The 84,649-nt window shown below is 71.2% G+C and carries 74 protein-coding genes and 2 tRNA genes; 29 read left to right on the forward strand and 47 right to left on the reverse strand.

The features are described 5' to 3' along the window. Window positions 1-284: 284 nt before the first annotated feature. Entirely contained in the window at window positions 285-503 is a 219-nt protein-coding gene (locus WBN91_RS14255; RefSeq protein ID WP_337723597.1) for a ferredoxin, read from the reverse strand. Window positions 504-623: 120 nt separating this feature from the next. Then, window positions 624-1,889 (reverse strand): glutamate-5-semialdehyde dehydrogenase, encoded by a 1,266-nt coding sequence (locus tag WBN91_RS14260; RefSeq protein ID WP_337723596.1) that lies wholly within the window; start codon window positions 1,887-1,889, stop codon window positions 624-626. Window positions 1,890-2,005: 116 nt separating this feature from the next. Here WBN91_RS14260 and WBN91_RS14265 point away from each other — a divergent pair, with 116 nt between their 5' ends. The 3 genes from WBN91_RS14265 (at window position 2,006) to WBN91_RS14275 (ending at window position 5,975) form a co-directional block, all read left to right on the forward strand. Next, complete coding sequence (locus tag WBN91_RS14265) at window positions 2,006-4,078, forward strand: RecQ family ATP-dependent DNA helicase (RefSeq protein WP_337723620.1); 2,073 nt, start codon at window positions 2,006-2,008, stop codon at window positions 4,076-4,078. Further along, window positions 4,078-4,602: a GNAT family N-acetyltransferase gene (locus WBN91_RS14270; RefSeq protein ID WP_337723595.1), complete on the forward strand. Its 525-nt coding sequence runs from the start codon at window positions 4,078-4,080 to the stop codon at window positions 4,600-4,602. The genes WBN91_RS14265 and WBN91_RS14270 overlap by 1 nt, the downstream gene beginning before the upstream one ends. 98 nt (window positions 4,603-4,700) lie before the next feature. Further along, window positions 4,701-5,975: an MFS transporter gene (locus tag WBN91_RS14275; RefSeq protein WP_337723594.1), complete on the forward strand. Its 1,275-nt coding sequence runs from the start codon at window positions 4,701-4,703 to the stop codon at window positions 5,973-5,975. A gap of 54 nt (window positions 5,976-6,029) precedes the next feature. Here WBN91_RS14275 and proB read toward each other — a convergent pair whose 3' ends face one another. The 6 genes from proB to WBN91_RS14305 form a co-directional block, all read right to left on the reverse strand. Then, window positions 6,030-7,145: a glutamate 5-kinase gene (proB, locus tag WBN91_RS14280; protein ID WP_337723619.1), complete on the reverse strand. Its 1,116-nt coding sequence runs from the start codon at window positions 7,143-7,145 to the stop codon at window positions 6,030-6,032. Window positions 7,146-7,156: 11 nt separating this feature from the next. Then, on the reverse strand, window positions 7,157-8,614 hold the full coding sequence (gene obgE, locus WBN91_RS14285; RefSeq protein ID WP_337723593.1) for a GTPase ObgE: 1,458 nt from the start codon (window positions 8,612-8,614) through the stop codon (window positions 7,157-7,159). Window positions 8,615-8,719: 105 nt separating this feature from the next. Beyond that, window positions 8,720-8,983, reverse strand: coding sequence for a 50S ribosomal protein L27 (gene rpmA, locus WBN91_RS14290; protein WP_073889563.1), 264 nt, complete (start codon window positions 8,981-8,983; stop codon window positions 8,720-8,722). 14 nt (window positions 8,984-8,997) lie between these two features. Next, window positions 8,998-9,312: a 50S ribosomal protein L21 gene (gene rplU / locus WBN91_RS14295; RefSeq protein WP_337723592.1), complete on the reverse strand. Its 315-nt coding sequence runs from the start codon at window positions 9,310-9,312 to the stop codon at window positions 8,998-9,000. A 499-nt stretch (window positions 9,313-9,811) separates the two neighbouring features. Next, complete coding sequence (locus tag WBN91_RS14300; protein ID WP_337723591.1) at window positions 9,812-12,871, reverse strand: translation initiation factor IF-2 N-terminal domain-containing protein; 3,060 nt, start codon at window positions 12,869-12,871, stop codon at window positions 9,812-9,814. Between the two features lie 175 nt (window positions 12,872-13,046). Next, window positions 13,047-13,817: a TIGR03936 family radical SAM-associated protein gene (locus WBN91_RS14305; RefSeq protein ID WP_337723618.1), complete on the reverse strand. Its 771-nt coding sequence runs from the start codon at window positions 13,815-13,817 to the stop codon at window positions 13,047-13,049. 222 nt (window positions 13,818-14,039) lie between these two features. Here WBN91_RS14305 and WBN91_RS14310 point away from each other — a divergent pair, with 222 nt between their 5' ends. Then, a complete protein-coding gene (locus tag WBN91_RS14310; RefSeq protein ID WP_337723590.1) occupies window positions 14,040-15,551 on the forward strand; it encodes a S8 family peptidase in 1,512 nt (503 codons plus the stop codon). A gap of 32 nt (window positions 15,552-15,583) precedes the next feature. Here the strand turns inward: WBN91_RS14310 and WBN91_RS14315 are convergent, their stop codons facing one another. From WBN91_RS14315 to WBN91_RS14325, 3 genes are all read right to left on the reverse strand, one after another. Next, window positions 15,584-18,259 (reverse strand): AAA family ATPase, encoded by a 2,676-nt coding sequence (locus WBN91_RS14315; RefSeq protein ID WP_337723589.1) that lies wholly within the window; start codon window positions 18,257-18,259, stop codon window positions 15,584-15,586. Window positions 18,260-18,401: 142 nt separating this feature from the next. After that, on the reverse strand, window positions 18,402-18,545 hold the full coding sequence (locus WBN91_RS14320) for a hypothetical protein (protein WP_337723588.1): 144 nt from the start codon (window positions 18,543-18,545) through the stop codon (window positions 18,402-18,404). Further along, complete coding sequence (locus WBN91_RS14325) at window positions 18,536-19,081, reverse strand: sigma-70 family RNA polymerase sigma factor (protein ID WP_337723587.1); 546 nt, start codon at window positions 19,079-19,081, stop codon at window positions 18,536-18,538. The genes WBN91_RS14320 and WBN91_RS14325 overlap by 10 nt, the downstream gene beginning before the upstream one ends. Before the next feature lie 271 nt (window positions 19,082-19,352). Between WBN91_RS14325 and WBN91_RS14330 the strand changes: the two genes are divergently transcribed. Further along, window positions 19,353-20,114: a ferric reductase-like transmembrane domain-containing protein gene (locus WBN91_RS14330; protein WP_337723586.1), complete on the forward strand. Its 762-nt coding sequence runs from the start codon at window positions 19,353-19,355 to the stop codon at window positions 20,112-20,114. Here WBN91_RS14330 and WBN91_RS14335 read toward each other — a convergent pair. From WBN91_RS14335 to WBN91_RS14355, 5 genes are read right to left on the reverse strand one after another with little or no spacing between them, the layout of a single operon-like run. After that, complete coding sequence (locus tag WBN91_RS14335; protein WP_337723585.1) at window positions 20,104-22,065, reverse strand: TIGR03960 family B12-binding radical SAM protein; 1,962 nt, start codon at window positions 22,063-22,065, stop codon at window positions 20,104-20,106. The two genes, WBN91_RS14330 and WBN91_RS14335, sit on opposite strands and share 11 nt — an antisense overlap. Window positions 22,066-22,096: 31 nt before the next feature. Further along, a complete protein-coding gene (locus WBN91_RS14340) occupies window positions 22,097-22,507 on the reverse strand; it encodes a DoxX family protein (protein ID WP_337723584.1) in 411 nt (136 codons plus the stop codon). A 45-nt stretch (window positions 22,508-22,552) separates the two neighbouring features. Then, window positions 22,553-23,374, reverse strand: coding sequence for an ABC transporter permease (locus tag WBN91_RS14345; RefSeq protein WP_337723583.1), 822 nt, complete (start codon window positions 23,372-23,374; stop codon window positions 22,553-22,555). 6 nt (window positions 23,375-23,380) lie between these two features. Further along, window positions 23,381-24,136: an ABC transporter permease gene (locus tag WBN91_RS14350; RefSeq protein WP_337723582.1), complete on the reverse strand. Its 756-nt coding sequence runs from the start codon at window positions 24,134-24,136 to the stop codon at window positions 23,381-23,383. Next, window positions 24,136-25,053 carry an ABC transporter ATP-binding protein gene (locus WBN91_RS14355; RefSeq protein WP_443217722.1) on the reverse strand — a complete coding sequence of 306 codons (918 nt, stop codon included), beginning with the start codon at window positions 25,051-25,053 and terminating at the stop codon, window positions 24,136-24,138. Before WBN91_RS14355 ends, WBN91_RS14350 begins: the two co-directional genes overlap by 1 nt. 57 nt (window positions 25,054-25,110) lie before the next feature. Between WBN91_RS14355 and WBN91_RS14360 the strand changes: the two genes are divergently transcribed. Continuing rightward, entirely contained in the window at window positions 25,111-25,779 is a 669-nt protein-coding gene (locus tag WBN91_RS14360) for a GNAT family N-acetyltransferase (RefSeq protein ID WP_337723580.1), read from the forward strand. Here the strand turns inward: WBN91_RS14360 and ndk are convergent. Next, window positions 25,754-26,164, reverse strand: coding sequence for a nucleoside-diphosphate kinase (gene ndk / locus WBN91_RS14365; protein WP_337723579.1), 411 nt, complete (start codon window positions 26,162-26,164; stop codon window positions 25,754-25,756). The two genes, WBN91_RS14360 and ndk, sit on opposite strands and share 26 nt — an antisense overlap. 164 nt (window positions 26,165-26,328) lie before the next feature. Between ndk and WBN91_RS14370 the strand changes: the two genes are divergently transcribed. Further along, window positions 26,329-26,976 (forward strand): hypothetical protein, encoded by a 648-nt coding sequence (locus tag WBN91_RS14370; protein ID WP_337723578.1) that lies wholly within the window; start codon window positions 26,329-26,331, stop codon window positions 26,974-26,976. On the opposite strand, the gene pulA is transcribed toward WBN91_RS14370, so the two are convergent. The 6 genes from pulA to WBN91_RS14400 all read right to left on the reverse strand — a co-directional run bounded on the left by pulA (window position 26,973) and on the right by WBN91_RS14400 (window position 39,423). Then, window positions 26,973-32,489, reverse strand: coding sequence for a pullulanase-type alpha-1,6-glucosidase (gene pulA, locus WBN91_RS14375; protein ID WP_337723577.1), 5,517 nt, complete (start codon window positions 32,487-32,489; stop codon window positions 26,973-26,975). The genes WBN91_RS14370 and pulA overlap by 4 nt on opposite strands. A gap of 122 nt (window positions 32,490-32,611) precedes the next feature. Further along, window positions 32,612-34,135: an alkaline phosphatase D family protein gene (locus WBN91_RS14380; protein WP_337723576.1), complete on the reverse strand. Its 1,524-nt coding sequence runs from the start codon at window positions 34,133-34,135 to the stop codon at window positions 32,612-32,614. Window positions 34,136-34,203: 68 nt separating this feature from the next. Next, window positions 34,204-35,043, reverse strand: a complete 840-nt coding sequence (locus WBN91_RS14385; RefSeq protein ID WP_337723575.1) for a hypothetical protein — start codon at window positions 35,041-35,043, stop codon at window positions 34,204-34,206. Next, window positions 35,043-35,441 (reverse strand): DUF4233 domain-containing protein, encoded by a 399-nt coding sequence (locus WBN91_RS14390; RefSeq protein WP_337723574.1) that lies wholly within the window; start codon window positions 35,439-35,441, stop codon window positions 35,043-35,045. The genes WBN91_RS14385 and WBN91_RS14390 overlap by 1 nt, the downstream gene beginning before the upstream one ends. Beyond that, window positions 35,438-36,796 carry a bifunctional tetrahydrofolate synthase/dihydrofolate synthase gene (gene folC, locus WBN91_RS14395; RefSeq protein ID WP_337723573.1) on the reverse strand — a complete coding sequence of 453 codons (1,359 nt, stop codon included), beginning with the start codon at window positions 36,794-36,796 and terminating at the stop codon, window positions 35,438-35,440. The genes WBN91_RS14390 and folC overlap by 4 nt, the downstream gene beginning before the upstream one ends. Next, window positions 36,793-39,423: a valine--tRNA ligase gene (locus WBN91_RS14400; RefSeq protein WP_337723572.1), complete on the reverse strand. Its 2,631-nt coding sequence runs from the start codon at window positions 39,421-39,423 to the stop codon at window positions 36,793-36,795. Before WBN91_RS14400 ends, folC begins: the two co-directional genes overlap by 4 nt. A gap of 137 nt (window positions 39,424-39,560) precedes the next feature. Between WBN91_RS14400 and WBN91_RS14405 the strand changes: the two genes are divergently transcribed. The 4 genes from WBN91_RS14405 to WBN91_RS14420 all read left to right on the forward strand — a co-directional run bounded on the left by WBN91_RS14405 (window position 39,561) and on the right by WBN91_RS14420 (window position 44,242). Further along, window positions 39,561-40,568: a hypothetical protein gene (locus WBN91_RS14405; RefSeq protein WP_337723571.1), complete on the forward strand. Its 1,008-nt coding sequence runs from the start codon at window positions 39,561-39,563 to the stop codon at window positions 40,566-40,568. A gap of 226 nt (window positions 40,569-40,794) precedes the next feature. Further along, window positions 40,795-43,086: an FdhF/YdeP family oxidoreductase gene (locus WBN91_RS14410; protein ID WP_337723570.1), complete on the forward strand. Its 2,292-nt coding sequence runs from the start codon at window positions 40,795-40,797 to the stop codon at window positions 43,084-43,086. Between the two features lie 21 nt (window positions 43,087-43,107). Beyond that, window positions 43,108-43,701: a DUF2238 domain-containing protein gene (locus WBN91_RS14415; RefSeq protein WP_337723569.1), complete on the forward strand. Its 594-nt coding sequence runs from the start codon at window positions 43,108-43,110 to the stop codon at window positions 43,699-43,701. A 31-nt stretch (window positions 43,702-43,732) separates the two neighbouring features. After that, window positions 43,733-44,242: a hypothetical protein gene (locus tag WBN91_RS14420; protein WP_337723568.1), complete on the forward strand. Its 510-nt coding sequence runs from the start codon at window positions 43,733-43,735 to the stop codon at window positions 44,240-44,242. A gap of 14 nt (window positions 44,243-44,256) precedes the next feature. On the opposite strand, the gene WBN91_RS14425 is transcribed toward WBN91_RS14420, so the two are convergent. From WBN91_RS14425 to WBN91_RS14430, 3 genes are read right to left on the reverse strand one after another with little or no spacing between them, the layout of a single operon-like run. After that, window positions 44,257-45,768, reverse strand: a complete 1,512-nt coding sequence (locus WBN91_RS14425; protein WP_337723567.1) for a phytoene desaturase family protein — start codon at window positions 45,766-45,768, stop codon at window positions 44,257-44,259. A 10-nt stretch (window positions 45,769-45,778) separates the two neighbouring features. Next, entirely contained in the window at window positions 45,779-45,883 is a 105-nt protein-coding gene (locus WBN91_RS39165) for an MFS transporter small subunit (protein ID WP_443217723.1), read from the reverse strand. After that, the gene (locus tag WBN91_RS14430) at window positions 45,880-47,199 is read right to left on the reverse strand and encodes an OFA family MFS transporter (RefSeq protein WP_337723566.1); all 1,320 of its coding nucleotides are present in this window, start codon (window positions 47,197-47,199) and stop codon (window positions 45,880-45,882) included. The genes WBN91_RS39165 and WBN91_RS14430 overlap by 4 nt, the downstream gene beginning before the upstream one ends. Before the next feature lie 67 nt (window positions 47,200-47,266). Here WBN91_RS14430 and fdhD point away from each other — a divergent pair, with 67 nt between their 5' ends. The 3 genes from fdhD to WBN91_RS14445 are packed head-to-tail and all read left to right on the forward strand — an operon-like array spanning window position 47,267 to window position 50,173. Further along, window positions 47,267-48,091: a formate dehydrogenase accessory sulfurtransferase FdhD gene (gene fdhD / locus WBN91_RS14435; RefSeq protein WP_337723565.1), complete on the forward strand. Its 825-nt coding sequence runs from the start codon at window positions 47,267-47,269 to the stop codon at window positions 48,089-48,091. Next, complete coding sequence (locus WBN91_RS14440) at window positions 48,088-49,254, forward strand: CaiB/BaiF CoA transferase family protein (protein WP_337723564.1); 1,167 nt, start codon at window positions 48,088-48,090, stop codon at window positions 49,252-49,254. The genes fdhD and WBN91_RS14440 overlap by 4 nt, the downstream gene beginning before the upstream one ends. A 58-nt stretch (window positions 49,255-49,312) precedes the next feature. Then, a complete protein-coding gene (locus WBN91_RS14445) occupies window positions 49,313-50,173 on the forward strand; it encodes an alpha/beta hydrolase (RefSeq protein WP_337723563.1) in 861 nt (286 codons plus the stop codon). Between the two features lie 356 nt (window positions 50,174-50,529). Here the strand turns inward: WBN91_RS14445 and WBN91_RS14450 are convergent, their stop codons facing one another. From WBN91_RS14450 to tig, 5 genes are all read right to left on the reverse strand, one after another. Further along, window positions 50,530-51,117, reverse strand: a complete 588-nt coding sequence (locus WBN91_RS14450) for an RBBP9/YdeN family alpha/beta hydrolase (protein ID WP_337723562.1) — start codon at window positions 51,115-51,117, stop codon at window positions 50,530-50,532. Next, window positions 51,114-52,394: an ATP-dependent Clp protease ATP-binding subunit ClpX gene (gene clpX / locus WBN91_RS14455; protein ID WP_121222303.1), complete on the reverse strand. Its 1,281-nt coding sequence runs from the start codon at window positions 52,392-52,394 to the stop codon at window positions 51,114-51,116. Before clpX ends, WBN91_RS14450 begins: the two co-directional genes overlap by 4 nt. 207 nt (window positions 52,395-52,601) lie before the next feature. After that, the gene (locus WBN91_RS14460; protein WP_121222304.1) at window positions 52,602-53,228 is read right to left on the reverse strand and encodes an ATP-dependent Clp protease proteolytic subunit; all 627 of its coding nucleotides are present in this window, start codon (window positions 53,226-53,228) and stop codon (window positions 52,602-52,604) included. A 31-nt stretch (window positions 53,229-53,259) separates the two neighbouring features. Continuing rightward, window positions 53,260-53,868, reverse strand: coding sequence for an ATP-dependent Clp protease proteolytic subunit (locus WBN91_RS14465; RefSeq protein ID WP_337723561.1), 609 nt, complete (start codon window positions 53,866-53,868; stop codon window positions 53,260-53,262). Window positions 53,869-54,000: 132 nt separating this feature from the next. Further along, complete coding sequence (gene tig, locus WBN91_RS14470) at window positions 54,001-55,374, reverse strand: trigger factor (RefSeq protein ID WP_337723560.1); 1,374 nt, start codon at window positions 55,372-55,374, stop codon at window positions 54,001-54,003. 1,255 nt (window positions 55,375-56,629) lie between these two features. Between tig and WBN91_RS14475 the strand changes: the two genes are divergently transcribed. After that, the gene (locus WBN91_RS14475) at window positions 56,630-57,535 is read left to right on the forward strand and encodes a LysR family transcriptional regulator (protein WP_121222306.1); all 906 of its coding nucleotides are present in this window, start codon (window positions 56,630-56,632) and stop codon (window positions 57,533-57,535) included. Between the two features lie 115 nt (window positions 57,536-57,650). Here WBN91_RS14475 and WBN91_RS14480 read toward each other — a convergent pair. Continuing rightward, window positions 57,651-57,724, reverse strand: a tRNA-Pro gene (locus WBN91_RS14480). Window positions 57,725-57,785: 61 nt separating this feature from the next. On the opposite strand from WBN91_RS14480, the gene WBN91_RS14485 reads away from it, so the two are divergent. The 3 genes from WBN91_RS14485 (at window position 57,786) to WBN91_RS14490 (ending at window position 58,795) form a co-directional block, all read left to right on the forward strand. Beyond that, a tRNA-Gly gene (locus tag WBN91_RS14485) sits at window positions 57,786-57,856 on the forward strand. Window positions 57,857-58,181: 325 nt separating this feature from the next. Beyond that, window positions 58,182-58,457 carry a PLDc N-terminal domain-containing protein gene (locus WBN91_RS39170; protein ID WP_443217727.1) on the forward strand — a complete coding sequence of 92 codons (276 nt, stop codon included), beginning with the start codon at window positions 58,182-58,184 and terminating at the stop codon, window positions 58,455-58,457. A gap of 2 nt (window positions 58,458-58,459) precedes the next feature. Beyond that, complete coding sequence (locus WBN91_RS14490; protein WP_337723559.1) at window positions 58,460-58,795, forward strand: VOC family protein; 336 nt, start codon at window positions 58,460-58,462, stop codon at window positions 58,793-58,795. A gap of 236 nt (window positions 58,796-59,031) precedes the next feature. Here WBN91_RS14490 and WBN91_RS14495 read toward each other — a convergent pair whose 3' ends face one another. Beyond that, window positions 59,032-59,751, reverse strand: coding sequence for a maleylpyruvate isomerase family mycothiol-dependent enzyme (locus WBN91_RS14495; protein ID WP_337723558.1), 720 nt, complete (start codon window positions 59,749-59,751; stop codon window positions 59,032-59,034). A gap of 88 nt (window positions 59,752-59,839) precedes the next feature. Between WBN91_RS14495 and WBN91_RS14500 the strand changes: the two genes are divergently transcribed. Further along, window positions 59,840-61,045: a GNAT family N-acetyltransferase gene (locus WBN91_RS14500; protein WP_337723557.1), complete on the forward strand. Its 1,206-nt coding sequence runs from the start codon at window positions 59,840-59,842 to the stop codon at window positions 61,043-61,045. Window positions 61,046-61,119: 74 nt separating this feature from the next. After that, window positions 61,120-61,866 (forward strand): hypothetical protein, encoded by a 747-nt coding sequence (locus WBN91_RS14505; RefSeq protein WP_337723556.1) that lies wholly within the window; start codon window positions 61,120-61,122, stop codon window positions 61,864-61,866. Between the two features lie 46 nt (window positions 61,867-61,912). On the opposite strand, the gene WBN91_RS14510 is transcribed toward WBN91_RS14505, so the two are convergent. The 7 genes from WBN91_RS14510 to WBN91_RS14540 all read right to left on the reverse strand — a co-directional run bounded on the left by WBN91_RS14510 (window position 61,913) and on the right by WBN91_RS14540 (window position 67,091). Continuing rightward, window positions 61,913-62,551: a pentapeptide repeat-containing protein gene (locus WBN91_RS14510; protein WP_337723555.1), complete on the reverse strand. Its 639-nt coding sequence runs from the start codon at window positions 62,549-62,551 to the stop codon at window positions 61,913-61,915. After that, complete coding sequence (locus WBN91_RS14515; protein WP_337723554.1) at window positions 62,526-64,175, reverse strand: WXG100 family type VII secretion target; 1,650 nt, start codon at window positions 64,173-64,175, stop codon at window positions 62,526-62,528. The genes WBN91_RS14510 and WBN91_RS14515 overlap by 26 nt, the downstream gene beginning before the upstream one ends. Then, window positions 64,175-64,477 carry a type VII secretion target gene (locus tag WBN91_RS14520; RefSeq protein WP_337723553.1) on the reverse strand — a complete coding sequence of 101 codons (303 nt, stop codon included), beginning with the start codon at window positions 64,475-64,477 and terminating at the stop codon, window positions 64,175-64,177. Before WBN91_RS14520 ends, WBN91_RS14515 begins: the two co-directional genes overlap by 1 nt. Before the next feature lie 9 nt (window positions 64,478-64,486). After that, a complete protein-coding gene (locus tag WBN91_RS14525) occupies window positions 64,487-64,981 on the reverse strand; it encodes a YbaB/EbfC family nucleoid-associated protein (RefSeq protein WP_337723552.1) in 495 nt (164 codons plus the stop codon). A 61-nt stretch (window positions 64,982-65,042) separates the two neighbouring features. After that, window positions 65,043-65,846: an Fpg/Nei family DNA glycosylase gene (locus WBN91_RS14530; protein ID WP_337723551.1), complete on the reverse strand. Its 804-nt coding sequence runs from the start codon at window positions 65,844-65,846 to the stop codon at window positions 65,043-65,045. Then, on the reverse strand, window positions 65,839-66,609 hold the full coding sequence (locus tag WBN91_RS14535) for a hypothetical protein (RefSeq protein WP_337723550.1): 771 nt from the start codon (window positions 66,607-66,609) through the stop codon (window positions 65,839-65,841). The genes WBN91_RS14530 and WBN91_RS14535 overlap by 8 nt, the downstream gene beginning before the upstream one ends. Before the next feature lie 14 nt (window positions 66,610-66,623). Further along, window positions 66,624-67,091, reverse strand: coding sequence for a ribose-5-phosphate isomerase (locus tag WBN91_RS14540; protein WP_337723549.1), 468 nt, complete (start codon window positions 67,089-67,091; stop codon window positions 66,624-66,626). Window positions 67,092-67,119: 28 nt separating this feature from the next. On the opposite strand from WBN91_RS14540, the gene WBN91_RS14545 reads away from it, so the two are divergent. After that, window positions 67,120-67,833 carry a 2-phosphosulfolactate phosphatase gene (locus WBN91_RS14545; protein ID WP_337723548.1) on the forward strand — a complete coding sequence of 238 codons (714 nt, stop codon included), beginning with the start codon at window positions 67,120-67,122 and terminating at the stop codon, window positions 67,831-67,833. On the opposite strand, the gene WBN91_RS14550 is transcribed toward WBN91_RS14545, so the two are convergent. The 3 genes from WBN91_RS14550 to WBN91_RS14560 form a co-directional block, all read right to left on the reverse strand. Then, window positions 67,834-70,098: an ATP-binding protein gene (locus WBN91_RS14550; protein ID WP_337723547.1), complete on the reverse strand. Its 2,265-nt coding sequence runs from the start codon at window positions 70,096-70,098 to the stop codon at window positions 67,834-67,836. It abuts the gene before it with no gap. A gap of 255 nt (window positions 70,099-70,353) precedes the next feature. After that, entirely contained in the window at window positions 70,354-71,709 is a 1,356-nt protein-coding gene (locus WBN91_RS14555; protein ID WP_337723546.1) for an aldehyde dehydrogenase family protein, read from the reverse strand. Between the two features lie 56 nt (window positions 71,710-71,765). Beyond that, window positions 71,766-72,374 (reverse strand): mycothiol-dependent nitroreductase Rv2466c family protein, encoded by a 609-nt coding sequence (locus tag WBN91_RS14560; RefSeq protein WP_337723545.1) that lies wholly within the window; start codon window positions 72,372-72,374, stop codon window positions 71,766-71,768. A 218-nt stretch (window positions 72,375-72,592) separates the two neighbouring features. Here WBN91_RS14560 and pepN point away from each other — a divergent pair, with 218 nt between their 5' ends. From pepN to WBN91_RS14575, 3 genes are all read left to right on the forward strand, one after another. Then, window positions 72,593-75,154 (forward strand): aminopeptidase N, encoded by a 2,562-nt coding sequence (pepN, locus tag WBN91_RS14565; RefSeq protein WP_337723544.1) that lies wholly within the window; start codon window positions 72,593-72,595, stop codon window positions 75,152-75,154. 72 nt (window positions 75,155-75,226) lie between these two features. Further along, on the forward strand, window positions 75,227-75,457 hold the full coding sequence (locus tag WBN91_RS14570) for a hypothetical protein (RefSeq protein WP_337723543.1): 231 nt from the start codon (window positions 75,227-75,229) through the stop codon (window positions 75,455-75,457). After that, window positions 75,447-75,758, forward strand: coding sequence for a type II toxin-antitoxin system PemK/MazF family toxin (locus WBN91_RS14575; protein ID WP_337723542.1), 312 nt, complete (start codon window positions 75,447-75,449; stop codon window positions 75,756-75,758). Before WBN91_RS14570 ends, WBN91_RS14575 begins: the two co-directional genes overlap by 11 nt. A gap of 53 nt (window positions 75,759-75,811) precedes the next feature. Here WBN91_RS14575 and WBN91_RS14580 read toward each other — a convergent pair whose 3' ends face one another. From WBN91_RS14580 to WBN91_RS14590, 3 genes are read right to left on the reverse strand one after another with little or no spacing between them, the layout of a single operon-like run. Continuing rightward, a complete protein-coding gene (locus tag WBN91_RS14580; RefSeq protein ID WP_337723541.1) occupies window positions 75,812-76,291 on the reverse strand; it encodes a DUF5130 family protein in 480 nt (159 codons plus the stop codon). Next, window positions 76,278-76,520, reverse strand: coding sequence for an aa3-type cytochrome oxidase subunit CtaJ (gene ctaJ / locus WBN91_RS14585; protein ID WP_121222329.1), 243 nt, complete (start codon window positions 76,518-76,520; stop codon window positions 76,278-76,280). The genes WBN91_RS14580 and ctaJ overlap by 14 nt, the downstream gene beginning before the upstream one ends. 27 nt (window positions 76,521-76,547) lie before the next feature. After that, window positions 76,548-77,747 carry an MFS transporter gene (locus WBN91_RS14590; RefSeq protein WP_337723540.1) on the reverse strand — a complete coding sequence of 400 codons (1,200 nt, stop codon included), beginning with the start codon at window positions 77,745-77,747 and terminating at the stop codon, window positions 76,548-76,550. Between the two features lie 357 nt (window positions 77,748-78,104). On the opposite strand from WBN91_RS14590, the gene WBN91_RS14595 reads away from it, so the two are divergent. Continuing rightward, window positions 78,105-78,497, forward strand: coding sequence for a hypothetical protein (locus WBN91_RS14595; RefSeq protein WP_337723539.1), 393 nt, complete (start codon window positions 78,105-78,107; stop codon window positions 78,495-78,497). 12 nt (window positions 78,498-78,509) lie between these two features. On the opposite strand, the gene WBN91_RS14600 is transcribed toward WBN91_RS14595, so the two are convergent. After that, window positions 78,510-79,169 (reverse strand): HNH endonuclease, encoded by a 660-nt coding sequence (locus WBN91_RS14600; RefSeq protein ID WP_337723538.1) that lies wholly within the window; start codon window positions 79,167-79,169, stop codon window positions 78,510-78,512. Window positions 79,170-79,410: 241 nt separating this feature from the next. Between WBN91_RS14600 and WBN91_RS14605 the strand changes: the two genes are divergently transcribed. The 4 genes from WBN91_RS14605 to WBN91_RS14620 all read left to right on the forward strand — a co-directional run bounded on the left by WBN91_RS14605 (window position 79,411) and on the right by WBN91_RS14620 (window position 84,503). Then, on the forward strand, window positions 79,411-81,507 hold the full coding sequence (locus WBN91_RS14605) for a prolyl oligopeptidase family serine peptidase (protein WP_337723537.1): 2,097 nt from the start codon (window positions 79,411-79,413) through the stop codon (window positions 81,505-81,507). A 30-nt stretch (window positions 81,508-81,537) separates the two neighbouring features. After that, entirely contained in the window at window positions 81,538-82,434 is an 897-nt protein-coding gene (locus tag WBN91_RS14610; protein ID WP_443217731.1) for a mechanosensitive ion channel family protein, read from the forward strand. Window positions 82,435-82,453: 19 nt separating this feature from the next. Then, window positions 82,454-82,837 (forward strand): globin, encoded by a 384-nt coding sequence (locus tag WBN91_RS14615; RefSeq protein WP_337723536.1) that lies wholly within the window; start codon window positions 82,454-82,456, stop codon window positions 82,835-82,837. A gap of 70 nt (window positions 82,838-82,907) precedes the next feature. After that, on the forward strand, window positions 82,908-84,503 hold the full coding sequence (locus tag WBN91_RS14620) for a glycoside hydrolase family 13 protein (RefSeq protein ID WP_337723535.1): 1,596 nt from the start codon (window positions 82,908-82,910) through the stop codon (window positions 84,501-84,503). The last annotated feature ends 146 nt before the right edge of the window (window positions 84,504-84,649 follow it).

Below are 84,649 nucleotides of genomic sequence, written 5' to 3' on the forward strand. Positions count from 1 at the left end.
CCCGGCCAGCTGGTCGAAGACGGACCGGTGCCACGCGTCGACGGTGAGGAAGATCCGGCCGTCGGGTCGGGTGGTGGGGGGGGGGGGGCCGGCCCCCCCCCCCCCGGCCCCCCCCCCCCCCTCGACTCCGGCGTCCGCGGCCCTGGGGGAGGAGGCCGCCTCCGCGGATCGCGCGGCCCACCCCGAAGCAGAGCCGCGCAACGGTGAAACGGGTCACCTCAGCGGCTATGACGCGATCGGTTGAAGATTTTTTGACCAGTTCGGGTGACGCCAGTCACACCGAGTCAGTCCCTCGGAGCGACCACCGCGCCGTCCGAGCCGCGCACCAGGATCGCCTCCACCGGGCACGACTCGGCGGCCTCCACGACGACGTCGTCGGGGTCGACCGAGGGGTCGAGCGGCTGCGAGACGCCGTCGAGCCGGAAGTGGTCGGGCGCGATCGCCTCGCACATCCCGCTGGCGACGCACTTGCCACCATCGACTTGCAGCTGCCACTTCCCCATCGGGCTACCACCTCACCGCAACGGCTGATCGGACTCGACCAGTCTGCCCGTCCCGGGGCCCGCGTCGTCCGCCTTTCGGGGGGCAGTTGCCCCCCGATGGGTGATCAGTGGATCACTCGTTCACGACGACGGCCGGACGTGGCCCTCGCCCCACGCGACCCACTTCGACGAGGTCAGCTCCGCCAGACCCATCGGACCGCGCGCGTGCAGCTTCTGGGTGGAGATGCCGATCTCCGCGCCCATGCCGAACTCGCCGCCGTCGGTGAACGCGGTGGACGCGTTGACCATGACCGCCGCCGCGTCGACCCGGGCGGTGAAGCGGCGAGCCGCAGCGACGTCGCTGGTCACGATGGCTTCCGTGTGGCCGGAGCCGTGCTCGGCGATGTGCAGGACGGCTTCGTCCAACGAGTCCACCACGCGGGCGGCGATGTCCAAGGACAGGTACTCGGTGTCCCAATCCTCATCCGTTGCCGCCACGACGCCGTCCTGGCGCGCGAACCTCTCATCGCCGTGCACGGTGACTTCGTGGTCGCGCAGCGCGGCCGTGATCCTCGGGACGAACTCGTCCGCGATGGCCGCGTGCACCAACAGCGACTCGGCGGCGTTGCACACGCTGGTGCGGCGGGTCTTGGAGTTGAGGACGATCGCTTCGGCCATGTCGAGGTCGGCGGTCGCGTCCACGTAGACGTGGCAGTTGCCGACGCCGGTCTCGATCGTCGGCACGGTCGCCTGCTGCACGACGGCGTTGATCAGCCCGGCCCCGCCGCGCGGGATGACCAGGTCCACCAAGCCGCGCGCGGTGATGAGGTGGGTGACCGACGCGCGGTCGTGGCAGGGCAGCAGCTGCACGGCGTCGGCGGGCAGGCCGGCCGTCTCCAGCGCGTCGCGCAGGATCGCGACCAGCGCGGTGTTCGAGTGCTCGGCGGACGACGAGCCGCGCAGCAGGGCGGCGTTGCCGGACTTCAGCGCGAGGCCCGCGGCGTCCACGGTCACGTTCGGGCGGGCCTCGTACACCATGCCGACCACGCCCATCGGGACGCGGACCTGCCGCAGCTCCAGGCCGTTGGGCAGGATCGAGCCGCGCAGCACCTCGCCCACCGGGTCGGGCAGGCCCGCCACGGTCTCCAGGCCCTTGGCCACGCCGTCGATGCGCTGCTCGGTGAGCGCGAGCCGGTCCAGCAGGCCCTCCGACAGGCCGGCCGCGCGACCGGCCTCGATGTCCTTGGCGTTGGCCTCGAGGACCTCCGGCCCGCGGGCGCGCAGCGCGGCGGCCATCTCGTGCAGCGCGGCGTCCTTGCGCTCGCGGGTGGCCAGGACCAGGTCGGCGGCGGCGACACGGGCGCGCCGGGCGGCGGCGTGCACCTGTTCGCGCAGGTCATCAGTCACGTGAACCAGACTACGGTCACCCGTCCGGGGATGTCTCGGAGGTTCCCAGGACCCGGAACCCCGCCATCGCGGCCGAATTGTCGGTGGTCTCTGGGATCGTGGTCGCCGTGGACGAGATGGCGTTGCGCGAACTGGCCGAAGAGCGGCTGCGGGCCCTGGCGGGGCCCGCCGCGGTGCTGCGCGAGGACCAGTGGACAGCCATCCGGGCGCTGGTCGCCGAGCGGCGGCGGGCGCTGGTGGTGCAGCGGACGGGGTGGGGCAAGTCCGCGGTGTACTTCATCGCCACGGCGTTGCTGCGGGCGCTGGGCGAGGGACCCACGGTGATCGTGTCGCCGCTGCTGGCGTTGATGCGCAACCAGGTCGACGCGGCGGCGCGGGCGGGGGTGCACGCGGCCACGATCAACTCCGCCAACACCGACGAGTGGCAGGGCGTCCAGGACCGGGTGGCGGCGGGCGAAGTGGACGTCCTGCTCGTTTCACCGGAAAGGTTGAACAACCCGGATTTCCGTGACTCGGTCCTGCCGGCGCTGACATCATCGGCGGGGCTGCTGGTGGTCGACGAGGCCCATTGCATCTCCGACTGGGGCCACGACTTCCGGCCCGACTACCGGCGGCTGCGGACGTTGCTCACCGAGCTGCCGGCCGGGGTCCCGGTGCTCGCGACGACCGCGACGGCCAACGACCGGGTGGTGCGGGACGTGGCCGAGCAACTGGGGTTGGGCGCGGGTTCCGACACGCTGGTGCTGCGCGGTCCGCTGGACCGGGAGAGCCTGCGGCTGTCGGTGGTGCGGCTGCCGGGGGCGGAGGCCAGGCTGGGGTGGCTGGTCGACCGGCTCCACGAGCTGCCGGGCTCGGGGATCGTCTACACGCTGACCGTGGCCTCCGCGGACGACGTGGCGGCCTTCCTCCGGGAACGCGGGTTCGAGGTGGCGGCCTACTCCGGGCGCACGGACCCGGCGGAGCGGCAGCGCGCCGAGCAGGACCTGCTGGAGAACCGCGTCAAGGCGCTGGTGGCCACGTCGGCGCTGGGCATGGGGTTCGACAAGCCGGACCTGGGGTTCGTGGTGCACCTGGGCGCACCGCCCTCCCCCATCGCGTACTACCAGCAGATCGGGCGTGCGGGCCGCGGCGTGGAGCGGGCCGAGGTCCTCCTGCTGCCGGGTCCGGAGGACCGGGACATCTGGGCGTACTTCGCGTCCCTGGCGTTCCCGCCCGAACGGGTCGTGCGGCAGGTGCTGGACGCGCTGGCCGACGCGGGACGGGTGCTGTCGACGGCGGCGCTGGAGCCGTTGGTGGAGCTGTCCCGAACACGGCTGGAAGTGGTGTTGAAGGTGCTCGACGTGGACGGCGCGGTGCGGCGCGTCCGCGGCGGGTGGGAGTCGACCGGGCGGCCCTGGTCCTACGACGGGGACCGGTACGCGCGGATCGAGGCGGCACGGCAGGTCGAGCAGCGCGCGGTGCTCGACTACCTGGCCACCGACGGCTGTCGCATGGAGTTCCTGTTGCGGCAGTTGGACGATCCGCACGCCGCGCCGTGCGGGCGGTGCGACAACTGCACCGGGGAGCGGTGGTCCGCGGAGGTGTCGTCGGCCGCGGCGACAGCGGCGCGGGAGAAGTTGCTGCGGCCCGGGGTGTCGGTCGAGCCGCGCAAGCAGTGGCCGACCGGGATGGCGGCGGTCGGTGTGGGGTTGTCGGGGCGCATCCCGGCGGGCGAGGCCGCCGAGACCGGCCGGGCGCTGGGTCGGCTGACCGACATCGGGTGGGGCAACCGGTTGCGGGCGCTGTTCAACGAGGAGGACCAGGAGGTACCGGATGACGTGTTCGCGGCGTGCGTGAAGGTGCTGTCGGCGTGGGGCTGGGCCGAGCGGCCGGTGGGGGTCGTGGCGGTGGGGTCGCGAACACACCCGCGGCTCGTGGACAGCTTCGCGCGGCGGATCTCCGACGTGGGACGGCTGCCGCTGCTCGGTCGCGTGTGGCTGGGTGAAGCCATGCGGCGGGCGAACAGCGCGCAGCGGCTGGCCGGCCTGGTCCGGGCGACCGAGGCGCCCGATCTGTCCACAGTGGACGGGCCGGTGCTGTTGGTGGACGACCGGATCGACACCGGGTGGACGATGACGGTCGCGGCGCGGCTGCTGCGGCTGGCGGGTGCGAGGTCCGTGCTGCCGTTCGCGTTGGCGGTGACGGCCTGATGCTGACCACGGAACGGTTGGTGCTGCGCCGTTTCCGCCCAGAGGACGCTCCGGTGTTCTCCGCCTACCGGTCCGATCCCGGTGTGGCGCGCTACCAGTCGTGGGAACCGCCGGTCCCGTTGGCGGCGGCGGAGGAGTTCGTGCGCGAGGTGGCGGTGCTGGACCCGGCCGAGCCGGGCTGGTTCCAGTACGCCGTCGAAGCGGACGGGGTGCTCGTCGGCGACGTCGGGGTGAACCTGCACGAAAACAGGCGGCAGGCCGGGATCGGCTACACCATCGCGACCCCGCACCAGCGCAAGGGGTACGCGTCGGAGGCGGTGCGGCGCGTGCTGGACCACCTGTTCACCGAGCGCGGGCTGCACAAGGTCTCCGCCGAGTGCGACGCGCGCAACGAGGCGTCGGCGAAGTTGCTGGCACGGCTGGGTTTCCGCCGCGAGGGACACCTGGTCGAACAGACGTGGATCAACGGTGAGTGGACCGACGACCTGATCTTCGGGCTGCTGGCCCGGGAATGGAGGAGTTGACGACCGAACAGGGCCGCTTGCCGGCTCTTCCCCAACCTCGATCGGCCGTGGAAAGGTCCCAACATGGCTGACACGACCGATCCACGGGGAGGTCCGGCGTGAGTGAGGCGACCACCGTCCGGCAGGAGCACCGGCTACCGGTCCGCAAGCTGGTGGCGGCGAGCATCGGCAACGCCACGGAATGGTACGACTGGACTGTCTACGCGACTTTTTCGATCTACTTCGCGACCCAGATCTTCCCGAAGGAGAACGAAGGGCTCGCGCTGATCAACACGTTCGCGACCTACGCGCTGGCGTTCTTCTTCCGGCCGCTGGGCGGGTACCTGCTGGGGCGGTTCGCCGACCTGCGCGGGCGGCGGACGGCGATGATCCTCACCATCGTGCTGATGGCGGGCGGCTCGGCGGCGATCGGTCTGCTGCCCACCTACGAGCAGGTGGGGTGGCTGGCGCCGATCCTGTTGCTGCTGGCGCGGATCGCGCAGGGGTTGTCGCTGGGCGGTGAGGTGTCGAACGCGTCGGCGTACCTAGCGGAGATCGCGCCCGCCGATCGGCGTGGCAGGTACTCGGCGTTCTTCTACATCTCCACCGGCAGTGCGCTGCTGGTGGCGTCGCTGCTCGGGCTGCTGCTCGCCCGGACGCTGTCCAAGGAGGACCTGGCGGCGTACGGGTGGCGGATCCCGTTCCTGATCGGCGGCGTGCTGGGGCTGGTCGGACTGTGGCTGAGGAGGAGCCTGGAGGAAACGGAACAGTTCTCGCACAACAAGGTGAAGGCCGAACGGTTGCGGCGCCCGCTGAGGATGACCTTGCGGGAGCACCCGAAGGCCGTGGGCCGGCTGGTCGGGTTCACGATGCTGTCGACGCTCTGCTACTACACGTTCTTCAGCGCGCTGACGCCGTTCGCGGTCACCACGCGGAAGGCGGATGCCGGGGACGTGTTCTTGGCACTGTCGATCGCCACGGTCCTGTTCATCGCCCTTCAGTACCCGATGGGCGCGCTGTCGGACCGGTACGGGCGCAAGCCGCAGCTGCTGGTGTGGTCGGCGGCGACGGCGGTGTTGGTGGTGCCGTTGTCGACGTTGATCGGGCCGGGGCTGGGCGGGCTGCTCGTGGTGTTCTGCGTGGGGCTCGGGCTGTACACGGCGATGACGTCGATCGCTCCGGCGGTGATGAGCGAGCTCTTCCCGACGGAGCTGCGAGGTCTCGGCATCGGCGCTTGGTACAACCTGACGGTCGCGCTGTTCGGCGGCACCGCGCCGCTGGTCATCAAGGTGCTGCCGGGCAGCTTGTTCTTCTGGTACGTGGCGGCGGGTGCGGTTGTGGCGTTCCTGGCGATCCTCACGCTCCCGGAGACCAAGGGCACCGAGCTGCGGTAGCCCGCAGGGTGCGGGATGCGGTAGCTCGCGGGTCCGGTGAGGGTGTGGGGTGCGTTAGTGGCGCGGTAGTGGGACCAGGTCGTCGGCGTGGACGACTTCGCGGCGTTGTTCAGCCGGGAGGTCGTGGCTCGAGCGGCCGATCAGGGCCGGGAGCTCCGTTGCGTCGAAGCCGACTACGCCTCGGGCTACCACGTGGCCGGACAGGTCGACCAGTTCGACCACGTCGCCGGCTTCGAACGTGCCCTCGACGGACGTGATGCCCGCGGCCAGGAGGGAGCGGCGGCGGTCGACCACGGCGGCTACCGCGCCGTCGTCCAGGGTGAGGCGGCCGGTGGCGTCGGCGGCGTGGCCGAGCCAGAAGCGGCGGGCGGTCAGGCGTGGGCCGGTCACGGCGAAGGCCGTGCCCACGTCGGCCTGGCCGAGGGCGCGGACGGCGTCGGCGGCGCCGGCCAGCAGCACCGGGATGCCAGCGGACGCGGCCAGGCGGGCGGCGGCGAGCTTGGAGGCCATGCCGCCCGTGCCCAGGCCGGACGCGCCGACCGTGCCCGCGCGCACGCCGTCCACGTCGGAGGCGCCGGCGACCTCGGTGATGCGCTGTGCGCCGGGGCGGCGGGGGTCGCCGTCGTAGAGGGCGTCGACATCGGAGAGGAGGAACAGGGCGTCCGCGCCGACCAGGTGCGCGACCAGAGCGGCAAGGCGGTCGTTGTCGCCGAAGCGGATCTCCTCGGTGGCGACCGTGTCGTTCTCGTTGACGACCGGGACCGCGCCGAGGGCCAGGAGGCGGGAGAACGTGCGCTGGGCGTTGCGGTAGTGGGAGCGGCGGACGACGTCGTCGGCGGTGAGCAGCACCTGACCGACGGTGAGCTGGTAGCGGCCGAAGGAGTTGGCGTAGGCGTGCGCCAACGCCAGTTGGCCGACGCTGGCGGCTGCCTGCTGGGTCGCCAGGTCACGGGGGCGGCGGGTGACGCCGAGTGGTGCCAGGCCGGCCGCGATGGCGCCGGAGGACACGAGCACCACCTGACTGCCCGCCGCGCACCGGGCGGCGACCGCGTCGACCAAGGCGTCCAGGCGGGACCGGTCCAGGCCGCCCTGCGCCGTGGTCAGCGACGACGACCCGACCTTGACCACCACCCGGCCCGCCGCCGCGACGGCCTGCCGGGCCTGGGACAACACCGACCCGATCACTCGTCCTCTTCGAAGTCCTCGTCATAGGCGCCGGGGATCCGGCGTGCCTTCTTCGCCGCGAGGCGATCGGCGGCGCCGACCCGGTTCTGGGGTTCGAGGCGGGCGTCGGTGCCGCGGCCGGTCAAGGCCACGGCGGCGATGCCGGCCGGGGTGGACGGTTCCCAGTCGAACACCAGGTCGCCGATGGTGACCTGGGCGCCGGGGACCGCGCCCATCTTGACCAGCACGTCCTCCACGCCCAGGCGGGCGAGGCGGTCCGCGAGGTACCCGACGGCCTCGTCGTTGCTGAAGTCCGTCTGCCGGATCCAGCGCTCCGGGCGCTCACCGCGCACGATGAACCCGCCCGGTGTCTGCGGGTCCTCGACGACGGTGAATCCGGAGTCGTCCACGGCGGTCGGCCGCAGGACGACCCGGGTCGCCTCCTGCTTGGGCCGCGAGGCCCGGTACTCCTCGACGATCCGCCCGAGGGCGAACGTCAACTCCCGCAGGCCCTCGCGGCTGGCCGTGGAGACCTCGAACACCGGCAGGCCACGGGCCTCGATGTCGGGCTTCACGATGTCCGCCAGGTCGCGAGCCTCGGGGATGTCGATCTTGTTCAACACGACGACGCGGGGGCGTTCGGCGAGGTCGTCCGCCAGGGAGGGCGTGTACTTCGCCAGCTCCTCCTCCAGCGCGTCGATGTCGGACAGCGGGTCGCGGTCGGACTCGTAGGTCGCGCAGTCCACGACGTGCACCAGCACCGCGCAGCGCTCGATGTGCCGCAGGAAGTCCAGGCCCAGGCCCTTGCCCTCGGACGCGCCGGGGATCAGGCCGGGCACGTCGGCCATCGTGAACACCGTCTCGCCGGCGGTGATCACGCCGAGGTTCGGCACGAGGGTGGTGAACGGGTAGTCGGCGATCTTCGGCTTGGCCGCGGACAGCACCGAGATCAGCGACGACTTGCCCGCCGACGGGAAGCCCAGCAGGCCCACGTCGGCGACGGACTTCAGCTCCAGCACCAGGTCGTGCTTCTCGCCAGGTTCACCCAGAAGTGCGAATCCCGGGGCCTTGCGGGCCTTGGACGCGAGTGACGCGTTGCCCAGGCCGCCCCGGCCGCCCTGCGCGGCGATGAGCCGGGTACCCTCGCCCACCAGGTCGGCGAGGACTTCGCCGTCCGGGGTGAGCACCACGGTGCCGTCGGGGACGCGCAGCTCCAGGTCGGCGCCGTTCGCGCCGTCCCGGTTGCCGCCCGCGCCGCCCTTGCCGTTGCCGGCGGCGGCGTGGGGGCGGAAGTGGAAGTCGAGCAGTGTGTGCACCTGCGAGTCGACGATGAGGACGACGTCGCCGCCCTTGCCGCCGTTGCCGCCGTCCGGGCCTCCGAGCGGCTTGAACTTCTCGCGGTGCACGGAGGCGACCCCGTTCCCGCCGTCACCGGCGGCGACGTGGATCACCACCCGGTCGACAAAACGGGACACGGGGAATCACTTCCAAGCGCTAGTGGTGGAACGTCTTCTCTCAAACACTACTGAGCGCCGTGGTCCGCGCATTCCCGCGGACACACGGCGCTCAGAGGTGGTGACTCAGGCAGCAGCCTCGACCGGAACGATGTTCACGGTCTTGCGGCCACGCTTCGTGCCGAACTCGACCGCACCGGGGGCGAGCGCGAACAGCGTGTCGTCCTTGCCGCGACCCACGTTCACACCGGGGTGGAACTTGGTGCCGCGCTGGCGGATCAGGATCTCGCCGGCCTTGACGACCTGACCGCCGAACCGCTTGACCCCGAGGTACTGGGGGTTCGAGTCACGGCCGTTGCGGGAGCTGGATGCACCCTTCTTGTGTGCCATGGCTAGTCAGATCCTCACTTACCGGTGATGCCGGTGACCTCGACGCGGGTCAGCTTCTGGCGGTGACCCTGGCGCTTGTGGTAGCCGGTCTTGTTCTTGAACTTGTGGATGCGGATCTTGGGACCCTTGGTCTGCTCGACGACCTTGCCGGTCACCGAGATCTTCGCCAGGGCGTCGGCGTCCGAGGTGACGTCGGAGCCGTCCACGACGAGCAGCGGCGCCGCGAAGGTGATCTCGGTGTCCGGCTCGCCGTCGAGCTTCTCGACCTCGATGACGTCGCCGACAGCCACCTTGTACTGCTTGCCGCCGGTCTTGACGATCGCGTACATCGGGACGGAAGTCTCCTGCTACTCGACGGGACGGGGTCGCGCGCGCCTCGGCTCCACAGCAATTGCGTGGACTGGGCTTCGCACGACAGGGCCCACCGGATGGCGGGCCGCGTATCAGGTTACGTGGCGGTGGACTGCGGGGTCAAACCGGGGTGGGTGTCCGGCGATCTGCCTGCTCACCGCCGGTGCGGACGGACGGTTCGGCGGGGTGGGGCCGGGGCTCGCGGACGTGGTTCGGTGGGTCGCCCGCTGGGCTTGGGGTCGCGGTTCGGCGGGGGCGACCCCTGGGTGTCGGCACGTGGTTTGGCGGGGGCGACGCCTGGGTGTCGGCACGTGGTTTGGCCGGGTCGCCCCTGGTGCGGGGGCGCGGTTTGGCCGGGTCGGCCCAGGCTGGTGGGCGGCGGGCGGGTGCCGGTCGGTGCGGGTCGCGGCCGGGGGTACGAGAGTGCCCCGTCCGCCCCGGGTGATCGGGGTGGACGGGGCACTTGGGTTTGCTCGGTCAGCTCTCCTTGACGGCGCCCAGCGGCGGTCCCGCGGGCCGCGAGGCGGCGCGGCGGGGGCGTCGGCGGGTGGTCTTGGCGGGCTCGACGTGGCCGTTGAGCGACTGGTCGGCCGCGTTCGCCTCGGCGGTGCCGACCTGGGTGGGCGGCTGCACGTCGGCGATCTCGGCGGCTTCCGCGGTGCCGGAGACCTCGGTGGTGCCGGGGGCTGCGGCGGCGGTGTCGGGTGCGCCGGTCGGCTGGGTGGTCGGGGCCTGGGTGGGCTCGACCGTGGCGGGCTCGGCGGCGGCGAGCTCACCGGCGGTGGGTTCCGCGGTGGTGGGCTCGACGGCGGCGGGCTCACCGGCGGTGCGTTCCGCGGTGGTGGGCTCGACGGCGGCGGGCTCGACGGCGGCGGGCTTGGCGGCAGCGGGCTCGTTCGCGGTGGGCTCGCCGAAGGCGGGCTTGGCGGCAGCGGGCTCGGTGACGACGGGTGCCGTGGCGGGCTTGGCGGCGGGCTCAGCGGTTGCGGGCTCGGCGGTGGGCTCCGTGGTGGCGGGCTCCGTGGTGGCGGGCTCGTGCTTGGTCACCGCGCCTGCTTCTCGGCGGGCTCGGCGGCGTTGGCGGCGCTTCGGCTCCGGGGTGGTGTCCTCTTCCACGATCGCGGCCAGGGGCTCGGTCGAGGTGGGCTGCTCGGCGATGGCCTGCGGCTCCTCGGTCGGGGGCACGACGACCTCGGCCACCGGTTCCGGGGTGGCTGGGGTTGACGTGGCCGGGGCCGTGGTGGCGGGAGCGGTGGGGGCAGAGGCGGCGGCAGAGGTTGGCTCTGCGGTGTCGCCGCCCTTGCCTCGACGGGACTTGCGACCGCCGCCCTGGCCCTGCTGTTGCTGCTGCTGGGCGCCGCCACCGCCGTTGGACTGGCCGTGCGAGTGGACCGGCTCGGTCGACACGACCAAGCCCCGGCCGCGGCAGTGCTCGCACGTGGTCGAGAAGGCCTCCAGGAGGCCCGTGCCGACGCGCTTGCGGGTCATCTGGACCAGGCCCAGCGACGTCACCTCGGCGACCTGGTGACGCGTCCGGTCGCGGCCCAGGCACTCGGTCAAGCGGCGCAGGACCAGGTCGCGGTTGGACTCCAGGACCATGTCGATGAAGTCGATGACGATGATGCCGCCGACGTCCCGCAACCTCAGCTGGCGGACGATCTCCTCGGCCGCCTCCAGGTTGTTGCGGGTCACCGTCTCTTCGAGGTTTCCACCCGATCCGGTGAACTTGCCGGTGTTCACGTCGATGACCGTCATCGCCTCGGTGCGGTCGATGACCAGGTAGCCGCCCGACGGCAGCCAGACCTTGCGGTCCAGTGCCTTGAGCAGCTGCTCGTCGATGCGGTACTCGACGAAGGCGTCGTTGTTGCCGACGTGGCGGCGCAGGCGTTCCTGGAGGTCCGGCGCCACGTGGCGGACGTAGCCGTCGATGGTGTCCCAGGCGTCCGAGCCCTGGACGACCAGCGTGGCGAAGTCCTCGGTGAACAGGTCGCGCACGACCTTGACCAGCAGGTCCGGCTCTTCGTAGAGCAGCTGCGGCGCCTGGGCCTTGGGCGTGTTGGCCTTGTCCTTGATGACCTGCCACTGCGCCTGGAGGCGGGTGACGTCGCGGGCCAACTCCTCCTCCGCGATGCCCTCGGAGGCGGTGCGGATGATCACGCCGGCGTCCTCGGGGACGACCCGCTTGAGGATGTCCTTGAGGCGCTTGCGCTCGACGTCGGGCAGCTTGCGGCTGATGCCGGTCGCGCCGCCGCCGGGCACGTACACCAGGAAGCGGCCGGGCAGGCTGATCTGGGTGGTCAGGCGGGCGCCCTTGTGGCCGACCGGGTCCTTGGTGACCTGCACCAACACGCTGTCGCCGGTGGACAGGGCCTGCTCGATCTTGCGGGCCTTGCCCTCCAGGCCGGCCGCGTCCCAGTCGACCTCGCCGGCGTAGAGCACCGCGTTGCGGCCCCGGCCGATGTCGATGAACGCCGCCTCCATCGACGGCAGCACGTTCTGGACGCGGCCCAGGTAGACGTTGCCGACCAGCGAGCCGGAGCCCGAAGAGGTGACGAAGTGCTCCACGAGCACGCCGTCCTCCAGCACGCCGATCTGGGTGCGGTCGCCGCGCTCGCGGACCACCATCGTGCGCTCGACGGCCTCGCGGCGCGCCAGGAACTCGGCCTCGGACAGCACCGGGGCGCGGCGTCGGCCGGCCTCGCGACCGTCGCGGCGGCGCTGGCGCTTGGCCTCCAGCCGGGTCGAGCCGCGCACGCTGCGCACCTCGTTCTGGGCGGCCTCGGAGTCGGCCTTGTCGTCGCGCGCGTCCCGCGTCTCGCGGACGTGCACGACGGTGTTCGGCGGGTCGTCCTCGCTCGGGGCGGCGACCTCGTCCTCGGCACCGGTCTTGCGACGGCGACGCCGACGCCGCCGGCGGCTGCTGCCGCCCTCGGAGTCCTCCGCGTCGACCTCGGCCTCGGCGGGCTCCTCGGCTTCGGCCTCGGCGGGCTCCTCGCCTGCCTCGTCCTCGCCCGACACCTCGTCGCCCGCGCCCTTGCCGCGACCGCGACCACGCCGGCCACGACGACGGCGGCGGCGGCCTTCGCCCTCGTCACCGGCGTCCTCGCCGTGCGCGGCGTCCTCGACGTCGTCCTCGTGCTCCTCCTCCACCTCCAGGGTGGACGCGGCGGGCGCGACCACGGGGGTGGGTGGCAGGAACACCGCGGACGGCGGCGCGAACAGCGGGGTGAGCGCGGCCACCTCGCGGGCCGGGACGGCGGGGGCCTCGGTGGCCTCGTCGACGTGCCCGGTTTCGATGTCGTCCCAGGTCAGCAGGCTTTCGGCGACCTTGATCGCCAGATCGCGGCTCACGCTGGACTGCGCACCCTTGACCGGCTCGCCCAGGTCGGCGAGCGCCGCCACGACGTCCTTGCTGCTGGTGTTGAGCAGCTTCGCCAGCGCGTGCACGCGCAGCTTGTCCGGCAGGTCGGCCAGCACGGGGTGTGCGGATGTGGCGTTACCCCCGCCGGCGCCGGCGGGCTTGTTCGTGTTCGACATGCAGCTCCTCCGCCCCCGGGCGCGTCTGGCTCGACGCCGCCGCTCAGGGGCCTCTCTTGTCCACTCACCGCCGCGGCTGGCGGCGGGAATCCTTGCCTTCGCCGTGCGCACTGGCACGGCAGGTCTCTCTTCTCCCGCGACGACGCCGTCAGCGCCGCTCCGGCGGGCTTCCGGGTCAGACCTCCGCCGCCCGGTCAAGGGCGAGCGGGTCGACCAGGCCGCCTTCGTCGTCGAGCCGCCCCTGCGCCATCCGGGTCGCCTTCGCGGGCACCGGCGGAACCAGGTCGGCGACGACTCGGAGCGCGCTCAGCACGTCGTCGGGTCGGACGGTAGGGGTTGTCTGCCGTACGACCATCACGAGTATCCCACACGGTTGTGACAAATCCCGTGCATCGTGTCCCGCGTCGCTCGATTGCGCCGGGACCTGCGCCGATTCCGCGTCCTCCGGCTCGGCGGACCGCGCCCGCGCCCAGACGACGGCGGGACGGACGTCGATGACCTTCCGGCCGTCCTTGGTGAGCCGGTCGACCTCGACCGACTCGGCCGCGAGGAACGCCTCGACCGCCGCCGCCAGCGCGTCGGGCTCCACCCCGGGCAGCTCGACCCGCCAGGAGCTGGCCTCGATCCGCTCGGGCAGCGAGCCACCGGCCGCCTGCACGACTTCCAGCACGTCCAGCCCCGGCGGCAGCACGGCGTCCAGCGCGTCGCGCAGCGCCGCCGGGTCCACCGCCTCGACCACCGAGACCTCGACGTACTCGGCCTCGCTGGCGACACCGGTCGGCGCGGCGCCGACCCACGACACCTTCGGGTGCGGGCTGAAGCCCTGGGAGTAGGCCATCGGCACGCCGGCCCGCCGCAACGCCCGCTCGAACGTGCGCGCGATGTCACGGTGTGAGGTGAACCTCAGCCGTCCGCGTTTGGCGTAGCGCAGCCGGAGCTTCTGCACCGGGGCGGCCGACGGGTTGGGCTGCTGCTGGCGACTCAGTGCTACTCCCCTTGGGTGCCGGGTGGCGTCCGTCGGGGTAAGCATCCCAACGGTCCACGCTCCTACTCCAGCGGGACGGTACCTTGGTGCCGTTCGACGCCGTTGCGCTTGTCTGGTTCGACGCACGTGGCTACCGTCCGGCACCAGAGGTCCACCCCGACGGCCCGCTCTTGGAGGTCACCCGTGCCTCTGCCCCGCCGCGTCCACGCGGTCGCGGTCAGCGTGGCGCTGCTCGCGACCGGTTGTTTCGCGGCTTCCGCGCACGCCGCCACGCCGGACGGTGTCGGCCCCGCGAGCTCCGGGTGCATCCAGCCGGGCCCCACGCTGCGTTACCTGGTCGTGCTGGACCAGGGCACGAGCGCGCCGCTGGCGGACGCCGTCGTCGCCGGCGCGTGCGGCACCACCCTCGGCTACTACCCGCAGATCGGCGTGGCCGTCGCGGTGTCCGCCGACCCGGGTTTCACCCGCAAGATCGGCGCGCACCGGGCCTACAGCGCGCAGGCCGACGGCCTGTCCCGCCGCACGGGCGCCCCGGCGCGCAAGCAGGACGAGACGCCCACCCGGTCCGGCGCACCGGACACGCGCGACCGCACCGCCGAGCAGTGGGACATGGACCTGATCCGCGCCGCCGAGGCGCACGCGATCAGCAAGGGCAGCCGGGACGTCGTGGTCGGCGTGCTGGACTCGGGTGTCGACCCGACCCACCCCGACCTGGTGCGCGCCCTGGACCCGGCGTTGTCGGCGGGCTGCACGACCGGCGTGGCGGACCCGTCGCGCGCCGCGTGGTCGCCGACGACCTCCGCGCACGGCACGCACGTGGCCGGCACCATCGCCGCCGCCGACGACGGACTGGGCACCACGGGTGTCGCGCCGGACGTGCGGATCGCGTCGGTGAAGGTCGTGGACGACGCCGGCTTCATCTACCCCGAGTACGCGGTGTGCGGGTTCATGTGGGCCGCCGAGCGGGGCATGACCATCACCAACAACAGCTACTTCATCGACCCGTGGGTGTTCACCTGCCAGAACAAGGCCGGCCAGGCCGTGGTGTACGAGGCGGTGCGCCGGGCGGTGGAGTACGCGGGCAGGCGCGGCGTGCTGACCGTCGCGGCGGCGGGCAACGGCGGTGTGGACCTGACCCGGCCGGGCCGCGACACGCAGAGCCCGACCAACGCCGCCGCCGAGGACGTCAAGCCGCGGGCGGTGGACAACACGTGCCTGGTGCTGCCGGCGCAGCTGCGCAACGTCGTGGCGGTGTCGTCGGTGGGCGCGGACAAGGTCAAGGCCGGGTACAGCTCGTACGGGCTGGGCGCGGTGGACGTGACCGCGCCGGGCGGTGACCGCAGGCAGCAGCCGGGTGGCGGGCAGCCGTGCGTGCTGTCGACGGTGCCGGCGGGCTACGACTACTCGTGCGGGACGTCGATGGCCGCGCCGCACGTGTCCGGGGTGGCGGCGCTGCTGGCGTCCACGCACCCGGAGGCGTCCGCGGGCGAGCTGAGCCGGATGCTCAACGCGCAGGCCGAGACGCTGGCGTGCCCCGCCGACTACGACCTGAACGGCACGGGCGCGCAGGACGGGTTCTGCACCGGGTACTCGGAGTACAACGGCTTCTACGGCCACGGGCTGGTGGACGCCAAGGCGGCGGTGCAGAGCGTCGGCGCCGAGGGCGCTCAGGCGGTCCCGGGGAAGCAGCGCTAGCCACCCGCACAGCCGCTAGGCACCCGCAGCCGCTAGACGCTGCGGTGGCGGTCGAGTGCCGCGGGGAGGTCCGCGCGGCCGGTGATGCCGAGCTTGCGGTACGCGCCGGACAGGTGCAGCTCGACCGTGCGGCGGGTGAGGAACAGGGCTTCGGCGATCTGCCGGTTGGTCAGGCCCTGGGCGGCCATGCCGGCGACGCGGGTCTCCTGGCGGGTGAGGCCGTGGACGGTGCCCTGCGCGGTGGCGGGTTCGCAGGCGCGCAGTTCGTCGGCGGCGAGCCGGATGAGCGGCTTGGCCTCGCACTTGGCGCTGAGTTCGACGGCCCGGCGCAGGTGCGGGATGGCCCGTTCCGGCTGGCCGCGGCGGCGCAGGCGGGCGCCGAGCTCGAACAGGGCCTCGGCGTGCAGCAGGCGGGCGGCGGACTCGGTGAGGTACTCGACGGCCTTGCGCAGTGCCCGGACGGCGGGCTCGTCGTCGCTGGTGAGGCCGACCGAGATCAGGGCGGTGCCCATCGCGCGGGGCGTGCCCCAGCGCTTCGCGCGTTCGAGGTCTTCCAGGGCGAGTCGGGAGGCGTCCTCGCGCAGACCCAGGGCCAGCTGTGCGCGCACGGCGAGCGCACGCCACGGCAGGATCGCCGGGCTGTCCACTTTGGACGCCGTGAGTCTTCGCCCGCACTCGGACAGGTCTTCCAGCGCGCCGGCCGCGTCCCCGGTGGCCAGTTTCAGCTTGCCCCGCGCGAAGAGCGTGACGTTGTGCTGGAACAGCTCCGGCAGTTCGTCCGCGAAACCGTGGCGTGCCAACAGCTCCCGCGACTCGTCGTACCGCCCGAGGTCGACCAGCACCTCCGCGAGCCTTGCGGCGCACAGGATCGCCATCGGGCACACGTCCACCGCGTGCAGTTCGTCGAACAGGCGCAGCTGCCATTTGAGGAACGTCTTGGCGCGGACCAGGTCACCCTTGGCGAGGTAGTCCATGCCGTGCGCGAGGGACACGGCGGTGCCCTTGCGCAGGTGGTAGTCGTGCGGCTCGGCCTCGCTGCCGATCATCCGGCGGAACCGGTCGGACAGGTCCGGCGCGTCGGCCATGAAACACGTGCTGATGGTGAACACGAACGGCTGGGTGAACACGTCCACGCGTTCGCCGTCGAGAGCTTCCGCCGCGTACCGCACGGCCTTCTCCGCCGAGTCGCCGCGCAACGCGTGCCCCAGGGACATCAGCGCCGAGTGCACTTGCCGCAGCCGCGGTGAGTTCGGCACCTCGGATTCCAGCTCGTCGGTGAACATGCTGGCCCGCAGGGCGAGCCCGACGTTGTTGCCCGCCCCGGCGAGGTAGGACATGGTGCGCAGCTCCCACGACTCGTCGTGCTCCTGGGAGCTGAGCCGGGACACCAGTTGCAGGCCGATGGACAACGCCAGGCGGGCTTCGGGCGCGCTGCACAGGCGCAGCAGCATGGACACGGCCTGGCCGGCGGCGGAGCGGGCGTCGTCGGCGTGGGCGAGGGCGTCGCGCAGCTTGGCCATGCCCTCGGCCTGGTCGACCAGGAACGTCACGTGCACCAGTTCCAGTTGCAGGGCAAGGCGTTCGTCGCTGGTGAGCCGTTCCTCCAGGGCGCGTTCCAGGTAGTCCTGGGCGGCGTCGAGGCGGCCGTCGTAGGCGGCTTGGCGGGCCGCGCGGCGCAGCACGTCCACCGCCCACGGCAACGGGATCGCACGGGCCGCCCGCAGGTGCTCGGCGACCCGGGCGTCCGGCGCTCCGGCGTCGACGAGCAGCCGTGCGGCGCGGGCGTGGTCGGCGGCACGGGTGGCGACCGGGAGGTCGGCGAGCACGGAGTTGCGCAGGAACGGGTGCACGAAGGCGATCGGGTAGTCGTCGCGGAAGACGTGCAGGCGCACCAGGGCGTCGATGATGCGCAGCGCGCGGCGGGGTTCGACGCCGGCCATCGTGGCGACGCGGTCGACCGTGGCGTCCGCGCCGAGGACGGCGGTGGCGCGGACCAGTTCCGTCGCGCCCTCGTACGGGCGCAGGCGCACGCGCAGGAGTTGGCCGATGCCGGGCGAGCCGAGGGTGTGGACGTCGGCGCCGGGCCGGATTTCGTCCTGGAGGGCGCGCAGGAGGTAGGGGTTGCCGCCGGTGACCTCGTGGCAGGCGCGCGCGGTGCTCGGGTCCTCGACCAGGTCGGCGACCGCGTCCACGTCGAGGCCGGCCAGTTCGATCGTGGTGTGCCCGCCGGTCAGCTCGGGCAGCGCCACCTCCCCCGCCGGCGCCTGCCCGGTCGCGGCGGAGAGCAGCACGGCCAGCGGCTCGTCCTCGACGCGGCGCAGCAGGTAGGCCAGGCAGCGCAGGGACCAACTGTCGGACAGGTGCACGTCGTCCACCACCAGCAACAGCGGCCCGTGCTGGAGCGTGCGGCGGACGGCCTGGTGCAGCGCGTCCAGGGCCTCCACCCGTTCGGCGCGCAGACCGTCGACGAGCTGGCCGACGACCCCGCCGCGCAGGTCGCTCTCCAACCGGGTGGCGCGCGCGCCGACGACCGCGAACCCCAGCGCGCGGGCCTGCCCCGCGACCGCGTCGAGCAGGGCGGACTTGCCGACCCCGATCTCCCCCGTGACGAACGCCGTCGTGGCGCGGCCGGCCGCGGCGCCGACCAGCAGCGCGCGGGTCCTGCACAGCTCGGGGCCGCGGCCCACGAAGGGTGTCGGGGTTCGCACGGTGCTCCGATCCGGTCTGGAGGGGGTGGACCACGGTAGGACAGCGGGGGTACCGAAGGGTGTGCACCTGTGCGGGCGGATTTCCTTCGGTACCCACCGTAGAGACCCGCGGGTCTGGGTTCGGCCAGACTTGGCGGCGGCTCTAGCGGGTCGGCGCGACGAATACAACGCGTTCCGAAGCACCCGCGATGCAATTCGAGAAGTGCTGCGCCGCGTTCTCGCCGACCATTGCGACGAGCGGGGAAACGGCCACGGTGGAATGCACGGCGGCCTCCTTCAGTTCCACTCCCGCAATGCGCGTCGGAGGATCTTCATCGCGTTGTAGACGCGCGACTTCACAGTGCCTTCGGGAATGCCGAGGACGTGTGCCGCCTCGCGGATCGTGCGGCCCCGCACGTAGGTCTCGTAGATCGCGGCGCGGTGTTCCTCGCCGAGCCGGCCGATCACGTCGGTGATCACCATGATGGACAGGCGCTGCTCGGTCTCGTCGTCGGAGTGCGCGACGTCCGTGCTGCTCAGCTCCACTTCCTGCGGTCGGGCCTGGCGGGTGCGCCAGCCGTCGATCACGATGCGGCGGGCCACGGTCAGCAGCCAGCCGCGCAGCATGCGCGGGTCGCGGACGAGGGTTTCGGCGTTCTGCCACGCGCGGATCAACGTCTCCTGGACGACGTCCTCGGTCCATTGCCGATCGTGGTTGGTCAGGCCGAGGACGTGGGCGAACAAAGCGCCTTTGAACTGGCCGTAGAGCTGGGTGACGAGTTCCTCGCTGGGCCGCCGGCGGACTTGGCTCGCATCCACCCACACTCCACCCAAGGAATTCATGCGTACCGAACCTCCTCGAAGTTGGCGCGCGGCGGGGCAAACGAGACGTTCCGTGAACGTACTACACCCGATCGCGTTAATCCACCGCCGTGCGGAAGGGTCGTGGAAGGTTTTTCGGGTTGTAGGGGGCGCAACGTATTGATCGTCGGGACGGTTCTGGCGAACTGGTGTGACACAGATCACATATCTCATTTGAACCCGTGGTCGAACCGCTCCAACTGGGGTTCGTAGTCCTTCTCTGAAGACCAGCGACTTGAGGGGGAGTCGAATCGTGTCGTCGACAGTGGCGCCCTGGTCCGGGCGGATCGCGTACGTGGCCATGTGCTTGACCATCTGCTGGGGAGTGCTCACCGCGACCGGGTGGATCCGGGGACTGACCGGACGACGGGGTTCGCGGCTCGCACACCAGGTGCTGGGAACGTTCAGCGTGGTGCTGGGCCTGACCCACGCCGTGGCCTTCGCCGTCGGAGGCGCCTTACCCTGGCACGCCGTCGTGCTGCCGATCGGAGCGTTGCGGCACGGACTGGGCGTGCTCGGGCTGGAACTGATGATCGCCGTGGCGGTGACGGCGGCGCTGCAACGCTCGACGTTCTACCGGAGTTGGCTGCCCCTGCACCGCTTGGCGTACGCGGCGGTGTGGCTGGGCGCGATGCACGCGTGGCTCGGCGCGGCGGCGAACGGCACCGTGCCGGTCCTGTGGCTGGCCGGGATCACCGTCCTCGTGCCCACCATCACCCTCACCCTGCTCCGCTTCCTGCCGCCGCGGACGTTGGTGCGCCTGGGCATCATCGCCCCGTCACCGACCCGGCGGTCGAGCAGATCGGTGCGGGTCGCGGTCGATCACGAGCTGTGCCGGCACTTCGCGTTGTGCCAGGCTCAGGCGCCCCGGGTGTTCCGGCTGCTGGACGACGGCACGTTGCGGTACGCCCGCAACCCCGAGCCCGAGCAGCGGATCCGGGTGCTGGCTGCTGCTCGGGCCTGTCCCATGCGGGCGGTGCGGGTCGAGGTGGTCGACGAGGGCGTCAGGGGGTGAGCGCCGGGTTGCGGACCGGGGAACCCTTGCCCACCGGGGAGATGGGCAGCAGGGTGCGGCCGGTGGGGCCCACCTCGATGTCGGTGCCCATCGCGGGGCAGACGCCGCAGTCGAAGCACGGCGTCCAGCGGCAGTCGTCCTGTTCGCGCTCGTCCAGGGCATCCTGCCAGTCCGACCAGAGCCATTCCTTGTCCAGGCCCGAGTCCAGGTGGTCCCAGGGCAGGACCTCCAGCTCCTCGCGTTCCCGGGTGGTGAACCAGTCCAGCGAGACGCCGAGCGGCACCAGCTCGGCCTCGGCGGCGGCCACCCAGCGGTCGTAGGAGAAGTGCTCGGACCAGCCGTCGAAACGGCCGCCCTCGCGCCACACCCGCTCGATGACCTTGCCGATCCGGCGGTCGCCGCGGGACAGCAGGCCCTCGATCAGGGACGGCTGGCCGTCGTGGTAGCGCATGCCGATGTTGCGGCCCAGGGAACGGTCGGAGTTGACCGCCTCCCGCAGCTTGCGCAACCGACTGTCCACAGTGGCCGGATCGCACTGCGCCGCCCACTGGAACGGCGTGTGCGGCTTGGGCACGAAACCGCCGATGGAGATCGTGCAGCGGATGTCCTTGCGCCCGCTGACCTCGCGGCCCGCGCGGATCACGTTCTTGGCCATCTCGGCGATCTGGAGGACGTCGTCGTCGGTCTCGGTCGGCAGACCGCACATGAAGTACAGCTTCACCTGCCGCCACCCCGCGCCGAACGCCGCGCTGACCGTCCGGATGAGGTCCTCCTCGGACACCATCTTGTTGATCACGCGCCGGATGCGCTCGCTGCCGCCCTCGGGCGCGAACGTCAGGCCCGAACGGCGGCCGTTGCGGGACAGCTCGTTGGCCAGGTCGATGTTGAACGCGTCCACGCGGGTCGAGGGCAGCGACAGCGAGGTGTTCGTGCCCTCGTAGCGGTCGGCGAGGCCCTTGGTGACCTCGGCGATCTCCGAGTGGTCCGCGCTGGACAGCGACAGCAGCCCGACCTCCTCGAAGCCGGTCGCCTCCAGGCCGCGCTGCACCATCGCGCCGATGCCCTCGATGGACCGCTCGCGCACCGGCCGCGTGATCATGCCCGCCTGGCAGAACCGGCACCCGCGGGTGCAGCCGCGGAAGATCTCCACGCTCATCCGCTCGTGCACGGACTCCGCCAGCGGCACCAGCGGCTGCTTCGGGTACGGCCACGCGTCGAGGTCCATCGTGGTCCGCTTGAACACCCGGTACGGCACGCGCTCGCGGTTGGGCACCACGCGCTGGATGCGCCCGTCGGGCAGGTACTCCACGTCGTAGAACCGGGGCACGTACACGCCGCCGGTCTCGGCCAGGCGCAGCAGCAGCTCGTCCCGGCCGCCGGGCCGCCCTTCGGCCTTCCACGCCCGCACCAGGTCGGTGATCTCCAGGACGGCTTCCTCGCCGTCGCCCAGCACGGCCGCGTCGACGAACGGCGCGATCGGCTCCGGGTTGAACGCCGCGTGCCCGCCGGCCACCACCACGGGGTCGTCGTCACCGCGGTCCTCGGCGTGCAGCGGGATGCCCGCGAGGTCCAGCGCGGTGAGCAGGTTCGTGTAGCCCAGCTCGGTGGCGAAGCTCACCCCGAACAGGTCGAACGCCTTCACCGGCCGGTGCGCGTCCACGGTGAACTGCGGCACGCCGTGCTCGCGCATGAGCGCCTCGAGGTCCGGCCACACCGCGTAGGTGCGCTCGGCCAGCACGTCCGGCTGCTCGTTGAGCACTTCGTAGAGGATCATGACGCCCTGGTTGGGCAGCCCGACCTCGTAGGCGTCCGGGTACATCAACGCCCACCGCACGGCGGCGGCGTCCCAGTCCTTGACGGTCGCGTTCAACTCCCCGCCGACGTACTGCACGGGCTTGGACACCCGCGGCAGCAGGGGCTCCAACGCGGGGAAAACGGACTCGACACTCACACGCCCAGGGTAACGGCATCGCCGGAAGCGCTCAGAACAGCGGTCCCGTGACGGTCAGCCCCAGCTCGGAGCCCGCGCCCGCGTACAGGCCGAAGAACATCAACGCCGCGCCCGCCAGCGAGATGTCCTTGCTGAACTGGACCGTCTCCCCCTGCCTGGCCTGCGGGTCCCGCTCCTTCCAGAACGGGTGCATGAGGAACGCCGTGGGCAGCAGGAACAGCACGAGCAGCAGCGCCCCCAGGTCCGCCCACACGCCCAGCGCCACCATCAACGCGGCCACGAGCTGCACCGCGCCACTCGCCTGGGTGGCGAGCTTGGGCTTGGGCACGCCCTTGGACTCGGCGTACCCCGCCATGCCCTCGGTCTTGGTGAAGTGGCCGAACGCGGAGCTGAGGAAGAGCAGGACGAACAGGATTCGGCCGACGAGCACGATCACGTCCATGACGACCTCCCGTGAAGGGACGACTCCGTCCAGTGTTGGCCCGGCTCAGGAGGTGAGCAACTTGCCCAGCCGCCGGGACGCCACGAGCACCCCCACACCGGCCATCACGACCAGGTAGGCCACGTGCGTCAGGACGCCCCAGCCGACGGAACCCGTGGTCAGCGCCCTGAGCAGCTCGATCGAGTGGTACAGCGGGGTCCACTGGACGATCGCCTGGAGCCACGACGGGTACACCGACAGCGGGTAGAAGGTCGTCGAGAACAGGAACAGCGGCAGCACCACCAGCTGCACCAGGTCGAAGTCGTGCCACGACCGCATGAACGTGCTGCCCGCCATGCCCACCGCCGCGAACGCCAGCGCCACCAGCAGGCACGCGGGCAGCGCCAGCAGCGCCCAGGCCGAGGAGATGAGCCCGAACCCGAGCATCACCGCGATGAACCCGGCCGAGTACAGGCCGCCACGCAGCAACGCCCAGGTCGCCTCGCCCACGGCGATGTCGATCGGCCCCATCGGGGTGTTCAACATCGCCTCGTACACCTTGGAGTACTTGACCTTGAGGAACAGGTTGAACGTCGTGTCGAACACGGCCCCGTTCATCGCCGAGGCGGCCAGCAGGGCGGGCGCGACGAACGCCGGGTAGGGCAGGCCGTCCACGGTGCTGACCAGTTGGCCGAAGCCGAAGCCCAGGGACAGCAGGAAGAACAGCGGTTCGAAGAAGCCGGAGACGAAGGCCGTCCACGCCCGGCGGTACACCAGGTGGGCGCGTTCGACGATGACGTGCGGGCGGCCCACGTACAGGCCGGGCGGCACGATGCGCAGCAGCAGGCCCCGGCTGGCGGAGGCGTCGCGGTCGAGCGTTCGGGTCATCTGCGATCACACCGCCAGTCGTCGGGCGAAGAAGCGGCGGCCGAGGAGCACTCCCACGGCGACCAGCGCGGACAGGTAGGCGAGGTGGCCCAGCGCGGGCAGCACGCCCAGCGTGCCGGACGCGGCGCCCCGGGCCAGCTCGATGCCGTGCCACACGGGCGTGACCCAGGCCACCGGGTGCAGCCAGCCCGGCAACTGGCTCAGCGGGAAGAACGCGCCGGTGAACAGGGTCATCGGGATGACCACGAACCGGAAGAGGCTGCTGAACGAGTCCGGCTTCTCCCGGGTCGCGGTGTAGGCGACGAGCAGCGCGCTGAACGCCATTCCGGTCAGCACGCCCACCGGCAGCGCCACCACCGCCCACGGCGACCTCAACGCCCCCAGCACGCCCGCGACCAGCAGGAACGCCGTGCAGCCGAAGGTGAGTTTGAGCGCGACCCACAGCAGCTGCCCGTAGAGGACGTGCGCGGGCGTGACCGGGGTGGCGACCATGCCGTGGAACGTCCGCTGCCACTTGAACTGGGAGAACACCGACCAGGACGACTCGAACATCGCGGTCTGCACGGCCGTGGTCACCACCAGCGCCGGGGCGAGGAACACCACGTACCGCTCGCCGCCGGTGGCCGGACCGGCCGCCACCTGCGAGCCGAAGCCCATGCCCATCGCGAGCAGGAACAGCAGCGGGTTGACGAACGTCGTCACCGCCGAGGACCGCCAGTTCCGGCGGTACCACGTCCACTGGTACTCCAGGACGGCCAGCATCAGTCCACCAACGTCCGGCCGGTGAGGCGGAGGAACACGTCCTCCAGCGAACTGCGGCGGACCAGGCTCGACGCCGGCCGCACACCCCGGTTGTGCGCGGCGGACAGGGCGGCCTCGCCGTCGTCGGTGTAGAGCAGCAGCCGGTCGGGCAGCACCTCGATGCGGTCGGCGAGGCCCTGCACCGGTGTGGCGTCCTGCTCGCCCGGCGGGAAGCGCAGCTCCAGCACCTCGCGCGTGGAGTAGCGGCGGATCAGGTCGACCGGCGAGCCCTCGGCGACGATCTTGCCGCCGTCCATGACCACGAGCCGGTCGCAGAGCTGTTCGGCCTCGTCCATGTAGTGGGTGGTGATGATGAGCGTGACGCCGTTCTGCTTGAGCCGGAACAGCCGGTCCCACAGCAGGTGGCGGGCCTGCGGGTCCAGGCCCGTGGTGGGTTCGTCGAGGACCACCAGCTCCGGGTCGTTGACCAGGGACCGGGCGATGGTGAGACGGCGCTTCATGCCGCCGGACAGCGGCTCCACCTCGTCGTCGGCGCGCTCGGTGAGCTGGGCGAAGTCGAGCAGTTCCGTCGCCTTGGCGCGCACGGCGGCGCGGGACATGCCGAAGTAGCGGCCGTAGATCTCCAGGTTCTGCCGGACGGTCAGCTCGGTGTCCAGGTTGTCCTGCTGCGGGACGACGCCGAGCCGGGCGCGGATGCGGGGACCGTCGCGGTTGGGGTCCATGCCCAGGACGGTCAGGTCGCCCCCGGTGCGCGGCGACACGCACGACACCATCCGCATGGTCGAGGACTTGCCGGCGCCGTTGGGCCCGAGGAACCCGAACGCCTCGCCCCGGCGGACTTCGACGTCGATGCCCCGGACGGCTTCGAACGTGCCGAAGTGCTTGGTCAGGCCTTTGGCGTCGACGAGGGTGGTCACGTTCGTCACGGTAGCGGCGGGGTACGACAGTCCGGGAGCGGTTTTAGGGTGGGCGGCATGGGGATCGAGCTGCTCTGGCCTTCGGTGGCGGATTCGTCGTTGCGGACCTCGGTGCACGCTGTGCTGCACGACGTGGTGGCGGCCGGCGGGGCGATCGGCTGGCAGGTGCCGCCGTCACGGGCGGAGACCGACGCGTGGCTGGACGTGGTGATGACCCGCGTCGCGTCCGGTGACGGGGCTTTGGTGGTGGCCGTTGTCGACGGTGTCGTGCGGGGGACGGCCACGTGGCTGCGCAACCCCAGCGCCGTGTTCACGCACTCCGCCGAGGTCGGTCGGGTTACCGCACACCCTTCGGCGCGGGGCTTGGGGTTGGGGCGGCTGCTGGTGTCGGCGATCGTGTCGCACGCTCGGTCGGCGGGGCTGGAGATGTTGACCTTGGGCGTGCGGGGCAACAACCACGGTGCGATCGAGCTGTACGAGAGCTTGGGTTTTCGGGAGTGGGGGCGGCTGCCGTACGCGATCGCGGTGGGCGACGTGCGCTTCGACGACGTCCGCATGGCCTTGCCTCTGGGCTTCCCGGAAGGCGTGGTCCTGCACGGCTCCGCGGCTGGCGGCAACGGCTCGTCCCCTCGCCGCACCCGGACCGACTACAACGACGGCCCGGACCGCGCGGGGCGGTCCGGGCCGTCGGGTTGGCAGCTCAAAGGTTCGGGAACCAGAGCTTGATCTCGCGCTCGGCCGACTCCGGCGAGTCCGAGCCGTGGACCAGGTTGAACTGGACCTCCAGGCCGAAGTCGCCGCGGATCGTGCCCGGCGTGGCCTTCTCGACCGGGTCGGTGCCGCCGGCCAGCTGGCGGAACGCGGCGATGGCCCGCGTGCCCTCCACGACCAGGGCCACCAGCGGTCCGCCGGTGATGAACTCGACCAGGTCGTTGAAGAACGGCTTGCCGTCGTGCTCGGCGTAGTGCTGCTCGGCGGTCGCGCGGTCCACGGTGCGCAGTTCGAGGGCGGCCAGGGTGAGGCCCTTGCGCTCGATGCGGGAGATGACCTCGCCGACCAGGCCGCGGCTGACGCCATCGGGCTTGACCAGGACCAGGGTGCGCTCGCTCACGGCCGTTGGTACTCCTTCGTACGAGTTCTTCCGGTGGGTGAAGGGTAGCCGGAGCCCTCACAGCGCCCGCCGCGAGCACCTCCGTAGGCCGCCTGCTCAGCTCTGGTGGATCAGACGGTCGTACCGGCGGGTGGGACGCGGCCGGAAGTGCCATAGTGCCCGCCGTGACCACCCGGAACAGCGAGGGCTCCCATCTCGGCACCACCCTCACCGGCGCGGCGGTGTTGTTCGTGCTGCTCAGGTTGCTGGCGGTGTCTCGCTACGACTGGCACACGACGTTCGCGTTGCTGCACACGTTGGACCTGGAGGACGCGCCTGGGTTGTTCCTCGGCACGTTCATGGCCGACCAGCGGATCAGCAGTGTGCTGTTGGTGCTGATGGTGCCGTTGACCGTCTTCTACTCGGCGGCCACGCGGTCGCGGGCGGCGCCGTTGGCGGTGACGGTGTTGGTGGCGTTTCTGGTGGCGCATGTGTTGACCTACCACCAGTGGTGGGTGCCGGTGGCGGCAGTGGGGATGGCGGCGGCGTTGGCGGTGATCGCTGTGCGGCATCGGGACAACGAGCCTGGGCCGGCCAAGTTCGTGTTGCGGCGGATCGGGTGGATCGTCGGGGCGGTTGCCCTGGTGGTGGCGGCTGTCGTCGGGACGCCCTGGGTGCCTGGGGAGCGGATCGAGACGAACGACGGCACCATCGAGGCGTATGTGGTGGAGACGAGTCCTGGGTTCCTGAAAGTCCTCGTCGCGGAGGATCGGGAGTTTCGGATCCTCCGCGACGAGGACGTGCGGTCACGGGTGGAGTTGACCGACCACTAGCGGGTCAGGACCACCACCGACCTGGGTGGGATGGACAGGCCGTTGTCGAAGGTGGCCTTGTCGCTGCTCAGTGGGTGGTTCTGCCACGTGCCGGGGACCGTGACCGAGCGAGCTGTTGGGAACGGGTTGACCACTAGCAGGACCGCGTTGAGGGACGGGTCCACGTCCGGGCCGGCGGTGTCGTCCAGCAGGGCTACGACCAGGCCCGGGTCGGCGGACGGGAACGACAGCTTCTGCTGCACCAGAGCCGCGTCGTTGAGGGTGAACAGCGGGGACGAGCGGCGGATGCGGAGCAGTTCCAGGGTGTTGGTCATGGCCTGGCGCATGTCGGCTGACGTGGGCTTCAAGGACGGCGTGGCCAGCAAGGGAGCGGCGTACGGCCACTTGTCCTGGTTGTCCGCGGCCGGGGGGAGGCCGCGGCCGAAGCCGTTGTCGTGCAGGGACGGGTCGTAGCGGTTGAACCAGTCGCCCGAGTCGTAGCTGTTGCGGTCCAAGGACTTCGAGCGCAGGAACTCCGCGCCGGCGTGCAGGAACGGTTGTCCCTGGCCCAGCAGGACGGGAGCTAGGGCGACCTTCTGCATCCGCACGCGGTCGGCCATCGACGTTGCGACGGGCAGCTTGTAGGTCTGCGAGTCGAACAAGGTTTCGTTGTCGTGCGCGTCCACGTACGTGATGACGTCGGCTGGCGCGCCCGTGTACCCGCCCGGCGAGCCGTTGTAGGGCACGTCCCGGCCGGAAACCACACCACCCGCCGTGGACTGGAAGCGGTAGGAGGCCATGTTGCCGGCCATGCCCAGCTTCACCAGGTCGCTGTAGTTGGCCAGTCGCGCGTCGACGTCGCCGTTGGCCGGGGACCCGTTGAGGTCGCCCGCCAGGCCCGAACCCAGGCCCTGCGTGCGCGGGTCGGCGTCGAACGGGCCGCCGCCGCGCACGGCGTCGCGCAGCCGGTCGCTGAACGTGCCGATGCCGGTGCCCGCCATGTTCGCCTGCGTGGCCTGCTCGAACCGGGCGTTCCCGGCGACCTCGCCGAAGTCCCAGCCCTCGCCGTAGATGCGGATCTTGCGGCCGTCCACGCCGTCCTTCTCGACGGTCAACGCGTCCAGCGCCGCCCGCACGGCCAGGATGTTCGCCTTCGGGTGGTGGCCCATCAGGTCGAACCGGAAGCCGTCGACCTTGTAGAGCTTCGCCCAGCGCACCACCGAGTCCACGACCAGCTTGCCCATCATGGCGTTCTCGGACGCGGTGTTGGCGCAGCACGTGGAGTTCGCGACGGTGCCGTCGAGGTTGAGCCGGTGGTAGTACCCGGGCACGACCTTGTCCAGCACGGACGTGACCGCGTCACCGGAGGCCGCGGTGTGGTTGTAGACCACGTCCACGACGACCCGGTTGCCGTTGTCGTGCAACGACTTCACCATCTCGCGGTACTGCTTCGACCGCGCCCACCCGGACTGGGCGTCGTCGGTGGCGTACGAACCCTCCGGCACGTCGTAGTGGAACGGGTCGTAGCCCCAGTTGAAGCCGTCACGAGCAGCCGCCGCCGTCACGCACTCCTGCTGTGCCGTCGAGTCCGCAGGCAGGGCGGCCAGGTCGCACGCCGGTTCCTGCCGGTCGGAGCGCTTCTCGGGGATGGTCGCGATGTCGAACGTGGGCAGCAGGTGCACGGTGTCCAGCCCGGCTTCGGCCAGTTGCCGCAGGTGCGTCATGCCGGTCGAGTCGCGATGCGTGAACGCCTTGTACGTGCCGCGCTCGGCCTCGGGCACCGACTGGTCACCGATGGAGAAGTCCCGGACGTGCAGCTCCGTGATGCCGTGCTCGGTCGGGTCGTCCAGACCGCGGGCCACGTCCTGCCGCCAGCCCTCGGGCATGGTGCGCGCGTCGGTCAGGTCGGCGAACTGCGAGTGCGTCGAGTTCACCGCCAGCGCCACCGAGTACGGGTCGGTGACCACCACGGACTTCCCGGCCACGGTCACCTCGAACTGGTAGTACCGGTCCTTCCACCGCCCGCTGCCCGACCACGAGCCGGAGGCGTCGTCGCGCCGCAGGTCCAGCACGCGGGTCGGCTCACCGGTCGGCTGGTCGAACAGGCGCAGCTTGACCGAGGACGCGGTGGGCGCCCACAGCCGCACGGAGACCTTGTCCCCATCGAACACCGGCCCGTAGGTCAGCTTCGCCGCCGCTGCCGCGTACCGGTCGTCGAGCACGCCCGCGATCTGCACGCCCGTGCGGTGCCGCAGCCCGCCGCCGGAGTCGACGTGCACGGCGGACAGCTTGTCCCGCAACGCCTCGTCCACCCGAGCGCCGTCCAGCACCTTGAACACGGGCTTGCCCCGCAGGTGCGGGAACTGCGCCGGCACCGCGGAATCGGAAGGCGCCAGCCGCAGCACCTTCCCGCCGTACTCCAGGCGGTAGCCGTCGGACGCCACGACCGGCACGTCCCACACCACCAGGTCGCGGGTCACCCAGATCGCCTTGGCCTTGGTCAGGTCGTCGTCCACGCCGGGACCGCCCGAGGGCGGCAGCACGTACGACGCCGACCCGTCCGGCCGCACCGAGCCCGACACGTACCAGACCTCGTGCCCGGTGCCGTTGAGGTCGAGGAACTGGTCCGGACCCGGGTCCTTGGCGTCACCGCGGTGGATGATGTTGCTCAGCCCCGCCGCGCCCGGCGCGAGCGGCACCGACCAGTAGACGCCGAACCCGTCCGAGCCGTCCGGCACGCGCGACTGGTTCCAGCCGGGGCTGGGCTCCAACGACCCCGTCCAGTGGTACAGCGTCCAGTCCGCGTAGTCGCCCGCGGGCCGGTGGTAGTGGATCACCGCGCGGTTCTCCAGCGCGGCTAGGCTCCCGTAGACCTTCGGGTCACCCGACTTCGCCCACGCGTGACCGGAGTTGCGCCCGGACGCCTCCACGGTCCCGTTGCGCACCAACGAGAACTCGACCGGACCCGACGCCGGGATGCGCGCCACTCCCCCGCTGAACGGAACTTCCGTCGTGCCTGCGCGCGCGATCAGACCGGTGGTGTCACCGCTGTGGTGCACGACCGCCTCGCCGGTGGCCGCGACCTCGTTCGGGTGCACGGCCGACTGGCCCTGGCGCAACCACACCTGCGGCGACACGCTCGGGTCCACGAACCGGTCCGCGTCGGTGTCCTTCTCGTCGCCCCGGTGGGCGATGATGCCGACGTTCTTCGCGCCCGGCTTGAGCTTCACCCACGCGAACCGGCCGTACGGGGTCTCGCCCGCGAACGGCAGCGGCTGCTGCCAGGTCGGACCGTCCACCACGTCACCCCAGACGTGCAGGCCCCACCCGTCGTAGTCCCCCGCCGGGCGGTTGTAGTGCACGACCAGCCAGTCCGACGCGACCGCGCCCGGCGGCTGCACCGGCGGCGCGGCGACCAGCGCCAGCGAGGCGCCGTCCGCACCGAGCGTCCCGGCGGAGTCCTTGGCCACCACCCGGATCTCGACCTTCTTGCCCACGGCCGCGCCGGGCAGCCCGGCCAGGTCCGCGAACACCCGGTAGGGCGCGGCGTCGTCGGTGCCCAGGACCGTCCAGTCGGACTGGCCCTCGACCCGCGCGGCGAACGTGGCCTGCGCGAACGACGACGTGATCCCGTCCGCCCGCAGCTCCACCCGGTCGTCCAGCACCGTGCCGGCGGCCGGCACCACCAGGGTCGGCGTGGGAGCGGACGCGGACAGCTTGGAACCCTTCAGCACCACTGCGGACAGGGGAGGCACGGGGACGCTGACCTTGCCGTCCACGGCCTGCACCGGAGCTCCCGACGACGGCCACAGCGGGGTCACCGAGGAGCTGCCGACCGGGACGTCCACGATCGTCGCGGAGGTGCCCGCGTTGGCCACCACCAGGTGCTCGACCTGCGCGGACCCGACCCGGCTGAACGCGATCACGTCACCGGAGGCGTACCGCAGGGTCTGGTTGCCGTCGCGCCACACCGGGTCCGTGTCGACGAACGCGGCCAGGTCGCGCAGCTGCCGGTACAGCGGGTGGTCGGTGGCGAAGTTGTCCACCGCGCCGGTCCGGTCGCTGCCCACCAGGTCTTCGGCGACGTACTCGGGGGTCCTAGAAGCGAACATGTCCTGGCGCGCCAGCTTGTCGCCGCCCGTGCCCGCGAAGCCCTGCTCGTCGCCGTAGTAGACGACCGGGTTGCCGCGCCACAGGTACATCAGGGAGTTGCCCAGCTTGAGGCGGTCCAGCAGCTCGGACTCGGTGATACCGGAGCGGTTCTGCCGGATCATCCACGCGATGCGGCCCATGTCGTGGTTGCCCAGGAACGTCGGCAGGGAGGACGCGTTGGAATCGGCGTCGGTGTACCGGTCATCGTCGACCAGCACTTCACCCAACCGAGCCGCGCCCCGCCCGGACAGGAACGACGACGCCCCGCTCTGGAACGGGAAGTCCAGCACCGCCTGCATCCGGCCGGTCGTGGAGTAGCGGGAGGTCACGGCGGGGTTGGCGTCGAAGACCTCGCCGAACACGAAGAAGTCCTTCTTGCCGCGCTGTTCGGCGTACCGCTTCACGTGCGGCGCAAGCGCTTGCCAGAACTCCATGTTCACGTGCTTGACGGTGTCGACGCGGTAGCCGTCGATGCCCAGCACGTCGATCCAGTTGGTGAAGATCCGCTTCATGCCCGCGACGACCTTCGGGTGCTCGGTCATCAGGTCGTCCAAGCCGGCGAAGTCGCCGTAGCCGTTGGACTCGCCGCTGAACGTCGAGTTCCCGCGGTTGTGGTAGAGCGACGGGTCGTTGAGCCAGTCCGGGGTCTTCTTCCCGCGCACCACCGGCGTGTAGGGGGCGGTGAGCTTCGGGAAGTCCTCCTGCCCGGCGATCTCGGCGATGTCGACCGGCCGGCCCTCGGGGTCCAGGTAGGGGACCGCGCCCGTGGACACGTAGTCGTACTCGCCCTCGGCGTGGTCGATCAGGTCCGCGGTGTGGTTGGCGACGATGTCGAAGAACACCTTGATGCCGCGGCCGTGCGCGTCGCGGATCAGGCGGCGCATGTCGTTGGTGGTGCCGAAGTGCGGGTCGAGCTTGGTGAAGTCGGTGGTCCAGTAGCCGTGGTAGCCGGCGGAGGCGTCCGCGCCCTCGCCCTGCACCCAGCGGTTGGCGAACATCGGCGTCATCCAAATCGCCGTGACGCCCAGGCCGTCGAGGTAGTCGAGCTTCTGCTGGAGGCCCTTGAGGTCGCCGCCGTGGTAGAAGCCCTTGTCGGCCGGGTCGAACCCGGTCTTGAGCCGGTCGGGGTCGGACGTGCCGCCGCGGTCGTTGCGCGGGTCGCCGTTGGCGAACCGGTCGGGCATCACGAAGTAGAACCGCTCGCCGGACAGGTCGTCCCGAATGGCGTCGCGGGCCAGACCCTGGTCCCCGTCCCGCACCCCCGGCGCGATGTCTTCGACCGACCCGACGGCCAGGCGTTCGGCGGGTGCGGCGGCGACCTCACCAACCGGCAGCAGCAACCCGCCTATCAGCAGGGCGACCAAACCCAAGCGGCGACGCATGGGCGACCTCCTTGTCGCAAGAACTTGCAAGCCCTCGCCCGGCGCAGGACCGGGCGAGGGCTCACAAAACCACGACAATCTTGGTCTAACAAGAGGTCAGAGCCTGCAAACTCTTGCAGAAACTAACGGCGCTCGGGCTGGAGCGTCTTCGACCACAGCGAGACGCCCTTGAGGTCGCGCAGGAACACCGTCAGCTCGCCGTCCCGCGACACCTCGACCTCGCCGAAGTGCTGGAAGCCGTCCAGCGGGGACGTGTTGGCGGCCGGCGGGGCGTGCACGAACACCGCCTCCGGGCCGAAGGTCGGGTCCAGCGTGTTCGGCCCGAACGCGCCCGCGTGTGCGGGACCGGACACGAACTCCCAGAACGGGTCGAAGTCGCCGACCGCCGCACGCTCCGGCGAGTAGTGGTGCGCGGCGGTGTAGTGCACGTCCGCGGTCAACCACACCGTGTTGCGCACGCGCCGCTTCTTCAGCTCCCGCAGCACCCACGCCAGCTCGTGCTCGCGGCCACCGGGCACACCCGGCAGGCCGTTGGCGACGCCCTCGATGTCGGTGCCGTCGGGCACGGTCAGGCCGATCGGCAGGTCCGCGGCGATGACCTTCCAGGTGGCGTTCGACCGGTCCAGCTCGCGGACCAGCCAGCGCGCCTGCTGCTCGCCCAGCACGTGACCCGGGTCGGTCCGGGACGAGGTGTTGGCGTCCTTGTAGGAGCGCATGTCGAGGATGAAGACGTCGACGTGCCGGCCGTAGGAGAACTTCCGGTAGACGCGGCCGTCCACGGCCTGGCGGGGGTCGATCGGCTGCCACTCGTGGAAGGCCTGGAAGGCCCGCGCGGCCAGCACGTCCACCCGCTTCTCGGTGTACTGCGGGAGGGTCAGGATCTCGCCCGGGTACCAGTTGTTGACCACCTCGTGGTCGTCCCACTGCACGAACATGGGCACCTGGGAGGCGAACTCGCGGTACATCGGGTCGAGCAGGTTGTAGGCGAACTGGCCGCGGTACTCGTCGAGGGTCTCGGCGACCTTGAGCTTCTCGGGCGTGACGACGTTGCGCCAGATCCGGCCGTCCGGGAGGGTCACGGTCTCCTTGAGCGGGTTGTCCGCGTAGACCGTGTCGCCGCTGTTGATGAAGAAGTCGGGGCGGCGGGCGGCCATCGCGCCGAACAGCGGCATGCCGCCGAGGTCGGGGTTGCTGCCCCAGCCCTGGCCCGCCACGTCGCCGGACCAGACGAACCGGACGCCCTCGTTGCCCAGGGGCGCCGTGCGGAAGGTGCCGGTGGCGGCCTCGCTGCGCGCCCGCCCGTCCAGGTCCTCGGCGATCACCCGGTAGTGCACCTCACGGCCGGGCGGCAACCCGCGCAGCCGGACCTTGCCGGTGCCACCGGTCTCCGGGGTCAGCACCGGGCCGCGCACCGTGCGGACGTGCCGGAAGTCGGCGTCCCGCGAGATCTCGACGACCATCCGCGAGGGACGGTCGGCCCGCGTCCACACCAGACCGCCGTCGAACGTCACGTCCCCGGTCTGCACGCCGTGCGTCAACACCGGTCGACCGCTCTGCGCCAGGGCCACCCCGGGCACGAACGCCGCCGCGACCCCGACCGTGCCGGCGCGCAGCAGCGTCCGCCGGTTCATTCCACCTTCGCTCATGGCCGGTTTGTAGCCGCCGGATACGAATGCGGGGTGAACAAGGCCCTTACGACCTCGGAACACCGCCGTCAGGGTGCTTTGGGCCGCAGCTTCCGCGCGCGGGACTCCAGTTCGGCGATGATCGTCCGCGACAGCGTGTACCCGCCGCCGGCGTCGAACAGGAACCGCTCCGCGTCCCTGCGCCGGTCCCCCACCAGGTCGTGCGCCAGGAACTCCGGGTCGAACGCCAGCCCTTCGGCCAGTTCCCCCAGCCGCTCGCGCATCCGCTCCTCGACCGCCGCCCGCTCCCGCTCGACCTGCTCCCAGGCCAAACCCACGGCCTTCGCCGCGCCCGGCCGGTCCTGGTCGGAGGCCAGGAACGGCCCCACGACCTCGTGATCGGCCAGCCTCCGCTCCACCGCGGAAGGGCTGTAGCCGGGTTGCAGCAGGCGCAACTCCGGCTCCTGGGCGAGCTGCGCGGCCAGCGCCGCCACACGTTCCTCCGGCCACAGCGCCATCCGGGCCAGCTCCTCCGCCGCCCGCCGCAAAGCCGCACGCCAAGGCGCGATCGCCACCCACGTGTGCACGACACCCTGGTGCGCGAACCCGACCCGGACGGACATCGCGCGCCCGACGTACGCCTCGGGCTCGGCCACCAGGTCGTCGGTCGTCCCGCCCTCCAGGACGTTCCACGGCCCGCCGCTCAGGTGTTCCGGGGTCACCACCTCGACCTCCCGGTACAGCAAGGTCGCACCCACCCGCACCGCCACCGCGAAGAACTCGTCCACGCCCATGCGGTCCGCCGGCACGACGACCTGGGACCGGACGTCCGCCGGCAGGGCGGGCAGGCACGGCACTCGGCGAGCGGCGACCAGGGCGTCGACGCGTTGAGCCCAAGCTGTGGTGGTGTCGTCCCCCGGAACGGTCATCAGGACTGCTGGCTCGGCAGCCGACCCTCGGCCATGCGCTTGGCCACGTCCCGGCGCAGCCACAGCAGGTACACCCACACCAGGCTGAACAGGACACCGATCGCACCCAGCGCGGTCATGGCGAACCACGACGCGACCATGACCACGTGCACGGTGACGATGAGCGCCACCGCCCACCGCCGCTTCAACACCGCGCAGGTCCCGATCAGCGCGACGATCAGCCCCAGCACCAGGTAACCGGTGCCCGTCCCGATCCCGCCGCCGAGGTTCGCGACCACCGGCAGCGCCAGGGCGACGACGACGGCCTCCAGGATGAGCGTCCCGGCCATCACGCCCCGGAACGACTTCATCGGGTCCTTCTTCGGCGCGGGTACGGGCGCGGGGGCCGGCTCGGTCATTGCGGCGCCTTCCCGAACAGGGCGCGGGCCTCGCCGGCGGTGACCACCGAGCCCGTCACCACGACGCCGCCGCCGGACACCACGCCGCCGTCGTCGTCCTCCTCCGCCAGCCGCACGGCCTCCTCGATCGCGTCGACCAGGTGCGGCTGCACGACCATGCGGTCCTCGCCGAAGATCGGGATCGCCACCCCGGCCAGCAGGTCCGGGTCCATCGCGCGCGGCGACGAGTTCGCGGTCAGCACGATCTCGTTCACGACCGGTTCCAGCTCGCTCAGGATGCCCACGGCGTCCTTGTCGTCCATCACGCCCACGACGGCGACCAGCTTGCGGAACCCGAACTCCTCGTCCAGCGCGCGAGCCAACGCCTTCGCGCCGTGCGGGTTGTGGGCGGCGTCCACCAGCACAGTCGGAGCCGAGCGCACCCGCTCCAACCGACCCGGGGAGGCCACGGTCGCGAACGCCTCGCGCACCGCCTCGATGTCCAGCTGCCGGTCCGCGCCGGCGCCGAAGAACGCCTCCACCGCCGCCAGCGCCAGAGCGGCGTTCGCGGCCTGGTGGGCGCCGTGCAGCGGCAGGAAGATCTCGTCGTACACCCCGCCCAGGCCCTGCAACCGCAGCACCTGGCCGCCTACGGCGACATCGCGCTGGAGGACGGCGAACTCCGACCCCTGCCGCGCCACGGTGGCGTCCACCTCGGCCACCCGCCGCAGGAGCACGCGTTCGACGGCCGGGTCCTGCTCGGCCAGCAGCGCCACCGCGCCGGGCTTGATGATCCCGGCCTTCTCCTCGGCGATGCCCTCGAGCGAGTCGCCCAGGTAGTCGGTGTGGTCCAGGCCGATCGGGCACAGCACGGCGATCTTGCCGTCGGCGATGTTCGTGGCGTCCCACCGGCCGCCCATGCCGACCTCGATGACCGCCGCGTCCACCGGGGCGTCCGCGAACGCCGCGAACGCCATGCCGGTGAGCACCTCGAACTTGCTCATCGGCACCTCGGACCGGCTGTCCACGATCCCGATGTAGGGCTCGATGTCCCGGTACACCTCGACGTAGCGCTCGGGGCTGATCGGCGCGTTGTCCACGTTGATCCGCTCGGTCACCAGCTGGAGGTGCGGGCTGGTGTACCGGCCGGTGCGCAAGCCGACGCGCGTGAGCAGCGCGTCGACCATGCGGGACGTGGACGTCTTGCCGTTCGTGCCGCCGATGTGGATCACCGGGTAGGACGTCTGCGGGTCGCCCAGGATCTCCGCCAGCGCCTTGATCCGGTCCACGCTCGGGTCGAGCTTGGTCTCCGGCCAGCGCTGGTTCAGCTCCGCCTCGACCTGGCGGAGCTCCTCCAGGGCCTCGGGCGCGGTCACGACTGCGGCAGCGTCTCTAGGCGGGCGTGGATGCGTTCGATCTCGGCGTTGGCCGCGGCCAACCGGCCCTTGATCTTCTCCACGACCTCGGCGGGCGCCTTGTCGGTGAACGCGGGGTTGTCGAGCTTGCCCTCGCACTGGGCCCGCTCCTTCTCCGCCACCGCGAGGTCCTTGGCCAGGCGCTTCCGCTCGGCGGCCACGTCGATCGCGCCGGACAGGTCCAGCTCGACCTTGACCGTGCCCTTGGGCAGGCCGACCTCCAGCGACACCGACACCTGGAAGCCCTCGTCCGGCTCGGTCATCCGGGTCAGCGACAGCACCGCCGGGACCTGGTCGATCAGGTCCACGCAGCACGCGCCGCGCACCTTGCCCGCGACCTTCTGCGCGGGCTTGAGGCCCTGGTCGGAGCGGAACCGGCGGATCTCGGTGACCAGCTTCTTCAGGCCCTCGACCCGCTGCGCCGCGACCTCGTCCCGCGCACCACCGTGGGCTTTGGGCCACTCGGCGATGACGAGGGACTCGCCGCCGGTCAGCGTGGTCCACAGGGTCTCGGTGACGAACGGCGTCAACGGGTGCAGCAGGCGCAGCACCACGTCGAGCACGTGACCCAGGACCAGCCGGGTGGACTCGGCGCGCTCGCCGCCCTCGGCGATCTGGACCTTGGCCAGCTCCAGGTACCAGTCGCAGAACTCGTCCCACGTGAAGTGGTAGAGCGCCTCGGCCAGCTTGCCGAACTGGAACTGCTCGAACTGGCCGTCCACATCGGACACCAGCTGGTCCAGCAGGTCCAGGATCCAGCGGTCGGCGTCGGTCAGCGACTCGCGCGCGGGCAGCGGCGACTCGACGTTGGCCCCGTTGCTCAGGGCGAACCGGGTGGCGTTCCACAGCTTCGTGGTGAAGTTGCGGGAACCGGCCGCCCACTCCTCCGCGATGGCCAGGTCCGAGCCGGGGTTCGCGCCGCGCAGCAGCGTGAACCGGGTGGCGTCGGCGCCGTAGGTGTCCATCCAGTCCAGCGGGTCGATGCCGTTGCCGCGCGACTTCGACATCTTCTTGCCGAACTGGTCGCGGATCAGGCCGTGCAGGAAGACGTGGTCGAACGGCTGCTTGCCGTCCATCGCGTACAGGCCGAACATCATCATCCGGACGACCCAGAAGAACAGGATGTCGTAGCCGGTGGACAGCACGCTGGTCGGGTAGAACTTCGCCAGGTCGCTGGTGGGCGTCGGCCAGCCCAGCGTGGAGAACGGCCACAGGCCCGAGGAGAACCACGTGTCCAGCACGTCCTCGTCCTGGACCCAGCCCTCGCCCGGCGGCTCGTCGTCCGGGCCGACGCACATGACCTTGTCGTCCGGGCCGTACCAGACCGGGATGCGGTGGCCCCACCACAGCTGGCGCGAGATGCACCAGTCGTTGAGGTTGTCCACCCAGTCGAAGTAGCGCTTGGCCAGCTCCGGCGGGTGGATCGTGGTGCGACCGTCGCGGACCGCCGCCGCGGCCTCGCGGGCCAGCGGCTCGACCTTGACCCACCACTGCATGGACAGGCGCGGCTCGATGACCGTGTCGCAGCGCGAGCAGTGGCCCACGGCGTGCGTGTACGGGCGCTTCTCGGCGACGATCCGGCCCTGCTCGCGCAGGGCGGCGACCACGGCGGGCCGGGCCTCGAACCGGTCCAGGCCCTCGAACGGGCCGTGCGCGGTGATGTTGCCGCGGCCGTCCATGATCGTCAGCGCGGGCAGGTCGTGGCGCTGGCCGATCTCGAAGTCGTTCGGGTCGTGCGCGGGGGTGACCTTGACCGCGCCCGTGCCGAACTTCGGGTCCACGTGCTCGTCGGCCACGACCGGCACGAACCGGCCGGTCAGCGGCACCTCGACCTCGGTGCCGATGAGGTGCTGGTAGCGCTCGTCGTCGGGGTGCACGGCCACCGCCGTGTCGCCCAGCATCGTCTCGGCGCGGGTGGTGGCGACCACGATCGAGCGGTCACCGTCGCCGTAGCGGATGGAGACCAGCTCGCCGTCGTCGTCGGAGTGGTCGACCTCGATGTCCGACAGCGCGGTCTGGCAGCGCGGGCACCAGTTGATGATGCGCTCGGCGCGGTAGATCAGGCCGTCGTCGAACAGCTTCTTGAAGATCGTCTGGACGGCCCGGGACAGGCCCTCGTCCATCGTGAACCGGACGCGGTCCCAGTCGACGCCGTCGCCCAGCCGGCGCATCTGGCCGAGGATCCGGCCGCCGACCTCCTCGCGCCACTGCCAGACCCGCTCCACGAACTTCTCGCGGCCCAGGTCGTGCCGGGACAGCCCCTCGCCGGCCAGCGCGCGCTCGACCGCGGTCTGGGTCGCGATGCCCGCGTGGTCGGTGCCGGGCAGCCACAGGACCTCGAAGCCCTGCATGCGGCGGCGGCGGGTGAGGGCGTCCATGACGCTGTGGTTGAGGGCGTGGCCCATGTGCAGGCTGCCGTTCACGTTCGGCGGCGGCAGCACGATGGTGAACGGCGGCTTGTCGCTGGACGCGTCGGCCGTGAAGTAACCGCGCTCGACCCACCGCTCGTACAGGCCGGCCTCTACCTCGGCCGGGTTCCAGGCCGGCGGGAGTTCGGGTCGCTGCGGGGTGGTGGGCGTTTCAGTCACGAGCGAAGTCTACGGAGGTGCGGGTATCGACTTCGAACCAGATACCTGCTAACGCGCCGGGCGGGCCGGAGCGCCTGCTAACGCCGGCCGGCCTTACTCCGATCGAGTGAACGACTTCGAACTGGAGCGAGGGGCACGTGGACATCGACGACATCGGCAACCACCCCGACCTGCGCGACGAGAAGTGGCTGCGCGAGGTCGAGCGGCGGGCGCGCAAAGAGGCCCGCCGGGCATCGCGGCGCAAGCGCCGGTGGCGTGCCCGGCTGGGGTCCGACAGCCCGCGACCGGTCGTGTCCCGACAGCGCCGGCGCACGGTCCTGGCGGTGCTCACGGTGGTGGCGGTGTTGGGCGGGGCGTTCGGCGCGGCCCGCGCGGGCTGGTTCGACCGGCCGGAGTCCACGGCCGCGCCCTCGACCACGACGGCTCCGGGCACCGTGCTCCGGGTGGACCCCGAGCGGCCGTTCGAGGGGACGCCGGCGGCGGGCTGGGCGGACGGCGAGGCCGGGATCGTGGTGCCCGAGGCGCAGCCGGTGGGCGAGTTCTCCGCCGAACAGGTCGCCGACGCCTACCAGCGGACGAAGGAGGCGCTGGTCGCCTCCCGGCTGGACCGGAGGGCCGTCGAGGGGCACGACGTGACCGCCTTCATCGACCTGTTCGCCGAGGACCTGCGCGACCACCTCCGCGAGGGGTTCGACGGGACGAACGACCCGGACGCCTCCACGGTGGTGACCCGGGTCGCCAAGGGACAGCACCTGCTGCCCGTCGAGCCCAAGGTGAGCGGGACGATGCGGGCCGAAGCGGGCGAGGAGGGCGAACTGGTCGTCCACACCAACTACGTGGTGGCCTACGCCTTCGCCACCGCGCTGCCCGTGGTGGACCCGATGGAGATCGTCGCGGTCGTCCGCACCGAGGCCGACTACCTGGTCCGCTCCGGCGACCGGTTCAGGGCCCAGAGCCAGGGCCTGTGGGCGGGCGCGACGCAGGGCTTCAACTACTCGATCGCGTGCGAGGCGTCCAAGGCGGGCTTCCTCGCGCCCTCGATCAGCGAAGCCGCCCGCCGGTCCGGCGACCCGGCCGAGCACGAGCCGGGGTACTACTTCGACCACACGAAACCGCTGGGCACTGAGGACGGGTGCCGGGACTGAGGCGGTCACCCGTTCGGCCGATGCCCACCCTTGTGGTGCCGCTCACAATTGACGTTGATCAACCGGATCGCCGCTGGACACGACGCCGGATTCACGGGCCGTTCTCAACCCCTTGGGGCCCGTGACAGCGGTCCCGCGTCCCCCGGCCGGCGCCGGTCGATCGCGGTAGGCGCTGGCGCGCTCGCGCGGGGCGCGCCAGCGCTCCCCCTTGGCGCAGAATGAGGCCATGAGCAAGCCTCCCCAGCAGGACGTCGACGAGTCGCGGATCGAAGTCACGGGACCCAAGACCTGGGCGGCCGGACTGCCCGGTGTCGCCGTGTCGCTCAAGCGCGGGGTCGAGCAGATGGGCGTCGGGCGGACCGTCACCACGCTCCGGCTGCTCAACCAGCGCGAGGGGTTCGACTGCCCGGGGTGTGCCTGGCCCGAGCCGCAGGGGCACCGCAAGCTCGCCGAGTTCTGCGAGAACGGCGCGAAGGCGGTCGCCGAGGAGGCGACCCGGCGGCGGGTCGGTCCGGAGTTCTTCGCCGCGCACCCCGTCGCCGAGCTGGCGGACAAGACCGACTACTGGCTGGGGCAGCAGGGTCGGCTGACCGAGCCGGTGGTGCTGCGGGAGGGCGGCACGCACTACGAGCCGATCTCGTGGGCGGACGCGTTCGCGCTGGTCGCTTCGAAGCTGAACGGGCTGGCGAGCCCGGACGAGGCCGTGTTCTACACCTCCGGGCGCACCAGCAACGAGGCCGCGTTCCTCTACCAGCTGCTCGTGCGGTCGTTCGGCACGAACAACCTGCCGGACTGCTCCAACATGTGCCACGAGTCCTCCGGGGCCGCGCTGTCGGAGACCACGGGCATCGGCAAGGGCTCGGTGAGCATCGACGACTTCGCCCGCGCCGACCTGATCGTGGTGGTGGGCCAGAACCCGGGCACCAACCACCCGCGCATGCTGTCCGCGCTGGAGGACGCCAAGAAGGCGGGCGCGAAGGTCGTCGCGGTCAACCCGCTGCCCGAGGCCGGGCTGCTGCGGTTCAAGAACCCGCAGAACGTGCGGGGCCTGGTCGGCGCGGGGACGCAGCTGGCCGACGAGTTCCTCCAGATCCGGCTGGGCGGGGACCAGGCGCTGTTCCAGGCCGTGGGCAACCTGCTGCTGAATTGGGACGCCGTGGACCGCGAGTTCGTGGACGGCTTCACCGACGGGTTCGAGGAGTACGCCGCGCACGTGCGGGAGCTGGACTGGGACGCCGTGGACCTGGCCACCGGGCTGCCCCGCGCGCAGGTCGAGCTGCTGGCGCGGATGCTGGCGTCCTCCGAGCGCACGATCTTCTGCTGGGCGATGGGGTTGACCCAGCACAAGCACGCCGTGGCCACGATCAAGGAGATCGCCAACGTGGCCCTGCTGCGCGGGATGATCGGCAAGCCGGGCGCGGGGCTGTGCCCGGTGCGCGGTCACTCGAACGTGCAAGGCGACCGGACGATGGGCATCTGGGAGAAGATGCCGGAGAAGTTCCTGGCCGCCCTGGAGGCGGAGTTCGGGGTGCCGGTCCCGCGCGAGCACGGGTTCGACACCGTGGACTCGATCCGGGCCATGCGGGACGGGCGGGCGAAGGTGTTCTTCGCGGTGGGCGGGAACTTCGTCGCCGCCACGCCGGACACGGGGGTGACCGAGCGGGCGATGCGGTCGTGCGACCTGACCGTGCACGTGTCGACCAAGCTCAACCGGTCGCACGTGGTGCACGGGCGGGAGGCGTTGATCCTGCCCACGCTGGGCCGCACGGAGAGCGACCTCCAGCACACCGGCGAGCAGTTCGTCACGGTCGAGGACTCGATGTCGGTGGTGCACCGTTCGCAGGGTCGGCTGGAACCGGCTTCCTCCCAGTTGCTCTCCGAGGTGTCCATCGTCTGCCGGTTGGCGCGGGCGGTGCTGGGGTCGGAGCACCCCGTGCCGTGGGAGGAGTTCGAGAAGGACTACGACCTGATCCGCGACCGGATCGCCCGGGTCGTGCCGGGGTGCGCGGACTACAACGCGCGGGTGCGTCAGCCGGACGGGTTCGTGTTGCCGCACGCACCCCGGGACGCCCGCGAGTTCACGGGGACGCGGTCGGGGAAGGCGCACTTCACCGCGAGCGAGCTGACGGTGTTGCGGGTGCCGGCCGGGCGACTGCTGTTGCAGACCATGCGCAGCCACGACCAGTACAACACCACCATCTACGGACTGGACGACCGGTACCGCGGGGTCAAGGACGGGCGGCGGGTGGTGTTCGTGAGCCCGGCCGACCTGGAGGAGTTGGCGTTGCGCGACGGGCAGTACGTGGACCTGGTCAGCGAGTGGCCCGACGACCCGACCGGCGTGACCGAGCGGCGGGCGCCGAGGTTCCGGGTGGTGTCGTACCCGACGGCGAAGGGCTGCGCGGCGGCGTACTTCCCGGAGGCCAACCCCCTGGTGCCGCTGGACTCCACCGCGGAGAAGTCGGGCACGCCCACGTCGAAGTCGATCGTGGTGCGTTTGGAACCCGTCGACGCCTGAGGGCCGGTAGCGTCCGGCCGCATGGGCAGGGGGCACTGGTGGTCGCTCGGCGTGTTCGGCGTGCTGGTGGCGGCCACGTGGTGGGAGCCGTTGTGGCCGGGCGAGCAGGCGCTGCACACGTCGTTGACGGTGGTGGCGCTGGCGGCGCTGGCGTGGGTGCAGCGGCGGTGGCCTTTGCCGTTGGGGTCGTGGCTGCTGGTGCTGCTGTTCCTGTCCCTGCACACCATCGCCGCGCGGTGGCTGTACTCGAACGTGCCGTACGACCAGTGGGCGCACGCGCTCTTCGGGTTCCGCTTGTCGGAGGTGTTCTCCTGGCAGCGCAACCACTTCGACCGGCTGGTGCACTTCTTCTACGGCCTGTGCCTGGCCGGCGTGGTGGTGCGGCGGCTGGGGTGGTTGCGGACGCTGGAGGTCGTGGTGTCGACCAGTGCCGTGTACGAGTTGTTCGAGTGGGGCATCGCTCTGGCGTTGGCGCCGGACCTGGCCGAGGCTTACAACGGTCAGCAGGGCGACATGTGGGACGCGCACAAGGACATGGCTCTGGCGCTGGCGGGCGCGGTGGTCACGGTCGCCATCACCACCCTGCGCCCCCATCGGGTGGCGCTACCGGGGTAACGCCGGCGGCCGTCCGGACGAACCCCAGGTCATGAAGAAGGCTCTGGTCGCCGCCGGTCTGCTCGTCCTGGCCGGCTGCACCTCCGCTCCCCCTCCGGCCCCGGCACCGACCACCACGTCGATCGAGACCGCCACGAGCACGACCCAGGCGGCCAGCGGCGGTTTGACCTGCGAAAAGGCCCCCGAAGAGGTCGTCGGGGCGGCGCTCCAGCTCAACCTCGAGCACCCCAAGCAGACCGTCAACGGGATCGTGGTCGTCTGCCAGTACGAAGGCGGCGGCGCGAACACGATGGTGCGGTTCCAGCGGGAGTCGGACGCCGACGCCTTCGCCCAGGGCAAGAAGGGGTTCACCGACAGCGGCCAGCCGGTGACCGACCTGCCGGGGTTCTTCGACGAGGCCTACACCAGCACGCTGGGCACGGGCGAGGTCGTCCAGAACACCGTGGTCGCGCGCAAGGGTGACATCGAGGTCCTGGTGACGTCCGGGGCGAACTTCGAGCAGGAGAAGAAGCTCGTCACCGAGCTGTTCGACCGGCTCTAGCGCACCGCCGGCCGTCAGCGCTCCAGCACGGCCATCGCCGCGTTGTGGCCGCCGATCCCGCTCACGCCACCGCCCCGACGCGCCCCGGCGCCGCAGACGAACAGGTTCGCCACGTCCGTCTCCACGCCCCAGCGACCCACCTCGTCCTCGGTCTCCGCGAACGGCCACGCCAGGTCGCCGTGGAAGATGTTGCCGCCCGGCAGGCCCAGTTCGGCCTCCAGGTCCAGCGGTGACCGGGCCTCCAGGCACGGCTTGCCGTCGGCATCGCGGGCCAGGCAGTCCTCGATGGGCTCCTCCAGGTGCTCGTCGAGCGCCTTGAGGTAGCGGGCCACCACCTGGTCGCGCGTGTCCGGGTCGGTGAACAGGCTCGCCGGGGTGTGCAGGCCGAACAGGGTCAACGTGTGCCGGCCCCGCTCGGCCAGGTCCGGCGCGAGGATGGACGGGTCGGTCAGCGTGTGGCAGTACAGCTCGGCCGGCAGGACGTCCGGGACCTTGCCGTCCGCGCTCTGCCGGTAGGCCGATTCCAGCTCGCTGTACGACTCGTCGACGTGCAGCGTGCCGGCGAACGCGACCGCGGGGTCCACGCCCGACTTCAGCCGGGGCAGGCGTTCCAGCAGCATGTTGACCTTGAGCTGTGAACCCTCCGCGCTGCTGGACTCCTTGCCGCGCAAGGTGTCCAGGACCGAAGGCGCGACATTCGACAGGACGAACCGCGCACCCACCGTGCGGCCGTCGAACTCGACCTCGGCGGTCTTGCCATCAGCGTCCACTCTGGACACTTCGGCTCCGGTGACGATCTCCACCCCGGCCTCGCGCGCGACGCGTTCCAGTTCCGCCGTCACCGTGCCCATGCCGCCGGCCGGGACCTTCCACTCCCCCGAACCGTTGCCGATGACGTGGTACAGGAAGCACCGGTTGGCACGGAGGTCGTGCAGCGAGGTGTGGGTGCCGATCAGGGCGTCCGTGGCCACGACACCGCGCACGATGTCGTTGGTGAACAGCTCCTCCAGGGTCGCCCCCAGCGGACGTTCGAAGACCTGTTCCCACAACCGCATCCTGGCCACGGCGTCCACGCGGATGCGGGCGTGGTCGCGGGAGACCAGGGGCTCCAGGAGGGTGGGCGCGAGGGCGCCGGCCAGGAGTTCGAGGTCGGCGTACCAGCGCTGCCAGCGTTCGTACTCCTCGTCCGAGCCGGTCAAGGCGCGGAAGGACGCGGCGGTCGCCGGGCCGGGGGTGCGTTCCACCAGGAGGTCGCCCGCCGGGGTGTAGGACGAGACGGCGCGGGAGCGCAGGTCGACGCGCAGGCCCAGGTCGTCGACGATGCGGTCGGGCAGCAGGCTCACCAGGTAGGCGTAGCGCGACAGGCGGGCGGGGACGCCGGCGAAGACCTGCTCGCTCACGGCCGCGCCACCCACGTGGTCGCGCTTCTCCACCACCAGCACCGAACGGCCGGCTCGGGCCAGGTACGCCGCGGCGACCAGGCCGTTGTGCCCGCCGCCGACCACCACCACGTCGTAGGAGTCCACGCCGGGAACCCTAGCCGGTGAACAGCGCCGTCACCTTGCGGATCAGCTCCACCAACCCGTAGGCGAGCGGAATGCCCACCCACAGCCACGCGAACACCACCAGGCCACGCCTCACCGGGCCACCTCCAGTTCCGGCTCGTGGTGCCGGGCGGCCACCGGGCGCACCAGCTCGTTGGCCACGAAACCGACCGCCAGCAGGGCGATCATGATGTACAGGGACGTCGTGTACAGGTCCGGACCGGCCTTGCCCGCGGCCTTCTGGCTGTCCGCGATGGCGTTGACGATGAGCGGACCCAGGACGCCGGCCAGTGACCACGCGGTGAGCAGGCGACCGTGGATCGCACCCACCTGGTACGTTCCGAACAGGTCCTTGAGGTAGGCCGGGATGGTGGCGAAACCGCCGCCGTAGAAGGACAGGATCAGCATGGCGCACACGACGAACAGCACCTTGGACCCGTTGCCCGCCAGCGCGAGCACCAAGTAGGTCAGGGCACCCACGCCGAGGTACAGGCGGTAGATGTTCTTGCGGCCCACCAGGTCCGATGTGGACGACCACGTGATCCGGCCCACCATGTTGGCCAGGGAGAGCAGGGCGACGAAACCGGCGGCGGCGCCGGCCGCGACCGGGGTCGACGTCTCGGCGAAGAAGTCGCGGATCATCGGCGACGCCTTCTCCAGGATGCCGATGCCGGCGGTCACGTTGAAGCACAACACGACCCACAGGCACCAGAACTGCGGTGTGCGCAAGGCGTTGCGCGCGGAGACGTTGACGACCGACCGGGTCACCTTCTGCTCCGCCACGGTCGGCGGCACGCGGATGAGCAGCACCCCCACGGACATGAACACCGCGTACACCAGGCCGTGGGTGAGGAACGTCTGCGCGATGCCGGTGTGGTCCTTGCCGAACGACTCCAGCATCTGCGCGGACCACGGCGAGGCGATCAACGCGCCGCCGCCGAAGCCCATGATGGCGATGCCGGTCGCCATGCCCGGCCGGTCCGGGAACCACTTGATCAGCGTCGACACCGGCGAGATGTACCCGATGCCCAGGCCGATGCCGCCGACGAACCCGTAGCCCAGCACCACCAGCCAGTACTGCTGCGTCCACGCGCCCAGCGCCGAGATCAGGAAGCCGGACGAGAAGCAGGTCGCGGACACGAACATGGCCCAGCGCGGCCCGTTGCGCTCGACCAGGGTGCCGCCGAACGCCGCCGACAGGCCGAGCATGACGATGCCGAGTTGGAAGGGCAGGGCGCTCTGGGTGCCGGTGAGGTGCAAAGCGCCCTCTAGAGGCGGCTTGAAGACGCTCCACGCGTAGGCCTGCCCGATCGCCAAGTGCACCGACAGCGCGGCCGGCGGCACCAGCCAGCGGTTCCAGTCGGGTGGGGCGATGGTCCGAGAGCGGTCGAGGAAACCCACCCGGGAACCCATTGGCCGACACCTCCGTAACCTGGTTGGTGGCTCACGCCGAAACTTAGCGTCGGGAAGGAGTTCCACGATGGGGCGAGTCACGGTCCGTCGCCCAGTGGTCACGTATTCGCGACGAACGCACCGGACGCGGGTGGACGCACTGGCCGCCGAGGAGCCGTTGGAGCTGCGCGTCGGGGGCACGGCGTTGACCGTGACCATGCGCACACCCGGCCACGACGTGGAGTTGGCGCACGGGTTCCTGCTCAGCGAGGGCGTGATCGGGGGTATGGCCGACGTCTCGGTGGCCCGGTTCTGCGAGGGCACCGGACCGGACGGGCTCAACACCTACAACGTGCTGGACGTGACGCTGGCCGACCACGTGCCGCCGCCGGACACGGGTGTGGAGCGCAACTTCTACACGACGTCGTCGTGCGGAGTGTGCGGCAAGGCGGCGCTGGACGCGGTGAAGCTCAAGACCCGCTTCTCCCCCGCCCAGGACGACGTGCGGGTGGACGTGGACGTGCTCACCGGCCTGCCGGACGCGTTGCGGTCCCGGCAGAAGGTGTTCTCGTCGACCGGCGGGTTGCACGCGGCCGGGCTGTTCACCGGATCGGGTGAGGCGCTGGTGGTGCGAGAGGACGTCGGGCGGCACAACGCCGTGGACAAGGTGCTGGGCTGGGCGGTCCTGAACAACCGGGTGCCGTTGGCCGGGGTGGTGCTGATGGTGTCCGGGCGGGCGTCGTTCGAGCTGGTCCAGAAGGCGGCTATGGCCGGGATCCCGGTGCTGGCGGCGGTGTCCGCGCCTTCCTCGTTGGCTGTCGAGCTGGCTGAGGAGCAAGGGGTGACGCTGGCGGGCTTCGTCCGGGGTGATTCGTTGAACGTCTACGCGCACGAAGGACGGATCACCGCTTGAGACCGTTGGACGGAGTGCTGGTCGTCAGCCTCGAACAAGCCGTTGCCGTGCCCTACGCGACCAGGTTGCTGGCCGACCTGGGTGCCCGGGTGGTCAAGGTGGAGCGGCCCGACGGCGGTGACTTCGCCCGGCACTACGACCACGCCTGCGGGGACGTCTCGTCGTACTTCGCCTGGACGAACGCGGGCAAGGAGTCGCTGACGCTCGACCTCAAGCACCCCGACGGGCGCGAGGTGTTGGACAAGCTCGTGACCAGCGCGGATGTCGTGCTGTGCAACCTGTCGCCGGGCGCGGCGCGTCGCATTGGTGTGGACGCCGACACGCTGCGCGCGCAGCACCCGACCCTGGTCGTGGGCGAGCTGTCCGGCTATGGCGACGCCGGTCCGTACGCCGAGCGCAAGGCGTACGACGCACTTGTGCAGTCCGAGGCGGGTCTGGTGGAGCTGACCGGCGAGGGTGACGTCACGGCCCGCGCCGGCATCTCGGTGGCCGACATCGCCGCCGGCGTGCAACTCCAGTCGGCCGTGCTCGCGGCCCTGCTGCACCGCGCCCGCACCGGTGAGGGAGCCACGCTGCGGTTGTCGCTGTTCGAGGCGATGGCCGAGTGGATGCACCAGCCGATGCTGTACGCGGTCGGAACCGGCCGGGCGGCGCCGCGCACGGGCGCGCACCACCCCAGCATCGCCCCCTACGGTCCGTTCGCTTGCCGGGACGGCGCAGTGCACCTGGCCGTGCAGAACGACCCGCAGTGGCGGCGGCTGTGCGCGGTGCTGGGCCGGCCGGAACTGGCCGACGACCCGCGCTTCACCACGGTCACCTCCCGCGTCGAGCACCGCAGCTCTTTGCACGCCGAACTGGACTTCTCGGGTTGGTCCGCTGCCGAACTGCTCAAGGCGCTGGACGCGGCCGACGTACCTGCCGCGCGCACCCGGAGCGTCGCCGAACTGCCCGACCACCCGCAGCTCGTCGCCCGCGACCGAGGGGTCCGAGTGGCCGTGCCGGGCGGTGAGGTCGGGATGTTGAGGCCGTCCGTGGACTCGTCGGCGTGGACGGCCGCACCCGGCGCCGTGCCCGCGCTGGGCGAGCACACCGACCACGTGCTGCGCACGCTCGGCTACTCGGACGAACGGATCTCGGACCTGCGTCACAGCGGGGCCGTGTAGGCGAAACGCCTGGAACGGCGGCGGCGATGGGCTCAGGGGGAGTTCGCCGGAGGGGGACATGGTCAGCAGACGCACGGTGCTCGGCGCCTTGGGGGTGGCGGGCCTCGCCGCAGCGGGACTCGCACTGGACGACCGGGCACCGTTCGGCGAGTCACTGCGGCACGCGCTCGGCGTCGCCGGTCCTGTCCCGGCACCCAAGCGAGCGGTCGTGAAGGCGGAACGCGTGTGGTCCCGCTACCGGGGCCGCGAGGTGGAGTTGCTCACACTGGTCCCGCCGGGCGTGGGCACTCGGGGTCTTCCCATGTCGATCCTGCTGCACGGCAGGTATGGCAGCGCCGGGTACGCCGCCGTGGGTGGGCTGCCGGAGGCGCTGGTGGCCGCCGTGTCACGGGGTTCGGTGTCGCCGTTCGGGTTCGTCGCGGTGGACGGCGGGGACAACTACTGGCACGAGAACGTGCCCGGCGACGACCCGCTGGCGATGCTGCTGGAGGAGATCCCGCAGTGGCTGTCGGAGCGCGGCTTCGGGCCGGTGTTCGCGGCCACGGGGACGTCGATGGGTGGGTTCGGGGCGCTGCTGTACGCCAGACGGCGGCATGAGCGTCGAGAGCCGCTCAAGGCGGTTGCGACTCTGGCTCCAGCGCTGATGACTTCTTGGGACGAGATGCGCACGCGCAACGCGTTCGCTGACGAGGCCCAGTGGGCTTCTCTGGACCCACTGCGGAACCTGCGGGCGCATGGGGATGTGCCGGTTGGGGTGTGGGTCGGCGACAAGGACTGGTTCATCGAGGGCACGCGGCGGTTTATCGCGGCCACCAAGCCCGCCGTGGCCACCATCGTGCCCGGTGGCGCCCACGACGATTCCACCTACCGCAAGGTGGTCCCCGACGTGATCCGCTTCTTGGGCCGGCGCTTGCCTTAGCTTGCGCTTCGCGCTCTTGGGACGCGCTGGCGCGCTCTCAAGATCAAAAGCGGCGCTCGCCGCGCGGCAGGCCCCCGGGGGTGGAAGGGCGTCGGTTTCTCCCCCGTACGGCCTGCCGGAGGCAACCACCCTTTGGCCCTCTTCGCAACCGGTAAAGCGTGGTTGCAAAGAGGACCAAAGCGTGGTTGGGCTGCGCCCAGGCCGTACGGGGGAGAAACCGAGGCCCTTCCTGTGGCTGGCAGCCACGCGGAGCGCCTGCGGCGCGAAAAGCCTGCGCCCTGCGGCGCGGAGGGCCGCGCGGCGGGCGGCGGGGCGGTGCCGTTCGGCGTGGAGGCGGGGCGGGGGCGGGAAGGGTGTCAGCGAGGGGTGAGCGGAGTGCGGTCGCTGCGGACCCACTTCAGGACTGCGGGCCAAGGGCCGTAGCCGGCTGCCACGTTCAGGTGTGCGCCGCCCACGACGACGTCGAGGTCCAGGCGCAGTGCCTCCGCCAACTCCTTGCCCTGCGCCAACGTGCAGTAAGGGTCGCCCTCGCCCAGTACCAAGCGGGTCGAGGCGGCGGCCCTGCGTGTCAGCGTCGGGTCCAGGGGTGGGTGCAGGAACTCGGTGATGGCGGGCTCGTCCGTGAAGCCCACGTGCACCGGGGCCACCAGCAGGGCTCGATCCACGCGCAAGGCCGGGTCGAACTCCCCTGCGGCGTGGTGCAGCCACAGGAGGCACGCCAGGGAGTGCGCGAGGACCACCCGTTCACCCTCCCGGGGGGCCGCGGCGAGGTGTTCGCGCAGCTCTGCGAGCCACACGTCCAAGCGCGGTTCATCCGGGAGGGTGAACTGGGGCACGTCCACCTGGCCACCGTGGTGGGCCAGTTCGCCCGCCAGCCAGTTCTGCCAGTGCGTCGGCCCGGAACCGCCCAGGCCGTGCAGGATGAGCGTGTACGGGAGGCTCACGCCGACTTCTCGCGGCGTTCCCGGCGGGACGGCTGCCGAGCCACGATGGTCGGGTTCACGTTCTCCTTCACCGTCTGCTCGGTGATGACGACCTTGGCGACGTCCGAACGGCTCGGGATGTCGTACATCACCGGCAGCAGGACTTCCTCCATGATCGCCCGCAGGCCACGGGCGCCGGTGCCGCGCAGGATCGCCTGGTCGGCCACGGCCTCCATCGCGGTCCGCGTGAACTCCAGCTCCACGCCGTCCATCTCGAACAGCTTCTGGTACTGCTTGACCAGGGCGTTCTTCGGCTCGGTGAGGATGCGGACCAGCGAGGCCTTGTCCAGGTTCGTGACGCTGGCCACCATCGGCAGGCGCCCGATGAACTCGGGGATCAGGCCGAACTTGATCAGGTCCTCGGGCATCGACTCGGCGAAGTAGTCCGCCGCGTCGACCTCGGCCTTCGTGCGCACCTCGGCGCCGAAGCCCAGGCCGCGCTTGCCGATCCGGTCCTGGATGATCTTCTCCAGGCCCGCGAACGCGCCCGCCACGATGAACAGCACGTTCGTGGTGTCGATCTGGATGAACTCCTGGTGGGGGTGCTTCCGGCCGCCCTGCGGCGGCACGGAGGCCGTGGTGCCCTCCAGGATCTTCAGCAGCGCCTGCTGCACGCCCTCGCCCGAGACGTCCCGGGTGATCGACGGGTTTTCACTCTTCCGGGCGATCTTGTCGACCTCGTCGATGTAGATGATCCCGGTCTCGGCCCGCTTGACGTCGTAGTCCGCCGCCTGGATGAGCTTGAGCAGGATGTTCTCGACGTCCTCGCCCACGTAGCCCGCCTCGGTCAGTGCCGTGGCGTCCGCGATGGCGAACGGGACGTTGAGCATCTTGGCCAGCGTCTGGGCCAGGTAGGTCTTGCCGCACCCGGTGGGACCGAGCATGAGGATGTTCGACTTGGCCAGTTCCACGCCGTCGTCGCGACCCTCACGCCCGCGGTCACCCGCCTGGATGCGCTTGTAGTGGTTGTAGACCGCCACCGAGAGCGTCCGCTTGGCCTCGTCCTGGCCAATCACGTACTGGTCGAGGAACTCGTGGATCTCGGCGGGCTTCGGCAGCTCGTCGAGCTTCACGTCGCCGGCTTCGGCCAGCTCTTCCTCGATGATCTCGTTGCAGAGGTCGATGCACTCATCGCAGATGTAGACACCGGGGCCGGCGATGAGTTTTTTCACCTGCTTCTGGCTCTTTCCGCAAAAAGAGCACTTCAGCAGGTCGCCGCCGTCACCGATACGCGCCATGACCGCTGACCTCTGTCCCCTCCGGCGCACGACCTGGTGAGGTGCGCCTGACTGCTGTTCGGCTTACGCCCGCCGGCTGCGGGGTCAACCTCTTCCCCTCGACGGTACCTGGCCCACCCGCCTGTGCGGGAGGACCAGCGTGCCCCCGACACACCGAACCACCCAGGATCCCTGGTCGGTTCGGCGTGTCGGGCGACACGCCGGGACTCACTTCGCGGAGAGCTTCCGGTACGGCAGGACGCTGTCCACGATGCCGTAGTCCTTGGCCTCTTCGGCGGTGAGGATCTTGTCGCGTTCGATGTCCGTGCGCACCTGTTCGGGCGTCCGGCTGGTGTGCTTGGCCAGCGTGGTCTCCAGCAGGCGGCGGACGCGCTGGATCTCGTTGGACTGGATCTCCAGGTCCGACACCTGGCCGTAGACGCCCTCGGTGGCCGGCTGGTGGATCAGGATCCGCGAGTTCGGCAGCGCGTGGCGCTTGCCCGGCGTGCCCGCCGCGAGCAGCACGGCGGCGGCCGAGGCGGCCTGGCCCAGGCAGTAGGTCTGGATGTCCGGGCGGACGAACTGCATGGTGTCGTAGATGGCCATCAGCGAGGTGAACGAGCCACCCGGCGAGTTGATGTACATCAGGATGTCGCGGTCCGGGTCCTCGGACTCCAGCACCAGCAGCTGGGCCATCACGTCGTTGGCCGACGCGTCGTCCACCTGCACGCCGAGGAAGATGATGCGCTCCTCGAACAGCTTGTTGTAGGGGTTGGACTCCTTGATGCCGTAGCTGGTGCGCTCGACGAACGACGGGAGCACGTACCGGGACTGCGGCGCGTGGAACTGGCTCACTTGGTTACTCCTGGTCGGTGTGCTCGCCGGGTCAGTTGGTGTTCGCCTGGCTGGCGCGGGTGATCACCTTGTCCACGAAGCCGTACTCCAGGGCCTCCTGGGCGGTGAACCAGCGGTCGCGGTCGGAGTCCGCGATGATCCGCTCCACCGGCTGACCGGTGTGCTCGGCGATCAGCTCGGCCATCTCCCGCTTGGTGCGGGTGAGCATGTCCGCCTGGATGGCGATGTCGGCCGCCGTGCCGCCGACGCCCGCCGAGGGCTGGTGCATGAGGATCCGGGCGTGCGGGAGCGCGTGGCGCTTGCCGGGGGTGCCCGCGGAGAGCAGGAACTGGCCCATCGACGCCGCGAGGCCCATCGCGTAGGTCGCCACGTCGGGCTCGATGAGCTGCATGGTGTCGAAGATCGCCATGCCCGCGGTCACCGACCCGCCGGGCGAGTTGATGTAGAGCGTGATGTCCTTCTCGGGGTCCTCGGCCGCGAGGAGGAGCAGCTGTGCCGTGATCTGGTTGGCGATGCCCTCTTCGACCTGCGACCCCAGCACGATGATCCGCTCGCGGAGCAGGCGCTCGTAGACCGAGTCGTTGAGGTTCATCCCCGTGGCCGACCGCATCTCGGGCGTCGGGAAGAAGTGCTGCGTCACGTCTGCCTGCCTAACTTTTTGCCGAAAAGAGTCTCGTGACAACGACCTTAACGAAGGCGGGCGGCGTCGCCTTCCCGACACCGCCCGCGTTCGCTCAGGGCTTCACTCCAGGGTGATTTCGCAACCGCCCGATCAGGCGTTCGGCGCAGCCGCGGATTCCTCAGTGGACTGCGCTTCGGCCGCCTTGGGCTCGCCGAAAAGCTCGTCCAGGTCCAGGGCGTTGCCGGAGCTGTCGGTCACGGTCGCCTGGCGCACCACCGACGCCAGCGCCTTGCCGCGGCGCACGTCGGCGAAGATGGCGCCGAGCTGGCCCGACTGCTGGGCGCGCTTGACGTACTCGTCCGGGCTGATGCCGAAGCGCTGGGACTGGTAGATGATCCGCTCGGTCAGCTCGGCGTCGGACACGCCCAGCTCCTCGGCGTCGGCGATGGCGTCGAGCACGAGCTGCGTCTTGACCGCCTGCTCGGCGGCGGTGCGCACCTCGGCGTCGAACTCCTCCTTGGTCTGCCCCTGCTCGGACAGCCACTCGGCGAAGCGCGCCTCGTCGTGGTCGAACGCGTGGACGGCGTCGTGCTCGCGGGCCTCGACCTCGCCCTGGACGACGGCCTCGGGCAGCGGGACCTCGACGGCCGCCAGCAGCGCCTCCAGGACCTTGTCCCGGGCCTGGACGCCCTGCTGCATCTTCTTGACGCGGCCCAGGCGGACCTTCAGGTCCTCCTTGAGCTCGTCCAGGGTGTCGAACTCGCTGGCCAGCTGGGCGAACTCGTCGTCCAGCTCGGGCAGCTGCCGCTCCTTGACGGAGTTGAGCACCACGGTGACCTCGGCCTCGCGGCCGGCGTGCTCACCGGCCACCAGGGTCGTGGTGAAGGTCTTGGACTCGCCCTCGGAGGCGCCCACCAGGGCGTCGTCGATGCCCTCGACGAGCTGGCCGGAGCCGATCTCGTAGGACAGGCCGGTGGTCTTGGCCTCCTCGACCTCCTCGCCGTCCACGGTGGCGGCCAGGTCGACGGACACGAAGTCGCCGGTCTGGGCCGGGCGCTGGACGCCGGCGAGGGTGCCGAAGCGGGCGCGCAGCTCGTCGAGCTGGGTCGCCACGTCCTCGTCGGTGACCTCCTGCTCGTCCACGGTCACCGACAGCTCGCCGAAGGCGGGCACGGTGATCTCGGGGCGGACGTCGACCTCGGCGGTGAACGCGAGCGACTCGCCGTCCTCGATCTTCGTCACCTCGAAGTCGGGGCGGCCCAGCGTGCGCAGCTCGCCGGAGCTGACGGCCTCCAGGTACTTCGCGGGGATGGCCTCCTGCACGACCTCGTCCAGGACGGGCGCGCGGCCGATGCGGCTCTCCAGCACGCGGGCGGGAGCCTTGCCGGGGCGGAAGCCGGGGATGCGGACCTGCTTGGCCAGCTTGCGGTAGGCGCGGTCGAAGTCCGACTTGAGCTCGTCGAACGGCACCTCGACGTTGATCCGGACCCGCGTCGGGCTCAGGTGCTCGACGGTGCTCTTCAACGTGGTCTCCTCGTAACGGGCAGGACGTGCGGAACACCCCGGCGACGCCCGCGCGGGGGCCGGAGTGGAGACCCGAGTCTATGCGGTGCGCCGCGACCCGGGTGGCCGACCCCGGATGTCGTCGCACGACGCGCGCGCACGCGAGCGCCCCGGCCGTGCCCGGCACCGTTCACACCCTCACGCTCCGCGAGTTGCGCACCTCACGCTCCGCGATCCGCGCTCGTCACGCTCCGCGACCGGCCTCGGTCGAAGAGTGCCCCGGCCCCGGTCACCACCTGCCGTCCACCGGCCCTCCACCGGCCGTTCACAGGGCCGCTCGGGCCATTTTCCCGGCCGGCCCCGACGGACGGCGCAGCGCGTTCTGGCATTCGGCCCAATACGATTTGCGGGTGGTTACCGGGTTTTCCATTTTCGGACACCCGGAATGCATTCACCCGACCGTGAGGCGGGTATGCACCCGACGACCCGTCCGGCGGTGCCCCGGCACGCGAACTCCGCACCGTTGCGGACACGTCCGTGCGGGCCTGACCGCATCGAGCGGGGTTGCCCGTGCCCCGCTCCGGCCGCATCCATACGCACGAACGGACGAACACCCGTCATCAGTACTAGGCCATTGGAGTGGCTCCGCCGGTCGTTGACTCAGCGAAACGCCCCATCACCCAGCGAAGTCGGGAGACGATGGTGTAACACGGATGTCGTAACAGCGACTAACGTTCCGCGACGAGCACGGGGAGGGGGTTCGCCACAAGGGGTGAATTGGGGCCGTTCGGAGTAGCGCTCGACGGAAAAGTTTCACTTGTCGAGATGACTCCACTCGCCGTAGTCCATTAGTGTGGGTTTCAGGTAGCGTGACGCCCGGACCCGCATCGCTGGACCACGAAATAATTCACGTTGCCGGACGTTCTGGGGGGCCAGCAGCGGACGCCACCGGCAACCGGGACCGAGGAACGAGCGAGACAATGTCATCGAGCTTCTTAACCACCTACCAGACAAGGTGCCGATGACCCGATGAGAGCCATTCCGCCGCTGCCGAACAGTGCCCCAGGACCTGACCCGGGCGTCGGCTGTGCACACCATCGCGTCGGCTTCCGACAGGTTCTGGCAACCACACGAGTCCATCGGGTACCGCCCCTCACGGCAGAGCAGCGATGTTGATCATCGAGTAGTGGATCAACTGCCGCCATGCACCGAACCCGCGGTCGGGTCGTCCCTCCGTCCGGCCGTGGATCACTTTCACGCACCGTTGGGGAGCTCCATGGAGACGCGTCAGCTTTTGGCGTTCACAACTGTGGTTCAAACGGGCAGTTTCACCAAGGCAGCCGCCACGCTGAATTGCTCGCAACCCACCATCACCACTCGGATCAAGGCACTCGAAGAGACCCTTGGGGTGCCGCTGTTCCGGAGACTACCGCGAGGCATACAGATGACCTCCGCGGGAGTCGAGCTGCTGCCTTTCGCGCGCAACATCATCACCTTGACCGACAAGGCGCGGAAAGCGATCACGATGAACGGCGAGCCGCACGGCAAGCTGGTCATCGGCAGCGCACAGAGTCTGACCGACTACCGACTGTTACCTCTGATCGAGTACATGTGCTGGAGGTACCCGAGCGTCCAGATCTCCCTGCACTCGCGGAACACCGCCACCAACCTGGCGTCGGTCCGCGAGGGACGGCTGGACTGCGCGTTCTTCATCGGCCCGGTCGAGGCCCGCGAGGGCTTGGAGACGACCGTGCTGTGCCCGGAGCCGCTGGTGATGGTCGCGGGCCCGACCCACGCCCTGACCCGGCGCTCGGTGATCACCGAGGACGAGCTGCGCGGCAGCACGCTCATCCGGGCGGAGAACGGCGCGAGCTACTACGAGCAGTTCGAGCAGGCACTGGGTTTGCAGGACGCCGAGTCCCGCTCGCCGGTGCTGGCTCTGGATTCGATCGACGCCGCGAAGCGCGCGGTGGCCTCGGGACTGGGGATCAGTTTGATGCCCGAGGTGACCGTGGCGGCCGAACTGGCGGACGGGCGGCTGTGCCGCCTGCCGTGGGTGCCCCCGTTCCGGGTGTACACGCAGTTCGCGTGGCGGCAGGACAACTCCACCAACCCGTCGGTGACCGCTCTGGTGTCCGCGGCGGCGCAGGTGGTGAGTGAACAGGTGGCCCAACCCGCCTGACCCGCACGACCACTGGGGAACGGCCGTTCTTGAGCGCCCAGGCGCGGGTGTGCTCAAGAACGGCACTGGAACAGGAAAAGCCCTGACCAACCACGAAGGTCGGCCAGGGCAACCGTCGGGGCGACAGGATTTGAACCTGCGACCCCCCGCTCCCAAAGCGGGTGCGCTACCAAACTGCGCCACGCCCCGGTCCCCACCACCCTATCGCGACAGGCTAAGCTGTCCCCGCGCCCACCCCCGTGGCCGCGATGCGGGTGTAGCTCAATGGTAGAGCCCCAGCCTTCCAAGCTGGTCATGCGGGTTCGATTCCCGTCACCCGCTCTCTGTCTCCCCCGCAGGCAGCTGCCTCGCGACCCGTCCGGCTCGGACGACCTTCCCCTCTTCTTGATCTTCCGTGCCCCTCGCGTGCCCTTGGCCGGCTCAGCCGCTGCCCTTCTCCGCCTTGACCTTCGCCTCGACCCCGGCCGCGCTTCTCCCGCGCCCGGGAGGGAGATCATGGACGCGTGGATGGGGCTGTGTCCCGGCAGGTCTCGCTGCGTCGCTCCGGCCTCCGCCTCCAGGTTGTTGCCTGTGCCTTCCAGGGTGGGGCTTCACTCGGGTGGGTGGCTTGGCGGGCGGGATGGCTGGGGGGTCGTAGCGTGGGGGCATGGTGACTTTTTTGGGGCAAGAGGCTGCTGATGATGCCCTTGGGGTTGGGGTGTTGTTGTTCCTTGCCGGGCTTGCGGTGGCCTTGTTCGTGTTGTGGGTGGCTGCTGTTGTGTCTGTGTTGCGGCATCCGCGGTTGACGGGTGGGGGGAAGTTTTTGTGGATCTTGGTGATCATTGGGTTCCCGTTGCTGGGAAGCATTGGGTGGTTTGTGGTGGGTAGGGACGCTCAGTTGGTCAAGAGTGCTGTGGGGCCGCCTGCTTCGACCATGATGTGAGCATGAGGCTTGATCAGATCGTGGTCGACTGTCGGGAGCCCGCACGCCTGGTGCGGTTCTGGGCTGGGTTGTTGGGTGGGGTCGTGGTTGAGCGGGGTCGGGGGTGGGCTCATGTTGAGCCGCCTGGGTGGCCTCGGGTTTCGTTTCAGCCTGTGCCGGAGGGGAAGAGCGGCAAGAACCGGCTACATCTTGACATCCGGGTGGACGACATCGGTGCTGCGGCGGAGAAGGCTGTGGGGCTGGGGGCTCGGGCGGTCGGGGGGATCGTGACCGATGAGCAGGGGAGTTTTCAGGTGTTGGCCGACCCTGAAGGGAATGAGTTTTGTTTCGTGGCGTAGGGACGATCCAACTGAGTGAAGGTCTTGGGAGTGGCTGGTTAGGAAGTTACTGCGCGCCATAGGGCCTCGCCGAAGCGGATGGCCAGTACCACCATGAGGAAGCCGATGCCGAAGGTCACCAGGCATCTCACCAGCAGTCGCAGCTTCGTGCGCGTCATCGGCACAGTGTGCGCCCTGCCCTCCCGCGCTGACCGTGGATTGGGTGTCTTGCGGACGACATCGCCAGAACAGCGGGGCTAGACGGTCGCGGCGGCTACGGCGGTGCGTAGGGCTCGGACTACGGACACGTCGCCCTCTACCGACAAGGCCGACTCCGGGACCCGGCCCCACAGCCACAAGTCCACCGCCGACGCCGAACCGGACACCACTGCCGCCGGGTCGGCCGAAGCGCAGAAGTCCACTACCTCCTCATGCAGCGCCACCGTCCACTCCCTGCCCGGCACGCGGAGGGTGACGGCGCGGCCGTCGCAGTGGGCCGCTGGGGGTAAGTGGCAGCCCAGCCACAAGCGCAGGACTTCCTCGATGCCATCGACGGCCAAGGCGTGATCCAGAGGCGCGGCTAGGCCGGCGGCGGACTGGGCGTCCACCCGGTGCACGGCCGTCTCGTGTGCCATACGGCGCAACCAGAACCCGAGCGTCCTGTCCCACGGGCACCACGTTGCCGCAGGTTCGGTGGCGCGTGCGGGGTCCAGTACGGCGATGAGGGATGCCGCCCCGATGCGGTACCAGTCGACGGGGTCGGCGCCGTTCGGGTCCTGGGGCCACTCGCGTGGTCTGCTGCCTCGCGTCACCCACCTCGCGACCAGGCGGTGCACGGAACCCACGTGCCGGATCAAGTCGTCCACGGTCATCCCGGGACAGCCCGGCACGGGTCGGTCCGGCGGCACGAGGTCTGCGGCCACCGCTAGCGCGGCTGCCTCGGTTCGGAGGGCGCCGCCCAGTGCGTGTGGGTCCACCCGTGCAGCATGTCCGAGGCCGGCCGCCCGGCGCGACCCCTGAAAACCCGTTCGCGCGAACCGGCCCCGCGGCGTATGAAGAACGGTCATGGCGCCGACCCTCCGCACGCTCCGCTACGACGAGCTGGCCACCTACCAGCACCTCTTCAACCAGGCCTTCCTGTTCGACAGCACCGAGAGCCGCCTGGAGCGGTGGCGGGACGTCTTCGAGCACGACCGGCACCACGGCGTCTTCGAGGACGGTGAGCTGCTCGCCGGCGCGGGTGTCCAGACCCGGGACATCACGGTGCCGGGCGGTGGACCGCAGCCGGTCGCGGCTGTGACGGGGGTGGCGGTGAAGCCGGGGCACCGCCGGCGCGGACTGCTCACCAGCCTGATGACCGCCCAGCTCACGAGCCTGCACGACGGCGGCGAGGCGATCGCGGCGCTGTGGGCGTCCGAAGCGGGCATCTACGACCGCTTCGGCTACGGCCCGGCCGCCGAGTTCAACCGGCTGTCCGTACCCGCCCGAGCGGCGTTCCGGCCCGGCGTGACGACCGGCGACACGCGGATCCGCGAAGCACCGGCCGCCGAGGCGATCCCGCTGATCAAGGCGCTCTACGACCGAGTCCGCCCGTCGCGCACGGGCTGGCTGAGCCGTGTCGACGCGATGTGGGACCACCACCTCGCCGACGAGGAGCACGACCGCGGCGGCCTCACCGCCTACCGGTACGTCCTGCACCCGCACGGCTACGCCGTCTACCGGGTCAAGAACGACTGGCAGGAGCAAGGCCCGCGCAACGAGCTGCACATCCGCGAGATCGCCGCGGAAACCGACGAGGCCTACGCCGCCCTGTACCGGTACCTGCTCGACCTGGACATGGTCGGCGAGCTGAAGTTCTTCACCGCCTCCGACGACCCGGTCCTGCACCTGCTGGCCGACCAGCGGCTGGCGCTCCGATCGCGGGCGGACTCGCTGTGGGTGCGGGTGGTGGACGTCGACCGGGCACTGCCGCTGCGGCGCTACCTCTCCGACGTGGACACCGTGCTGGACGTGCGGGACAGCTTCTGCCCGTGGAACGCGGGTCGCTGGCGGCTGACGGTGAAGGACGGCGAGGCGTCGGTCCGCCGCGTGGACGACGACCCGGACGTCGAACTCGACGTCCAAGCCCTCGGCGCGGCCTTCATGGGCGGCACCCGCCTGGCCACGCTCGCCCGCGCGCAGCGGGTGCGTGAACTCACGCCGGGCGCCCTGAACGCCCTCTCACACGCCTTCCTCGGCGACCGCGAACCCCACTGCCCCGAGGTCTTCTGACCCCACGGGAACCCGGAGCCACCCGGAAATCGTTGAACCGGGCACAACGCCCGTCGCTGTCCCGGGAGGCCCTGGTGAACGCCACCATCGTGGTGCTCGTGCTGATCGTCCTGGTCGTGGGCGGCGGGTGGTACCTCGCGAAGACCCGTGCCGCGGCCCGTCAACGCGCCCTGGAAGACGCCCAGGCCGAGGCGCGCCGCTGGGTGGAGCGCCTCGGTGGCCAGGTGATGAGCCTGACCGGCACCGACGTCGCCTCCACCCAGGCCCTGGCCGACGCCTCCGAACGCTTCACCGCCGCCGGCTCGCAGATGGAGCAGGCCCGGACGCTGGAGCAGTGCAAGCTGGTCACCCAGACCGCGATGGAAGGCCTGTACTACGTCCGCGCGGCCCGCACCGCGATGGGCATGGACCCCGGCCCCGAGCTGCCGGACCTGAACGGCCAGGGCCGCGCCGGCAAGGTCTCGGAGGAGCGCGAGGTCACCGTGCAGGGCCACAACTACGCGGCCTCCCCGCGCCCCGGCTCCCACACCCCGCACTACTACCCCGGCGGCATGGTGGCCGGGCGTCCCGTGCCGCAGGGCTGGTACAGCGAGCCGTGGTGGAAGCCCGCTCTGGTGGCGGGCGTGTGGGGCGTGGGCACGTTCCTGCTGTTCGACGCCATGTTCACCGGGATGGCCGGTGTGGCGATGGCCGACGCCTACTCGGACGGCTACGCCGACGGGATGGCGGCCGACGGCGGCGGCGACGCCGGTGGTGGTGACTTCGCCGGTGGTGACTTCGGCGGCGACATGGGCGGCGGCATGGACTTCGGCGGCTTCTAGCCCGGAGCGCGTTGCGCGTGCCCGGAAGAGCACGCGCAACGCGTCTTCACACGGACTGGGTGCGCAGCACCGACACAGCGGCACCGCGGGCGCCGAACCACTGCTCCAACTCGGCCCCGACGAGCTTCAGCCCCGGCACGACCTCCGCGGGACCGTGCACGGTCCCGCGCATCCCGACCACCGTGGCGTCCACCAGCACCGCGTCCTGGAACGACGTCGACTCCACCACCGCGCCCGACAGGTTCGCCCGGCTGAAGTCGGCCCGGATGAAGGTCGCGTCGGTCAGGTTGGCGCCGCTCAGGTCGGCCTCGGTGAACCGGGCGTCCCTCGCGTCGGCCTTGGTCAGGTTGGCGGCCACCAGCTTGGCCCGGACGAAGCTCGCGCCCGGCACGAGAGCGCGCACCAGGTCGGCCTCGGTCAGGTCGGCGCGGATGAACCGGGTGCCCTCGCAGTGCGCCGCCCACAGCTCAATCCCGCGCAGCACGGTGTCGGCCATGTTCGCGCGGCTGAACCAGGACTCCACGAACGGGCCACCGGAGAGGTCCGCGCCGCGCAGGTCGAGTTCCAGGGCGTAGAGGGGCTGTGACGGGTCGGCCAACCACTCCCGGAACGCCTCCACCGCCTCGGCGGACGCGGGCCACCGCGGCGGCTGCCACGGGTCACGGGTACCAGATGATTCGGCCACCCCAACCCTCCTTCGCGACGACGGACTTCATGTTCTCGATGTCTGCGGCACTGGCGTTGCGCGTGTCCATGATGACGTTACGCCCGTCGTTGAACTGCTTCTGGACGGTGTCGCGGAACCACTGCTCGGTGTAGGCGTCCTTGAAGGGGCCGCTGTTGCGGACCTTCTCCGGCACGTCGGGCGGCCAGTCGGAGTGGGCGCCCTTCATGTCCCACCTCTGGCCGTTGGCGTCCACGAAGTCGCCCTTGCCGGAGATCAGGTTGCCGTTGGCGTCCTTGGGCCGGTCGAACGGGCCGTGGCCGCGTTCCTCCAGGTCGAGCATGACCCGGGCCTCGTCCTTGGAGCCGGGGCGGACCTTGCCGTTGTGGTCCGGGTCGCGGGAGACGTCGGCGAAGCGCTCCTGGTTCTTCGCCTCCAGCTCCTTCAGGTGCTTGTCCAGCGCGGCCTTCTCGGCCGGGGTCAGCTCCGGGTGGGGCTGGGACAGGTCCGTGGGCCGGCGCGGCAGAGCCGGGTGCGGGTCGCCGCCGGGGGTCGGGGTCGGCGGGTTGTTCTCACCGGGTGGTTTGCCCGAGCCGCCGCCGCTGCCGTTGCCGGGCGGGTTGCCGGGCGGGTTGCCGCCGGAGCCGGGTGGCGGGTCGGTGGGCTTGGGCGGGAGGTCGCCGCCCTGGGTCTTCGGCGGGGCGTCGACGCCGGAGGTGTTCGTGGTGCCGCCGGTCTGCGGGGGCTGGGAGACGGGTGCGCCGGAGGTGTTGGTGTTGCCGCCGGTGGGTGCGTCGGTGGTGCCCTTGGGCTTCACGTCGGTGTTGCCGGGCTTCTTCACCGGGTCCGGCGCGTGCGGCCCGCCGGGCGCGTCCGGGGCCTTGCGCAGCGCCTTGAGGCCGCGCTTGATCAGGTCCCACAGCTCGTCCAGGCGCGACAGCAGCGGGCGCAGCTTGGCGATCGACCGCAGCAGCAGGGCGATCTTGTCGCCGATCTTCGCGACCCACTTGGCGATGATCGCCGTCGCCGCCGCCACCACGTGCGGCGTCGCGAAGCCCAGCGTCACGGCCTCCTCGGCCAGCCACTGCGGGATGCGGGCGACCAGCGTGGCCACGCACTCGGCGATCAGGTCGCGCACCAGGCCGCGCACGGTGCCGACCAGGACGCCGCTGACCTCCACGACCGAGCTGATGATCCCGGCGCAGTTGGCGGCGGCGGTGATGTGCTGGGCCTGGTTGGTCACTGACACGCGGTAGGCGTCGGCGGCGGGACCGGTCCAGCCGGCCGTGCCGCGGGTGGTCTCGGCGGTCAGGTCGCCGCCCGCCCGGTTCACCGCCTGCGACACGTTCTGCCACGTCTTGGCGTAGGCCGCGATCTGGTCGCTGTCGCCGGCCAACCAGTTCAGGGCCTGGCGCAACGGCCCGATGTGCTCGATCAGCCACGACACCGCCGAGGCGACGAGCGAGCCGAACGGGTCCAGGACGAAGGACAGGGCCTCCAGGCCGGTGCCGGCCAGACCCAGCCCGGCTTCGACCCACGAGCCGTTCTGGACGCCGTTGTAGAGGTCGACGGACGACTCGACGATCCCGATGCCGGTGTAGGACTTCGTGGAGTCCTCGCGCGGCGCGACCAGCGGGTTGTTCATCAGGCGCCGCCCGCGAACGGACGGGTGTTGCCCTGCTCGACGGCGTCGTAGTCGGCGGCGGTGCGCCGGACGCCGGCGATGGTCTCGGCGACCGACCCGGCCACCTCGGTCAGCGACGCCACGCCGGCGTTGGCGATGAACACCATCATCGGCGGCAGCATCGAACACGTCTTGCCGTAGGCCGATCCGGACAGGCTGACCTGGCGCGCGGCGTCCACCGCCTGGTTCAGCTGGTCCTCCACGCCGCGCAACCGGTCGGCGTGGCCTCGTAACTCGTCGGCGACGACCTGGTAGCCGCTCACGCACACCCCCTACTCGGTGACGGCGGGACCATCCCAGTCCTCGTCGTCCTGGACGGGCCGCCGCACGGGCGGCGGAGGCGCCGACGGCCGCACCTGTTCCGCCCAGGGCGGGGTGTCGGGCGCCGGCTCGGGGAAACGCTGCCGGTACGACGAGACGAGCGCCTCGGCGGTTCCCGGGTCGTCCACGCCCACTTGGGTGACGATCTCGGACACCGCGCCCGCGATCCTCGCCTGCGCGCGGCGGATGGTCGCCATGATCGAGGCGGCGAGCGTCGCACCGGACACCTCACGCGCCTTGTCGGAGATCTCCAGGTGCTGCAACGCGCCGGACGCCCCCACGGACAACCGCACGAGCCCGTCCCGCGACACCTCGTGCACGGCGACCTCGGCCACCTGGTTGCTGACCTGCTGGTACTTCTCCGCCTTGGCCGCGACACCGGCCACCCACCGGGCGATCTCCTGCTCGGTGCGGACCTCGTCGCCGCCGAACACGGGTTCGGTCACCACGTGCCCCCTCTCCTGCACCGGTGATCGTTCCGGGCTCGGGATGCGTTAGCCCCGCAGGCTAGGGCGCTTGGCACCCCGGGCACCAGAACAGATTGCGTCCCACCAGATCAGCCATCGCCACCGGCGTGCCGCAGACCAGGCACGGCAGCCCGGCACGCCGATAAACGTAGACCTCGCCGCCATGCCGATCCTGCCGCGGCGCGCGCCCCGTCACCTCCGGCAGGTGCTCAGGCCGAACGGTGTCGATCCGGCCGACCTTCACACCGGCACGCATCAACACGGCCAAGTCCGCCCACAGGAGATCCCAGAGCGCGCGGTCGATGCGTTGGCCCGGCGTCAACGGGTGAACGCCGTGGCGGAACAGGACTTCCGCCCGGTAGACGTTGCCGACGCCCGCCAGAACCGCTTGGTCCATCAGGAGCACGCCGATGGGCTGTCGAGACTTGGAGATCTTCGCGAACGCCCGATCCGGGTCGGCGTCACGGCGCAGCGGGTCGGGGCCGAGGCGGGCGCGCAACGCCTTCACCTCGGCGTCGGTCAGCACCTCGCAGCGGGTCGGGCCGCGCAGGTCGGTCCAGTGGGTCTCGCCGACCAGGCGCATCCTGACCTGGCCCACCGGGTCGACCACGGGGTGCTCGAACTCCGTGAACGTCCCGTACAGGCCCAGGTGGACGTGCACGGTCGCGTCCGGGCCGTAGACGTGGAACAGGTGCTTGCCGTGCGCCTCGGCCTTCCGCAGCACCTGACCGTCCACAGTGGACGCACCGAACCTGCCCTGCGGGCTGGTGACCTCGACGGCGCGACCGGCGTAGCGGCGCTGGTGCAGGCGGGCGAGGCGGTGGAGGGTGTGGCCTTCAGGCACGGAACGGCACCACCGAGCACAGGTGGGTGCGCACGACCGTGCTGGAGTCGCGGCGCAGGATGTCCGAAGCCAGGGGCACCGCCCGCGCGCGGTCGTGCTTGGCCAGGACCGCGCAGAGGTCCGCGAGCTGGAGGGCCAGGTGGAAGCCTGGGGCGCCGAACCGCACGGGCTTCGGCTTCGGGAAGGTGCGCATGCGCCTCAGCGCCACCGGGACGGCGGACGGCGAAGGCACGACGGTGCAGACCGGCTTGGGCGCGGCGGTGGGAGTGGTCCAGGCGGGCTGTCCCAGTCCACGCTCGATCACCGCCGCGAGGTCGGGCGCGAAGGACTCGTCGTCCACCGCGTGCGCGAGCTGCCAGCCGAAGTAGAGCTGGTCCGCCTGGTCGATCATGGCCCGCAGGACGCGCCGGCGGTCGGGCTCGGCGTCCGGCGCGAACCGCGCCCCGTCCGCGACCGCGCCGGCCAGGGCCGGGAAGGTGAGGTCGCGGCCGGCGGCGTCGACGAGCATCCCGTGCCACGGCGACCCGCGCCCCTGCGACACCGTCGCCGCCACGACCGGGTACACCGGCGCGTGGCCCCACGCCGTGAGCGCCAGCAGGGCCAGGTAGCGGTGGTAGCGGGAAGCGTCGTCGTCCACCAGCACGGACCGCAGCCCCGGCACCCGTTCGAGGTACCGGGGCTCGTCGGCCGCCGCGTGGATGACCGTCTCGGGGTCCGGTAACCGGGCGCCGTCGAGATCGGTGAAGAGCAGGTCGCGGATCATCGGGTCGTCGGTCGTCAGGGCAGCGGCGGGGCCTCGTGGGTGCGCTCGTAGTCGCTCAGGATCGCGATCCGGCGCGCGTGGCGGGGCTGGCCGGAGAACGGGGTCGCGAGGAACGCCTCGACGATCTCGACCGCCTCCTCGGTGGTGTGCATCCGCGCGCCCAGGCCGATGAGCTGGGCGTCGTTGTGCTCACGGCAGAGCTTCGCCGTCTCCACGCTGTAGGCCAGGGCGGCGCGGGCGCCGGGCACCTTGTTGGCCGCGATCTGCTCGCCGTTGCCGGAGCCGCCGATCACCACGCCCAGGCTGCCCTCGTCGGCCACCACGCGGCGGGCCGCGTCGATGCAGAACGGCGGGTAGTCGTCCTCGGCGTCGTACTCGGCCGGACCGACGTCCACCACGTCGTGGCCGGCCGCGGTCAGGTGCTTCGCGAGGTGGGCCTTCAGCTCGAAGCCCGCATGGTCGGATCCCAGGTAAACGCGCACGTCCCGGGAGTCTGCCATCCTTGGGCGGGTGTTCGGACAAGAGGGTTCCCAGCTCAGGCTGGAGTGGGGCGACGAGGGCGTCACGGCGCTCGGCGGGCTGTGCGCCGTGCTCGTGATCGTCGACGTGCTGTCCTTCAGCACCGCCGCCGACGTCGTCGTGGGCCGGGGTGGCGCCGTGCGCCCGGTGCGCTGGACCGATCGGGAACGGGCCGCCCGCCCCGCGGACCCGACCTGGTCGCTGCGCCCGTCGTCGCTGGTGGAGATCCCGGCCGGCACGCTGCTGGAACTGCCGTCCCCGAACGGCGCCACGCTGTGCGACCTGGCCGCGGCGACCGGGTCGGTGGTGCTGGCGGGGTGCCTGCGCAACGCGCGGGCCGTGGCGCTCGCGGCCCGGGAGCTGGCGCTGGGCGGACCGATCGGCGTCGTGCCGGCGGGCGAGCGGTGGGGCGTGGACGTCAACAGCCCGAAGACCGCCCACCGCGGCCCGCTGCGGCCGGCGGTGGAGGACCTGCTGGGCGCGGGCGCGGTGATGGCGTCGCTGCTGGGGTACGGCGCGGCGTCGGTCGAGGCGTGCATCGCGGCCGAGATGTTCGCGCGGGCGCCGGTGGATGACGTCATGGCCGGTTGTGTGTCCGGGCGGGAACTCGTCGCGGCGGGTCACGCGGGGGACGTCGAGCTGGCGTCGCAGGTCAACGTGAGCACCGCCGTGCCCCGGCTGGTGGACGGCGTCCTGCGGGCTTGATCAGGTGTTGCGGCCGATCCACGCGGCCAGTTCCACGCGGTTGGTCACGCCGGCCCGGGTGAAGATCGCGGTCAGGTGGTTCTCCACCGTCGACACCGACAGGTGCAGCCGGGCCGCGATGACGTGGTTGGCGTGGCCGGCGGCGACCAGCAGGGCGATCTCCCGCTGCCGGGTCGTCAGGTCCGCGAGCGCCGCCCTCCGGAACGGCGGGCGGAGGGCCAGCTCGTGGACCGACTCGCGGTCGAGGGTCGTGCCGCGCTTGAAGGCGGCCTGGAAGCGGTCGTCGCCCAGGAGGTCGGCGACGGTGTTCTTGGCCTTGTCCCGTTGTCGGCCGAACGGGAGCAGGCCGCCGATCGACACGCCGGTCGCCTGCTGGAGGCCCACGGCCGCGCCCAGCAGTTCCGCCGTCGACTCCAGGACGCCCGAGGCCGAGGTGTCCCGCTCGGCCACCGCCGCCAACGCCCAGGCGATCGCCTCGCAGGACCAGGTGCTGCCCCACTGCTCCCGCAGCTCGACCTGGGTCTCCAGGCTCTCGCGGAACCAGGCCACGGCCTGCGCCGGGTCGCCGTGCCGGAGCGGGACCAGGCCGCACGCCCACCCGGCCCAGCTCACCGCCCAGGTCGCGCCGGCGGCCTCGGCGTCGGCGAGGCAGTCCTCGGTGGCGGCCGTGCCGGCGGCCTCGTCGCCGTGGAAGCCGGCCGCCAGGGCCCGGATGAGCTTGAACTGGCCCCGGTCGCCCGGGGTGTCCGCCAGCTCCACGGCCCGGTCCAGCAGGTGGATGCCGCGCGGGTCGTCGGCGGCGAGGGTGGCGCACGCGCCTTCCAGGAAGACCACCGGGGCCACCTCGGCCGGCCCGACCAGTTCGCGGCAGTGGGCGAGGGCGGCGAGAGCGGCGCCCTGGGAGCCCTGGCAGAGGGCGATCCAGCCCAGGGCCGCGGTCGCGCCGACGCGCTCGGGGGACGGGCGGACCGGCGCCAGGTCCAGGAGGGTGGACAGCCACGTGCGGAACTCGCCGAGCAGGGCGTGGAAGAACTGCACGCGCAGGCGGGACAGGTCCGTCAGCAGGCCCAGGCCCAGTTCGGCGCGGTCGGGGCTGGTGGTGCAGTGGTTGAGGGCGGCGCGGAAGTTGGGCATCTCGTCGTGGGCCGCGCGCAGCAGGGCGACCTCGTCCGGCGAGTACCAGTCGGCGGCGTAGCGGGCGGCGAGAGCGCGGAAGTACCTGCTGTGGGCGTCGCGGACGTGGTCCTGCTCGCCCAGGCCGGCCAGGCGGCGGCGACCGTGTTCGCGGATCGGCTGGAGTTGGTGGTAGCGGCCGTCGCGGCCCGCGTTGACCAGGGACTTCGCCACCAGGTCCGCCAGCAGGTCCACCACGTCGTGCCGGGCCATGCCGTCGCCGGAGCAGACCTCCTCCACGGCGTGCAGCGAGAACCCGCCCGCGAACACGGAGATGCGCGCCAGCAGCCGCTGCTGCTCGGGTGAGCACAGGGCGTAGGACCAGTCGAGGGTCTGCTCCAGCGTGCGGTGGTGGCTGCGGACGCGGCGGGTCCGGGTGGTGAGCAGGCGACCCCCGTCCAGGCGGTCCAGGACGTCCCGCGGGGACATGCCGCCGCCCAGCCGCACCGCGATCAGCTCCAGCACCAGCGGCAGCCCGCTGGACCACTCGACCAGCTCGGCCAGCGCGGCCCGGTCGCCCGAGGGGGTGACGTGGTGGCCGGCGGTCTCGGCCCGACGCAGCAGCAGGCGCATGGCGTCGGAGTCGGCCCCGCCGTCGAGCGACAGCGGCGGCACGACCACGGTCCGCTCCCCCGCGATGCCCAGGTGGTGGCGGCTGGTGGCCAGCACGCGCACGGCCGGCGCCTCCTCCAGCAGCACCGCGCACAGGTCGCCCGCCGCCTCGGCCAGGTGCTCGCAGTTGTCCAGCACCAGCAACAGCTCGCGGTCCCGGAGGTGGTCGACCAGCACGTCCACCGGGTCCGCGCTGGACTGGTCGGTGATGCCCACCGCGTGCACGACCGCCCGGTGCAGCTCCTCGGCCCGGGTCGCGTCACCCAGCCGGGCCACCGCCACGTCGCCGTCGTGCCGGTCGCGGTGCCGGCGGGCCACCTCCAGCGCGAGCACGGTCTTGCCGACACCGCCCGGACCGGCCAGCGTCACCACGCGGTCCGGGCCGAGCAGGTGGTCGGCGGTCTCCGCGACCAGCGCGTCCCGGCCGACCAGCTCGGTCACGGGTGCGGGCAGTCCGGTCCGCGTCCGTCCTGTCGTCATCGTCCCCCCACCGCCTCCCAGGAGGCCGACCCCGGAGCTTAGGGGAACCCCCCGGGTCGAGGACTGCGGAGTTCCCGGGTACCGACCGGCGTGCCGGGACGGGAGAGTGGTGGGCGTTCCTCTCCCGAGGACAACGCACGGTCGTGCACCCGGTGACTGGCTCTCCCCAGCGCTCTGCCCGGCGCACGGCCGAAGGGGGGCTGTCATCGGGGTCCACCGCGGGCCGTCCCAACCCGCCGGACCCCGATCGACACATCACCGCTGGACGGACTTGACCTCGGTGAACTCGTCCAGCCCGAACCGCCCGAACTCGCGCCCGTTGCCGGACTGCCGGTAGCCGCCGAAGGGCGCGCTGGTGTTGAACGCGGCCCCGTTGACGTCCACCTGACCGGTGCGCAAACGCTTGGCCACGGCCAGCGCGCGGTCGGTGTCGGCGGAGAACACCGCGCCGCCCAGGCCGTAGACGGTGCTGTTCGCGATCCGCACGGCGTCGTCCTCGTCGGCGTACGGCATGACCGACAGGACCGGCCCGAAGATCTCCTCCTGCGCGATCGCCATGTCCGGCGTGACCCCGCCGAACACCGTCGGCGTCACGTAGAAGCCGCGTGAGGTGGGCGCGGAAGGACCGCCCTGGGCCAGGGTCGCGCCCTCCTCGACACCGCGCCGGATGTAGCCGACGACCCGGTCGCGCTGGGCGGCCGACACCGCCGGACCGAGGCGGGTGGTGGCCAGCGCCGGGGCACCCGGCTCGTACTTGGCGGCAGCGGCGGCGGCGATCGCCACGGCCTCGTCGTGCCGCGAGGCGGGCACCAGCAGCCGGGTCCACGCGCTGCACGCCTGGCCGTTGTTCATGAACGCGTTGGCCACGCCGATCTTCACCGCGCGGCCCAGGTCGGCGTCGTCGAGCACGAGGTTGGCGGACTTGCCGCCCAGTTCCAGCGCCACCCGCTTGACCGTCTCGGCGGCCAGGGCGGCGACCCGCCGACCGGCCCGCGTGGACCCGGTGAACGACACCATGTCCACCAGCGGGTGCGCGGCCAGCGCCTCGCCCACCACCGGCCCAGTGCCGTGGACCAGCGAGAACACGCCGTCCGGCACGCCCGCCGCGCGCAGCACCTCGGCCAGCAGGTCCGCGGTGAACGGCGCCAGCTCGCTCGGCTTGAGCACGACCGCGCTGCCCGCGGCCAGCGCCGGCACGACCTTGGCGACCATCTGCTGGAGCGGGAAGTTCCACGGCGTGATCGCGCCGACCACGCCGACCGGCTCGCGCAGCACCAGCGAGTTGCCGATCTCCTCGCCCGCGAAGTAGCCGTCGTCCAGCGCGTCGGCCACGCCCCGCGCGATCCCGATCGGGTTGGGGACCTGCACCTTCCGGGCGAACGTGATGGGCGTGCCCATCTCGGTGGTCATGGTCGAGGCCAGCTCGTCGGCCCGCGCCTCCAGCTCGTCGGCGATCCGCCGCACGAGCTTCGCGCGCTCCTCGACCGGAGTCCCCGACCACTCCTCGAAAGCGGCGGATGCCCTGGTCACGGCCTTGTCCACGTCGTCCGGGGTGCCGGGGCGGACGGTGCCGACGACCTCTTCGGTGGCCGGGTTCACGACCTCGATCATGACGCTCCTGTGACACTCTGAGGCGATTTCTGCCCCAGAGTGTCACATCGGCCGGGTCAGGAGAAGTCCAGGTCCCCGGTCCGGGTGCGCTTGAGCTCGAAGAACTTCGGGAAGCTCGCCAGCGCCACGGCGCCGTCGAACAGCTTCAGGGCGTCCTCGCCGCGCGGGATGGCGGTCAGCACCGGGCCGAAGAACGCCACGCCGTCGATGTGGATGGTCGGCGTGCCGACGTCCTCGCCCACCGGGTCCATGCCGCGGTGGTGGCTGGCCTTGAGCTCCTCGTCGTAGTCGGTCGAGTGGGCGGCCTCGGCCAGCTCGGCGGGCAGGCCGACCTCCTCCAGCGCCTGCTTGACGACGACGTCGTAGTCGGAGTTGCCCCCGTTGTGGATGCGGGTGCCCAGCGCGGTGTACAGGTCGCGCAGGACCTCGTCGCCGTGGTGCTTGGCGGCGGCGATGGCCACCCGCACCGGACCCCACGCCTTGTCCAGCAGCTTGCGGTACCCGGCGTCCACGTCCCGACCCGAGTTGAGCACCGAGAGGCTCATCACCCGGAAGTTCAGGTCCAGGTCGCGCTGCTTCTCGACCTCCAGGATCCACCGGGACGTGATCCACGCGAAGGGGCAGACCGGGTCGAAGTAGAAGTCGACCTTGGTGGGTGCCGACATGGGGGTGTCTCCTCATCAGTGCTCGTGCGGCGGTCCGCCGCGGCGGCGTCCGCAAGGTCCAACCCGCGAACCCGACGGAGTCTTCCCTCGGACGCCAGTCCACTTCTCCCGGTCCCACGTGATTGGATGCGACTGTCGTGTTCACCGACACGACACTTCTCCCCGTTCCGACGAGGTCGGCGCCCGGCAGACGAGGGCGTCGGCAGACGAGGTGACCAGTGGCGGCACCCAACCTGACCCGCGACCAGGCGCAGCAGAGGGCTGCGCTGCTGGAAGTCGACTCCTACCGGATCGAGCTGGACCTGACCGACGGCGGCGGCAAGCCCGGCTCGGAGGTGTTCCGCTCGACCACGACGGTCGCCTTCCGCAGCCGCACCCCCGGCGCGTCGACGTGGGTCGACATCGTGGCCGCCACCGTGCACCGCGCCGTCCTCAACGGGGTCGAGCTGGACGTGTCCGGCTACCGCGAGGAGGACGGCATCGCGCTGGCCGACCTGCGGGAGGTCAACGAGCTGACCGTCGAGGCCGACTGCCGGTACATGAACACCGGCGAGGGCCTGCACCGGTTCGTCGACCCGGTGGACGGCGGCGTCTACCTGTACTCGCAGTTCGAGACGGCCGACGCGAAGCGCATGTTCGCCTGCTTCGACCAGCCGGACCTCAAGAGCGTCTACACCATGACCGTCACCGCGCCGACGGACTGGAAGGTCATGTCCAACGCGCCGATCGAGTCCACTGTGGACGGCGTCGGCGGCGCGGACCGGCACGTCTTCGAGACCACCAAGCCGATGTCGACCTACCTGGTCGCGCTGGTCGCGGGTCCCTACGCCGAGTGGCGCGACGAATACACCGACGGCGAGACCACGATCCCGCTGGGCATCTACTGCCGCGCCTCGCTGGCCGAGCACATGGACGCCGAGCGGCTGTTCACCGAGACCAAGCAGGGTTTCGGCTTCTACCACAAGGCGTTCGGGGTCAAGTACCCGTTCGGCAAGTACGACCAGTGCTTCGTGCCGGAGTTCAACGCGGGCGCGATGGAGAACGCCGGCTGCGTGACCTTCCTGGAGGACTACGTCTTCCGCAGCCGCGTCACGCGCTACCTCTACGAGCGGCGCGCGGAGACCGTGCTGCACGAGATGGCGCACATGTGGTTCGGCGACCTCGTCACCATGCGGTGGTGGGACGACCTGTGGCTCAACGAGTCCTTCGCCACCTGGGCGTCGGTGCTGGCGCAGGCCGAGGCCACCGAGTACCGGCAGGCGTGGACGACGTTCGCCAAGATCGAGAAGTCCTGGGCGTACCGGCAGGACCAGCTGCCCTCGACCCACCCGGTCGCCTCCGACATCCCGGACCTCCAGGCGGTCGAGGTCAACTTCGACGGCATCACCTACGCCAAGGGCGCCTCGGTGCTCAAGCAGCTCGTGGCGTACGTGGGCCTGGAGAACTTCCTCGCGGGCCTGCGGGTGTACTTCGGCAAGCACGCGTGGGGCAACGCGACCCTGGCGGACCTGCTGTCGGCCCTGGAGGAGGCGTCCGGGCGGGACCTGTCGTGGTGGAGCGCGCAGTGGCTGGAGACCACCGGCCTGAACCTGCTGCGCCCCAAGTTCTCCGTGGACGCGGACGGGAAGTTCACCGAGTTCGCCGTGTTGCAGGGCGGTGCCCGGCCGGGCGCCGGCGAGCTGCGCACGCACCGGTTGGCGATCGGCGTCTACGACTCCGACGAGTCCGGGAAGCTGGTCCGCACCCACCGGGTCGAGCTGGACGTGGACGGCGAGCGCACCGAGGTGCCGGAGCTGGTCGGGGTGCCGCGCGGCAAGCTCGTGCTGGTCAACGACGACGACCTGACCTACTGCACCATGCGGCTGGACAGCGACTCGCTGGCGTCCCTGATCGACCACATCTCCGACATCGCCGAGCCGCTGCCGCGGACGCTGTGCTGGTCGGCGGCGTGGGAGATGACCCGCGAGGCCGAGCTGAAGGCGCGCGACTTCGTCAACCTGGTGCTGGGCGGGCTGCACGCGGAGACCGAGGTCGGCGTGGTGCAGCGGCTGCTGCTCCAGGCCCAGACCGCGCTGTCGTCCTACGCGGACGCGTCGTGGCGGGACGAGGGCTGGCGGCGGTTCACGGCGAAGACGCTGGAGTTGGCACGGTCCGCCGAGCCGGGGTCGGACCACCAGCTGGCGTTCGTCAACGCGCTGGCGGGTTCGGTGCTGGACGCGGCCCAGCTGGAGGTCCTGCGCGGCTGGTACGAGGGCACCGACGTGCTGCCGGGCCTGGACGTGGACACCGACCTGCGCTGGCGGCTGCTGTCCGCGCTGGTCGCGCACGGCGCCGCGGACCTGCCGGAGATCGCCGCGGAGGAGGAACGCGACCCCACCGCGACCGGCCGCCGCCGCGCCGAGTCCGCCCGCGCCCTGCGCCCGACCCTGGCGGCGAAGGAAGAGGCCTGGGACCGCGCGGTGAACGACGACGAGCTGCCGAACGCGGTCAGCGAGGCGGTCATCGGCGGCATCCAGCACCCGGGCCAGAAGGAGCTGCTCCAGCCGTTCGTGGCGCGCTACTTCGCCGACGTGGCCGACGTGTGGGAGCGGCGGTCGTCGGAGCGGGCGCAGTCGATGGTGATCGGGCTGTTCCCGTCGTGGTCCATCGCGCAGGAGACGGTGGCGGCGGCGGACACCTGGCTGGCCGAGGAACGGCCCCCGGCGCTGCGGCGCTTGGTGTCGGAGGGTCGCGCGGGCATCGTGCGCGCCCTGGCGGCCCAGGAGTTCGACCGGTCCTGATCAGCGGGTTCGGACGCGGGTGGCACAGCTCGACGCCACCCGCGTCTTACATTCCGTAGTACACTCTGTCGTATGGGCACGATCACATTCCGGCCAGACGCCGAGACCGAGCGGGCACTGGACGAACTGACCGCCGGTGGGCAGAGTGCTTCCGCCGCGATCCGCGAGGCGTTGCTGCTGGCCGCCCGGGTGCGGCGGGAGGAGCAGTTGCGCGAAGAGGCTCTGGCGCTGGCCGCTGACGCCTCCGACACCGCCGAGGCGCGTGCGGTGCTGACCGACATGGAGTCCCTGCGTGCGTGGTGAGGTCTACCGGCTGCGTGCACCCAGGGACGCTCGCGGCCATGAACAGCAGGGTGCCCGGTACGCGGTGGTGGTGCAATCGAGTGCGTTGCCGTTGAGCACGTGGCTGGTGGCGCCGACGTCCGCCTCCGCCCGAGCGGCGTCGTTCCGGCCCGAGGTCGAGGTGAACGGGCAACGGACCAGGGTCTTGGTGGAGCAGACGGCCGCCGTCGACCCACAGCGACTCGGCGACCTCGTCGGGCGGCTCTTGCTGCACGAGATGACCGAGGTCGATGCCGCGTTGCGGGTCGTGCTCGACCTGTGAGACGACGAAGGCCGCGCCCCCGGAGCGGGGGCGCGGCCTTCGTGCGAGTCGGTTCAGGAGCGCGGAGCGCTGCCGGCCTGGTCGGTGAGCATGCGGAGGCCGCTGAGCAGGCCGCCGGCGATGTCGCCCTCCTTGAAGGAGGCCACCATGCTCATCACCGCGAGCTTGGCGCCGCGGTCCGCGAGGCGGCGGTGGGACTCCTCGCCGGTCACGATCTCGACCGCGCGCTCGCCCGGGGACACGGCCACCAGCACCGCGTGGGACGGGCGCGGGGTGCCCGCGTGCAGCTCCTCGGCGCGGGCGCGGGTGTCGGAGCCGAGTTCGCCCAGGTACACGCTGAAGTCCAGGCCCGTGGTGCGGCTGGCCAGGGTCAGCGCCTCGTCCAGGCTCGCCAGCTGCACCGGCGTGAACGGCAGGCTGGGCGGGTGCGGCTCGTACATCTTCGCCGCGGACACCCGCCCGCTGTTGGTCACGACCGCGCCCACCGGCAGGGTGGAAGGGTCGACCTTGGCGACGTGACTACCAGTTGCCACGGGCACCTCCCCTTGCGGTCGGGCCCGACGCCGGGCTCGACTCGACGTGGTGGTCAGCGTTCAGCCCCGCGGGGTTCGCGCTCCACCACACGGGCGCGTAGTTCCACTCCTGGCCCGGGCGGTACCGCGGGATGCGGGTGGCCTTCGGCCTCAGCGTCAGTAGCGTGATCACGCCGTAGATGGCCAGCGGGATCAGCGCGAAGACGAGCACGGTCTCCACGATGGTCACGGCGGTTACGGTAACCGATCGACCCGGTCACGTCCGGGCGAGGGGGCGTGCGACGGCCACCGCCGTCAGCACGACCGCCCCGCCCGCCACCAGGTACACCGTCCCCAGGCTCGTCGCGGCGGCCAGCGGACCGGCCAGACCGGCCCCGATCGGCGACAGCCCCCACGCCAGCACCCGGTACGCACTGGTCACCCGACCCATCATCGGCACGGGCGTCAACCGCTGCCGCCGGGTCGCGGACAGCACGTTCCACCCGGCCGACGCGAGCCCGAAGCAGAACGCCGCCAGGACCGCCACGGGCACCCAAGGCACCCCGCCGAACACCGCGAACGCCACCCCGAGCAACGCCAGCGCGCCCACCATGACCGGGGCGCCGCCCAGCCGGGCCGCCAGCCGCGGGCTCAGCCGCGCCCCCGACAGCGCGCCCAGCGACATCACCACCACCAGCCACGGCACCCACGCCTCGGGCAGCCCCAGCACGGTGATCGAGTACAGCGCCAGCATCGCGTTGACCGCCGCCGCGCACACCGCCGAGATGCCCACCGCGAGCACCAGCACCCGCAGGCCGGGGTCGCGGAACAGGAACGCCACGCCCTCGGTGAGCTGCCCGCGCAACGACCCGGACCGCCGCTCGTGCCGCGCCACCTCTGGCACCCGTGCCACGAGCGCCCCGGCCACCACGAACGTGAGCGCGTCCAGGGCGAAGCACGCGGCCGGGTGCCACCAGAACAGCAGGCTGGCCGCGAGCGGGCCGACCAGGTCCATGCCGACGGTCTCAGCGGTCACGAACCGGCTGTTGGCGGCCTCCAGGTCGGCGGACCCGGCCAACTCCACGAGCAGCACCTGCGACGCGCTGTCGGCGAACGTCTCCGCACTGGTGAGCAGGAACCCGATCGCGCACAGCACCGCGACCTCGGCCCTGTCCGTGAACACGGCCCACGCCAGAAGCCCCGTTACCAGAGCTCGGAAGGCGTGGGCGACCGCGACCACGAGCCGTGGCCGCCACCGGTCCACCAGGACACCCGCCGGGAGGGCCACCACCAGCCACGGGAGCACCACGGAGACGGCCACCGCGGACGCTGCGAGGGGGCTGCGCGTGCTCACCGCGGTGTAGAGCGGGAGGGCGACGGTGCGGACCCCGTCACCGACCAGGGAGGTGACCCACGCGCCCGTCAGCAGGCGGAACGCCGGCGTGTGGACGCCCTGGACACCGATCGACCGTTCCACGCGCGCTGACCCGTCTGTGATCTGGACGACTCTTGACCAGACCTCACGTTACGCACGGTGTCCACAGTGGCGGAACGTAGTAACCGAACGGTTCTACTGTCGCAGTGAGTACACCCGTCCGGACTTCGCCCGGAAGGAGGCGAATGGCGGCCGGTTTGGCGTCTTGTCCTCCGCCCACTCGGCTTCTAGCTTTTCACCTGTACGGGTCTTGCGCATCCGTTTCCGGATACTAATTCCCGCCCGATGAGTCTCGGAGGACACGACATGTACACCACGAGCCGCGCCCAGGTTGCCGCCCTCACCCTTTCGTCGTACACCCAAATGGACGAGTCGGTTACGCCTGTTCAGCTCCCCAGCGTGACCTCCAAGTCGGTGCGCATCACCGGGCGGGACTCCGTTCGCATCACCTCGCGGGACTCCGTTCGGATTACGGCGCGGGACTCGGTTCGGATCACGGCGCGGGACTCCGTGCGGATCACCGCGCTGCTCGACTCGGTGCGCATCACGGCTCGGGACAGCGTCCGGATCACCGCCTCGGTGCGGATCACGGCCCGGGACAGCGTCCGGATCACCGCACGGGACTCCGTCCGGATCACCGCCCGCGACAGCGTCCGCATCACCGCACGGGACAGCGTGCGCATCACGGCTCGGGACTCGGTCCGGATCACCGCGCGGGACTCGGTGCGCATCACGGCGCGCGACAGCGTCCGCATCACCGCCACCCAGGACGACCTGGGCCTCGCCGCCTGACCCGACCCCGGACTACGCCGCCGGCTCGCCCAGGTAGGGCAGCCACAGCGGATCGGCCTCGGTCACGCCCGCCAGCAGCCGCCAGTGCGGCCCGCGCGGCGCGGCCGGCACGACCCGGAGCCGCCAGCCCAGTTCGGACAGCAGCTTGTCGGCCTTGCGGTGGTTGCACTTGGCGCAACAGGCCACGCAGTTGGTCCACGAGTGCGCCCCACCACGACTGCGGGGCACCACGTGGTCGATCGTCTCGGCGCGTCCGCCGCAGTACGCGCAGCGGTACCGGTCGCGGTGCATGAGACCGGCCCGCGTGAGGGGCACCCGCCCCCGGTACGGCACGCGCACGTAGTTGCTCAACCTGATCACTGACGGTACGACGACCTCGGACGTGGAGGAATGGACGACGGCGCCCGCCGGGTCGCCGTGCACCACCTCCGCCTTGCCGCACACCACCAGCACCACCGCGCGCCGCAGCGGCAGCGCGGTCAGGGGCTCGAAGGTGGCGTTGAGCAGCAGGACCTTGCGTCTTCCCCAGGGGAAGGTCTTGGGCGCCGGACCGGCCCCTTCCCCGTCGACCACGGCGTGCACGACTGCCGCCTGTTTTTGGCCGGACGGGGCCAACGACGCGATCCCGGCGTTCACCAGGGCGCCGATCGGGGTGGGTTGTCGGTCTGGCACGCGACCACCTCCACCGGTTCAGCCATAGCAGACCACACTTCACCCCCAAAAATCACGTGTGATACGTGACGCGTCATGGAGCCGAGATCAAAGCTTCGGTGAACGGCGGAGCCCCGAAGTGCCCTGGAGCGGGGCTGGTGCCGTGCCTGGGCCGTGCTCGCGGAGGGCCGGCGTTCGACTCGCGGAAGGCCCCGAGTGGGGCTATCGCACATGGTTTTCATCCCGCGCTAACCTCGGCGAGGTGACGCACCCCTCACCCGCGGCGCTGCCCGCGACCATCGCCTACCCCGCCGCGGAGCGCCTCGACCTGGTCGAACGGCTGCACGGGCACCCGGTGCCCGACCCCTACCGCTGGCTGGAGGACCCGACCGACCCGCGCACGACCGAGTGGTCCGCGGCCCAGGACGCCCTCGCCCGCGCCCACCTCGACGCCCAACCCGGCCGCGAAGCCCTCGCTGAACGGCTCGCCGAGCTCATGCGTACGGGTTCAGTGGGCACGCCGGTGTGGCGGGCCGGGCGGGCGTTCTACACCCGGCGCGGGCCGGAGCAGGACTTCCCCGTCCTCTACGTGCTGGAGAACGGGGAGGAACGCGTGCTGCTCGACGTCACCACGCTGGACCCGTCCGGCCGCACGACCCTGGACCGCTGGTCACCCTCCCTGGAGGGCACGCGGCTGGCCTACCAGGTCTCCGTCGGCGGCGACGAGCACTCCCTGCTGCACGTCCTGGACGTGGCCACCGGCGAGCTGGTCGAGGGACCGATCGACCGGTGCCGCTACTCCCCCGTCGGCTGGCTGCCCGGCGGCGAGGAGTTCTTCTACGTGCGCCGCGTCGATCCCGAGCTGGTCCCGGAGGACGAGCGGCAGTTCCACCGGCGGGTCTGGCGGCACCGCGTCGGCACCGACCCCGCGCAGGACGTGAACGTCCACGGCGACGGCCTGGACCACACCTACTACTACGGCCTGTCGCTCACCGACGACGGGCGGTGGCTGGTCGTCAACGGCGCGCCCGGCACGGTCCGGCGGGACTCGGTGTGGATCGCCGACCTGCACGGCGACGGCGAGCTGCGCGAGGTGATCTCGGCCGACGCGGGCGCGCAGTGCTCGGCGTGGGTCGAGGGCGACCGGCTCTACCTGCGCACCAGCCTCGACGCCCCGCGCTTCCGGCTGTGCGTGGCCTCCCCGGAGCGGCCGACCGAGTGGACCGAGCTGGTGCCCGAGCAGCCGGACTCCGTGCTGGACGGCGTGACCTGGCTGGACGGGTCGCTGGTGCTGCTGCGCACCCGGCACGCGGTGTCCGAGCTGCACCTGCACGACCCGGACGGCACGTGGCTGGGCGAGATCCCGTTGCCCGGCACCGGCTCCCTGCACGGCTGGTCCACTGTGGACGATCGGACGGACGTCGACCGGGACGTCCTGTGGTTCGGCTGGTCAGACTTCGTGACCCCGCTGTCGGTGTACCGGTTCTCGAAGTCGACCGGGGAGACCGTCCTGCACGCGGCGGCGCCGGGCGCGGTCGAGCTGCCCGAGCTGACCACCCGGCAGGTCGAGTACACCTCGCTCGACGGCACCACCGTGCGGATGTTCGTCGTGTCCGGTCAGGCGGAGCCCGACCTGCCCAGGCCCGCCCTGCTCACCGGCTACGGCGGCTTCGCGGTCGGCCAGGGACCCGGCTACCGGGCCACGGCGCTGGCGTGGGTCGAAGCGGGCGGCGTGTGGGCGCTGCCCTCGCTGCGCGGCGGCGACGAGGAGGGCGAGGAGTGGCACCGGGCCGGCATGCGCGAGCGCAAGCAGAACGTGTTCGACGACTTCCACGCGGCGGCGCTCAAGCTCGTCGCCGACGGGTGGACCTCGCCGCAGCAGCTGGCGATCATGGGCGGTTCCAACGGCGGACTGCTCGTGGGCGCGGCGCTGACCCAGCGGCCCGAGCTGTACGCGGCCGTCGTGTGCTCAGCGCCACTGCTGGACATGGTGCGGTACGAGAACTTCCTGCTCGGGCGGCTGTGGGCGGAGGAGTACGGCAGCGCGGCGGTCCCCGAGGAGCTCGCGTGGCTGCTGTCCTACTCCCCGTACCACCGCGTGCGGCCGGACGTTGAGTACCCTTCGGTGCTGTTCACGGTGTTCGAGTCGGACAGCCGCGTGGACCCCAACCACGCCCGGAAGATGTGCGCCGCGCTCCAGCACGCGACGGCGAGCGATCCGACCAAGCACCCCGTGCTCCTGCGCCGGGAGACCGAGGTGGGGCACGCGGGCCGATCGGTGAGCCGGTCGCTCGGCCTCGCCGTGGACCAGTTGACCTTCCTGGCCGGTGCGACCGGGCTGGAGTTCGCCCCGAGGTAGTCCGAGGTAGTTCAGAGGAGGAATGAGCCGGTGGTTCTGTCGGTGGACGTCGGGTCGACGCTGGCCGTCGACTGGTGGGTGGTGAACGGCCCGATCATCGCCCAAGGGGCGCTGCGGATCGCGCTCACGGTGCTCATCGCGGTCGTCGTCCGCTTCCTGCTGCGGCGGCTGATCGATCGGCTCACCCGGGGCTCGTCGGAGGGCCGCAAGCCCAAGCTGCTCAAGCCGCTGCGCGAACGCGCCCCCCAGGCCCTCAACGGGCTCGTGTCCGAGCGGCGGGAGCAGCGCGCCAAGACCATCGGCTCGGTCCTCAAGTCGGTCACCACGATCGTGGTGTTCGGCATCGCGTTCATCCAGGTCCTCACCGAGCTGGGCATGAACGTGGCGCCGATCCTGACCTCCGCCGGCATCCTCGGCGTCGCCATCGGTTTCGGCGCGCAGAACCTGGTCAAGGACTTCCTGTCCGGCATGTTCATGATGTTGGAGGACCAGTACGGCGTCGGCGACGTCGTGGACCTGGGTCCGGCGACCGGCACGGTCGAGTCGGTGGGCTTGCGCATCACCACGATCCGCGACACCAACGGCACCGTCTGGTACGTCCGCAACGGCGAGATCCTGCGCGTCGGCAACTCCTCGCAGGGCTTCGCGGTGGCCGTGGTGGACCTGCCGCTGGCGTACGGGGCCAACCTGGCGTCGGCGTCGGAGGTGCTGACGACGGCGGCCCTGGAGGCCGTGGCGGAGGAGTCGCTGGAGAAGGACACCATCGACAAGCCGCAGGTCCTGGGCGTGGAGAAGGTGACGCCCGAGGGCATCACCATGCGGGTGACGGTGAAGGTCCGGCCGGGCAGGCAGTGGGCCGTGCAGCGAGCGCTGCGGGCCAAGCTGATGCCCGCCCTGGAGGACGCCGGTATCTCCCTCAAGGCGTGAGGTGAGGCAGGATGGAAGCGTGACCAGTAGCGAGAACTTCTACGAGGCCGTGGGCGGGTACGAGACGTTCCACAAGATCGTCGCGCGCTTCTACGAGCTGGTCGCCGACGACCCGGTGCTGCGCCCGCTGTACCCGGAGGAGGACCTCGGCCCCGCCGAGGAGCGCTTCCGCCTGTTCCTCATGCAGTACTGGGGCGGCCCGCACACCTACTCCGACCAGCGGGGCCACCCGCGGCTGCGGATGCGGCACGCCCCGTTCGTGATCGGTCCCGTGGAGCGGGACGCGTGGCTGCGGTGCATGAGGGTCGCGGTGGACGAGGCCGACCTGTCGCCGCAGCACCGCGACCAGCTGTGGGCGTACCTGGACATGGCCGCGAACAGCCTCATGAACGCCTGGGTGTGATCGTCACCCAGCGCGGTCATCACCCGAACGGGGGCGGGTGAGGGCGCGGCGGGTGGCAGGATGACACCTCGTGCGACGATCCTCCGACCTCCAACCAGAGATCGCCGACGAGTCCGCCTGGTGGCGCGACGCCGTCTTCTACCAGGTCTACGTGCGCTCGTTCGCCGACTCCGACGGCGACGGCGTGGGTGACCTGGAGGGCATCCGCTCCCGGCTGGGTTACCTGGAACTGCTCGGCGTCGACGCCCTGTGGCTGACGCCCTTCTACACCTCCCCGATGGCCGACCACGGCTACGACGTGGCCGATCCCCGGGACGTCGACCCGCTGTTCGGCGACCTGGCCGCGTTCGACCGCTTGGTGGCCGAGGCGCACGAGCACAACATCCGGGTCACCGTCGACCTCGTGCCCAACCACACCAGCGACCGCCACGCGTGGTTCCAGGCGGCCCTGCGGGCCGGCCCGGGCAGCCCGGAACGGGACCGGTACTTCTTCCGTGACGGCCAGGGCTTCGACGGCTCCCAGCCCCCGAACAACTGGACCAGCGTCTTCGGCGGCTCGGCGTGGACCCGGGTCGCGGACGGGCAGTGGTACCTGCACCTGTTCGCCCCGGAGCAGCCCGACCTGAACTGGGAGCACCCGGAGGTGCCCGCGGACCTGGCCCGAACCCTGAGGTTCTGGCTGGACCGCGGTGTGGACGGCTTCCGCATCGACGTGGCACACGGCATGGCCAAGCCCTACGGCTTGCCGAACATGGACCCAAGGGCAGCCCAGGGCTCCGGCGTGATGCACGACAACGCCCTGGACCCGAGGTTCGACAACGACGCCGTGCACGACGTGCACAGGTTGATCCGCAAGGTCCTAGAGGAGTACCCGGGCCGCATGGCCGTCGGCGAGATCTGGGTCAAGGACGATGAACGCTTCGCCCGCTACATCCGCCCCGACGAACTCCACCTGGGCTTCAACTTCCGCCTGGTAGAGGCCCCCTTCGACGCGGACGCGGTACGAGCAGCGATCGAACACTCCCTGGCCGCCGTACAGCCCTACGAAACGCCCCCCACGTGGACCCTGTCCAACCACGACGTCCCCCGCCACGTGACCCGTTACGGAGATGGCGCACTGGGCACCAAGCGGGCCAGGGCAATGGCCTTGGTGGAGCTGGCACTCCCCGGCGTGGTCTACCTCTACAACGGCGAGGAACTGGGCCTACCCAACGTCGAACTCCCGGACTGGGCCCTCCAGGACCCGACCTGGCTGCGCTCAGGACACACGGAACGCGGCCGAGACGGCAGCCGAGTCCCGTTGCCCTGGGAAGGCGCCATGCCGCCGTACGGCTTCACGACAGGCGCAAGCACGTGGCTACCCCAACCAAACGAGTGGGGCGACTTGACCGCAGAGTCCCAACTGGAAGACCCGGACTCGATGCTGTCCCTGTACCGCCACGCACTGGAACTGAGGAAGTCCCACCCGGCAATCAGCGGCACCGAAGTCGAGTGGTACGGCGCCCCAGCCGGCTGCTTCGCCTTCCGCCGCAAGGGCGGCGGCCTGATCTGCGCCCTGAACACCTCAGGCGGCCCAGTGCCATTGCCGCCAGGGGAGATCCTGCTGGCCAGCGGCCCAATGGACGGCCCCCAACTACCCCCCGACACGGCGGTATGGCTGGTCTAAGCCAACGGCAGGCACGTGCTCACACCCCCGCAGCACGTGCCTGCGCCCGCAGGTCGCGCTTTTCGAAGGGCTCGCGCAGCAGACCTCCCAACTTGGGCTTCTTCCGTCATCCCCGTATGGCCTGCCCGAAGGGCTACCACACTTTC

This window comes from Saccharothrix sp. CCNWYY140 (genome assembly GCF_037401995.1).
Lineage (GTDB): Bacteria > Actinomycetota > Actinomycetes > Mycobacteriales > Pseudonocardiaceae > Actinosynnema.

Bases quoted from the DNA above. Each gene is read 5' to 3' on its own strand.
- WBN91_RS14350 (WP_337723582.1), bottom strand. From the start codon at position 24,136: ATGCTGGCCGTCCTGGAGTACCAGTGGACGTGGTACCGCCGGAACTGG.
- rplU (WP_337723592.1), bottom strand. From the start codon at position 9,312: ATGTACGCGATCGTCAAGACCGGCGGCAAGCAGTACAAGGTGGCTGTC.
- fdhD (WP_337723565.1), top strand. From the start codon at position 47,267: ATGGGGCGAGTCACGGTCCGTCGCCCAGTGGTCACGTATTCGCGACGA.
- WBN91_RS14360 (WP_337723580.1), top strand. From the start codon at position 25,111: ATGGGGATCGAGCTGCTCTGGCCTTCGGTGGCGGATTCGTCGTTGCGG.
- WBN91_RS14490 (WP_337723559.1), top strand. From the start codon at position 58,460: ATGAGGCTTGATCAGATCGTGGTCGACTGTCGGGAGCCCGCACGCCTG.
- WBN91_RS14340 (WP_337723584.1), bottom strand. From the start codon at position 22,507: ATGGACGTGATCGTGCTCGTCGGCCGAATCCTGTTCGTCCTGCTCTTC.
- WBN91_RS39170 (WP_443217727.1), top strand. From the start codon at position 58,182: ATGGTGACTTTTTTGGGGCAAGAGGCTGCTGATGATGCCCTTGGGGTT.
- rpmA (WP_073889563.1), bottom strand. From the start codon at position 8,983: ATGGCACACAAGAAGGGTGCATCCAGCTCCCGCAACGGCCGTGACTCG.
- WBN91_RS14300 (WP_337723591.1), bottom strand. From the start codon at position 12,871: ATGTCGAACACGAACAAGCCCGCCGGCGCCGGCGGGGGTAACGCCACA.
- WBN91_RS14385 (WP_337723575.1), bottom strand. From the start codon at position 35,043: ATGACCGTTCCGGGGGACGACACCACCACAGCTTGGGCTCAACGCGTC.
- WBN91_RS14535 (WP_337723550.1), bottom strand. From the start codon at position 66,609: ATGATCCGCGACCTGCTCTTCACCGATCTCGACGGCGCCCGGTTACCG.
- WBN91_RS14570 (WP_337723543.1), top strand. From the start codon at position 75,227: ATGGGCACGATCACATTCCGGCCAGACGCCGAGACCGAGCGGGCACTG.
- WBN91_RS14270 (WP_337723595.1), top strand. From the start codon at position 4,078: ATGCTGACCACGGAACGGTTGGTGCTGCGCCGTTTCCGCCCAGAGGAC.
- WBN91_RS14445 (WP_337723563.1), top strand. From the start codon at position 49,313: ATGGTCAGCAGACGCACGGTGCTCGGCGCCTTGGGGGTGGCGGGCCTC.
- WBN91_RS14415 (WP_337723569.1), top strand. From the start codon at position 43,108: ATGGGCAGGGGGCACTGGTGGTCGCTCGGCGTGTTCGGCGTGCTGGTG.
- WBN91_RS14515 (WP_337723554.1), bottom strand. From the start codon at position 64,175: ATGAACAACCCGCTGGTCGCGCCGCGCGAGGACTCCACGAAGTCCTAC.
- pulA (WP_337723577.1), bottom strand. From the start codon at position 32,489: ATGCGTCGCCGCTTGGGTTTGGTCGCCCTGCTGATAGGCGGGTTGCTG.
- WBN91_RS14390 (WP_337723574.1), bottom strand. From the start codon at position 35,441: ATGACCGAGCCGGCCCCCGCGCCCGTACCCGCGCCGAAGAAGGACCCG.
- WBN91_RS14265 (WP_337723620.1), top strand. From the start codon at position 2,006: ATGGCGTTGCGCGAACTGGCCGAAGAGCGGCTGCGGGCCCTGGCGGGG.
- WBN91_RS14325 (WP_337723587.1), bottom strand. From the start codon at position 19,081: ATGAATTCCTTGGGTGGAGTGTGGGTGGATGCGAGCCAAGTCCGCCGG.
- WBN91_RS14560 (WP_337723545.1), bottom strand. From the start codon at position 72,374: ATGTCGGCACCCACCAAGGTCGACTTCTACTTCGACCCGGTCTGCCCC.
- clpX (WP_121222303.1), bottom strand. From the start codon at position 52,394: ATGGCGCGTATCGGTGACGGCGGCGACCTGCTGAAGTGCTCTTTTTGC.
- WBN91_RS14555 (WP_337723546.1), bottom strand. From the start codon at position 71,709: ATGATCGAGGTCGTGAACCCGGCCACCGAAGAGGTCGTCGGCACCGTC.
- WBN91_RS14380 (WP_337723576.1), bottom strand. From the start codon at position 34,135: ATGAGCGAAGGTGGAATGAACCGGCGGACGCTGCTGCGCGCCGGCACG.
- WBN91_RS14420 (WP_337723568.1), top strand. From the start codon at position 43,733: ATGAAGAAGGCTCTGGTCGCCGCCGGTCTGCTCGTCCTGGCCGGCTGC.
- WBN91_RS14255 (WP_337723597.1), bottom strand. From the start codon at position 503: ATGGGGAAGTGGCAGCTGCAAGTCGATGGTGGCAAGTGCGTCGCCAGC.
- WBN91_RS14550 (WP_337723547.1), bottom strand. From the start codon at position 70,098: ATGACGACAGGACGGACGCGGACCGGACTGCCCGCACCCGTGACCGAG.
- WBN91_RS14345 (WP_337723583.1), bottom strand. From the start codon at position 23,374: ATGACCCGAACGCTCGACCGCGACGCCTCCGCCAGCCGGGGCCTGCTG.
- WBN91_RS14500 (WP_337723557.1), top strand. From the start codon at position 59,840: ATGGCGCCGACCCTCCGCACGCTCCGCTACGACGAGCTGGCCACCTAC.
- WBN91_RS14475 (WP_121222306.1), top strand. From the start codon at position 56,630: ATGGAGACGCGTCAGCTTTTGGCGTTCACAACTGTGGTTCAAACGGGC.
- WBN91_RS14410 (WP_337723570.1), top strand. From the start codon at position 40,795: ATGAGCAAGCCTCCCCAGCAGGACGTCGACGAGTCGCGGATCGAAGTC.
- WBN91_RS14430 (WP_337723566.1), bottom strand. From the start codon at position 47,199: ATGGGTTCCCGGGTGGGTTTCCTCGACCGCTCTCGGACCATCGCCCCA.